This window comes from Enterococcus rotai (assembly GCF_001465345.1).
Taxonomy (GTDB): Bacteria; Bacillota; Bacilli; order Lactobacillales; family Enterococcaceae; genus Enterococcus_L; species Enterococcus_L rotai.
The window spans coordinates 3,119,763-3,235,105 of the sequence record NZ_CP013655.1 but is presented as its reverse complement, the minus strand read 5'-3'; the positions used below and the strand labels follow the sequence as shown (position 1 = coordinate 3,235,105).

At 36.8% G+C, this 115,343-nt stretch carries 107 protein-coding genes and 1 other annotated feature (1 of these 108 only partly in view); of the genes, 91 read left to right on the top strand and 16 right to left on the bottom strand.

Features of this window, described 5'->3' with window-relative positions; translation table 11 throughout:
* Window positions 1-174 precede the first annotated feature (174 nt).
* The 4 genes from ATZ35_RS14415 (at window position 175) to ATZ35_RS14400 (ending at window position 6,127) form a co-directional block, all read left to right on the top strand.
* The gene (locus tag ATZ35_RS14415) at window positions 175-762 is read left to right on the top strand and encodes a DUF1361 domain-containing protein (protein ID WP_208930503.1); all 588 of its coding nucleotides are present in this window, start codon (window positions 175-177) and stop codon (window positions 760-762) included.
* An 86-nt stretch (window positions 763-848) separates the two neighbouring features.
* Window positions 849-3,134 (top strand): 5'-nucleotidase C-terminal domain-containing protein, encoded by a 2,286-nt coding sequence (locus ATZ35_RS14410; RefSeq protein ID WP_208927845.1) that lies wholly within the window; start codon window positions 849-851, stop codon window positions 3,132-3,134.
* 251 nt (window positions 3,135-3,385) lie between these two features.
* Window positions 3,386-4,792: an NCS2 family permease gene (locus ATZ35_RS14405; protein WP_086279249.1), complete on the top strand. Its 1,407-nt coding sequence runs from the start codon at window positions 3,386-3,388 to the stop codon at window positions 4,790-4,792.
* A 138-nt stretch (window positions 4,793-4,930) separates the two neighbouring features.
* Window positions 4,931-6,127: a multidrug efflux MFS transporter gene (locus ATZ35_RS14400; RefSeq protein ID WP_208927844.1), complete on the top strand. Its 1,197-nt coding sequence runs from the start codon at window positions 4,931-4,933 to the stop codon at window positions 6,125-6,127.
* A 125-nt stretch (window positions 6,128-6,252) separates the two neighbouring features.
* Here the strand turns inward: ATZ35_RS14400 and ATZ35_RS14395 are convergent, their stop codons facing one another.
* Complete coding sequence (locus tag ATZ35_RS14395; RefSeq protein WP_069652995.1) at window positions 6,253-6,444, bottom strand: YjzD family protein; 192 nt, start codon at window positions 6,442-6,444, stop codon at window positions 6,253-6,255.
* A 108-nt stretch (window positions 6,445-6,552) separates the two neighbouring features.
* Here ATZ35_RS14395 and dnaE point away from each other — a divergent pair, with 108 nt between their 5' ends.
* The 15 genes from dnaE (at window position 6,553) to ATZ35_RS14320 (ending at window position 24,629) form a co-directional block, all read left to right on the top strand.
* Window positions 6,553-9,885 carry a DNA polymerase III subunit alpha gene (gene dnaE / locus ATZ35_RS14390; protein WP_208927843.1) on the top strand — a complete coding sequence of 1,111 codons (3,333 nt, stop codon included), beginning with the start codon at window positions 6,553-6,555 and terminating at the stop codon, window positions 9,883-9,885.
* 171 nt (window positions 9,886-10,056) lie between these two features.
* Window positions 10,057-11,019: a 6-phosphofructokinase gene (gene pfkA / locus ATZ35_RS14385; protein WP_208927842.1), complete on the top strand. Its 963-nt coding sequence runs from the start codon at window positions 10,057-10,059 to the stop codon at window positions 11,017-11,019.
* Between the two features lie 97 nt (window positions 11,020-11,116).
* Window positions 11,117-12,874 carry a pyruvate kinase gene (gene pyk, locus ATZ35_RS14380; RefSeq protein ID WP_208927841.1) on the top strand — a complete coding sequence of 586 codons (1,758 nt, stop codon included), beginning with the start codon at window positions 11,117-11,119 and terminating at the stop codon, window positions 12,872-12,874.
* A 185-nt stretch (window positions 12,875-13,059) separates the two neighbouring features.
* Window positions 13,060-14,079, top strand: a complete 1,020-nt coding sequence (adhP, locus tag ATZ35_RS14375; protein WP_208927840.1) for an alcohol dehydrogenase AdhP — start codon at window positions 13,060-13,062, stop codon at window positions 14,077-14,079.
* Window positions 14,080-14,394: 315 nt separating this feature from the next.
* Window positions 14,395-14,907 carry a GNAT family N-acetyltransferase gene (locus ATZ35_RS14370; RefSeq protein WP_208927839.1) on the top strand — a complete coding sequence of 171 codons (513 nt, stop codon included), beginning with the start codon at window positions 14,395-14,397 and terminating at the stop codon, window positions 14,905-14,907.
* Between the two features lie 118 nt (window positions 14,908-15,025).
* Window positions 15,026-15,181, top strand: coding sequence for a hypothetical protein (locus ATZ35_RS14365; protein ID WP_208927838.1), 156 nt, complete (start codon window positions 15,026-15,028; stop codon window positions 15,179-15,181).
* Window positions 15,182-15,466: 285 nt separating this feature from the next.
* The gene (locus tag ATZ35_RS14360) at window positions 15,467-15,769 is read left to right on the top strand and encodes an Fpa/YlaN family protein (protein WP_208927837.1); all 303 of its coding nucleotides are present in this window, start codon (window positions 15,467-15,469) and stop codon (window positions 15,767-15,769) included.
* Window positions 15,770-15,772: 3 nt separating this feature from the next.
* Complete coding sequence (locus tag ATZ35_RS14355; protein ID WP_208927836.1) at window positions 15,773-16,966, top strand: FtsW/RodA/SpoVE family cell cycle protein; 1,194 nt, start codon at window positions 15,773-15,775, stop codon at window positions 16,964-16,966.
* A gap of 100 nt (window positions 16,967-17,066) precedes the next feature.
* Window positions 17,067-20,495, top strand: a complete 3,429-nt coding sequence (locus tag ATZ35_RS14350) for a pyruvate carboxylase (RefSeq protein WP_208927835.1) — start codon at window positions 17,067-17,069, stop codon at window positions 20,493-20,495.
* Window positions 20,496-20,513: 18 nt separating this feature from the next.
* On the top strand, window positions 20,514-21,635 hold the full coding sequence (locus ATZ35_RS14345; protein WP_208927834.1) for a CAP-associated domain-containing protein: 1,122 nt from the start codon (window positions 20,514-20,516) through the stop codon (window positions 21,633-21,635).
* Window positions 21,636-21,637: 2 nt separating this feature from the next.
* Window positions 21,638-22,069 (top strand): YlbF/YmcA family competence regulator, encoded by a 432-nt coding sequence (locus ATZ35_RS14340; protein WP_086279260.1) that lies wholly within the window; start codon window positions 21,638-21,640, stop codon window positions 22,067-22,069.
* Window positions 22,059-22,409, top strand: a complete 351-nt coding sequence (locus tag ATZ35_RS14335) for a YlbG family protein (RefSeq protein WP_086279261.1) — start codon at window positions 22,059-22,061, stop codon at window positions 22,407-22,409. Before ATZ35_RS14340 ends, ATZ35_RS14335 begins: the two co-directional genes overlap by 11 nt.
* A 79-nt stretch (window positions 22,410-22,488) precedes the next feature.
* Window positions 22,489-23,082, top strand: coding sequence for a 16S rRNA (guanine(966)-N(2))-methyltransferase RsmD (rsmD, locus tag ATZ35_RS14330; RefSeq protein ID WP_279614935.1), 594 nt, complete (start codon window positions 22,489-22,491; stop codon window positions 23,080-23,082).
* Entirely contained in the window at window positions 23,075-23,575 is a 501-nt protein-coding gene (gene coaD / locus ATZ35_RS14325) for a pantetheine-phosphate adenylyltransferase (protein ID WP_208927832.1), read from the top strand. Before rsmD ends, coaD begins: the two co-directional genes overlap by 8 nt.
* A complete protein-coding gene (locus ATZ35_RS14320; protein ID WP_208927831.1) occupies window positions 23,568-24,629 on the top strand; it encodes a SepM family pheromone-processing serine protease in 1,062 nt (353 codons plus the stop codon). Before coaD ends, ATZ35_RS14320 begins: the two co-directional genes overlap by 8 nt.
* A 50-nt stretch (window positions 24,630-24,679) precedes the next feature.
* Here ATZ35_RS14320 and ATZ35_RS14315 read toward each other — a convergent pair whose 3' ends face one another.
* Together ATZ35_RS14315 and ATZ35_RS14310 are read right to left on the bottom strand one after the other, a co-directional pair.
* Window positions 24,680-25,501 (bottom strand): PH domain-containing protein, encoded by an 822-nt coding sequence (locus tag ATZ35_RS14315; protein ID WP_208927830.1) that lies wholly within the window; start codon window positions 25,499-25,501, stop codon window positions 24,680-24,682.
* A gap of 35 nt (window positions 25,502-25,536) precedes the next feature.
* Window positions 25,537-26,061 (bottom strand): sigma-70 family RNA polymerase sigma factor, encoded by a 525-nt coding sequence (locus tag ATZ35_RS14310; RefSeq protein WP_208927829.1) that lies wholly within the window; start codon window positions 26,059-26,061, stop codon window positions 25,537-25,539.
* Window positions 26,062-26,160: 99 nt separating this feature from the next.
* Here ATZ35_RS14310 and ATZ35_RS14305 point away from each other — a divergent pair, with 99 nt between their 5' ends.
* The 5 genes from ATZ35_RS14305 to ATZ35_RS14285 all read left to right on the top strand — a co-directional run bounded on the left by ATZ35_RS14305 (window position 26,161) and on the right by ATZ35_RS14285 (window position 31,251).
* On the top strand, window positions 26,161-26,790 hold the full coding sequence (locus ATZ35_RS14305) for a helix-hairpin-helix domain-containing protein (RefSeq protein WP_208927828.1): 630 nt from the start codon (window positions 26,161-26,163) through the stop codon (window positions 26,788-26,790).
* Window positions 26,791-26,953: 163 nt separating this feature from the next.
* On the top strand, window positions 26,954-27,463 hold the full coding sequence (locus ATZ35_RS14300; RefSeq protein ID WP_208927827.1) for a ComE operon protein 2: 510 nt from the start codon (window positions 26,954-26,956) through the stop codon (window positions 27,461-27,463).
* Window positions 27,426-29,768: a DNA internalization-related competence protein ComEC/Rec2 gene (locus tag ATZ35_RS14295; protein WP_244148175.1), complete on the top strand. Its 2,343-nt coding sequence runs from the start codon at window positions 27,426-27,428 to the stop codon at window positions 29,766-29,768. Before ATZ35_RS14300 ends, ATZ35_RS14295 begins: the two co-directional genes overlap by 38 nt.
* A gap of 48 nt (window positions 29,769-29,816) precedes the next feature.
* Window positions 29,817-30,848, top strand: coding sequence for a DNA polymerase III subunit delta (gene holA / locus ATZ35_RS14290; RefSeq protein WP_208927826.1), 1,032 nt, complete (start codon window positions 29,817-29,819; stop codon window positions 30,846-30,848).
* A gap of 16 nt (window positions 30,849-30,864) precedes the next feature.
* Window positions 30,865-31,251, top strand: coding sequence for an ester cyclase (locus tag ATZ35_RS14285; RefSeq protein ID WP_208927825.1), 387 nt, complete (start codon window positions 30,865-30,867; stop codon window positions 31,249-31,251).
* 125 nt (window positions 31,252-31,376) lie between these two features.
* Here ATZ35_RS14285 and rpsT read toward each other — a convergent pair whose 3' ends face one another.
* Window positions 31,377-31,631 (bottom strand): 30S ribosomal protein S20, encoded by a 255-nt coding sequence (gene rpsT / locus ATZ35_RS14280; protein ID WP_010772698.1) that lies wholly within the window; start codon window positions 31,629-31,631, stop codon window positions 31,377-31,379.
* A gap of 279 nt (window positions 31,632-31,910) precedes the next feature.
* Here rpsT and ATZ35_RS14275 point away from each other — a divergent pair, with 279 nt between their 5' ends.
* The 3 genes from ATZ35_RS14275 (at window position 31,911) to ATZ35_RS14265 (ending at window position 34,275) form a co-directional block, all read left to right on the top strand.
* The gene (locus tag ATZ35_RS14275) at window positions 31,911-32,888 is read left to right on the top strand and encodes an inorganic phosphate transporter (protein WP_208930501.1); all 978 of its coding nucleotides are present in this window, start codon (window positions 31,911-31,913) and stop codon (window positions 32,886-32,888) included.
* A 12-nt stretch (window positions 32,889-32,900) separates the two neighbouring features.
* On the top strand, window positions 32,901-33,524 hold the full coding sequence (locus ATZ35_RS14270; protein WP_208927824.1) for a DUF47 domain-containing protein: 624 nt from the start codon (window positions 32,901-32,903) through the stop codon (window positions 33,522-33,524).
* 112 nt (window positions 33,525-33,636) lie between these two features.
* Window positions 33,637-34,275, top strand: a complete 639-nt coding sequence (locus ATZ35_RS14265; RefSeq protein ID WP_208927823.1) for an HD domain-containing protein — start codon at window positions 33,637-33,639, stop codon at window positions 34,273-34,275.
* Between the two features lie 104 nt (window positions 34,276-34,379).
* On the opposite strand, the gene ATZ35_RS14260 is transcribed toward ATZ35_RS14265, so the two are convergent.
* Together ATZ35_RS14260 and ATZ35_RS14255 are read right to left on the bottom strand one after the other, a co-directional pair.
* Entirely contained in the window at window positions 34,380-36,293 is a 1,914-nt protein-coding gene (locus ATZ35_RS14260) for a heavy metal translocating P-type ATPase (RefSeq protein WP_208927822.1), read from the bottom strand.
* 265 nt (window positions 36,294-36,558) lie between these two features.
* The gene (locus ATZ35_RS14255) at window positions 36,559-37,389 is read right to left on the bottom strand and encodes an undecaprenyl-diphosphate phosphatase (RefSeq protein ID WP_208927821.1); all 831 of its coding nucleotides are present in this window, start codon (window positions 37,387-37,389) and stop codon (window positions 36,559-36,561) included.
* Window positions 37,390-37,567: 178 nt separating this feature from the next.
* Between ATZ35_RS14255 and ATZ35_RS14250 the strand changes: the two genes are divergently transcribed.
* The 5 genes from ATZ35_RS14250 (at window position 37,568) to ATZ35_RS14230 (ending at window position 42,745) form a co-directional block, all read left to right on the top strand.
* Window positions 37,568-38,059 carry a PTS sugar transporter subunit IIA gene (locus ATZ35_RS14250; RefSeq protein ID WP_208927820.1) on the top strand — a complete coding sequence of 164 codons (492 nt, stop codon included), beginning with the start codon at window positions 37,568-37,570 and terminating at the stop codon, window positions 38,057-38,059.
* Window positions 38,060-38,260: 201 nt separating this feature from the next.
* A complete protein-coding gene (locus tag ATZ35_RS14245; RefSeq protein ID WP_208927819.1) occupies window positions 38,261-39,325 on the top strand; it encodes a DUF871 domain-containing protein in 1,065 nt (354 codons plus the stop codon).
* A 1-nt stretch (window position 39,326) separates the two neighbouring features.
* On the top strand, window positions 39,327-40,214 hold the full coding sequence (murQ, locus tag ATZ35_RS14240; RefSeq protein ID WP_208927818.1) for an N-acetylmuramic acid 6-phosphate etherase: 888 nt from the start codon (window positions 39,327-39,329) through the stop codon (window positions 40,212-40,214).
* 19 nt (window positions 40,215-40,233) lie between these two features.
* Window positions 40,234-41,670, top strand: a complete 1,437-nt coding sequence (locus ATZ35_RS14235) for a PTS transporter subunit EIIC (RefSeq protein ID WP_208927817.1) — start codon at window positions 40,234-40,236, stop codon at window positions 41,668-41,670.
* Window positions 41,671-41,887: 217 nt separating this feature from the next.
* Window positions 41,888-42,745, top strand: a complete 858-nt coding sequence (locus ATZ35_RS14230; protein ID WP_208927816.1) for a MurR/RpiR family transcriptional regulator — start codon at window positions 41,888-41,890, stop codon at window positions 42,743-42,745.
* 85 nt (window positions 42,746-42,830) lie between these two features.
* Here ATZ35_RS14230 and ATZ35_RS14225 read toward each other — a convergent pair whose 3' ends face one another.
* Entirely contained in the window at window positions 42,831-43,532 is a 702-nt protein-coding gene (locus ATZ35_RS14225; RefSeq protein ID WP_208927815.1) for a histidine phosphatase family protein, read from the bottom strand.
* 231 nt (window positions 43,533-43,763) lie between these two features.
* Window positions 43,764-44,390, bottom strand: coding sequence for an MBL fold metallo-hydrolase (locus ATZ35_RS14220; protein WP_208927814.1), 627 nt, complete (start codon window positions 44,388-44,390; stop codon window positions 43,764-43,766).
* 212 nt (window positions 44,391-44,602) lie between these two features.
* On the opposite strand from ATZ35_RS14220, the gene ATZ35_RS14215 reads away from it, so the two are divergent.
* The 7 genes from ATZ35_RS14215 to ATZ35_RS14185 all read left to right on the top strand — a co-directional run bounded on the left by ATZ35_RS14215 (window position 44,603) and on the right by ATZ35_RS14185 (window position 53,145).
* Entirely contained in the window at window positions 44,603-44,992 is a 390-nt protein-coding gene (locus ATZ35_RS14215) for a hypothetical protein (RefSeq protein WP_208927813.1), read from the top strand.
* Window positions 44,973-47,537: a DEAD/DEAH box helicase family protein gene (locus ATZ35_RS14210; RefSeq protein ID WP_208927812.1), complete on the top strand. Its 2,565-nt coding sequence runs from the start codon at window positions 44,973-44,975 to the stop codon at window positions 47,535-47,537. The genes ATZ35_RS14215 and ATZ35_RS14210 overlap by 20 nt, the downstream gene beginning before the upstream one ends.
* A gap of 180 nt (window positions 47,538-47,717) precedes the next feature.
* On the top strand, window positions 47,718-49,088 hold the full coding sequence (guaD, locus tag ATZ35_RS14205; RefSeq protein WP_208927811.1) for a guanine deaminase: 1,371 nt from the start codon (window positions 47,718-47,720) through the stop codon (window positions 49,086-49,088).
* 8 nt (window positions 49,089-49,096) lie between these two features.
* A complete protein-coding gene (locus tag ATZ35_RS14200) occupies window positions 49,097-50,467 on the top strand; it encodes a uracil-xanthine permease family protein (protein ID WP_208927810.1) in 1,371 nt (456 codons plus the stop codon).
* Window positions 50,468-50,660: 193 nt separating this feature from the next.
* Complete coding sequence (gene guaC / locus ATZ35_RS14195) at window positions 50,661-51,638, top strand: GMP reductase (RefSeq protein ID WP_208927809.1); 978 nt, start codon at window positions 50,661-50,663, stop codon at window positions 51,636-51,638.
* Between the two features lie 203 nt (window positions 51,639-51,841).
* Window positions 51,842-52,171: a PadR family transcriptional regulator gene (locus tag ATZ35_RS14190; RefSeq protein WP_086279283.1), complete on the top strand. Its 330-nt coding sequence runs from the start codon at window positions 51,842-51,844 to the stop codon at window positions 52,169-52,171.
* Window positions 52,171-53,145 carry a permease prefix domain 1-containing protein gene (locus ATZ35_RS14185; protein WP_208927808.1) on the top strand — a complete coding sequence of 325 codons (975 nt, stop codon included), beginning with the start codon at window positions 52,171-52,173 and terminating at the stop codon, window positions 53,143-53,145. Before ATZ35_RS14190 ends, ATZ35_RS14185 begins: the two co-directional genes overlap by 1 nt.
* A 60-nt stretch (window positions 53,146-53,205) precedes the next feature.
* On the opposite strand, the gene ATZ35_RS14180 is transcribed toward ATZ35_RS14185, so the two are convergent.
* Entirely contained in the window at window positions 53,206-53,754 is a 549-nt protein-coding gene (locus tag ATZ35_RS14180) for an ECF transporter S component (protein WP_208927807.1), read from the bottom strand.
* 11 nt (window positions 53,755-53,765) lie between these two features.
* Entirely contained in the window at window positions 53,766-54,590 is an 825-nt protein-coding gene (gene thiD, locus ATZ35_RS14175; RefSeq protein ID WP_208927806.1) for a bifunctional hydroxymethylpyrimidine kinase/phosphomethylpyrimidine kinase, read from the bottom strand.
* Between the two features lie 272 nt (window positions 54,591-54,862).
* Here thiD and ATZ35_RS14170 point away from each other — a divergent pair, with 272 nt between their 5' ends.
* The 8 genes from ATZ35_RS14170 (at window position 54,863) to thrB (ending at window position 63,512) form a co-directional block, all read left to right on the top strand.
* On the top strand, window positions 54,863-56,305 hold the full coding sequence (locus ATZ35_RS14170) for an aminotransferase-like domain-containing protein (RefSeq protein ID WP_208927805.1): 1,443 nt from the start codon (window positions 54,863-54,865) through the stop codon (window positions 56,303-56,305).
* 31 nt (window positions 56,306-56,336) lie between these two features.
* Window positions 56,337-57,062 (top strand): nitroreductase family protein, encoded by a 726-nt coding sequence (locus ATZ35_RS14165; RefSeq protein WP_208927804.1) that lies wholly within the window; start codon window positions 56,337-56,339, stop codon window positions 57,060-57,062.
* Window positions 57,063-57,162: 100 nt separating this feature from the next.
* Window positions 57,163-58,887: a phospho-sugar mutase gene (locus ATZ35_RS14160; protein ID WP_208927803.1), complete on the top strand. Its 1,725-nt coding sequence runs from the start codon at window positions 57,163-57,165 to the stop codon at window positions 58,885-58,887.
* 78 nt (window positions 58,888-58,965) lie between these two features.
* Complete coding sequence (proC, locus tag ATZ35_RS14155) at window positions 58,966-59,739, top strand: pyrroline-5-carboxylate reductase (RefSeq protein WP_208927802.1); 774 nt, start codon at window positions 58,966-58,968, stop codon at window positions 59,737-59,739.
* Window positions 59,740-59,879: 140 nt separating this feature from the next.
* On the top strand, window positions 59,880-60,167 hold the full coding sequence (locus ATZ35_RS14150) for an ArsR/SmtB family transcription factor (protein WP_208927801.1): 288 nt from the start codon (window positions 59,880-59,882) through the stop codon (window positions 60,165-60,167).
* Between the two features lie 134 nt (window positions 60,168-60,301).
* Window positions 60,302-61,591 carry a homoserine dehydrogenase gene (locus tag ATZ35_RS14145; RefSeq protein WP_208927800.1) on the top strand — a complete coding sequence of 430 codons (1,290 nt, stop codon included), beginning with the start codon at window positions 60,302-60,304 and terminating at the stop codon, window positions 61,589-61,591.
* Window positions 61,592-61,593: 2 nt separating this feature from the next.
* Window positions 61,594-62,652, top strand: coding sequence for a threonine synthase (gene thrC / locus ATZ35_RS14140; RefSeq protein ID WP_208927799.1), 1,059 nt, complete (start codon window positions 61,594-61,596; stop codon window positions 62,650-62,652).
* Complete coding sequence (thrB, locus tag ATZ35_RS14135; RefSeq protein WP_086444360.1) at window positions 62,649-63,512, top strand: homoserine kinase; 864 nt, start codon at window positions 62,649-62,651, stop codon at window positions 63,510-63,512. The genes thrC and thrB overlap by 4 nt, the downstream gene beginning before the upstream one ends.
* A gap of 64 nt (window positions 63,513-63,576) precedes the next feature.
* Here the strand turns inward: thrB and ATZ35_RS14130 are convergent, their stop codons facing one another.
* Window positions 63,577-64,434 (bottom strand): pyruvate, water dikinase regulatory protein, encoded by an 858-nt coding sequence (locus ATZ35_RS14130; RefSeq protein WP_208927798.1) that lies wholly within the window; start codon window positions 64,432-64,434, stop codon window positions 63,577-63,579.
* A 98-nt stretch (window positions 64,435-64,532) separates the two neighbouring features.
* Between ATZ35_RS14130 and ATZ35_RS14125 the strand changes: the two genes are divergently transcribed.
* The 18 genes from ATZ35_RS14125 (at window position 64,533) to ATZ35_RS14040 (ending at window position 80,976) form a co-directional block, all read left to right on the top strand.
* The gene (locus ATZ35_RS14125; protein WP_208927797.1) at window positions 64,533-64,961 is read left to right on the top strand and encodes a Fur family transcriptional regulator; all 429 of its coding nucleotides are present in this window, start codon (window positions 64,533-64,535) and stop codon (window positions 64,959-64,961) included.
* A 207-nt stretch (window positions 64,962-65,168) separates the two neighbouring features.
* The gene (rpsU, locus tag ATZ35_RS14120; RefSeq protein ID WP_002356740.1) at window positions 65,169-65,345 is read left to right on the top strand and encodes a 30S ribosomal protein S21; all 177 of its coding nucleotides are present in this window, start codon (window positions 65,169-65,171) and stop codon (window positions 65,343-65,345) included.
* Window positions 65,346-65,370: 25 nt separating this feature from the next.
* Window positions 65,371-65,820 (top strand): GatB/YqeY domain-containing protein, encoded by a 450-nt coding sequence (locus ATZ35_RS14115; RefSeq protein WP_086444361.1) that lies wholly within the window; start codon window positions 65,371-65,373, stop codon window positions 65,818-65,820.
* Between the two features lie 162 nt (window positions 65,821-65,982).
* Window positions 65,983-66,951 carry a PhoH family protein gene (locus ATZ35_RS14110; protein ID WP_208927796.1) on the top strand — a complete coding sequence of 323 codons (969 nt, stop codon included), beginning with the start codon at window positions 65,983-65,985 and terminating at the stop codon, window positions 66,949-66,951.
* A 32-nt stretch (window positions 66,952-66,983) separates the two neighbouring features.
* Window positions 66,984-69,182: an HD family phosphohydrolase gene (locus ATZ35_RS14105; protein ID WP_208927795.1), complete on the top strand. Its 2,199-nt coding sequence runs from the start codon at window positions 66,984-66,986 to the stop codon at window positions 69,180-69,182.
* A complete protein-coding gene (gene ybeY / locus ATZ35_RS14100) occupies window positions 69,182-69,658 on the top strand; it encodes an rRNA maturation RNase YbeY (RefSeq protein ID WP_208927794.1) in 477 nt (158 codons plus the stop codon). Before ATZ35_RS14105 ends, ybeY begins: the two co-directional genes overlap by 1 nt.
* Window positions 69,642-70,043: a diacylglycerol kinase family protein gene (locus ATZ35_RS14095; RefSeq protein ID WP_208930500.1), complete on the top strand. Its 402-nt coding sequence runs from the start codon at window positions 69,642-69,644 to the stop codon at window positions 70,041-70,043. Before ybeY ends, ATZ35_RS14095 begins: the two co-directional genes overlap by 17 nt.
* 12 nt (window positions 70,044-70,055) lie before the next feature.
* Window positions 70,056-70,958 carry a GTPase Era gene (era, locus tag ATZ35_RS14090; RefSeq protein WP_208927793.1) on the top strand — a complete coding sequence of 301 codons (903 nt, stop codon included), beginning with the start codon at window positions 70,056-70,058 and terminating at the stop codon, window positions 70,956-70,958.
* A gap of 94 nt (window positions 70,959-71,052) precedes the next feature.
* Window positions 71,053-71,862 carry a DNA repair protein RecO gene (gene recO, locus ATZ35_RS14085; protein ID WP_208927792.1) on the top strand — a complete coding sequence of 270 codons (810 nt, stop codon included), beginning with the start codon at window positions 71,053-71,055 and terminating at the stop codon, window positions 71,860-71,862.
* Window positions 71,843-72,262: an AAA family ATPase gene (locus tag ATZ35_RS16840; protein ID WP_244148174.1), complete on the top strand. Its 420-nt coding sequence runs from the start codon at window positions 71,843-71,845 to the stop codon at window positions 72,260-72,262. Before recO ends, ATZ35_RS16840 begins: the two co-directional genes overlap by 20 nt.
* A 346-nt stretch (window positions 72,263-72,608) precedes the next feature.
* Window positions 72,609-72,776 (top strand) — a binding site (T-box leader).
* Window positions 72,777-72,856: 80 nt separating this feature from the next.
* On the top strand, window positions 72,857-73,099 hold the full coding sequence (locus tag ATZ35_RS14075; protein WP_208927791.1) for a hypothetical protein: 243 nt from the start codon (window positions 72,857-72,859) through the stop codon (window positions 73,097-73,099).
* Between the two features lie 265 nt (window positions 73,100-73,364).
* Window positions 73,365-74,273: a glycine--tRNA ligase subunit alpha gene (glyQ, locus tag ATZ35_RS14070; RefSeq protein WP_208927790.1), complete on the top strand. Its 909-nt coding sequence runs from the start codon at window positions 73,365-73,367 to the stop codon at window positions 74,271-74,273.
* Window position 74,274: 1 nt separating this feature from the next.
* Window positions 74,275-76,356: a glycine--tRNA ligase subunit beta gene (gene glyS / locus ATZ35_RS14065; RefSeq protein WP_208927789.1), complete on the top strand. Its 2,082-nt coding sequence runs from the start codon at window positions 74,275-74,277 to the stop codon at window positions 76,354-76,356.
* Between the two features lie 182 nt (window positions 76,357-76,538).
* A complete protein-coding gene (locus ATZ35_RS14060; RefSeq protein WP_208927788.1) occupies window positions 76,539-76,943 on the top strand; it encodes a DUF2177 family protein in 405 nt (134 codons plus the stop codon).
* A gap of 7 nt (window positions 76,944-76,950) precedes the next feature.
* The gene (locus ATZ35_RS14055) at window positions 76,951-78,753 is read left to right on the top strand and encodes a DegV family protein (RefSeq protein WP_208927787.1); all 1,803 of its coding nucleotides are present in this window, start codon (window positions 76,951-76,953) and stop codon (window positions 78,751-78,753) included.
* Between the two features lies 1 nt (window position 78,754).
* Window positions 78,755-79,528: a DUF1295 domain-containing protein gene (locus ATZ35_RS14050; protein WP_208927786.1), complete on the top strand. Its 774-nt coding sequence runs from the start codon at window positions 78,755-78,757 to the stop codon at window positions 79,526-79,528.
* 12 nt (window positions 79,529-79,540) lie between these two features.
* On the top strand, window positions 79,541-80,347 hold the full coding sequence (locus ATZ35_RS14045) for a TspO-related membrane protein (protein WP_208927785.1): 807 nt from the start codon (window positions 79,541-79,543) through the stop codon (window positions 80,345-80,347).
* Window positions 80,348-80,409: 62 nt separating this feature from the next.
* Window positions 80,410-80,976 (top strand): TetR/AcrR family transcriptional regulator, encoded by a 567-nt coding sequence (locus tag ATZ35_RS14040; protein WP_208927784.1) that lies wholly within the window; start codon window positions 80,410-80,412, stop codon window positions 80,974-80,976.
* 46 nt (window positions 80,977-81,022) lie between these two features.
* On the opposite strand, the gene yidC is transcribed toward ATZ35_RS14040, so the two are convergent.
* Both yidC and ATZ35_RS14030 read right to left on the bottom strand, forming a co-directional pair.
* Window positions 81,023-81,952, bottom strand: coding sequence for a membrane protein insertase YidC (yidC, locus tag ATZ35_RS14035; RefSeq protein ID WP_086279312.1), 930 nt, complete (start codon window positions 81,950-81,952; stop codon window positions 81,023-81,025).
* 120 nt (window positions 81,953-82,072) lie between these two features.
* On the bottom strand, window positions 82,073-82,348 hold the full coding sequence (locus ATZ35_RS14030; protein WP_208927783.1) for an acylphosphatase: 276 nt from the start codon (window positions 82,346-82,348) through the stop codon (window positions 82,073-82,075).
* Between the two features lie 120 nt (window positions 82,349-82,468).
* On the opposite strand from ATZ35_RS14030, the gene ATZ35_RS14025 reads away from it, so the two are divergent.
* From ATZ35_RS14025 to ATZ35_RS13910, 25 genes are all read left to right on the top strand, one after another.
* Entirely contained in the window at window positions 82,469-83,242 is a 774-nt protein-coding gene (locus tag ATZ35_RS14025) for a TrmH family RNA methyltransferase (protein WP_208927782.1), read from the top strand.
* 208 nt (window positions 83,243-83,450) lie between these two features.
* A complete protein-coding gene (locus ATZ35_RS16835; protein ID WP_244148173.1) occupies window positions 83,451-83,630 on the top strand; it encodes a hypothetical protein in 180 nt (59 codons plus the stop codon).
* Between the two features lie 11 nt (window positions 83,631-83,641).
* Window positions 83,642-83,845, top strand: a complete 204-nt coding sequence (locus ATZ35_RS16830) for a carbonic anhydrase family protein (RefSeq protein WP_244148172.1) — start codon at window positions 83,642-83,644, stop codon at window positions 83,843-83,845.
* A 195-nt stretch (window positions 83,846-84,040) separates the two neighbouring features.
* Window positions 84,041-84,829 (top strand): 30S ribosomal protein S2, encoded by a 789-nt coding sequence (gene rpsB, locus ATZ35_RS14015; protein ID WP_208927781.1) that lies wholly within the window; start codon window positions 84,041-84,043, stop codon window positions 84,827-84,829.
* Between the two features lie 231 nt (window positions 84,830-85,060).
* The gene (tsf, locus tag ATZ35_RS14010; RefSeq protein ID WP_208927780.1) at window positions 85,061-85,942 is read left to right on the top strand and encodes a translation elongation factor Ts; all 882 of its coding nucleotides are present in this window, start codon (window positions 85,061-85,063) and stop codon (window positions 85,940-85,942) included.
* A gap of 135 nt (window positions 85,943-86,077) precedes the next feature.
* Entirely contained in the window at window positions 86,078-86,800 is a 723-nt protein-coding gene (pyrH, locus tag ATZ35_RS14005; RefSeq protein ID WP_086279316.1) for a UMP kinase, read from the top strand.
* 3 nt (window positions 86,801-86,803) lie between these two features.
* Window positions 86,804-87,361: a ribosome recycling factor gene (gene frr, locus ATZ35_RS14000; protein WP_208927779.1), complete on the top strand. Its 558-nt coding sequence runs from the start codon at window positions 86,804-86,806 to the stop codon at window positions 87,359-87,361.
* Between the two features lie 229 nt (window positions 87,362-87,590).
* Window positions 87,591-89,057 (top strand): ABC transporter permease, encoded by a 1,467-nt coding sequence (locus ATZ35_RS13995; protein ID WP_208927778.1) that lies wholly within the window; start codon window positions 87,591-87,593, stop codon window positions 89,055-89,057.
* Window positions 89,058-89,070: 13 nt separating this feature from the next.
* Window positions 89,071-89,745: an ABC transporter ATP-binding protein gene (locus ATZ35_RS13990; protein WP_208927777.1), complete on the top strand. Its 675-nt coding sequence runs from the start codon at window positions 89,071-89,073 to the stop codon at window positions 89,743-89,745.
* Complete coding sequence (locus ATZ35_RS13985) at window positions 89,738-91,306, top strand: PASTA domain-containing protein (RefSeq protein ID WP_208927776.1); 1,569 nt, start codon at window positions 89,738-89,740, stop codon at window positions 91,304-91,306. The genes ATZ35_RS13990 and ATZ35_RS13985 overlap by 8 nt, the downstream gene beginning before the upstream one ends.
* Before the next feature lie 220 nt (window positions 91,307-91,526).
* Window positions 91,527-92,330, top strand: coding sequence for an undecaprenyl pyrophosphate synthase (uppS, locus tag ATZ35_RS13980; RefSeq protein ID WP_208927775.1), 804 nt, complete (start codon window positions 91,527-91,529; stop codon window positions 92,328-92,330).
* Window positions 92,327-93,127 (top strand): phosphatidate cytidylyltransferase, encoded by an 801-nt coding sequence (locus ATZ35_RS13975; protein WP_208927774.1) that lies wholly within the window; start codon window positions 92,327-92,329, stop codon window positions 93,125-93,127. Before uppS ends, ATZ35_RS13975 begins: the two co-directional genes overlap by 4 nt.
* Window positions 93,128-93,161: 34 nt before the next feature.
* Window positions 93,162-94,346 carry a 1-deoxy-D-xylulose-5-phosphate reductoisomerase gene (locus ATZ35_RS13970; protein WP_244148171.1) on the top strand — a complete coding sequence of 395 codons (1,185 nt, stop codon included), beginning with the start codon at window positions 93,162-93,164 and terminating at the stop codon, window positions 94,344-94,346.
* Entirely contained in the window at window positions 94,343-95,611 is a 1,269-nt protein-coding gene (gene rseP, locus ATZ35_RS13965) for an RIP metalloprotease RseP (protein ID WP_208927773.1), read from the top strand. The genes ATZ35_RS13970 and rseP overlap by 4 nt, the downstream gene beginning before the upstream one ends.
* A gap of 67 nt (window positions 95,612-95,678) precedes the next feature.
* Window positions 95,679-97,391, top strand: a complete 1,713-nt coding sequence (locus tag ATZ35_RS13960) for a proline--tRNA ligase (RefSeq protein ID WP_208927772.1) — start codon at window positions 95,679-95,681, stop codon at window positions 97,389-97,391.
* A 588-nt stretch (window positions 97,392-97,979) separates the two neighbouring features.
* Window positions 97,980-102,332, top strand: a complete 4,353-nt coding sequence (locus ATZ35_RS13955) for a PolC-type DNA polymerase III (RefSeq protein WP_208927771.1) — start codon at window positions 97,980-97,982, stop codon at window positions 102,330-102,332.
* A 275-nt stretch (window positions 102,333-102,607) separates the two neighbouring features.
* Window positions 102,608-103,048, top strand: coding sequence for a cell division protein ZapA (gene zapA, locus ATZ35_RS13950; protein ID WP_176271431.1), 441 nt, complete (start codon window positions 102,608-102,610; stop codon window positions 103,046-103,048).
* A 20-nt stretch (window positions 103,049-103,068) separates the two neighbouring features.
* Window positions 103,069-103,617: a CvpA family protein gene (locus tag ATZ35_RS13945; RefSeq protein WP_208927770.1), complete on the top strand. Its 549-nt coding sequence runs from the start codon at window positions 103,069-103,071 to the stop codon at window positions 103,615-103,617.
* Window positions 103,618-103,665: 48 nt separating this feature from the next.
* Complete coding sequence (locus ATZ35_RS13940; RefSeq protein ID WP_208927769.1) at window positions 103,666-106,032, top strand: endonuclease MutS2; 2,367 nt, start codon at window positions 103,666-103,668, stop codon at window positions 106,030-106,032.
* A gap of 208 nt (window positions 106,033-106,240) precedes the next feature.
* Complete coding sequence (gene trxA, locus ATZ35_RS13935) at window positions 106,241-106,555, top strand: thioredoxin (protein WP_010761230.1); 315 nt, start codon at window positions 106,241-106,243, stop codon at window positions 106,553-106,555.
* A 101-nt stretch (window positions 106,556-106,656) separates the two neighbouring features.
* The gene (gene uvrC, locus ATZ35_RS13930) at window positions 106,657-108,459 is read left to right on the top strand and encodes an excinuclease ABC subunit UvrC (protein WP_208927768.1); all 1,803 of its coding nucleotides are present in this window, start codon (window positions 106,657-106,659) and stop codon (window positions 108,457-108,459) included.
* A 203-nt stretch (window positions 108,460-108,662) separates the two neighbouring features.
* Window positions 108,663-108,974 (top strand): PadR family transcriptional regulator, encoded by a 312-nt coding sequence (locus ATZ35_RS13925; RefSeq protein ID WP_086279331.1) that lies wholly within the window; start codon window positions 108,663-108,665, stop codon window positions 108,972-108,974.
* Complete coding sequence (locus tag ATZ35_RS13920) at window positions 108,975-109,664, top strand: DUF2812 domain-containing protein (protein WP_208927767.1); 690 nt, start codon at window positions 108,975-108,977, stop codon at window positions 109,662-109,664.
* Window positions 109,665-109,769: 105 nt separating this feature from the next.
* The gene (locus ATZ35_RS13915; RefSeq protein ID WP_208927766.1) at window positions 109,770-110,669 is read left to right on the top strand and encodes an ABC transporter ATP-binding protein; all 900 of its coding nucleotides are present in this window, start codon (window positions 109,770-109,772) and stop codon (window positions 110,667-110,669) included.
* On the top strand, window positions 110,662-111,930 hold the full coding sequence (locus tag ATZ35_RS13910) for an ABC transporter permease (RefSeq protein WP_208927765.1): 1,269 nt from the start codon (window positions 110,662-110,664) through the stop codon (window positions 111,928-111,930). The genes ATZ35_RS13915 and ATZ35_RS13910 overlap by 8 nt, the downstream gene beginning before the upstream one ends.
* A gap of 26 nt (window positions 111,931-111,956) precedes the next feature.
* On the opposite strand, the gene ATZ35_RS13905 is transcribed toward ATZ35_RS13910, so the two are convergent.
* Window positions 111,957-112,952 (bottom strand): LacI family DNA-binding transcriptional regulator, encoded by a 996-nt coding sequence (locus tag ATZ35_RS13905; protein WP_208927764.1) that lies wholly within the window; start codon window positions 112,950-112,952, stop codon window positions 111,957-111,959.
* Window positions 112,953-113,148: 196 nt separating this feature from the next.
* On the opposite strand from ATZ35_RS13905, the gene ATZ35_RS13900 reads away from it, so the two are divergent.
* On the top strand, window positions 113,149-114,543 hold the full coding sequence (locus tag ATZ35_RS13900; protein ID WP_208927763.1) for a 6-phospho-beta-glucosidase: 1,395 nt from the start codon (window positions 113,149-113,151) through the stop codon (window positions 114,541-114,543).
* Between the two features lie 112 nt (window positions 114,544-114,655).
* Here ATZ35_RS13900 and ATZ35_RS13895 read toward each other — a convergent pair whose 3' ends face one another.
* A complete protein-coding gene (locus ATZ35_RS13895) occupies window positions 114,656-115,093 on the bottom strand; it encodes a hypothetical protein (protein WP_208927762.1) in 438 nt (145 codons plus the stop codon).
* Between the two features lie 114 nt (window positions 115,094-115,207).
* Window positions 115,208-115,343, bottom strand: the 3' end of a protein-coding gene (locus tag ATZ35_RS13890) for a BaiN/RdsA family NAD(P)/FAD-dependent oxidoreductase (protein WP_208927761.1). It continues 1,154 nt past the right edge of the window; only the last 136 of its 1,290 coding nucleotides appear in the window; its start codon lies beyond the right edge, outside the window; it ends in the stop codon at window positions 115,208-115,210.

Here is a 115,343-nt window from a genome sequence, read left to right as displayed (position 1 = left end):
CCGGAAAGTTTTCTTTAACTAAGTCTAGCATAAAATAGCAGAATGACAAGTTTTCAAGAAAATGTTTGAAAATAAATTCTTTGTGATACACTAAATGAAAAAAGGGCGGTGAAATACTTGGTTCAAACGTATCGTTGGTCAATTCGGATCGTAACTCTCTTTTATTGTGTGTATATGCTATTTTTTGCTAAAATGTACCATTTCATGGCTTTGAATGTTTTGTTGGCTTATATTCCGCTTGAAATTAGTTTTCATTTTAAACAAGTAGGAAGGCGAATGTTTCTCCTTTTAGGCTCGTTTTGGCTATTATTTTATCCAAATGCACCTTATTTATTTACGGACTTTTTTCATTTAGAACGGTTATCGATCTATCAAGGAATGAATCAGATATTTGGTCAGTCGCTTTCTGATTGGTTATCTTTTAGTTTATTGACGATTGGAATTTGTGTTTATGGATTTTTAGGGATGGCGACCGTTATTACAGTAATTAATGAAAGTTTTCAAAGAAATATCTTAAAGAAAAAATGGCAAGGGCTACTTTTGATTGTGTTGATCAATTTCTTGTCTAGTTTAGCTATTTTTGTTGGACGATTTGATCGCTTGCACAGTGTTCATTTATTTACAAAACCGGTCCAAACCATCCAACTTATTTTTTTTGATTGGTCGGTTAATAAAGTCTTGTTTGTTCTATTACTTACAATGATGCAGCTTATTTTACTTGCTTCGATTGCTGGATTAAAAGGGTTGGAGCTGATAGAATAGCAAGAAAAGTCGTATTGACAGTGTGTGAGGAAATTGTTACTCTTTAACTAAGTATGTTTGGAAATAATCGAAGAGGAGTTATAAATATGAAAAAGTGGCAAAGCTCTTTGTTAACTATTTTATTTACTATTGGGGGAATTAGCAGTGGCGTGGCCTTGGTTGACAATGTTGCTAATGCGGAAACAATCAACGGAGCAGTTGATCAGAAGGGAACGCTTGAACAGCCGTTGGCAGAGGGGAACATTCCCATTCAAATTTTAGGGATCAATGATTTTCACGGTGCCTTGAATACAACGGGTTCTTTTTTTGATGATGAAGGAAAGAAAACAGCGAATGCTGGGACGGCGCCTTTATTAGCCGGTTATTTGAATCAAGCGCAGGAACAATTTAAAAACGCTAACAAAAATGCTCAAACAGTGCGTGTTCATGCTGGTGATATGGTCGGGGCAAGTCCTGCAAGCTCGGGGCTGCTTCAAGATGAACCAACGATTAAAGTGTTGAATCAAATGGATTTTGCGGTTGGGACTATTGGAAATCACGAATTTGATGAAGGGCTCCAAGAATTTAATCGCATCATGATTGGTGAAAAACCGCTTAATGATCCATATGGTATTTTAGCTGCATATCCAAGAGAAGCCTCAAAAACTGAAATCGTGATTGGTAATGTTGTCAAAAAAGGAACGGAAGAAATTCCTTTTGGCTGGAAACCCTATACAGTCAAAGAGGTTGGAACAGCAACGAATAAAGTAAAAGTTGGTTTTATCGGGGTGGTTACATCTGAAATTCCTAACTTAGTTTTAAAAGAACATTATGAAGCATATGACTTTTTAGATGAAGCTGAAACTATTGCTTATTACTCCAATATATTACAAGCAGAAGGTGTGAATGCGATCGTAGTCTTGGCTCATATCCCTGCAACAAGTAAGGCGGATAAAGTGAATGGAGAAGCCGCAGAAATCATGGCGTCAGTGGATAAACTTTATCCAGAGAATAGTGTAGATGCTTTTTTTGCAGCACATAACCATCAATATACCAACGGTGTTGTGAATAAGACGAGAGTGGTTCAGTCTACAGCGCAAGGAAAAGGATATATTGATCTGCAAGGGACGCTCGATCCAAAAACCAATGATTTTGTGGAGACACCTAAAGCCAAAGTTCTACCAGTTGATCCAGCAGCTAAGGATGTACCAAAAGTTGATTCAAAGGTTGAAGCAACTGTGAAAGATGCTGAAGCACGTGTGGCACAGGTGACGAACAAAAAAATTGGGACAGCAAAAGAAACAGGTGGAATCACTCGAGAAGTCAACGACTCGAAAGAATCTCCTCTTGGTAATTTGATTACGGATGGACAAGTTGCAATGGCGAAAATCCAAGGGATCGATGCTGATTTTGCAATGACGAACAACGGTGGCATTCGTGCTGATTTAGCGGTTGAAGCGAATCGTGATATTACGTGGGGAGCAGCTCAAGCCGTACAACCATTTGGTAATATTATGCAGGTGGTTGAGATGACCGGTGCCCAAATTGAACAAGTGTTAAACGAACAATATGATGAAGAAGAACGCTACTTTTTACAAATTTCTGGATTAAGTTATACGTATACTGCAACAACAGATAAGAATCAACCATTCAAAGTTCATGAAATGCATAAAAAAGATGGCACGCCAATTCAGGCGGATGCTCCTTATTTAGTTGTCATCAATGACTTTTTATTTGGTGGAGGGGATGGTTTCTCTGGCTTTACTGGAGCGAAGTTGATCAATGCGATTCAACCAGATACCGAAACGTTCATTGGATATATTGAAGGGAAGGAAGCCGCTGGAGAATTAATTGAAGCTTCTGTTGAAAATCGTAAAAAATTAGTGGATCCGACAACACCACCTGATCCAGAAGTTCCAGCTCCAAATGAAGGTGAAGAGAAAATCAAAAAAGCAACGATTTTTGATCCTTTATACGAAGATGATGAACTTTTGAGAGGTGTTACGCTACCAAATGCAACAATTGTACTCTATGATGGCGAAGTTCCTCAAATGAACACAAGAACAGCGGAGCTTCCAGAAGGAGACTTAGTCGGTCAAGCTGATTCACAAGGTCTTATCAAAATGAATGTGACTTCATTAAAAATTAATGGCAAAAAGAAACTAACAGCTGTCGTGCTAGATACAGAAAAAAATCAGGTTGTTTTTCCAATCGAAATTTTACCTAAGAAAGACGTTATCAGCGAAGGGACAAATACCAAAGAGCTTGCTGAGGCAGCTTCTAAAAAAGAATTACCAAAAACGGGAGAACGATCAGAAAACCGTTCAGTTCTATTCGGAGTAATCGCTATTAGCACAAATATTGTTGTGTTGATTAAGAGAAAAATGTTATAAAACAAAAACCTTACAGTCGCTGAGTAATCATCACGACTGTAAGGTTTTTTTATAAATTTTATTCAAAAAAGCTAAACACGAACATTAAGAAAAGATATTAGCGTTAAAGTTAATAATTTGTTGAAATGGTCACCTCGCTAACGTATACTTTATAAGTATTCATCAGGAAAGCGGAACAAGCACTTATTAATTTATAACGTTAAACACACTCTTGATGAAATTTTTGGGTAAAAAGGGAGCGAGACAACTTTATGGAAAAGTTTTTCAAATTAAAGGAAAACAAAACGACAATCTCAACTGAAATGGTGGCAGGTGTAACAACATTTTTTGCAATGAGTTATATCTTATTCGTTAATCCTTCGATTCTATCTCAAACAGGAATGCCGTTTCAAGCAGTATTTTTAGCAACGATCATTGCATCGATTATTGGAACGTTGATCATGGGACTTTTTGCAAATGTTCCTTATGCACAAGCTCCTGGAATGGGGTTAAATGCATTTTTCACGTTTACGGTAGTTTTTGGATTAGGCTATACATGGCAGCAAGCTTTAGCGATGGTCTTTATCTGCGGATTGATCAATGTGTTGATCACTGTTACAAAAATTCGTAAATTGATCATTAACGCTATCCCAGAAAGTATGCAACATGCAATTGGTGGCGGGATTGGAATTTTTGTTGCCTATGTTGGGATCAAAAATGCAAAGCTGTTAGATTTCACAGTACAATCTGAGCCAGTCAATGGAATGGTTAATGGTGATAGTGTGGTTCCAGCTTTAGGGAACTTTAATAATCCAGAAATTATATTAGCTGTGATTGGTTTAGTCTTAATGACGATCTTGGTCGTTTTAAATGTTCGTGGTGCTATTTTGATTGGGATTGTGGCGACAACGATCATTGCAATACCAATGGGCGTTGTTGATTTATCAGCAATTGATTGGCAAGCAAATTCGTTGGGAAGTTCTATTGGCGAATTAGGAACTACTTTTGGTGCAGCCTTTGGAGCGGATGGAATGCAGTCATTGTTTAGCGATGCCTCGAAAATTCCCCAAGTTTTGATGACGGTCATCGCGTTTAGCTTATCAGATACATTTGATACGATCGGTACCTTTATTGGAACCGGACGTCGGACTGGTATTTTCTCTAAAGAGGATGAATTAGCTTTAGAAGATAGTAAAGGTTTTTCAACAAAAATGGATAAAGCGTTATTTGCAGATGCAATCGCAACGTCGATTGGTGCAGTTTTTGGAACCTCTAATACAACAACTTACGTAGAAAGTGCTGCAGGGATCGGAGCTGGCGGACGAACTGGTTTGACTTCAGTTGTGGTAGCAGGATTATTTGCATTAAGTAGTTTATTTTCACCGCTGATTGCAATTGTTCCAGCACAAGCAACAGCACCTGCTTTGATTTTAGTCGGTGTGATGATGTTGGCATCATTTAAGGATATTGAATGGACCAATTTAGAAGAAGCTGTGCCAGCATTTTTTGCCTCTATTTTTATGGGCTTATGTTACAGTATTTCTTATGGGATTGCAGCTGGCTTCATTTTTTATGCAGTAGTAAAAGTAGCAAAAGGAAAATTTAATGAAGTTTCGCCCATTCTTTGGGTCGTTAATGCTCTGTTTATCTTAAACTTTGTTATTTTGGCGATTCTATAAAAGAGGTTTTTAATAAAAAGGTCTAGCTGTCTTTTAGGCAGTTGGACTTTTTTATTTTGTTTAACAGAAAAATTTTTTGAGAGATTACAAAATTTGGAGTATAGTTAATAGTGAAGAACTTGTGAGGTGTACGTTATTATGAGAATTGAGTGGAAAAAGAATTTAATGGTTGCTTGGTTAGGTTGTTTTTTTACGGGTGCGAGTATTAGTTTGGTGATGCCTTTTATCCCTGTTTATGTTGAACAGTTAGGGACACCGAAGAGTCAAGTTGAGCTTTTTTCAGGACTTGCGATAGCCGTTACAGCCTTTGCCGCTGCAATTGTAGCGCCAATCTGGGGGAATCTGGCAGATAGAAAAGGGCGCAAAGTGATGATGATTCGAGCGGCAGCTGGGATGACGATTACGATGGGGTCTTTAGCTTTTGTGCCAAACGTTTATTGGTTGCTCATTATGCGTTTTTTTAACGGGATTCTATCTGGCTATATTCCCAATGCGACAGCTATGATTGCCTCCCAAGCGCCTAAAGAAAAAAGTGGTTGGGCTTTAGGAACGTTGTCAACAGGTGCCATCGCAGGGAATTTGATTGGACCTTCGATCGGTGGTGCTTTAGCACAATGGTTTGGAATGGAAAATGTATTCATCATTACTGGGATCGTACTATTAATTACAACATTACTGACAATTTTTATGGTAAAAGAAGATTTTCAGCCAGTGGAGAAGAAAGATCTGTTGAGTACAAAAGATATTTTTTCAAAGATGGATCATGTGTCTATTTTGATTGGGTTATTCGTCACAACGTTGATTTTGCAAATTGGTGTGACAAGTATCAGCCCGATTTTAACCTTATATATCCGTTCATTGAGCCATGATACAGGTAATATTTTGTTTATCAGTGGTCTGATTGTTTCGGTAGCTGGTGTATCGGCAGTCATCTCTTCACCCGTTTTAGGGAAGCTTGGGGATAAAATCGGAAATCATAAAGTTTTGTTGGCGGGATTGATGCTATCGATGATTTGTTATATTCCGATGGCTTTTGTTAAGACACCGTTTCAGCTAGGTTTACTACGCTTTTTTCTAGGCTTTTCAACGGGTGCTTTGATGCCATCGATCAATACGTTGATTAGTAAAATCACACCATCAGAGGGTGTCAGCAGAATTTACAGTTACAATCAAATGTTTAGTAATTTTGGGCAGGTTTTAGGTCCAATGATCGGATCGACCGTGGCTCATGGTTTTGGTTATAGTGCCGTATTTATTGTCACAGCTTGTTTTGTTTTAGGAAATATTTGCCTTTCTTTATTCAATTTTCGCAAAATTTTAAATAAAAGACTCTAAACAGTTGAAAACATAAAAAAACCAGTTACAATGTTTGTAGTAACTGGTTTTTTTATAAAGATGATTTTCAAGTAATAAATGGTGAGACGATTACTTTAAAAAAAGCAGATATCTCATTTGCAAAGTTATTGAGCACTTTTAGTGGTTTCTTTTTTTGGTAAAGCGAATTGACCAATCAATAAGATAATCACACCGGTAATCAATGACATAATCGTTGTCAGCATAAAATCGTAAGACCCGCCGTTTAAGGCACCGCCGATATAACCGACCACTTGTCCTAGTAAAAAGGACCACAACAATACAAGAATGTAACGCATGGATTGCACCTCTTTTCTAGCTATAGTTTAGCACAATTTTTGTAAATGTAAAGAAATTGAAAGTTACATTTTTGAATCAAAACCATCATATATATAAGGAGATGTCTTATGCCTTTTCCACAACTATATACAATTACTTCTTACTCATTACTTTCCAGTACTATTCGTATTCAAGAATTAGTGCAACAAGCCAAAAAATTAGGCTATACAACTTTAGGGATTACGGATATTAATGTACTTCATGGCGCGATTGAATTTTTTGAGGCCTGCAAAAAAGAAGCAATCAAACCAATCATCGGGTTAACATTAGAATATACTCCTCAAAAATCGGAGCAGCCTGCTCAATTGTTATTATATGCCAAAGATCTTCAAGGATATCAAAATTTGATGCGGATTTCTACTGCCAAAATGAACAGCGAAAGAGTTTTCTATTTAGAAGGAGTCAAGGAGTATTTGAATCATCTATACGCCGTGATGCCGTCTGATAAAGGAGAGGTTGCTTTTGTCTTAAAGCGAAGTGAAGCAGAAGCAGCTGAAAGCTTAGAACAGCTAGCAGAATTTTTTGATCCATCATCTTTTTTTGCAGGAGCTTCATTTACGTGTAACCTGGAAACCGATCCAGCTTTGTTTCAATTTTATGAAACAAAAGAACAACCACTTGTAGCATTACAAGAAACCCGCTATCTAAATCGCGAGGATGGTTTTGCCTTGAAGGTGTTGGCTCATATCGATGAAGGGCAACAAATGACCTTGAATGCAGAGGAAACCGAAATTGAAGGGCCCTATTATCTAAGAAGTCAGACGGATGCTGCAAAACAATTACTTGTAAAAGTCAATGAACAAGCAGTGCGTAATGCAGAACTGTTAGCTGATGATTGTACTTTAGAAATCCCGTTACATCAACGTTTGTTGCCACATTATCCGATCCCAGATGGTAAAGAGGCGGGGGCGTTTTTAAAAGAACTGTGTTTACAGAAATTACCTGAGCGTATCCCAACTGTTACGGTTGAGTATGAAAAACGCTTGGCAAAAGAGTTAGATATCATCCATACAATGGGATTTGATGATTATTTTTTGATTGTTTGGGATGTTATGGCTTTTGCCCATGAAAGAAAAATCGTAACGGGAGCCGGACGTGGTTCAGCTGCAGGATCCTTGGTTTCTTACGTTTTATCGATTACGGATGTAGATCCAATCAAATATGATTTACTATTTGAACGTTTTTTAAATCCTGAAAGACACTCGATGCCCGATATAGATTTAGATATTCCAGATAATCGACGTGAAGAAGTCTTGCAATATGTTCGAGAAAAATATGGGCACTATCATATGGCGCAGATTGCTACTTTCGGGACTATGGCTGCAAAAATGGTTTTAAGAGATGTAGCTAGAGTATTTGGCTTATCGCAAAGTGAATCTAATCGTTGGTCTAGTGCTGTTCCCAGTGCTCTGAAAATGACCTTGGAAACAGCTTATGCAGATTCGAAAAAATTAGTAGAGCTGGTGAATTCTTCTGAAACAAATCGCCTTTTATATGATACTGCTGTTCGGTTAGAAGGATTACCACGGCACGTGTCGACTCATGCGGCGGGTGTAGTGATCAGTGATCTTGATCTGCTAGATATTGTGCCTTTACAGCCGGGTTCAAATGATATCTTCTTGACGCAATTTACGATGAATGATGTGGAAAAAATTGGCTTACTAAAAATGGATTTTTTAGGCTTGCGAAATCTATCGATCATTGATGATACGATCAAGTCAATTAAACGAGTCTACAAAAAAGAAGTGATTTTAAACCAAATTCCATTGGATGATGAATTGACCTTAGCCTTATTTAGACGTGGGGAGACTAGTGGTGTTTTTCAATTTGAATCAGCGGGGATAAGAAACGTTTTAAGAAAATTAGGTCCGACAAGTATTGAAGATATTGCGGCGGTCAACGCTTTATATCGGCCAGGTCCAATGCAAAATATCGATTTGTTTGTCCAGAGAAAAAAAGGGCAGGAACCAATCGAGTATCCTGATGCCGTTTTAGAACCGATTTTGAAGAATACGTACGGTGTGATCGTCTATCAAGAGCAGATCATTCAAGTTGCTTCTACTATGGCTGGTTTTAGTCTGGGTCAGGCTGATATTTTAAGGCGTGCGGTCAGTAAAAAGAAAAAAGATGTACTAGATGAGGAACGAAAGCACTTTGTTGAAGGAGCTATGAAACAAGGACATAGCGAAGCTGTAGCAACAACGATTTATGATTATATCGAACGGTTTGCCAATTATGGATTTAACCGATCTCATGCTTTTGCTTATTCTTTTATTGGGTTTCAAATGGCCTATTTAAAAGTTCATTTTCCGGGTGCTTTTTATGCGGCGATTCTCCATTCAGTAAGACATAACCCAACAAAAATCAAAGAGTACATTGGGGAAGCGCGTAAAAATAAAATGACGATTATGCAACCTGCAATCAATTCTAGTCAATATAGTTTCTATCTAAATAATGATGATCAAATCATGTTTGGTTTTAGCTCATTAAAAGGAATTCGTAGAGATTTCATCCAAAACATCCTTGATGAACGAAAAGAGCGGGGACCATTTAAAACCTTCGATCAATTTTTATTACGTATCGATCGTAAATGGTTGAAAGCTGAAAATATTCAACCATTAATCGCGATTGGCGCCTTTGATGAACTTCAGCCTAATCGCCGTCAGCTGTCTGTTAGTTTAGATAGTGAAATCCAAAATATCATTTATAGCGGTGGCAGCATGAATCTATTGGAAGACACCTTGAAACTAAAAGAAGTAGAAATTGCAGACTATACTTTAGAAGAAAAATTAGAACAAGAAGAACAATATTTAGGGGTTTATTTATCTGGACATCCAACTGAGGAATTCAAAAAAACACGATTGACGAAGCAGGTCATGCTCGTAAGTGATGTTGTTGAAAAACAAACCGCTCGTTTGTTGATTTATGTGAAAGATATTCGAGTGATCCGAACGAAAAAAGGAGAACAAATGGCTTTTGTTGAAGGAGATGATTTAACTGGATCACTCTCTTTGACTCTTTTTCCAACCGTTTTCAGAACGTTGCGTCAAAATGTTGAAAAAAATCAAGTTTATTTCGTAGAAGGCAAAATAGAAAAAAGTAACTACAACCAAGAATTACAATTATTGGTCAATCAGATTGAAAAGGCAAGTGATATTGAAAACAGTATTAGTGCAACAACTTGTTACCTGAAAATAATTGCTGAAAAAGATCAAAAAAACGTGTTACAAAGTATTCGGGAAGTCATTCAAAAACATAAAGGTAATACACCAGTGATTATTTATTTTGAAAAAAACGGGAAGAAATTAGTCTTAGGAGAAGAGAATTGGCTAGCTGATACAGTGGCGGCAAAAGAAGAGCTGGAAGCAATCTTAGGTGCTCAAAATGTTGTTTTCAAATGATTTACGGTAAAAAATACTAATTGTTTTCATCTTTTTTCAATTATTTCTTCTTAAATCAAGACTTTTTGCACTATTAATGGTAAAATGAGTGACGTAATATTTTTGAGTAATGAATAACTGTGGCAAAAATTGTTACAGCTTAAAAGTATATTATATGAGGTGAAAGAACGAATGAAACGTATCGGTATTTTAACCAGTGGGGGAGACGCCCCAGGAATGAACGCTGCAATTCGTGCAGTGGTACGTAAAGGGATTTTTGACGGAATCGAAGTTTATGGAATCAACTACGGTTTTGCAGGTTTGGTAGCAGGTGACATCCGTCGTTTAGACATTGCTGATGTCGGTGACAAGATTCAACGTGGAGGAACATTCTTATACTCTGCGCGTTATCCAGAATTTGCAACAGAAGAAGGACAATTAAAAGGAATCGAACAATTGAAAAAATTCGGTATCGAAGGTTTAGTTGTTATCGGTGGGGACGGTTCTTATCATGGTGCAATGGCACTAACAAAACGTGGTTTCCCAGCTGTAGGAATTCCAGGAACAATTGACAATGATATTCCAGGGACTGATTTCACAATTGGTTTTGATACAGCGATCAACACAGTATTAGAATCGATCGACCGTATTCGTGATACTGCAACTTCACACGTTCGGACATTTGTTATTGAAGTAATGGGACGTGGTGCAGGCGATATCGCTCTTTGGTCAGGTGTAGCAGGTGGTGCTGACGAAATCATTATTCCTGAACACGATTTCGACATGGTCAATGTTGCAAAACGTATCAGAGAAGGCCGCGATCGTGGTAAAAAACATTGCTTGATCATCTTGGCAGAAGGCGTTATGGGCGGAAATGAATTTGCTGAGAAACTTTCTGAACATGGTGATTTCCACACACGTGTATCTATTTTAGGACACGTTGTCCGTGGCGGCTCACCAAGTGCTCGTGACCGTGTATTAGCAAGTAAATTTGGTTCATATGCTGTCGAATTATTGAAAGCAGGAATTGGTGGACAATGTATCGGTATGCTTGATAACCAAGTCGTTTCAGCGGATATCGTTGACACATTGGAAAACCACAAACATAAACCTGATTTATCACTTTATGATTTAAATCAAGAGATTTCTTTCTAAGGATACGCTTAAAAATTTGAGCTATCTTAAGTATCCCTTGAGGAAAATAGATAATCTTCAAGACGTATAAACAAAAATGGAATAGGAGCGTTTGGTAATGAAAAAAACGAAAATCGTATGTACGATCGGACCAGCTAGTGAAACAGTTGATATGCTAGTAAACTTAATGAATGCAGGAATGAATGTTTGCCGTTTGAACTTCTCACATGGTGATTTTGAAGAACATGGTAACCGCATCAAAAATATTCGTGAGGCTGCAAAAATTACAGGAAAACGCGTAGCGATCTTACTTGATACAAAAGGTCCTGAAATCCGTACGAATGAAATGGAAAATGGCGCTATCACTTTAAAAACAGGTGAAACAGTACGTCTTTCTATGACAGAAGTTTTAGGAACTAACGAAAAATTTTCAATCACTTATCCAGAATTGATCAACGATGTAAATGTTGGTTCTCATATTCTTTTAGACGATGGATTAATCGACTTAGAAGTAACTGATATCGACCGTACTGCAAACGAAATCGTTACACTCATTAAAAACGAAGGCGTTCTAAAAAATAAAAAAGGCGTTAACGTACCTGGAGTTTCTGTAAACCTTCCTGGTATCACTGATAAAGATGCTGCTGATATCCGTTTTGGTATCGAACAAGGCGTTGATTTTATCGCGGCAAGTTTCGTTCGTCGTGCAACTGACGTTTTAGAAATTACTAAAATTCTAGAAGAAGAAAATGCAACGCATATCCAAATCATTCCTAAAATCGAAAACCAAGAAGGAATCGACAACATTGACGAAATCCTAAAAGTTTCTGATGGTTTGATGGTTGCTCGTGGTGACATGGGTGTTGAAATTCCAACAGAAGACGTTCCAGTTGTTCAAAAAGACTTGATCAAAAAATGTAACGCTTTAGGTAAACCTGTTATCACAGCAACTCAAATGTTAGATTCTATGCAACGCAACCCACGTCCAACACGTGCGGAAGCGAATGACGTTGCTAATGCGATTTATGATGGAACAGATGCAGTAATGCTTTCTGGTGAAACAGCTGCCGGGGATTACCCATTAGAAGCGGTTCAAACAATGGCTCGCATTGCAGTTCGTACAGAAGAAGCATTGATCAACCAAGATTCATTTGCATTAAAACTTTACAGCAAAACAGATATGGCTGAAGCAATTGGTCAATCAGTTGGACATACTGCACGTAACTTGGGCATCCAAACAATTGTTGCAGCAACTGAATCAGGACACACTGCTCGCATGATTTCTAAATACCGTCCAAAATCTCATATCGTTGCGATCACTTTCTCAGAACAAAAAGCTCGTAGCTTATCATTATCTTGGGGTGTTTATGCAACTGTTGCTGACAAACCATCAAGCACTGATGAAATGTTCAACTTAGCGACACACACTTCTCAAGAAGAAGGATTTGCAAGCGAAGGCGATTTGATCATCATCACAGCTGGTGTGCCAGTAGGTGAAAAAGGAACAACAAACTTAATGAAGATCCAAATGATCGGATCAAAATTAGTTCAAGGTCAAGGAATCGGCGAAGCTTCAGTTATTGCTAAAGCAGTTGTTGCAAATACAGCTGAAGAAGCAGTAGCAAATGCAGTAGAAGGTTCTATTCTAGTTGTAAAAACAACTGACAAAGATTATATGCCTGCAATCGACAAAGCAATTGCTTTAGTTGTTGAAGAGGGTGGATTAACTTCTCATGCAGCAGTTGTTGCAATTGCGAAAGATATTCCAGTAATCGTTGGCGCAGCTGACGCAACAAGCTTGATTGCAAGTGATGAATTGATCACTGTTGATCCTCGTCGTGGTATTGTATACCGTGGCGCAACAACAGCAATCTAAAACTTTAATTATAGCTTTTAAAAGAGCAAGATGAATCATGCAAAGTGATTCATTCTTGTTCTTTTTTATGTACATTGAACAAATTTTCGTTAATTGTGAACTTCTTCTCAAAAAGGCTGTTAAAACGATTTCATACATGGTAAAATATAATTGTTCCATATAATATAAAATACAGGAGTGATAGAATGAAAGCAGCTGTTGTAACGAAAGAAAATAATGGAAAAGTAGAAATCAAGGAAGTAGATATCAGACCGCTTGAAGCTGGGGAAGCTTTAGTGGATGTTGAATATTGTGGTGTTTGTCATACGGACCTGCATGTAGCTCATGGAGATTTTGGTGAAGTTCCAGGGCGAGTGATTGGTCATGAAGGAATTGGAATCGTAAAAGAAATCGCTCCAGGCGTTGAAAGTCTAAAAGTAGGAGACCGCGTAAGTATCGCTTGGTTCTTTGAAGGTTGTGGGACTTGTGAATATTGTATTACTGGACGGGAAACATTCTGCCGCCAAGTGAAAAATGCTGGTTTTTCAGTAGACGGTGCTATGGCTGAACAATGTATCGTTAAAGCTGATTATGCCGTTAAAGTACCAGAAGGATTAGATCCAGCTCAAGCTAGTAGTATCTCATGTGCTGGTGTTACTTGCTATAAAGCAATCAAAGTTTCTGATGTAAAACCAGGTCAATGGGTTGCAATTTACGGTATTGGTGGATTAGGAAATTTAGCTATTCAATACGCGAAGAACGTGTTCAATGCTAAAGTTATTGCGGTTGACATTAATGATGATAAATTAGAATTTGCAAAAGAATTAGGCGCTGATTTAGTGTGTAACCCACTAACTGATGGCGATGCTGGCGCTTGGATCCAAGAACAAGTCGGTGGGGCTCACGCTGCTGTCGTTACAGCTGTCTCTAAAGTGGCATTCAATCAAGCGGTTGATTCTGTAAGAGCTGCAGGTAAAGTTGTTGCTGTCGGACTTCCTCCAGAAACAATGGATCTTGCAATTGTTAAAACTGTTCTAGATGGTATTCAAATCGTTGGTTCCTTAGTAGGAACACGTAAAGATTTAGAAGAAGCATTCCAGTTTGGGGCAGAAGGTAAAGTAGTCCCTGTTGTAGAAACACGTTGCCTACATGAAGTGAATGATATCTTTGAAGAAATGGAACAAGGAAAAATCAAAGGTAGAATGGTCGTTGATTTAAAAAAATAAAGTATTTATAAAATAGAAAAAGAGTAAATAAAAAAGATCCTTGAGGGGTGTGGAACAAAAGTGAAAACCACTTTTGTTCCACACCCCTCAATGCGATTAAACGCTTCTGTCCCAGCTTCAACTTTCAAAGGTCTTTTTTTTATAAAAGAATTGTTTAACTGCTCACCTAGGTACTTTGATAGCTTCTTAAAAAAGATTCTGTTACTATTAATAATAGAATTTAAGCTAAAGAATAAATCAGTAAAAAAGCATGGCTAATTGTGAACGACGAATCTGTGTCAAAATCAAAAAACATAGTTGAATGGAGGGGTGAAAATGATCATTCGTTTAGAACAAGAAAATGATTTCCCAGTAATTTATGACTTTACAAAAGAAGCCTTTAAAACAGCCAAAGTCAAAGATGGGGAGGAACAAGAATTTGTTGAGCGCATGAGGAAAAGCGAAAACTATTTGCCTGAACTAGCCTTTGTAGCAGAAGAAAATACGCAAATCGTTGGACATGTCATGTTAACAAAAACAAGAATAACCAATGAGACAAGAACTATGGACGGGCTGATCTTAGCACCTTTGACTGTTCGATTAGATCAGCGAGGTAAAGGTGTAGGAGCAAAATTGATGACTAAAGCTGAACAAGAGTCCGAAAAACTTGGATATAGCGTGATCATTTTAATTGGCGATCAAGCTTATTACAACCGCTACGGATTCGAACAGGCTAGCCATTTGGGGATCATAACGGATCTGGAAATTCCTGCAACATACATATTAGCGAAGCGAATCGGGAAACATGATATAGAAGATTTTTCAGGAACTGTCTCGATCCCTGTCTAATACTGGACTTTAATAGATATTTGGCAAGTCTAGCTAATTCACTTAAGTGCGATATCCATGAGCTGAACTGTTGAAATAGGCTACAAATCATTATCAAGAAAATATCGGAGGGATAACAATGAAAGAAAGTGCAAAAGCAGGGATTTCATTTGGTTGCGCATTAGCGTTGGTAATCTCATATGTGAATTGGCATAGTGTACTTTGGGCAATTTTTCATGGAGTATTAAGTTGGTTTTATGTAATTTATTACGTTGTAGTATATGGTTTGAACTAAAAAAGAAAAAAATCAATGAACTAAAACATAAAAATCATACAAGGAGCCTACTGTGCTCGTTTTGTGAATCGAAGAATTAAAGTAATGATAGCATAAGGATTTTTACTGCTCAGTAGATTTTAACGACTAATTTTTAGAGAAGTTGTGAGAATCATGAGATTTTCTTTCATTCCAATTTGATGAACATTAAAAAAAAATTTAAACGGCGGATTTTCAGAAAATTTCTGTTAATAATGAGGCAAATTATGCTATAATTACATAATTAAGATGGGAGGTTTAGTGCAAATGGAATCCATTTCAAAAGATTTTGCCGTTCAGCTGTTAAACGATGATGCACAACGAATCATGATGTTGATCCGTAATCAAAAAAATAGCCTATGTATTTCCCAGTGTAAAGCCTTTGAGGAAGTCGTAGATACACAAATGTATGGTTTTTCTCGACAAGTGACGTATGCCATTCGACTAGGCATTTTAAGCACAAAAGAAGGACATCAATTGCTAAGTGATTTAGAAAAAGAACTTAACCAATTATATAGTGACGTTTATGAAGAAACGCAAGAAAAAAAAGAGATTGGCAAGGAGGTTTAAACTTTGCCAAACAAGATAAAAAAGAGACACCTGTTAGATTATAGTATCTTGATCCCGTACTTAGTCCTTAGTGCTGTGGGCTTGATCATGGTTTACAGTTCAACATCATCTTTGCTCATATCAAAAGGCGAATCCCCAACAGCAATGGTCGTGTCTCAATTGCAGTTTTGGGTTTTAAGTTTAGTGGGAATGTTCTTTATTTATAAGATGAAAACAACAGTCTTTCAAAACAAAGGGTTTATCATGTTTGCAATCGCCGTGATATCCTTTCTACTCTTAGCAGTTAAATTTACCCCATTAGGTCGAAACATTAATGGTGCTTCTGGCTGGTTGCTGATTGGCTCATTTTCCATGCAACCGGCTGAATATTTGAAAATTATGGTGATTTGGTATCTTGCCTATATCTTAGGCCGAAGACAGAAGTACATTGATAAAGAGTTTAAGAAAGCAGTTTTTAGACCAATGCTTTTAGTTGGTTTTTTAATTTCTCTTGTGGCGATACAACCCGATTTGGGGAATGCTGCCATTTTAACTTTATTGGTGATCATTATGTTATTGGCTAGCGGAGTAAACTATATGTACACTTATATCGTTGGTGGAGCTGGGATTTTAGGCAGTATTGCAGTGATTCAAGCATTGATCTTAAGCAAAGGAAGTTTTATTCCAGCTAGATATCAATACGTATATCAACGTTTCGCTATTTTCTTAAATCCGTTTAAAGATGAACGAAACTATGGCCATCAGTTAGCCAATTCTTATTATGCGATCAATAACGGCGGTTGGTTTGGTAAAGGTTTAGGCAATAGTATTCAAAAGAAAGGCTTCTTGCCTGAAGCTCATTCGGATTTTATTTTTGCCATTACGATCGAAGAATTAGGGTTGTTCGTTTCATTGATTATTTTAGCACTTTTGATGTTTATGATTGCTCGTATCATTTTAGTCGGTGTTCGTTCAAAAAAACCGTTCAATTCATTAATGTGTATTGGGATCGGTTCAATGTTGTTATTACAAGTATTTATTAACTTAGGTGGAATTACTGGAGTGATTCCTCTAACTGGGATCACATTCCCATTTCTCAGTCATGGCGGGAACAGTGTGTTGATTATTTCAATTGCTGTTGCGTTCGTTCTGAATATCAGTGCCGACGAGAAAAAACAAAAAATGGACCAAGAATACCAATTACTTGGTAAGATATAAATCAATGAAGGTCATTAGATGGCGAAGCAGAAGGAGCTCTTTAGAAAATAAGAGACTATCATTTCTGTTTCGCCCTCAATAAACAGGTAGGAGTGAAAGAATGAAAAAAGTTTTAGTAGCAAATCGTGGAGAAATTGCAATTCGAATTTTTAGAGCCTGTACAGAGATGCACATCGGGACAGTGGCAATCTATGCAGCAGAAGATGAATATTCTGTTCATCGTTTTAAAGCAGATGAAGCGTATTTAGTTGGTAAAGGCAAAAAGCCGATCGAAGCTTATCTTGATATGGAAGACATTATTCGCATCGCAAAAAAATCTGGAGCTGATGCGATTCATCCAGGATATGGGTTTCTTTCTGAAAACTTAGAGTTTGCCCGTCGTTGTAGAGAAGAAGGTCTTATCTTTGTAGGTCCAACATTACACCACTTAGATATTTTTGGTGATAAAATCAAAGCAAAAGAAGCAGCTGTAGCTGCAGGAATTGCATCAATCCCGGGCTCTGATGGTCCAGTGGATTCAGTGGAAGGCGTCTTAGAGTTTGGTAGAACTCATGGATTTCCGATTATGATCAAAGCAGCATTAGGCGGCGGCGGCCGTGGAATGCGAGTAGCACACGATGAGAAGGAAGCAAAAGAAGGGTATGATAGAGCGAAAAGTGAAGCGAAAGCAGCATTTGGTTCTGATGAAGTATATGTAGAAAAATATATCTCAAACCCGAAACATATTGAAGTGCAAATTTTAGGTGATAGTCATGGTAATGTGGTTCATTTATTTGAACGAGACTGTTCGGTTCAACGTAGACATCAAAAAGTAGTTGAAGTTGCACCTTGTGTTTCAATGAGTGAAGCAAAACGCAAAGAGATTTGCGATGCAGCAGTTCAATTGATGAAACATGTTCAGTATGTCAATGCTGGAACCGTTGAATTTTTAGTTGAAGGGGATCAGTTTTATTTTATCGAAGTAAATCCTCGTGTACAGGTCGAGCATACAATCACTGAGATGATCACAGATATAGATATCGTAGTCTCTCAACTGCAAATTGCTCAAGGCTTAGATATTCATAAAGACATGAAGATTCCGCAGCAAGAACAAATTACGTTGAATGGTGCAGCAATTCAGTGTCGGATTACTACAGAAGATCCATTGAATCACTTTATGCCGGATACTGGTAAAATCGATACCTACCGCTCACCAGGTGGCTTTGGTGTTCGTCTGGATGTAGGAAATGCCTATTCTGGTGCAGTCGTTACACCGTATTTTGATTCTCTATTAGTAAAAGTATGTACGCATGGTTTTACTTTTGAAAAGGCGATCCAAAAAATGGAACGTAGTTTGCGAGAATTTAGAATTCGTGGTGTAAAAACGAATATTCCGTTTTTACATAAAGTGATTGGCCATCCAGAATTTCAGTCTGGAGAAGCTAACACAACCTTTATTGACAATACACCGCAATTATTTGAATTTCCAAAATTAAGAGACCGTGGCAATAAGACCATGAAATATATTGGTGAAGTAACAGTTAACGGTTTTCCAGGAATTGAAAAATCAACGAAAAAATATTTTGATGCACCACGTATTCCAACGGATTTAGCATTACGAAGTGATTATGTGACTGCTAAAAATATATTAGATAAAGATGGCGCCCAAGGTGTTATTGATTGGGTCAAAAAACAAGATAATGTTTTACTGACGGACACGACTTTCCGTGATGCCCATCAAAGTTTGCTAGCGACTCGTGTAAGAACGCAAGATTTTAAAGAAATTGCTCGTTTAACAGGTGAAGGATTGCCAGAATTATTTTCTAGTGAAATGTGGGGCGGTGCAACATTTGATGTAGCTTACCGTTTCTTAAATGAAGACCCATGGCAAAGACTACGCAAAATACGTAAATTAATGCCGAACACATTATTGCAAATGTTGTTTAGAGGATCGAATGCGGTTGGTTATCAAAATTATTCTGATAATGTGATCGAAGAATTTATTAAAGAGTCTGCACGACAAGGTATTGATGTTTTCCGTATTTTTGATAGTTTAAATTGGCTGCCGCAAATGGAAAAAAGTATTCAAGCTGTAAGAGACGCCGGCAAAATTGCGGAAGCAGCTATTTGTTATACTGGTGATATTAATGATCCATTTAGAGCAAAATACAACGTTGAGTACTACAAAAATATGACCAAAGAACTTGAAAAAATGGGTGCTCATATCATTGCAATCAAAGATATGGCTGGTTTATTGAAACCACAAGCCGCATACCGTTTAATCAGTGAACTGAAAGATACGACAGATTTACCGATTCACCTGCATACTCATGATACAAGCGGTAACGGAATCATCACTTATTCAGCTGCAACCAAAGCTGGTGTAGATATTGTAGACGTGGCGACCAGTGCGATGAGTGGTGCTACAAGCCAGCCGAGTATGAGCAGTTTGTATTACGCTTTAGTTAATGGTGATCGGACGCCAGACGTTAACATTGATAATACACAAAAAATCAACCATTATTGGGAAGATGTACGTATGTATTATCAACCATTTGAAAATGGCTTGAATGCACCGCAAACTGAAGTTTATATGCATGAAATGCCGGGTGGCCAATACTCCAATTTACAACAACAGGCTAAAGCAGTTGGCTTAGGCCATCAATGGGATGACATTAAAAAAATGTATCACACAGTTAACCTGATGTTTGGTGATATTGTAAAAGTGACTCCGTCTTCAAAAGTTGTTGGCGATATGGCCTTGTTCATGGTGCAAAATAATTTAACAGAAGCAGATATTTATGAAAATGGGGATGAATTAAGTTTCCCAGAGTCAGTTGTGACCTTCTTCCAAGGAGACTTGGGTCAGCCAGTCGGTGGATTTCCTAAAGACTTACAGAGAATTATTTTGAAAGGACGTCCAGCTTTCACAGAAAGACCTGGTAGCTTAGCTGCACCTGTTAATTTTGATAAAGTAAAAGCTGAATTAGCCGAAAAAATTGGCTATGAACCAAAATTAGAAGAAGTATTGAGCTATCTAATGTATCCTCAAGTATTTTTGGACTATCGTACATCTTATCAAAATTTTGGTGATGTTACATTATTAGATACACCTACATTCTTCCAAGGCATTCGTCAAGGAGAATCTGTAGAAGTTCAAATCGAAAAAGGGAAGACCTTGATTATTCGCTTAGATGAAGTCGGTGATCCTGATATTGAAGGAAATCGCGTTTTATTCTTTAACTTAAATGGTCAACGTCGAGAGATCGTTATCAAAGATACTTCCATCAAATCATCTGTTCAAGCAAAACGCAAAGCAGAACCGACGAATAAAGAGCAGATTGGTGCAACCATGTCTGGCTCTGTTCTCCAAGTTCTAGTAAATAAAGGAGATAAAGTTAAAAAAGGGGATGCCTTGTTAGTAACGGAAGCAATGAAGATGGAAACCACGATTGAAGCACGTTTTGATGGAATCGTTGAACATATTTATGTATTTGAAGAAGAACCAATCAGCTCTGGCGATCTTTTGATCGAAGTAAAAGAAAAATAAAGAAAAGTGGGGAAAAAAATGAAACGATTTTTAGCTTTTTTAGGCGTTTTCTCTGTAGTCCTGATTATTGGTTATCTACAACCCGTTTTTTTCCCTGCTGAAAAAGTCCAACAAGAAGCAGACCATGGGAGCGCAATGATCTCCCATACTGCTTTACCTTATGAAGAAATTTCAACTTCTGGTTATGCTGTATACATAGGTAAAAAAGTCTCTGAATTTGTAACAGATTTTGGTGAACCCCTTGAAAAACAAAAGAGTAGCATGGGCTATGAGTTATGGCTATATGGGGAAAAAGATGCGGATTACCTAGAGCTGAATGTAGTAGATGAAAAAATTAGTACAATCAAAGCCTTTAACAACTCAAAAGAGGTCGCACCATTTTCAATCGGGATGCAATTATCTGATGTTTCAGAATTAATGACCATCTATTCAAATTTTGCCTTTACATATAAAGAAAATAACTATAATATCGAGCTGATGGAAGAAGATATGAATTACCGTCCTCTGATTGCCTTTGATAATAAGACCTTTGCAATATTATTTTTCAATCATGGAACTGGGAAATTGTCAGCCGTTACTTATCTAAATAAAGAAGCTTTATTGACTTTAATGCCATACCAATTAATTGAAGGTGAAGTCATTCCTTTTTCTACAAATCAACAAGCGGCAAGTTTTGACGCTGTAAAAAGTAATCAGGTGATCCGAACAATCAATTTGTTAAGGGTGAAAGAAGGCTTACCAACTTACCATGTAAATACAGAAAGCCAAAAAAATGCTCAAAAACTTTTTGAAACCTTAGTTAAAAATCAAAAAAATATCCTTTCATCAGAACGGGCTGAAACTTGGCAGTTCAGTAAAGAACAGATGACCGCATCAGCTCTTTTTACATTGACAAATGACGAATATCAAAAACTATTAAAAGTTGGACAACTAGACAAAAAAAAGGCAACGGGGATGTTTATCGAGCCAGTATATGATCCAACGATTACAGTCCTTTCTTGGTTTTCAGATTCATTATATCATTCTAGGTTTGCACACGAAGAAAATGAGAACATTGGCGTTGCTTTCTCTAAAGCAAGTATGTTAGTCTTATTACAAGAAACAGAGAAAGAAATATCTCAAACAGAGGAAAGTGAATAAGTATGATAGTGACAGAAAAACTTTTTGAAATAGAAGATCAGACAGAAAAACTTGTCCAAGCAATTTTAGCAAGCGAGAGCTTTGAAACGTATAAAGTAAATCGTCAAACAATGTACAGTTCAAAAGATGTTCAAGCCAAACAAAAAGCATTTTTAGAGGCAAAAGATTCATTTGAACGAATCGAAGCGTATGGTAACCATGCTCCAGATTTCCGAACAAAACAACGAGCTGTGCGAAAAGCGAAACGAGCGCTGGATCTGAGTGAAGAAGTAGCTGAATTTCGTTTTTCTGAAACAGAGATTCAAACGGTTTTAGATTTGATAGGGATGGCTGTAGCTAAAACTATTTCAGATGATATTAAAGTAGATGCTGGAAATCCTTTCTTTGAAAAAGGAAAACATTCAGGTTGCGGAGGTAGTTGTCATGCAAGTTAATGAAGAAAAAGAATTTGTTATCCAAAAGCGGCGCTGTTTAGTTGTGTGGGTATATAGCTTGAAACAATTGAAAACGCTAAAGCGTTTTGGGTTGATCCATTATGTTTCTCGTCGAATGAAATATGTGGTGATTTATATGAATGAAGAGGCTATTGAAAGTTCAGAAGCGAAAATCAATGGGCTACACTTTGTCCGTAGAGTAGAACGCTCTTATCGTCCTGATGTGGAGATGAACTTTGCTGAGAAAATCGGTACAAAAGCAGCTTATCAGCATGAAAAAGAAGAAGGCTTTGAAGTTGAGGAACTAAATACTCAAATTCGTCTAGCTGAAAATGTGTAAAATTTGAGATGAAAAATGTGATCGAACTTCAAACATTTTTCATCTTTTTTCTGTATAGTTTAAGTACGTTTAATATATACTGAACAATCAAGTAAAGGAGCACAAACAGATGCGGATTATTTCAGGGGAATATGGCGGACGACGATTAAAAGCACTTGATGGTGATAATACACGTCCTACAACAGACAAAGTTAAAGAATCGATTTTCAATATGATTGGACCTTATTTTGATGGAGGAATTGTCTTAGATTTATATGCTGGTAGCGGTGGCCTAGCGATAGAAGCAGTATCTAGGGGGATGGATCTAGGAATTTGTATTGAAAAGAATTTTGCTGCACTTAAAATCATCAAAGAAAATATTGAGGTAACGAAAGAATCTGAAAAGTTTATCCTCAAAAAAATGGATGCGAATAAAGCACTAGAATTTTTAAAACAAGAAGGGACAAAACTAGATTTGGTCTTATTGGACCCACCATATGCAAAACAGGAAATTGTCAAGCAATTAGAGCAAATGCTAGCCTATAAATTATTAAGTGAAGATGCTATGATTGTTTGTGAGACCGATAAGTCAGTGGATCTTACTGAAACTATTGGGACGTTGATCAAAACGCGTGAGACGACGTATGGAATCACGCAAATCACTATTTATAAACAGGAGGCCAATAATGACTAGAATTGCTCTTTTTCCTGGAAGTTTTGATCCGTTAACTAATGGTCATTTAAATATGATCGAGCGTGGTACAAAAATGTTTGATAAAGTAATTGTCGGTGTTTTTGTAAATACCAACAAGGCCGCTCTTTTTACATTAGATGAAAAACTGATGTTGATTAAACAAGCTGTTGCACACTTAGAAAATGTCGAAGTCATTGCTCAAGAAAGCAAACTGACTGTTGAAAGTGCTGCAGAGTTAGGGGCTAACTTTTTAATTAGAGGTATCAGAAATGTGAAAGATTATGAATACGAAAAAGACATCGCAATGATGAACCATCATCTAGCACCTGAGTTAGAAACGGTTTTTTTATTGGCAGATGAAGCCTACGCACATGTGAGTTCAAGTCTATTAAAAGAAGTGCTGAAATTTGGCGGAGATGTCTCAGCATATCTTCCCTTAGTTGTCGATCAAGCACTAAATCAAAAGAATCGTGAGATGAAGCCAAATGAATAATAAGCATGAAGAAAAAATATCGATTAAATCGATGCTGCCGTTTGCAGTAGTTATTTTATTGATCATTATAATGATTTTTCCTATTCCCTATTACATCGAAGGACCTGGTACAACAGAGAATCTAAAAGAATTTGTGACCGTAGAGAATAAAAAGGATTCAGAACCAGGAGCTTTTTATTTAACGACTGTTGGTGTACGTAAAGCAACACTAGCTTCAGCCTTAAAAGCTAAATTTTCTGACTTTCAAGAATTAGTGAGTAAAGAAGACTTGATGGGATCTAGTACAAACAGTGAGTACGAAAGAATTCAACAATACTATATGGATTCTTCCAAAAACGCTGCGATCGAACAAGCCCTGAAGCTTGCTAAAGTTCCTTATGAAATGACATTCAAAGGGGTTTATGTCTTAGCTATTGAGGACAACTCTAGTTTTAAAGGGAAAATTTCAGTCGGAGATACAGTTACAGGGATTGATGGGAAAACATTTAAAAGTAGCGAAGAATTTGTTGAGTATGTAAAAAAACAAAAGGTCGGACAAGTTGTAACCGTAGACTTTTTACAAGACGGGAAAGCGAAAGAAGCAACAGGCAAACTGATTGAATTACAGACGGATAAAAAGCCTGGTATTGGCATCGGCTTGACCGATCATACTGAAATTGACTCATCGATTCCTGTCGAAATCGATGCTGGAGACATCGGTGGACCTTCAGCTGGATTGATGTTTACACTTGAAACCTATGAACAATTGACACAAAAAGGGATTCGTAAAGGACATAAAATCGCTGGTACTGGAACAATCAATACAGATGGTGTTGTAGGTAGAATCGGTGGAATCGATAAAAAGGTTGTCACGGCTAGCAAAAACAATACAGAGATTTTCTTTGCCCCTGATGATGAGATCACCAAAGAGATGAAGAAAGCAGAACCAGAAATCAAAACGAATTATGAAGAAGCAAAAGCGGCAGCTGAAAAAATTGGCACAAAGATGAAAATTGTTCCAGTTAAAAATGTTCAAGATGCGTTAGATTATCTAGAGACGTTGAAAGAAAAATAAGGAATAAGCCCTGATGAAACAAGTGATTTGTTTTATCAGGGCTTGTTTTTTTATAAAAAAGACCAGTTTAAAAGCATTTGTATCGTAGGCGTTGTAGTGAAATCGAACATTTGTTTTGCTGGTCCAATATGGAAGAAACCACCTAAAGCTAAGATCAAAAGGAAGGTTATGGCTGCAAAGATGGAGAAATAATACATAAGCCTATAAGCCAGCACAGGATTATTAACGACTCTATCAAATCTACGTTCGCGATAGACTTTTCTTGTGACAAGAATAGTTTGCAATGCTGGAATTTCCAACAATTGACGTTTTAAAATATCCGCATCATGTTGCCCTAACAATTCTGAAAAGATATGGTCTTCCGATTCAAAATCAAACGTATAGGTATAAAGAGCAACCCGTTTAGGTGGGAAAGAATCATCCCAATCAAAGTAATTCATTTTATTTTCCTTTAGCGTGATTGCTTTGATCGTTGTATAAGGGTAGCTAAAAAAAGTTCTGTGGTCTAAAAATTCGATGATTGTTGTAAAAATCATTCGTTGGTCAGTGAAAATTAGAATTCGATTCCCTCTGAGATCATTGAAATCCTTCACGTAAGCTTTTGCTTCTTCTGATTCGGGATGATACATTCCGAGTAAACCAAGTCCTACAACAGAAGCATTCTGACCATCATTTGTCATTGGTAAGTAGGCATGGATTTCTTCTCCATCTTCAAGGTAAGGTTTCATTTTCTCGATAAAATCTTGCAAAAAAATATACATTTTTGTTTGATTGAATAAATTTCTTTTTTGTTGAGTATTCAATTCTTTATTTTTGCTAGTTGTGATGTCTTTATTGATTTGGTTAATAACAGCTTTAAATGGATTGACCATGACAATTCCTCCTTGTTTTTATTTTCGCCAGTTGTTCAGATGTTTGGATCAAATAACTCTTTGATTTTTTTTCGACCACGAGATAGATGATTATAAACTTGAGTAACATCCATTGTTAATTCCTTGGCAATTTCACTTGGTGTGTCTTGATAATAGTAGTATTTAAGGAAAATCAATTGATCTTCTTCTGATAAATTTTGTAACAAATCCAAGAAATTCTCTTTTTCAAAATAGTCATCTACTAGGGGACTTTCAGGGAGTTGCTCCATGGGAATTATATTTTGTGCACGAATGATCGCTCGTTTTTTATCTAAACAAATATTCCGTGTGATGGTTAAGCTCCATGTTTTTAAGCTGCTCTTATCCGCATCGTAACTAGCTATTTTCTGCCAAATACGATAAAACACCTCATTTTCAGCTTCTTTCCGATAGGTTATTTCCTCCGGATGATTTAAGAGCGCCCGGATGCATTTAACGATATCACTCCCCAATAGATCGATAAATTGTTCTAACCCTAAAAAATCCCGCTTTATTAATAACGCTATAATTTCCTTCTCCATCTTTTATCACCTTCTTACCCTATTATACGATGAACTTTTTCCTTTTCTATCATGAAAATAGAAAAATAGTGCGTATCTTTATTTTGAAGGAGGAAAAGTATGGATTATCGTGAGCTGTTGAAAAAATATAAACAATATTTAATTGTTGGGATGATTTTAGTACTGTTGATCAGCGGAAGTATTTTTTTCATGATCGTTAATAGTAAACAAAAGCAAGTGCCGAATCCAGATGAAGCATTGATCATGAATTCAACTAGCGCATCTCAATCGTTAGAAAGTGAGTCGGTTTCACAGCAAATATACGTGGATATAAAGGGCGCTGTGAAAAAACCAGGGATGTATGAAGGAAAGGCTAATATGCGTGTCTGGGACGCTGTGATGCTTGCTGGCGGAGTGAATGAGGAGGCAGACACAAAGCAAGTCAACTTTTCTGAACGAATCACAGATCAGATGGTGATTTATGTTCCCCAATTTGGCGAGGAGGTTCAGTTTTCAGACCAAGGTAGTGAGGCTAAAGAAAATCCCTCAAAAGACACAAGTAAAGTTGATCTTAACCAGGCTGATGAGTCTGAACTGCAAACCTTGCCTAGCATTGGTCAGAAAAAGGCCCAAGAGATCATTCGCTACCGAGAAGAAAAGGGCGGATTCAAAACAATTGACGAGCTAAAAAATATTTCAGGTTTTGGCGAAAAAACATTTGAAAAACTAAAAGAGTCGATTAAAGTGTAAAATAGTGTTGAATTCTGGAGAATAAATAGCACTGTTTTATAAATATAGTATGCAGGTTCTTGACGAGACTTTTTCTATAATTTACTATTTGTATATCCTACTAAAAAAATTAACTATCGGCAGAATAACTTTAAAAATAAATAAATCATAAAAGGAGCAAACTATGACATTTGAAAGAATCCCTTGGGATCAATATTTTATGGCACAAAGTGTGCTTTTATCGTTAAGAAGTACGTGTACTAGACTTGAAGTCGGTGCAACGATCGTTAGGGATAAACGAATCATTGCTGGAGGTTACAATGGATCAGTAAGTGGTGATGTTCACTGCATAGATGATGGCTGTTATATTGTGGATGGTCACTGTGTAAGGACGATCCATGCAGAGATGAATGCAGTCTTACAATGTGCCAAATTTGGCATTCCTACAGAAGGTGCTGAGATTTATGTGACTCATTTTCCTTGTTTACAGTGTACCAAGATGATTTTACAAGCTGGTATCAAAAAAATTCATTACCTAAAAGATTATCGAAATGATGAATATGCATTGGCTTTGATCAAGCAAGTAGGTGCAACAGTAGATCAGGTAACCTTATCAAAAAAAAATTTTGCTGAATTACAACTAGGAGAAGAAGAGCTTGCTTCAGTGGACGAAGCATCTCAAACAGATCAATAATTACTGGATTTTTCCAGTATTAGTAACGATAGGAACAGTCTTTTTCGTTTTAGAACCAACACTTTTAACCGGCATTATCTGGCTGTCTTTTATTGGCCGCGTAGTCTGTACAGGAAATAAAATGATTGTTAGTGTTAGTTTTTTATGTATCTTTATGATGATAGGTCTATGTTGGCAAATCCGCAGCAAAGAAAAACACTCAAAATTTCCAGAAAGAACCGCAGTAAAGGGGCAACTATCTATATTGCCAGACCGATATAAGATCGATGGGGATCGTCTCCAGTTAGAGGGGTCATTTGCTACTCATAAAAAAGAAAAGCGAAAAGTAGTAGCATTTTATCAGTTTTCATCAGAACGTGAAAAACGAAACTGGCAAAAAGTAAATCAACCAATAACTATCGATCTTATAGGCGAGTTTGAAACACCACTAGCAAAAACAAATCTTAATGGATTTGACTATCAAAAGTATTTAAAAGAAAATAATGTCTATCAAACATTGACGATCACTAACATCCATACAATAAAAAAAGCAATTCCAGAGGTTTACGATATTCTTTCATGGCTAAGTGTTTACAGGAAAAAGGCAATCGATTATTGTGACCAAGTATTTTTGAGCGAAACGGCATTATATCTTAAGACGTTGATTTTTGGGTTTAAATCAAGTGAGTTTTCACAAAAAGAAGGAGTTCTAGCGAATTTAGGTATTCTTCATTTGTTTAGTTTATCTGGAATGCACGTGTTTTTTTTTGTGGGGAGCTTTAGGTATTTGTTTTTAAGAGCAGGAATCACAATAGAACGTCTATTTTGGCTACAACTGGTCTTCTCGGTTGTCTATGGGGGCCTTACTGGATTTTCAATCAGTGTTGTTCGAGCTTTGCTACAAAGTATGATTTCACTAAGTAATCGTGAATTTAAGTGGGGCTTGTCAGGATTAGATTGTTGGAGTGTGACGCTGATAGTTGGGTTGTTTTTTCGACCCTATTTACTATTTTCAGTCGGTGGACAGTTAAGTTACGGGCTATCTTTTTTCATTTTGTATGTTCAGCCAATTACAGAGCGGATCAATAATCGCTATTTGCGGATGTACTGTTTTTCTATATTGTTGAATGTCATGATGATTCCTTTGGTTGGGTTAACATTTTTTGAGTGGCAGTTGACAAGCAGCCTATTTACTTTTTTACTGCTCCCTGTGTTTGAAAAATTTATCTTACCCATTTTAATGGTTAGTTTGGTGAGTTCATTTATCTTCAAACTGCAGCTTTTAGTTAGGGGACTGGAAGTTTATTTTTTGATCCAACAAAGTATTTTTGAATGGTTGAGCCATCACAGTACCGTTACATTGGTGATAGGAGCCTTTTCACCAATTTTGTTTCTAACGCTTTCTATCTTACTTTTTTTGTTTCTGCAAATGTTGTATAAACGATCCAACAAAGTTTATGGATTAGCTGTAGCAATCGTTTTACTGCTTTTTAGTAAATATTTTTCGCCAAATGGCACTGTTGCATTTATTGATGTTGGACAAGGAGATAGTATTTTTATTCAAACACCGTTTCATCAAGAAAATATGCTGATCGATACGGGTGGCAAGCTTGATTTTGGAAAAGAAAAGTGGGCAACTAGACAGAATAAAAAAATGAATGCTGACTATTCTGTGATTCCATATTTGAAAAGTAAAGGCGTTAAATATTTGGATAAAGTGTTGATCAGCCATGGAGATATCGATCATTGTGGTGATTTACTCGCAATCAATAAAAAGATTCCAATTCGTTCACTTTATTTTCCCGAAGGTACAGAGAAAAAAGTCGCCTTTCTTCGACTTCTTGAGGGGCTAAAAAAAAGTGGAACAAAGTGTTACCCAGTTCTGGCAGGCGCAGTGATCAGCCAGTCAATCCCGTTAAAGATTCTCGCACCAACTACTCCAGGAACAGGAGAAAATAAAGATTCTATGGTAGTCTATACTCAATTAGCTGGCAAACGTTTCTTATTCACTGGGGATTTAGAAAAAGAAGGAGAAGTACAATTGATAAAACAATTTCCTTCATTGAAGATAGACGTATTGAAAGTGGGACATCATGGGAGTATGACGTCATCAGATGCTTCGTTTATTCAAAGCATCGACTTATCAGATGCGGTAATTTCATGTGGTCGGAATAATCGATTTGATCATCCTCATGAAGCAACCGTTTCAACATTAAAGGCAGCGAAAATCAATGAGTATCGAACGGATGAAAATGGTATGGTCTATTATGAATGGACACCTTTAACAAAAATGTCAGCGGCTAAAACAATCATTGAAGAAGACTAGCATTTCTTGAAATGACATGATAGGATGGATACAGAAATGAGGGAATTTATGAACTTACAAGAGGCATTGAAAAAAGTAAGACAACAGCAGTTTGCTTCTGTTTATTTAGTCCAAGGAACAGAAGGCTATTTAAGTGAATTATTTAAAACAGAATTGATGGATCAGCTGATCAAAACAGAAGATGATCAGTTCAACTATTCTTCTTTTGATATGGAAGAAGTTCCCTTATCTGTCGCAATGGAAGAAGCTGAAACCATTCCTTTTTTTGGCGACTATCGATTAGTTTTTATTGAGAATCCTTATTTTTTAACCGCCGAACGAAAAACGAATGGGCTAGATCATGATATAGATAGTTTGCTTAAGTACTTAGAACAGCCATCGCCAACGACTATTTTAGTGTTTATTGCGAATGTTGAAAAATTAGATGAACGAAAAAAAGTCACGAAGGCTGTAAAAAAACAGGCAGAAGTTATTGATGTTAATCCAATGGGAGAACGTGATGTAAGGCAATATGTTGAACAAACGATTCAAAGCGAAGGATATGAAATTCGTCCTGAAGCATTTGATTTATTGTTACAACTAACAGATTTAAACTTATCAAAAGTTATGGGAGAGTTACAAAAGTTATTTTTGTACGCTTCTGATAACAAAATAATCTCACTAATTGCAGTCAAAGAGTTAGTACCTAAATCATTGGAGCATAACGTTTTTGATTTAACGAATGATGTTTTATCTGGTAATGGAGAAAAAGCAATTCAATTATATGAAGACTTATTATTACAAGGTGAGGAAACTATCAAATTAAACGCGATTTTATTAAATCAAATCCGTTTATTTTTGCAAACTAAAATTTTAGCGAAATTAGGTTATCAACAAGCGAACATTGCAGAAACCTTAAAAATCCATCCCTACCGCGTTAAATTAGCGTTGCAGCAAGTTCGTAATTTTGAATTAAGTCGGTTAGAAGCTATTTATGATGAATTAGTAGAGAACGATTTTAAAATGAAAACAGGTAAAATGGAAAAAGAGTTGCTATTTGAGTTATTTATTCTAAAATTATCTGGGCAAGTAGCTAGTTAAAAAGGGAGAGAGTTGTTTGAGTGAGGCCAAAAGAATAGTGAGCGCGTTTTTTGAAAATGTTCGTTCTGGAAAAAATCTCCAAGCAGCATATGAGTTTATGCATGAACAAGTCATTGCTCATCAAGTTCAGTCTGAAAATGAATATACAATCACTAGATCACCTAAAGATTATATTGAGCACGTAGAAGAGATGCAGGAACTTTATGGACAATTTGAATTGATTATTCAAGAAATAGTAGCGGATGAAAATAAAGTCTATGTTCGTTGGAAACAAATTGGACAAACAGATAAAAATAAAACAATCATTCAGATTGCTAGTGCTGTTTACTTAGTTGAAAGAGGAAAAATAGCGGAGTATTGGATTCAGATCGACCGTAAAGGAATCGAAAATCAATGTCAGTAGAGCTAGACTAGTTCAACAAATCGAGTAAAAATTGTCAGCGCGAGATAAAGCTTTTTGAGCCTATCTCGCGCTTTTCTTTACAAAATAAAAAAGAAGCTAACATAAATGTTAACTTCTAAAAATCATTATTTTGCTAATTTTTTACTTAGACGAGATTTGTCACGGCTTGCTTTGTTTTTATGGATTAATCCTTTTGTTTCAGCCATATCAACAGCTTTAGCAGCTTCTGTATATAACGCATCCACATTGTCAGCACCAGCAGCTACAGCATCTTCAAATTTCTTGATTGCTGTACGCATAGCATTTTTTTGAGATGAATTTTGAGCATTCTTATTAGCGTTAGTACGTACACGTTTGATTGCAGATTCAATATTTGGCATTTCTTTCACCTCCGATAAATTAAGGTCTTACACAGGAAAATCCATATGTAATTCAACACTAATCATTATACCTAATCCAAACAGGCATTGCAATAAAAGATGACAAGTTTTTTTCCTTAACAGTAAAAATATTGATTTCTTTAGCTAAAAATCAATTTGAAATCAAGTTTGCTAGGAAAAATAGATACATTTTATAAAAAATATGCTATCATAACAGGGGAAAAATGAAATGGTGGTGTCAATGTGAATATTGCTTTAGTTGTAACGGTTACACTTGTGATGGGCGTGATATTTGTAAATGGATGGACTGATGCGCCGAATGCAATTGCAACCGCTGTCTCTACACGTGTTTTAAAGCCAAATCTGGCCATTTGGATGGCTGTTGTCATGAACTTCTTTGGTGCATTAGTGATGACCTATTTTAATGCACAGGTTGCTGAGACGATTAGTAACATCGTGAGTTTTGATGCACAGGGAAATGCCCCGCAAGTAGCTCTAGCGGCTTCTTTATTTTCGATTGTTGTCTGGTCGGTAGCAGCGTGGTATTTTGGTATTCCTACAAGTGAGAGTCATGCCCTGATAGCTGGATTGACAGGGTCGGCAATGGCTTTAGGCGGACTTGGTGCAGTGAATGGTTCTGAATGGGGCAAAGTGCTAGTTGGTTTAGTTGTTTCCACGGTGATGGGCTTTGGTGGTGGTTTCCTTGTCACAAAGCTAATTGTAATCCTTTTCAAAAATGTTGCTAGAAGGACTGCAAATAAAGTCTTTACCTATGGGCAAGCATTTGGTGCAGCTGCGAATGCTTTTTTACATGGTGCTCAAGATGGTCAAAAATTCATGGGTGTCTTTATGCTGGGACTTTATTATAATAACCTAGCAGAAAAATCAGGTTCAGGTTTTATTATTCCAATCTGGGTCATGGTGCTTTGCTCTGTCACAATGGGATTTGGGACATCTGTTGGTGGGATGAGGATCATCAAATCAGTTGGGATGGATATGGTAAAATTAGAGCGTTACCAAGGATTTGCAGCTGATTTAAGTACAGCGATTTGCTTGTTTGCTGCCTCTATTTTTGGTATTCCAGTTTCAACTACTCATACTAAGACGACGGCCATTATGGGTGTAGGTGCTTCCAAACGAGTTTCAAGCGTTGATTGGCGGATTGTCAAAGAGATGCTGATTGCTTGGATTTTAACATTTCCAGGCTGTGGTGTCATTGCCTTTGTTATGGCAAAACTATTTATAGCACTATTTTAAGGAGAGAATAAAATGGCTAGAAAGAAGCAATTTGATTATTTTGGAGAATTAGAACATTTGGCAAAAAATGCGCACCAAGCAGCAGAATTGTTAGAAGTGATTGGTCGTGATTATTCGTTAGAAAAATTAGAAACGGATGCGGAGCAAATCCATCTATTAGAACGTGAAGGCGATCAAATCGTTCAAAAAATAATGAAGGAATTATATATTTCATTTATCACACCAATCGATAGAGAAGATATTGTCGAAATAACGCAACGGTTAGATGACGTATTAGATACGATCAATAGTATTGCTTATTTACTAAGTAGTTTAGTTGTGAAAGAATTGACTGAAAATGCCAAGGTATTTATTACGTATGCAGTAGAAGCCACAGCAGGTGTGTTAACGGCTACAAAAGAGTTTGCAAAATTCAAAAATTCTAAAACGTTGCATGCGATGATCGATGAAGTAAGCGAAATCGAAGGAAAAGCGGATAAACTATATAGTGACTCTTTAAAAGCCTTATTTACAAAGGAACAAAATCCTATCGAAGTAATTCGTTGGAAAAATGTATATGATCAATTAGAAGAACTATTGAATGCTAGTGAATCTGTGGTTGATGTAATTGGTGGATTAGTTATAAAAAATAGTTGATTTAAAGAAAAATAAAGAGGGACAAAACACAGGTTGTTACTGTCTAATTATTTATCTGACTGGTAGGAAAGATACGAGAACTCGATTTCTATTCACTGATAGGAGGGACTAGATGGATCAACCAAAAATATCAGCAATCAAAAGTTATACCCAATCAATAATGGAAACCGACCAATCAGGTCATGGGATGGATCATATTAATAGAGTAGTGCGCTTATCTAGTGAGATTGCGGAAACTGAAAATTGTGATCATTTTATCGTAACAGCTGCAGCTTATCTTCACGATACAGTGGACGATAAGTTAGTCGTAAACCCAGAGCAAGCTTATCAACAACTAAAAGAATTTTTACAAAAAATTGATGTTTCTACAACACAGGTTGAACAAATCATTCATATAATAACCAATCTTTCATTTAGCCAAGAATTGGCTGGAACTGCTGAAAAACTGACGATTGAAGGGAAAATAGTGCAAGATGCAGATCGTTTAGATGCCATGGGCGCAATTGGAATTGCTCGAACGATTTATTATGGCGGTCATAAAGGAAACAAAATCTATGATCCCAACATCAAACCTAGAACACTCGAATCTAAAGCAGAATATCGAGAAGAGAGCACTGTTATCAATCATTTTTATGAGAAAATTTTATTGTTAAACGAACGATTAAATACAGCTTATGCCAAAGAAAAAGGCAAGCAGCGGCAAGAATTTTTAGAAGGTTTTTTACAAGAATTTTTGGAAGAATGGCATTGAAAGTTCAAAAACAACTGAAAGTGTCAGATAAACGAAAAAAGTTTATCTGACACTTTCAGTTTATCAAAATAGGAACGTAACGGAATATGAATAGCTGGAGTCTTCTAAATAAATTCTGTGGTTTGTGTAGAAAAACTTGTAGCTTGAGATTTTTCAATAGGAATTGTTTGCAACATTCTCAAACCATTTAAAATGACCAAAATCGTGCTTCCCTCATGACCAATAACGCCTAGTGGTAAATTAATGAGTTGAAAGAAATTTGATAAGATAAGCAGCACGATGATTCCCGCAGAAAAAATAATATTTTGGGTTACGATACGTTTTAATTTTTTTGAAAGTAAATGACTCATTTGGAGCTTTTCCAAGTCGTTTTGCATTAACACCATATCGGCTACATCCATTGCGATGTCCGTTCCTTCACCCATCGCAACACCGATGGCCGCGTTCGCTAGTGCTGGAGCATCATTGATGCCATCACCAACCATTACGTTAACGCCATAAGTTTCCTTTTGTTTTTTGATCAGAATGGTTTTATCTTCTGGTAAGCAATTAGCATAAACATCATCCACTCCAAGCTCGGCTGCTATAGCAAGAGCTGTTTTTTTGTGATCACCAGTGATCATGGTCGTTTGGATTCCTGCTTGTTTGAAATACTTGATGACTCTCTTTGCTTCTGGTTTTGGAACGTCTAGGAGTCCAAAATAAGCAATAAGTTCTTGATCTTGAAATAGGTAAATGACTGTTTTTCCTTCATTTTGAAGTTGCTCGATTTCAAGTTCCAAGTTGTTATTTAGAATAGTTTGCTTATTAAAGGTACCTTTACCAACGCGCCAAGTTGTAGAACCAATCGTTGTTTCCATACCAAAACCAACAATAGTTTTGACTTCAATTTGGCTATAATCTACAGTAACTTCATCTTCAAAGCGGAGGAGAATAGCCTGAGCTAAAGGGTGTGTCGAGTGTCTTTCCATGGCTAAAAGAATCGTTAAAGCTTCTTCTTTATTTTTTAAAAAGATCGCATCGGTCACGACAGGCGTGCCTCGGGTTAACGTTCCTGTTTTGTCAAAGGCAATTGCTTTTAGAGAGGCTAGATTTTCTAAGTAAACACCGCCTTTAAACAATACGCCATTTCTGGCACCATTAGAAATAGCAGCTAGTGTTGCAGGCGTTGCAGAAGCAACTAATGCACAAGGAGAGGCAACAACTAGTAGTACCATTCCTCTATAAAAACTTTCTGACCAAGACCAACCTAAAAATAAATAAGGGATCAAAATCATCATAGGAATCGCAATCAAAACGATTTTGACATAGGTGTTTTCTAATTTTTCAATAAAGCTCGCAGTTTGAGAGGGGGTATTTTGTGCTTCATCAACTAGGCGGATAATCTTGGCAAATAAAGTATTTTCACTTGTTTTGCTGACTGTCATTGTCAGTGCTTCACCTAAATTGATTGTTCCTCCAAAGAGTGGAGCATCTATTCCTTTTTCTACTGGGACAGATTCGCCAGTGATTGCGGATTCATCAATCGTAGATGAACCTTTTACCAAAGTACCATCTATTGGGATCCGCGCTCCTTTAGGGACGAGCAGTAGGTCGCCAATCTGTAATTGAGTCACAGTAACTTCTGTTGTTTTGCCTGACTCATCCAGTAAATAGGCAGTATCAGGTTGCATATTCATCAAACTGGCAATCTCTTTTTTACTTTTGTTTGTTGTGTATTCCTCTAAAGCCCCGCTAAGACAAAAAATGAATGTCAGCATTGCCCCTTCAAACCAATTGCCAATAATACAAGCTCCGATCGCGGCTAAGGCCATCAATAAATCCACATTAAGATGTTTATTCTCCAAAGTATCAAGAATGCCTTCTTTTGTTTGCTTATAACCACCAAAAAAAATAGCTGTGACAAAAATGAGTGGATAAAAGCGTAAACCTGATTTTTCTAAAATAAAACCGACGATCATAAATAGTAAACATAAGATAGTAGCTAGAATTGCTTTTTTTTCCTCTGAAAGTTTCATTGTGATCACTCCTTACAATGAGCATAGCACAAATAAATTCTAATTGATAATTAAATCACTTAATTGAGAACGATAGTGATTATCAATTAGATTAACGCTGTTATTATAGTGTTTCTTCGTGTATTTAAAATAGATTAATTCTAATTGGTAATGATAATCATTATCAACATAATTCAAGGTAATTCTATAATAAATCAACAAGTTCTAAAAAATATAGTTTTAATCCGCATAAAAAAAGAACCGATTAAATCGGTTCTAAATGTTATTATGAAAATAGCCAGTAACTAATGAGTAGCACACCTAATACAATTCGGTACCAACCAAAAGCGGTGAAATCGTTGCGTTTTAGGTAGTTCAATAAGAACTTGATTACAATAATTGAAACAACAAATGCTACAATCGAGCCAACCAATAAAATGAATGTTTCAGTAAAGCCAAATGAATTTCCTTTCATTACGAACTTTGCAATTTTCAAAAAGCTTGCTCCAAACATGACCGGAATTCCAAGGAAAAATGAAAATTCTGTTGCGACAAAACGTGAGGCTCCAATAATAATTGCACCAAGAATCGTTGCTCCTGAACGTGAAGTACCAGGGATTAATGAGAGCACTTGGAAGAACCCGACGATTGCTGCGGCTTTATAGGTAAAGTCTCTTAAATCGGTGCATTTTGGTTTACGATCTCGATTCCTTTTTTCGATGACCACAAAGGCGATTCCATAAACGATCAGCATCAATGCAACGGTAAAGAAGTTATGAAATTTTGCTTCCAACCAATCATCAAGTGGAATACCAATGATTGCAGCTGGCGCACAAGCCACAATAACTTTTGACCAAAGAATCCAAGTATCTTTCTTTTCTGTTTCGTTTTTTTGAGGTGAGAATGGGTTTAGCTTGTGGAAATAAAGCACAACAACAGCCATAATCGCACCAAGTTGGATGACGACATTGAACATTTCCATGAAGTCTTTGCTGAGATTCATTTTAATGAATTCATCGACCAAGATCAAATGTCCGGTGCTACTAATAGGGAGCCATTCGGTGACTCCTTCGATAATGCCTAAAATAATTGCTTTCCATAAATTTGATAAAAGCATAGGTTCAATCCTTTCCAGCATAAAATAGTCAATCACTAATAGTATACCTTTTACAATCAGAAAAACCAACTAAGTTTTCATGACCAATAGAAAAATTTAGAGACTGGTCTGTTCTGTATTGTAATTATTCAAAGAATTTTCTATACTATTACTATTCATAAAAGTTGGAGGAGAAAATATGTTTGGATTTTTGAAAAAGAAAGAACCAGTTCAATTAAATGAAACGCTATACGCAGTAGCTACAGGAGAATTGATCCCAATCAGCGATGTAAATGATCCTGTTTTTTCACAAAAAATGATGGGAGACGGTTTTGCAGTTCTTCCTGAATCAGGGGCTATCTATTCACCAATAGTAGGAGAAGTTTTAAGTGTTTTTCAAACCAAACATGCTGTCGGTATGAAAATGGCGAATGGGCTTGAAATTTTGTTACACATGGGAATCGATACGGTTGAACTTAATGGAACACCATTTGATATAAAAGTTAGTGAAGGAACTAAAGTATCACAAGAGACTCAAATTGCAGCAGTTGATTTAGAAGCAATCAAATCTGCTGGCAAAGCAACGGATATGGTTGTTGTGATCACCAATATGGATAAGGTGAAGAGCTTTGAACTTAATAAAACAGGTTTTGTAAAGGCTGGCGATGAAGTTGGTCTTGCTAAAGCATAGCTAATCAATCAGGCTAAGCTTAAAACAACATGTGATTCAGTTTATGTAAGGTTGGAATATGACTCTTAGAGTGATGTTCCAGCCTTATTTTCTATTCTTTTTTGAAAAATAATTTTATTTATATTCTATATTTAATAAATAAGTTGAAATATTATTTCATTTGTTTTATAATGAAAGCGGATTAGGAGGGAGCAAATAAAAATGTATGGTATTTCAGTATTTTTAGGCGAAGAGATCACCGATGACACACGCAACTATATTCAAAAAATGAGTGAAGTTGGCTTTAATGGAATCTTTACTTCGTTACACATCCCGGAAGACGACTCTGCTTTGTACCGTCAACGGCTAAGAGAGCTTGGTTCGATTGCTCAAAAATTGGATATGAAGTTAATGGTCGATATTTCAGGCGAAGCACTGATACACGCAGGGTTTTCATTTGACCGTTTGGATGAGATTACTTCAATAGGCGTTACTGGCTTGCGTATGGACTATGCTATTTCAAATCAAGTAATTGCTGAAGCCTCTCATCATCTAAATATTGGTTTGAACGCCAGTACAATTACTGCGCAAGATGTACAAGAATTGCAGATGTTTAAAGCGGATTTTTCAAAATTTGAAGCTTGGCATAATTATTACCCTAGACCTGAAACAGGTTTGTCCAGTACCTTTTTTAACGAAAAAAATAGCTGGCTACAAGAATCAGGATTTAAAGTTTTTGCATTTGTTCCAGGCAATAAGAAACTAAGAGGGCCTTTATATGAAGGATTACCTACACTTGAAAAACATCGTTACGAAAACCCATTTGCAGCAGCGATTGAACTACAAGAAAACGATCAGATAGACGGTGTTTATTTAGGTGATCCTGAAATAAACGAACGAACGATGCAGCAATTTGCTAGATACAATTGTGATCAAACAGTGCAGTTAGAAGTGGAATCTGTGGGGAGCGATTACTATTCACTTATTTTGGGTACACATGTTAATCGTCAAGATGAAGCTCGTGATGTAATCCGAAGTGCAGCTGCACGGTTTAAGGAAATAAATAGAATCGAACCAGAAACGGTAAGAGATCGTGAAATAGGTAGTGTGACTATTGATAATGTTCAATACGGGAGATATATGGGAGAAATACAAATCGTAAAAAAACAGTTGCCAGCAAATAAAAAAATCAATGTTGTCGCAAAAGTTGTAGTAGAAGATCACTCTTTGCTTAAATTGATCAGCGCAGGTAAAAAGTTTAATTTAATTGAGAAGGAGTCACTATAAGATGAATTTAGAAAAATTAACGACAGAACGTAGAAATCAGGAAACGATGAATTTGGATGAACTAACAATCAAAGATGCCTTAGAGAAAATGAATCAAGAAGATCAAAAGGTTGCAATTGCCGTCAAAGAAGCACTTCCACAAATCGAACCATTAATACAATCGATTATTGCTGCTTTCAATGCCGGTGGCAGATTGATTTATATGGGAGCCGGAACAAGTGGACGTTTAGGTGTCTTGGACGCAGCAGAGTGTGTTCCGACTTTTGGGGTTTCGCCTGAAATGGTTCAAGGTTTAATTGCGGGTGGTCAAGAAGCAATGACCGTGGCAGTAGAAGGGGCAGAAGATTCTAAAGCATTTGGACAAAAGGATTTAGAAGCGTTGGGATTGACGAATAAAGATGTTGTAATTGGTATTGCTGCAAGTGGTCGGACCCCTTATGTGATTGGTGGATTGGTTTATGCGGATTCAGTTGGTGCTGTTACGGGTTCGATTTCATGTAATAAAGAGGCTGAAATCAGCCGCTATGCTCAATTTCCAATCGAAGTGGATGCTGGACCAGAATTCTTAACAGGTTCAACTCGCTTGAAATCAGGAACAGCGCAAAAATTGATCTTAAATATGCTCTCAACGATTTCGATGATTGGAATTGGTAAAGTATACAATAATTTGATGGTGGATGTGAAACCGACAAATGAAAAATTAGTTGAACGATCAAAACGAATCATCATGGAAGCAACAAACTGTGATTATGAAACTGCAGCAGCTTATTTTATTAAAGCCGATGAAAATGTGAAATTAGCAATTGTCATGTTACTGACAAATTCTTCAAAAGAAGTAGCGGCAGAAAAATTAATACAAGGCAATAATTTTATCAAAAATACCATTTAAAAAATGAGGAGGAAAAGACATGACAGAAGATAAAATCAAACGTCTGGCTAGGGAAATTTATGAAGAGGTAGGCGGGCAAGATAATGTCTTAAAATTGCGGCATTGTATGACACGTGTTCGGATGGATATTCGGGATTATGATAAAGTGAAATTAGAAAAATTAAAAGAAATTGACGGTGTAATGGGCGTGGTTGAAGATGATACACTACAGGTTGTGATCGGGCCTGGAACCGTGAATAAAGTAGCTCAAGAAATGGTCGATATGGCGGGTGTAAAATTAGGAGAACCTTTCCCAGAACCGAAAATAGCGCAATCAGGGAAACAGTTAGTGGAAGAAAAGGCAGCTCAAGTCAAAGCAGCACAGAAAGAAAAAAATAAAAATAACTCTGGATTTAAAGCTGTTTTGAAATCGATTTCTAATATTTTTGTTCCATTGATTCCAGCTTTCGTAGGTGCAGGAATCATCGGTGGTATAGCCGCAGTAATGTCCAATTTACTCGTTGCCGGTACAATTGGAGACTCTTGGCAGCAATATATCGATGTATTAAATATTATAAAAAATGGTATTTTTGCTTATTTAGCATTATATACTGGGATCAATAGTGCGAGTGAATTTGGTGCAACACCAGCGCTTGGTGGCGTGATTGGTGCTGTAACAATGTTAACAGGAATGAATCCGGAAGCACCACTACCTAATATCTTGACTGGTGGAACGTTATCAGCAGGTCAAGGCGGAATTATCGGTGTGATTTTTGCAGTTTGGTTACTTTCATTAATTGAAAAACAACTACACAAAATCATTCCAGACTCAATTGATATTATCATTACACCAACAGTTTCTTTGCTTGTGATTGGGTTAATTACAATTTTCCTAATCATGCCGGTAGCTGGATTGATTTCCAATAGTTTGGTAGGTGTAATCAATGTTGTTTTAGAAAAAGGTGGTATGTTAGCTGGCTTCACTTTAGGTGCAACTTTCTTACCAATGGTTATGTTTGGTCTGCATCAAATTTTAACACCGATCCATATTGAAATGATTGCTCAAACGGGCATGACATTATTACTACCAATCCTTGCGATGGCAGGTGCAGGTCAAGTCGGTGCTGCTTTGGCATTATGGATTCGTTGTAAATCAGATACAAAACTAGTTGAAATGATCAAAGGTGCATTGCCAGTGGGTATTTTAGGAATTGGTGAGCCATTGATCTATGGCGTAACATTGCCTTTAGGTCGTCCGTTTATTACAGCGTGTATTGGTGGTGGAATCGGCGGAGCCGTGATTGGTGCTTTTGGAAATGTCGGCTCGATTGCAATCGGACCAAGTGGAGTAGCGTTGATTCCACTGATTGCTAACAACCAATGGTTAGCCTATGTTTTAGGATTATTGGCCGCTTATGCTGGTGGATTCGTTGCAACATTTTTCTTTGGGATTCCAAAAGATCTACAAGAAAAATAAAGCTGTATTTTAACAACTGAAAAACAACTGATCTCCTAATTTGTGGTGCTTTGACTGCTAAATGGAAAGAGATCAGTTGTTTTTTTACAAAAAGTGATTTCAGTTTGGCGAATAGATTCCTTTTCGGCTTATTTTTAGCTATAATGGAAGAGTATCTTGCCGAAATTTCTCTATTAAATTTAGTTTGATTTTTGCATAAAAGAAGGATGTGTAGGCCATGCAGCAAAATATAATTTTAACGATACAAGATCATTTTGACCATTTGCCTGGATCTGAACAAAAAGTGGCAGAGTATATTTTGAAAAATACAAGTGAAGTGATTAATTTGAGTGCTCAAGAGCTGGCAAAAAAAGCTGGCTCAAGTCCGGCCGCAATTATTCGTTTTTGCCGCTCGATCGAAGTTAGCGGTTTTACTGATTTAAAGTTATTGCTTTCAGCCAATTTGGGAGCAGTGGATACGCCAATGAATACTGAGGTTGAAAATGGTGAAACAACAGCTGCAATCAAAGAAAAGCTCCAGCATCGTTTGATTCATATCATAGAAAGAACGAATGAGCATCTAGACGATCAAGCCATCGATGAAGCTGTTAGCAAGTTGGAGACGACTGAGATCATTTTTGTGTACGGGTTAGGGGCTTCATCGTTAGTGGCACAAGATATTTATCAAAAATTTACGCGTCTTGGGTTAAGTGTTTTTTTTACAATGGATCATCACTTATTTGCTTCAGCAATCGGAACGAATCACTTGAAAGGAATTTTTATCGGAGTCTCAAACTCAGGATCAAACCAAGAAACCAATGCGTTGGCTGATCTTGCCATTGAAAAAGGTCTGACAGTGATCGGGTTAACTGCCAATAGTGATTCAGCATTAGCACAAAAGAGCACAATTTTATTATTGACTCCCATTGGTGGAGAAGCGCCTTTAAGAAGTGCGGCAACTGTATCATTGACAGCTCAGCTTTATGTAGTGGATGTGCTCTTTTTTGCTTATGCTGCTAAAAATTACGAAGAAACATTGACGCAAATCAAGCATTCTAGAGGCGCCGTTGGCATTGTAAAAAAGGAATTGAACTGAGAATTCTAGCGGATTTAATTCGTAAATCGAGAAAAATAGACTGGAAAAAGCAATAACTGCTTTTTCCAGTCTATTTTTAAGGGGATCAATGTTGATTCGAAATACGACGGCCATCTTCAATATAATGAGTATCATTGACTGTATCGATCGTAAATTTGCCATTTTCATAGATAAGTTTTGTTACACTGCCATTTTCCAAACCAATTTGCATCGGTAAACTATCATCAATTAAGGACATCAAAAATGAAATCGTCAAACCGTGGGAGACGATCAATACATTGCCCCCGCCATCTTTCTCACGATGATGAGCAATATCTTCAAATCCGCTCCAAACTCGTTCACGAATTTTTTCATAAGGTTCCGCCCAATTTGCAGTGTCAGCCGCAATGATAGCATCCGCTAGATCTTTATAACTGATTCTATTGGTCATCATATCTTCATAGTTTTTAAACGCTAAAATTCTAGGTACAACTCCCCAAAGTTCACCATCGTATCCACCATCTAAAGAGCCGAAACACCACTCACGGATACGACTGTCTGTGCCATATGGAATCGATTGACCATTAGAATGCTCTTGTAAAATGATTCGAGCAGTTTGCATGGCACGTCCACTGTCACTAGAGTAAGCTTCTTTGAACTCCGTATTGCTAAGACCAAGACCTAAATAGTGAATGACTTCTTCACCTTCTTTACTCAATGGTGTATCCGACCAACCTTGGGTTCTACCAATTGTATTGAACATTGTTTTACCATGACGAATAATATATAACGTTGTGGGTTCATTCATCTCAAATTTCCTCCTTAAATTAAAAGCGCAGCAGGCTCGTTCAACTCTGACAAGAAAATAGGATTGTGGCTATTCTTGTCACGGGCCTATTTTGTCTTTTTTTCGAAAGGCAAGCCTGCAAAGTTGGATAGCACAGGGTAAAAACGTTTCGCTTCGCTACACCTTGTACTTTTCAACATCTGTTCATTTTATTCACTGTGTTTCAAAGCAAATCAACGAGTTTAAAAAGTGTTAATTAAAGAAAGGATTTGTTTTTTTCTCATGTTCGATTGTTGTTGCATCACCGTGACCAGGATAGGCTGGAAACTCGTCGGGCAATGTGAAAAGGTAAGTAGTGATACTGTGTAGCAATTGCTGCATATCTCCAGTGTGTAAATCCGTTCTACCAATACTGCCTTTGAATAACGCATCTCCTGTCACCACAAAATCATCAAAAACAAAACTAACACTTCCAATTGAATGTCCAGGCGTTGGTACAACTGAAAAGTTGATACCGCCCAAATTATAATCAGTCAATTCAAATTCTACTTCTGCAGGTTGGACGATAATATCGGCAATATCATTATGACGGCCAAGACCAGATAAATTGAAGATTGGGTTTGAAAGCCATTCTTGTTCAAGCGGGCTGACATACATTGGAATAGTGTAAAGATGGCGCAACTCTTCAACCGCACCGATGTGATCATAGTGGGTATGAGTCAGTAAAATTGCGATCGGCTTTTTACCCGTTTTTTGGATAAGTGCGGCTATTTTAGTTGCTTCATCACCAGGATCAATAATTAAAAGGTTTGTATCATTATAAATTAAGTAACAATTTTCTTGGATAACGCCAGTTTGTATTCGTTCGATTTTCAACATAGTTTGTTGCCTCCTAGTAAATAAGATTCTTCTTCAAGTATAACGCAACTTTGACTAGAATCAAAAGGCAGAGCCATTTTTGTTTTGATTTTTAAATAAGTAGCAAAAATACCGCTTGTTGTAAGATTTACGACTGGTTTACTTTTATTTTACTATCACTCATAATGAATAAGTGTTCGATTAGCCACCTACAAAAAAAGGAGTCCATAAAAATGAAGAAAATCAATCAATTTTTAACGTCTATCCCAACTTTATTATCAAGTAAACTGTCTATTTTTATTTATTTATTCCTATTTTTCTACTTAGTTGTTTTTGCGGTACTGACTATGTGGATACCTCTATTGAAAAATGCGCAACCTTCAGCTAATGTGCAGTTGATACTGGGAAATTATACAAATGTTTTAAGTGCTCTAGGTGCTTCTTTGGCAGCTGGGAGCGGCACGCTTATTCATCATAGCTTGACTACGTTACATAAAAAGCACGATACTATGCATGATGAATTGCAAAAGACAATTACTGAACTACATGAAAAAATCGATCGTTTGGAACAAAGAAATCAAGGAAAGGATGCACAAAAAATTCATGACGATTCTAACAAGTGAAACTGTAACGTGGCGTAAATACCAAAAGCAATTATTGGAACGACTACCAAATTACAAGGAGAATCAGTCGGTTCATCTAGTTGTACCTCCGGGTTCAGGCAAAACATACTTGGGGATCGAAATCATTCGCCAGTTGAATGAGAAAACCTTGATTTTAGTGCCATCTTTAGTATTGAAGCAGCAATGGATTAGGACAATAGAAACAATATTTTTGAAAAAAACAGCTGATCGATCTGAGGTTTCTGATTCTATTGATTCATTAAAAGAGATTACAGTTGAAACCTATCAGACGATTTACAGTCGATTAAAAAATGACCCAACATTTTTTAAAAGAGAAAAAATCGGTGTTTTAGTTTTAGATGAAGCACACCACTTAAAGAAGAGCTGGGGGGAAGTGTTACTTGCTTTAAAAATTGAAGCCCCGGAATTAATTACTGTTTCGTTAACAGCTACGCCACCATATGATGCTGACTTACAAGAATGGCAGCAATATCAACTTTTAAATGGACCTATTGATGAAGAAATAGCGATTCCTCAATTAATTAAAGAGCAAGCGCTAGCGCCACACCAAGACTATCTTTATTTAGTTTCAGCACCTACAGGGATCATTGCACGCTACGAAGAATTTATGCAAAATCAATCTGAAATCGTTGAAACAATTGTTGCAAGCACTGAGATTTCAAACTGTCTGTTGCAAAAAGGCTTTATCCAAAATCCAATAGAACATGAGGAATTTATCTATCAATCTTTTGATGTATTTTTAAGCGCTTTATTATTTTTACATTTACATGGTTATCAATTAGAGGAGCAACATTGGCACATGTTAGGTGTGTCATGCTCGCAAGGGGAAAAATTATCCTTCCCAACACTTGAAAAAAAACATTTGATTCATTTGCTGACTTATTTATACGACTGCGATCCCAAGTTGTCTTTATTTACTTATTTAGAAAGTAAAGGTTGGCTAGTCCAAAATCAGTTGCAATTGTTTCCAGAATTTTCAGATCGTATAGTGAACCAAGCGCCAATTGAAAAAAAAGAAGCAATCTGTCGTATATTACTTTGTGAATATGAGAAAATGGGTCGAGACCTTTGTGGTTTAGTTTTAACAGATTTTATAAAAAAAGAGGTTCTAGCTGGGAAAAATGGTGAGTTGGAGTACGGCTTGATTCCAATATTCGATTATCTAGTTCCTTTTTTCAGTGAAGATGTAAATTTAGCTGCAGTTTGTGGCGAATTTTTAATTATTTCGAAAGAATTTCAACCCTTATTTTCCGACAGTTCAATCAAAATCACCGAGCATCCTTATTTTAGTAAATATGTTGTTGTTTATTCTAATGAACAAATGCGTTCCAAAGTTTTAAGCATTCTAACGGAGTTAGTGGATCAAAAAGAGATTCAATTACTGATTGGAACCAGTAGTTTACTTGGAGAAGGCTGGAACTGTCCTGCAATTAATACGGTTGTTTTAGCAAATCACGCTACCTCTTTTACTCAAACTCAACAACTGAGAGGACGTGGCTTACGAATGCATAAGAAAGGAAAAACAACGAATATCTGGCATTTAGCGGTTGTTCTACCTGGACTAGACTTTTCTATGCAAATAGACCTTAACCGAATCATGAAACGTATGGGCTACATCTGTGGTTTAACTTTTGAGACACAGCCGGTTATTGAAAGTGGTGTAGAACGTTTCGATCTAATAAGTGTTAGTTCCGGAAAAGAAATTGCGGTCTACAACCAAGAGATGCTGTATTGGTGCAATGAAAGGGAACAGTTGGAGCAACGTTGGAAACAAGGGTTAGAAAAAGGGAATCATTTGACAATGCCTTTAATCATTAGAAAACAAGCTGAAGATAAATCTACCACACCTTTGTTAGTCGTTAAGGCGCAAGCGGCTAAATACTTTGATAAAGGGCGACTTTATTCGGGGATAGGAATTGCAGTTTTGTCAATTGCTGGCATTTTCTCTATGATTGCGAATCCTATTTTAGGCGGTATGATTTTCGGTGTGGATGGATTAGCAATTTTAGCGACCTTCAATAGGGAAAAAGTTTTGGAAACCTATCAAGCATATGTCAGAAAAAAAGAGTGGCAAAAGGAAGTCGACCACATTCGTTATTTGGCATTCAGTGTAACGGAAACATTTGTGGAACTTGGCATGTTTGAGTCAGATGCTTTAAAAAGAATCACGATCAATGCTTCAACTAGTGAATGTACATGTTATTTTACTCAAGCAAACTACCAAGAAGAACGGCTCTTTCATACTACGATGAAGGAAGTTCTTTCACCAATAGAGAATCCGCGCTACTTTATTTATTTAAAAAACGCTGAGATTCTTAGTGTGCCAGAGGTATTTGGTCGCAATAAAAAGACGGCTATGATGTATCAAACTGCAATCAATCACTATTTTCCAGGTAAAAGTAACTTGATCTACTCCAGAAAACTAGAAGGAAGAAAAAAACTTGTTCAAGCTAAGCTTGCTAAGTATGCGTTACGTAGAGACTCCCTTCCAAAAGAAGTCATCCAAAAAAAGATTTGGATCTAAAAAAGTTCTCTTTAAAGACTTAAACAAAATGCTTCATTCATTTTGTTTAAGTTTTTTTGATTTAATATTCGTGTTTTAGTGTTGTTCAGTGAGATTTTATCTTTTTACAAAAAAAATATAGATTAAAAACGAATTATTGTATATAATACTCTTTGTATCGTTACGAAGGGAGCCCTTATTTTGTTTAATTTTGTTGTAAAAGGAACTGCATTTTCAAGTGTTGATCCAAAAAATGTTAACACATTTGAAAACTGTCTATTTTGTATTTCAGAAACAGGTGTAATCGGCAAGATTATTGCCCCAGAATCAGAAGAATATGATCAGATTATTGAAGAGTATTCGGCAAAAAATAAATTTCAAGAATTGGCGCCAGATCAATATATCTTACCCGGATTTATCGATCTTCATATCCATGCTCCACAGTGGGCACAAGCTGGTACGGCGCTTGATTTGCCATTATATGACTGGCTCAACACGTACACCTTTCCGTTAGAAGCAAAATTTGCTGATGGAGACTTTGCCGAAACCGTCTATTCGGATTTAGTGACTAAGTTGATCAAAAATGGGACAACAACTGCTTTGTATTTTGCCACGGTTCATCGAGAAGCAAGTCGACGCTTGGCAGAAATTTGCAGTGAAAAAGGTCAAAGAGGCTTAGTGGGTAAAGTTGTGATGGACGATCTAGAACAAAATCCTGCTTACTATCGAGATGCAACGACGGCTGTAGCTCTTGAAGAAACAGAATTATTTATTCAAGAAGTATTAGAATTGAATAAAAAAACACCACAAGGAGTATATCCAGTTGTCACTCCCCGATTTATTCCAAGTTGTACTGACGACTCTTTGAAAGGATTAGGTGCTTTAGCCGCTAAATATGATGTTCACATTCAATCACATTGTAGTGAGAGCGATTGGGCGCATACTTTTGTGCAAGAGCGTTTTGGAAAAAATGATGCATTTGCTTTAAATGATTTTGGGTTAATGACAGAAAAATCAGTGATGGCCCATTGTGGCTTCCTTTCCGATGAAGATATGAAGTTATTTGCTGAGAAAGGGACGGCAGTTGCTCATTGTCCGATTTCCAATGCATACTTTGGTAATGCCGTTACTCCAGTTGCTAAATTATTACATGAACATCAAGTAGAAGTAGGTCTAGGAAGTGATATTTCTGGCGGGTTTTCTCCAAGTTTATTTGACAATATTCGACAAGCAGTAATGTCTTCTAGAATGTTAGAAGATGGCGTAGATAAAAGTTGTTGCAGTGAAAAACGTGGGGTTTCTGGGTCAAGTATTACCTTGAATGAAGCTTTTTATCTCGCAACTGCTGGTGGTGGTGAATCACTAAGTCTGCCAATTGGAAAAATTGCTGTTGACTATGCATGGGATATTCAAATTATTGACAGTAAAGAGTTACCTATTTTTTCAGAAGAAGAACCTTTAATGACTATTTTTCAAAAAATTCTGTATTTATCTCGACCTAAAAACATTGATGAAGTTTGGATTCAAGGAAGAAAAGTTCATGATAAAAATAAAAAAGAGCTAGAGGTGTGAAAAGTAAAATGACAGAAAATCAAGTGAAAACATCCAAATTAACCGTAGGACCCAATGATGATCTATCGATTGGACAGTCAGCACTTTTAGGAATCCAACATGTTTTAGCAATGGATGTCTATGTTGTGCCGTTTATTATTGCATCGATTATTGGTTTGACAACCAAAGAATCATCTGCACTTATTCAGGCTACTTTCATCGCTGCAGGGGTTGCAACGATCATTCAATCTTACTTTTGCATGAAATTACCCGTAGCACAAGGACCGTCTTTTATTCCAATTGGCGCTATTGCAGGGATTTATTTTGCAAATAATCAAAATGGAAACGGCTGGGGGACTGTTTTAGGCGCTAGTTTGATCGGGGCCGTCTTAGTCATTATTTTAGGATTAACAGGTATTTTTAATCGTTTGATCAAAGCTTTTGTACCGCCCATCGTCGGTGGCACTATTATTTTTATTGTCGGCTTATCATTAATGCCGGTAGCGTTGAATGACAATGTTTTCATGGCATCTGGAGATTTAGGTCAAAATATTTTATTGGCAGTGATTGCAGCTGTTTCACTTGTGTTGTTTGCGATGATCGGATCGCAATTTCCTGGGAAAGGGCGGATTTTCCGAATATCTTCTGTGATTTTAGCTTTGGTTATTGGCTGTTTAGCAGCACAGTTTATGGGAATCCTTGATTTATCTCAAGTTAAGAATGCACCGCTAGCAAGTGTTCCTCAAGTGCCGTTTGTAGATTTTCACTTTTCATTTGATCTGTCTTCAATTTTGACGATGATCATTATTTATGTTGTATTAATGGCTGAAACGACAGGAACTTGGTTTGCAGTCAGCAATGTTTGTGAAGAACCTTTAACAGATGAAAATATCAATCGCGGAGTGGTCGGAGAAGGAATCGGCTGCCTGATCTCATCCATGTTGGGAACAACACCAGTAACGGGCTATTCTACGAATGCTGGGATTATTTCGATTACAGGAGTTGCAAGTAAAAAAGTATTTGTAGCGGCTGGCGCATGGTTTATCGTATTTGGTTTATCTGGAAAGTTATCGACTTTGATTTCTTCAATTCCGGCACCTGTGATCGGTGGCGTTTTTGTGATTGTTTGCGGAATCATTTCGATTAGTGGGATGAAAGTCATCAAAGAAGTTGAAATCAATGAAAAAGCCATGTATGTGATTGCGATTCCAATGATCTTAACCTTGGCGTTGACCTTGATTCCTAAAGAATTTATTCAATCACTCCCATCATTTTTACAATATCTATTTGGTTCATCAGTTGCAACAGCATCGATTGCTGCAATTCTGTTAAATCGTCTTTTACCTGAAGAAAAAATTGAAGAACAAATAACGAAACAGAAAGAAATAAAGGCTGTCTAAAAAAGACGGAAATCTTTTTTGAATCAAAACACGAACAATACCCTTTTAGTTTATGTGTTTTTCGGCATTTACCTTTGACATTTACAAATGGATGGTGTAAATTGACATAGGTGCTTGAAAATGCGAACTATTAATGGTTTAATGTTCGTGTTTTTGCGTGTTTTTATTAGAACCTATTAGGAGGCAATACAGTATGAAAGTTTTTGATTACGAAGATGTCCAGTTGATCCCAAATAAGTGTATCGTGAGCAGTCGTTCAGAATGTGATACAGTTGTAAAATTAGGGAAACATACCTTTAAAATGCCAGTGGTACCTGCGAATATGCAGACGATCATTGATGATGAAATTGCAGAATTTTTAGCTAAAAATAATTATTTTTATATTATGCATCGTTTCGATGAAAATGCACGTATTCCATTTATCGAAAAAATGAATGCCAAAGGCTTGATCACATCTATCAGTGTAGGTGTAAAGGAAGCGGAGTATGGGTTTGTAGAAGAATTAGCTAAACGTAATTTGGTTCCTGATTATGTAACGATCGATATTGCACATGGTCATTCAAATGCCGTAATCAATATGATTCAGCATTTGAAAAAACATTTACCAGAAACGTTCGTTATCGCTGGTAATGTGGGAACACCTGAAGCGGTTCGTGAGCTAGAAAATGCAGGAGCAGATGCAACAAAAGTCGGCATTGGTCCTGGTAAAGTTTGTATCACTAAAATCAAGACAGGATTTGGAACTGGCGGTTGGCAATTAGCAGCACTACGTTGGTGTGCAAAAGCAGCTAGAAAACCAATTATTGCTGATGGCGGGATTCGTACGCCAGGTGATGTAGCAAAATCAGTACGCTTTGGCGCAACGATGGTGATGATTGGCTCATTATTTGCAGGTCATGAGGAATCACCAGGTGAAACAAAAGTAGAAAACGGGGTTGTTTATAAAGAATACTTCGGTAGTGCTTCTGAGTTTCAAAAGGGTGAAAAGAAAAATGTTGAAGGAAAGAAAATCTGGATTCAGCATAAAGGTAGTTTGGCGGATACGCTAGTAGAAATGCAGCAAGATTTACAGTCTTCCATTTCATATGCTGGTGGCCGTGATCTTGAAGCGATTCGTAAGGTAGACTATGTGATCGTTAAAAATTCAATATTTAATGGTGATACAATTTAATCAAAGAGTTCTCTTCCTTTGATCACCAAGCATTGCGTATCATCAACTCAGCAATCAGCCGCTGGATTTTGCAATAAAAAAGGAGCGTATTTTACGCTTCTTTTTTATTTTGATTATTTTTACTTTACCTGTCGTAGTAATCGTGCTATGATAATTACAACGACAGACGTAGTACATCAGATGGAGTAATCGGAGGTGATTCAATGATCGGAAGTGATGCAATCAGAGGCTATAACGATACATTTATCTTGTCTGTATTGCAGGAAGGTGATTCATACGGCTATGCCATTTCTAAAAGAATCACAGAAATTTCTGAGAATAACTATTCAATTAAAGAAACGACACTGTATTCAGCCTTTAATCGTTTAGAAAAAAATGGATTTATAGCCTCTTTTCCAGGTCAAATCACACATGGAAAAAAAAGAACATACTATAAAATCACAACATCTGGACAAACCTATTTAGAGGAAAAGATAGCGGAGTGGACACTTACAAAAAAAGTGGTTGAACGCTTCATCAAGGAGGAAAAGTAATGAAAACAATCAGGGATTATATTGACAGTTTATTTTTGGGAGTAGCAGAAACAAGCCAAACGAAACAATTGAAGGAAGATCTATTAGCTAGTGCCGAAGACCGATATGAAGATTTGAAAGGTCAAGGAAAATCCGAGAACGAAGCAATCGGCGGCGTGATTGCAGAATTTGGTTCAATCGATGAACTATTGGAAGAAATGAATATTAAACAAGAATTTATTGATGAGAAGGGCTACGAATTAAATGAAATCACTATTGACGAATCAGTTGATTTTCTTAAAGTGTATCATAGAGCTGCGACAATGATCGGTTTAGGTGTGGCGTTTATTATGTTAGGAGCAGCAGCCTTTTTTGTTAGTATAGAATTATATGGTGAAGGCGTTGCAGAGGGCTTCGGGCTGTTGTTTATTTTCTTAGGAGCAGCAATTGGCGTTCCGTTATTTATCATTGCAGGCACAACTATCGCTAATACAAGTAAAAAATTGGATGATCGCTTGATTTCGATTCAAGTTAAAAACGAAATGAAAAAGAGAAAAGAACTGTTTCAGCGCTCCTTTATTTTCTGTATGGTTGCTGGAGTGGTGTTGTGTATTTTATCTGTAATACCTGTTGTCTTTTTCGAAACATTGTATGGCGCAGAATTTTTTGGTATTGCTTGTCTTTTAGTGTTGGCTTCCTTTGGTGTCTTCTTTTTTATCTTTGGAGGCGTGATCATGGGAAGTTTCACTAAAATGCTAGAACAAACCTATTTTATTTCAGATGATGGAAAGCCAGGTCCTAAAGCAATAGCAGAACGAAATAGCAGAAGACCTGCATGGTTTGAAACGTTGGAAAAAATCTACTGGCCGATTATTGTAGGAATCTTTGTATGTCAGGGGTTACTATTAGGAAATTGGGGAATAAACTGGGTGATTTTCCCAGTTTCAGGAATCATTTTTTGGGTGCTTGAAAGCATTTTTACTAATGATAAATAGAAAAACTTCGCTTAAGTTGGTTATTTTACCAAATTAGGCGAAGTTTTTTTGTTTGGTTCTCTAAAATGATTGCCTTGTAAAAATGACGTCCATTGCTTTTTTCAATGGGAAATAAGCGAGCGTTACAATCACAATTGTCGTAACTACATTAATAAATGTTGCAGGTAATTTTGATAGGGCGCTTGCAAAAGCCACATTAACATCAGCACCAGCTAAGAGGCCCATCACAGTATTCTTAATTTGAGTCATAATGATTTTAGCAAAGCCGGTTACTGTAGCTATCACAATGATTTTCCAAATAGCATCGAGATTATGGTGGAAAAACCAAATAACCAAAGCAGCAGCACCGCCAACAATAAAACTTTCTAGAATAAAATAAGGTGCTTCAGCGGCAAAGCCATTTAAAACATCAAAAATTGCAAAACCTAAGCCACCAGCTAAAGCGCCTTTTTTATAACCAATCAAAAGAACGGCTAACAATAAAACAGAATTGCCTAAATGAGCAAAAGCGCCAGTAGGCATAGGGATTTTGATCATTGTGCCAAGAACGGTTAAGGCTGCAAATAAACCAACTAGCACAATAGACGTTGTTGAACTTTGTTTATTCATTTGATCGCTCCTTAATTTTCGGTCATTCTGTCGGAAGCATGATTGTATGCACCATGCCAGACATGCCCAAGAAATGGATTGATTTTTTGTCCATTTTTAATTGCTGCAGCTACGAATTTTTTAGCTAAGGCAACGGCTTCAACAACTGAATAACCTTTGGCAAGACCAGCAGTTACTGCAGCAGCGAACGTACATCCTGCTCCGTGATTATAATCAGTTGAAAATAGTTCACTTTCAAAAATAGTAAAATCAGTTCCATCATAAAAAAGGTCGACGGCCTTATCCGTTTTTAAGCGGTGGCCACCTTTGATGACAACATTTTTTGGTCCTAAATCAAGAATCTTTTTAGCAGCTTCTTTCATTTGGTCGATGGAAGTCAAATCACCCATTCCAGATAAAATCCCTGCTTCAACTAAATTAGGCGTGGTCACAGTTGCTTTTGGTAAAAGTAAACGAGTCATCGCTGCCACATTTTCTGGTTGTAATAATTCACTAGTCCCTTTACAAGCCATAACTGGATCGATCACAATATTATCCATAGCAAATTTATCAATATAAGTGCGAGTGATTTCAATCGCTTCGATTGTTCCAAGCATCCCTGTTTTCATCGCATCAAGAGCGCCGCCCGCAAAAATAGTTTTCAATTGCTTTTCTACTAAATCAGGCTCGATTGGTGTTACTAAATGACTCCACCCTTCATCAGGATCCATGGTTACAATGCTAGTTAAAGCTGAAAAACCAAATGTTCCATACTCCTCAAACGTTTTTAAATCCGCTTGAATTCCTGCACCGCCGCTAGAATCAGAACCAGCAACTGTTAATACTTTTTTGATCATCTTTCAACCTCTATTCAGAAAATATTTTGATATACGTATTGTAAAACAAACATCAGTTGACAAAAACAGCCAATTGGGTTATTTTCAGGTCATCCAATTGCTGCGAAACACAAAGAACGAAGTGATTTGATGTTGAGCAGTACAAGACGAGCAAAGGGAGAGTTGATCCATTGAAACACAAAGAACGAAGTGATTTGATGTTGAGCAGTACAAGACAATCAAAATAAGAGTTGTACTTTTAAACTACCAAATAAAATACAGGAGGCAAAACCATGTGGTCACTAAAAAAAGAAAAAGGCGTACCAGTCTACGTAAGTATTATCGAACTAATTTTAAGCTACATAAAAAACGGTGACCTACTTCCCGGCGAACGTTTACCTTCAGAAAGAAAACTAGCCGCTTACTTTCAAGTCAATCGCTCTACAGTCGTTCATGCTTTAGACGAATTGGTTGCACTAGGTTGGATCGTCAGAAAACAAGGAAGCGGTACAATTGTTAATGAAGGGAAATGGGGCATTAGCACCACGCCAAGAACGGACTGGCGTCGTTATCTAGAACAAAATGTATTTGCTAAAGTTGATCCATACACAGAACAGATCGAAAGATTGATCAAACAGTCTGATCATGACGTTTTAGATTTGTATACAGGTGAATTACCATTAGATCTAATTCCGAGTTTTTCATTTCCACCACTGACCTGGAAACATTTTTTAGAAGAAGAACAACAAGATGATCTAGGCTATTATCCTTTGCGACAAGCAATTAGTAATGAAACGGAAAAGGAATATGGCTTTTCTCTTTCTCCAGAAAGCCTTTTGATTACTTCTGGTGCACAGCAAGCACTATTCTTGATTTTGCAAGTACTGTTGCAATCGGGTGACAGCGTTGCAATTGAAGACCCATCTTTTCTTTATGCGCTACCCATTTTTCAAGCAGCCGGGATCCGCCTTTACGGAGTGAATATGGATCAAGAAGGTATCGATCTGCTCTCATTGGAAAAAGTGATTCGTCAACATCGAGTCAAGATGGTTATGGTCAATCCGTCATTTCAAAATCCTACCGGTAAAACAATGTCGATGAAACGTAGAAAAGCACTTGTTGAACTTTGTCAAAACTACCAAATACCGATTTTAGAAGATGATGTTTTTGCTAAATTAAATTTTGTTCCCTCAGATAAAATTCAGCCGTTAAAAAAATTAGATCCAGAAAATGTGCTCTATATCGGCTCGCTTTCAAAGATTCTTGGTTCGACAACCAAAATTGGCTGGTTAAGTGCGCCCACCTCTGTTAATCAACAGTTAGCTGAGGCTAGAAAAATGATGGATTTTTCATTAAGTATCTTTCCGCAGTTATTAGCAAATTTAGCGCTAACTGATGAAAATTTTCCGACTAAGGTTTTGTCTCTGAAACAAAAGTTAGAACAAAGAGGAAAAGCTGTATTTCAACTACTAGATCAATTACCAGAATGGGAAGTTACGATGCCAGAGGGTGGTTTTTATATTTGGGCAAAATGGAAGCAGGGGAAACTAGAACAAAAAGACTGGGCTATTTTTTTACAAGAAAGATTATTGATTGCCCCTAGTTTCTTTTTTAGTGAAAATCAAGACAGTATTCGGATCAATTTTTCTAGAGTAGATGAAACAAATTTCCCACTATTTGAAACGAAATTACGAGAGATAACTAAAAAAATGAGTATGGACTCAAACAGACTATGATAAAATAGAAAAAAAGGAGGGATTCGCTATTATGAATCAAACGATTGAATTATTACAAAATCGCCGCAGTTATCGTGATTTTGACGAAAATTATGTTATACCTCAAGCTCAATTACAAGCAATATTAGATGCGGCAAGACAGGCACCTAGTTGGATGAATGGTCAATTTTACAGTATTATCGTACTTCAAGACAAGCAAATCCGTGAACAGTTAGTAGAATGGAATCCAGGGAATCCTCAAATCAAGAAAAGTTCGGTTTTTTTACTTTTTATTGGAGATCTCCATCGTTCGAAGATGGTCAGTGAAGCATATGATAGCACTTACCCTATAAATGAAAGTATCGAACCAGTTATCTTAGCAACAACAGATGCCGCCTTAGCACTCGAAAATGCAGTCATTGCTGCGGAAAGCTTCGGGTTAGGATCTGTCGTCGTCGGAAGTATTCGCAAACATGGAAAAGAAATTAGCAGATTACTAGAACTACCGGAACATACATTTCCACTATTTGGGTTAAGTATTGGACAACCAATCGTAGAAATGCAGGTCAAACCACGCTTACCAGAGACAACTGTCATTCATTATAATAAGTACCAACCATATGTGTATCAATTGATTGAAGAATACGATCAAACGATGGAAAACTTTGCAGAAGCACGAGAAACCAAACGCTGGAGTCAAAAAATTTCCGATTTCTTTGCTACTGAACCTCCAATGCTTACAGATCAACTCTTGCAAATTCAAGGCTTGTTAAAGTAATTACCTGAAGGAGTAAATTTTAGGCATCGCTTTCCTCAAAAGCGCTAGAATGATATACTTATTAGTGGGTAAGAAAACAAATGATAAAAGAGGTGCTGATATGTCTTGGGAACAAGTCTATGAACAGTGGATAAATGAAGAAAATATACCAGAAAATCTAAAAAAAGAATTGAAAGATCTAAAAGAAGATCCTGAAAAATGTCAAGATGCCTTTTATGCACCATTAGAGTTTGGCACGGCAGGGATGCGCGGCATTTTAGGTGCAGGGATCAACCGAATGAATATTTTTACGATCCGTCAAGCAACTGAAGGGTTAGCCCGTTTTATGGATGCTGAAGGAATGGAAACGAAAAGACGGGGAGTGGCGATTGCTTATGATTCACGCCACATGTCACCAGAATTTGCAATGGAAGCTGCTAAAACATTAGCAAACCATGATATTCCGGCTTTTGTCTTTGAAAGTTTACGACCAACACCTGAGCTGTCTTTTGCTGTTCGTCATCTCAATGCTTTCTCTGGGATCATGATCACAGCCTCTCATAATCCGGCTGCGTATAATGGTTATAAAGTTTACGGTGCAGATGGTGGACAAATGCCACCCGCTGATGCTGATGCATTAACAAAGTATGTTCGCGAAGTCGAAAATCCATTAAAAGTTGATGTTTTAGCTGAAGACAAGGCAAAAGAGCGTGACTTAATTTCAATCATTGGGGAAGAAGTCGATACTGCTTACTTGAAAGAGATCAAAAACGTTACGATCAACCAAGAATTAATCAATGAAATGGGGAAAGAATTGAAACTGGTTTATACCCCTTTACACGGTACAGGTAAAATGTTAGGTGAAAAAGCATTAAAGCAAGCTGGCTTTGAAAAATTTGTACTTGTTCCGGAACAAGCAATCGCTGATCCAGATTTCACAACAGTCAAATCACCAAATCCAGAAGAACATTCTGCTTTTGAATATGCTATTCGTTTAGGTGAAAAAGAAGATGCTGATTTATTGATCGCCACTGATCCAGACGCGGATCGCTTAGGCGCAGCAGTTCGGTTACCGAATGGTTCATATCAAGTTTTAACAGGGAACCAATTAGGTTCGATTATGATTCAATACATTTTAGAAGCGCACAAACAAGCAGGTACGCTACCAGAAAATGCCGTTGTCTTAAAATCAATTGTTTCTAGTGAATTAGCTACAGCAATTACAGCAAAATACAACACAAAAATGGTTGATGTTTTAACAGGATTTAAATTTATTGCAGAAAAAATCGAGCAATATGAAGCCGATCATTCTCAAACATTCATGTTTGGTTTTGAAGAAAGTTACGGATATTTAGTAAAATCGTTTGTTCGTGATAAAGATGCCATTCAAGCACTGGTTTTATTGGCAGAAGTTGCGGCTTTCTACAAAAAACAAGGAAAAACACTTTATGATGGACTACAAGATATCTTTAAAGAATATGGCTATTTTGAAGAAAAAACAATTTCTGTTACATTGAGTGGTATCGAAGGCAGCGAAAAAATCAAAGCCTTGATGAAAAGATTCCGCGAAGAAGCACCTACCGCGTTTGCAGATATCAAAGTAACTCAAACAGAAGATTTTAAAGAACTAACGAGAACCTTTGCGGATGGTAAAGTCGAATCCTTAACAACGCCACCTTCAGATGTGCTAAAATACTTTTTGGAAGATGGAAGTTGGATTGCTATTCGTCCATCAGGAACGGAACCTAAGATTAAGTTTTATTTAGCTACTAAAGCTGCTTCACAAATAGAAGCAGATCAAAAAATCAAGAATTTTGAGCAAGCAGTCAATGAGATAACCAAATAAAATGATTAGGACTGAAAAAAACTGGAAATCAGTGTTACTTCAGTCCTTTCATTTGTAAATTTATAAGGAGTGATGGATATGAACATTGGATTTATTGGAGCAGGTCACATGGGTAGTGCGATGATCGAAGGTTTGTTAAGAGCCAAAACAGTAGCGCCAGAAAACTTATTCGTAAAAGGCGGTTCAAGCGGAACTGCTGAAGCACTTCAAGAAAAACTCGGATTTCAATTGATCAAAGAATATGATGCACTGAAAGCATGTAAGGTGATTTTCATTGCAACTGGGGCTAGCATTGTACTAGATATTTTAAAACAAGCAGCACCATTTATGGCCAAAGATACCATTCTTATTTCAGTGGCTACCGGTCATACAGTGGCAGAAGCTCAAGCTGTGTTAGGTGAAACAATCCATGTTGTCCATGCGATTCCCAACACGCCCGTGAGTGTCAATGCAGGCATGATCGGTGCCGTTTTTGCAGATATGCCAGCACCAACAAAAGCAGAAGCCGTTCGTGTGCTAAAGTCTTTGGGAAAAGTTGAAGAAGTTAGCGAAACTATTTTAGGTACCTTTGGAACTGTTGCTGGATGTAGCCCAGCCTTTGTAGATATCTTTATGGAAGCCTTAGCGGATGGCGCTGTCTTGGAAGGAATGCCTCGCGCACTTTCTTATGAAGTTATTGCTCAAATGATGCTAGGCTCTGCGAAATTAGCATTAGAAACTAAAAAGCATCCTGGTGAATTAAAAGATGGTGTAACCTCTCCTGGCGGTAGTACGATCAAAGGCGTTACAGCTTTAGAAAAGAATGGATTTAGATACGCTGTGATTGATGCAGTTAAACAAGCAAATAGTTAATAAAAACAAGTGAAAAGGCAAGTAGGGCTTTGATTTGCCCTACCTGTTTTTTTGATTTCGTTTAAAAGAAGCAAATATAGCCTCTTTTAAAAAAAGTTTGCTATAATAGTCAAGAGGAAAAAAGGAAAGGAAGCTCAGCAATGAAAGAAATAGATGAGATTCAAAAAGTAAGTCAGTTATACAAAGTGTTGAGTGATCCGACAAGATTGCGGATTTTACTTTTGTTAAAGCAAGGCGAGTTAAACGTAACAGCAATTGCAGAGCAACTTTCGATGGAACAATCGGCAGTTTCTCACCAACTAAAATTATTACGTGATAGCCATGTAGTGAGATCAAGACGTGAGGGGAAAACAATTTATTATACATTGGATGACCATCATGTTATCGATATTTTGAATCAAACATTTGAACATATCAAACATCAGTAATCTATCTTTTTCTATGATTCCTTTGGGAAATTCACAGAAAAGGGTAGTTTTTTTTTCGGCATTTCGTTATACTAGAGACATGTTTTATTAGAAGAAAATGAAATGTTTCTAATTTTATAGTTGGAGGAAGAAGAATGAAGGACAAACTGAAAATTGGTTTACTTGGACTGGGGACTGTAGGCTCTGGTGTACCAACCATTTTACAAGAACATCAAGAAAAAATATCTCAAGTAACAGGGATGGAGATCGTTATTTCAAAAGCACTAGTACGAGATGAGGAAGAAAAAAGACGTCTGGCTGAGAAATTTGATATTCACCTCACGACAACTATTGAGGATATTATCAATGATGACGAAATCAAAATCGTTGTAGAATTAATAGGAAAAGTTGAACCAGCTAAAACCTTCATTACCAAAGCACTAGAAAATGGTAAACATATTGTGACTGCAAATAAAGATCTTTTGGCGCAACATGGGAGTGAACTTGTAGCGTTAGCACAAAAAAATCATTGTGATTTGTACTATGAAGCGAGCGTGGCAGGCGGTATACCGATTCTACGTACAATTGCGAACAGTTTAGCTGCTGATAATATCCAAAAAGTTTTAGGCATCGTAAATGGTACGACCAACTATATGTTGACACAAATGGTTTCAGCAAAAAAATCATACGACCAAGCGTTAAAAGAAGCGCAAGAATTAGGCTTTGCTGAATCTGATCCAACGAATGATGTCGATGGGATCGATGCAGCTTATAAAATGGTGATTTTAAGCCAATTTGCTTTTGGAATGAATATTAGATTGGATCAAGTCGATACACGTGGAATTCGCGGATTATCGTTAGATGACGTTGAAATGGCTGCCGATTTAGGGTACGAAGTGAAACTAATTGGTTCTTCTGAAAGTCAAGAAGGTAGTATTGCTGTTGAAGTAGGGCCGATGTTAGTGGCTAAATCCCATCCGATTGCATCTGTTCGCAATGAGTTTAATGCCGTCTTTATTGAAAGTTCAGGTGTTGGTGAATCAATGTATTATGGACCGGGAGCGGGTGCTAAACCTACTGCTACAAGCGTGGTAAGTGATATTATTACGATCGCTAAAAATATCCGTCTAGGAACAACTGGACATATGTTTAATTCCTATCAACACGATACTAAAATCGCCGCAGATGAGACGATTTCTGGGAAGTATTATTTCTCGATCGAAGTACCGGATCGTCGTGGTCAAATTTTGAAGTTGACGCAAATTATGACGGAAGCCAATGTTAGCTTCGATCAATTAGTTCAGCAAAAATCTGACGGAACTAGAGCAAGAATCGTTGCAATCACTCATACCATTACGAAAGAACAAATGAAACAAGTGACGAAAGAAATCGAATCCACTGAAGAATTCGAACTATTAAATACATTTAAAGTATTGGAGGACTAAAGATGTACGAAGGACTATTAAAACAATATAAGGAATATTTACCAATTACAGATAAAACACCCATGATTTCTCTGGCTGAAGGAAATACACCGCTGATTCCTTTACACAGTTTATCAAAAGAATTAGGAATCAATCTATACGGAAAATATGAAGGGTTGAATCCAACCGGTTCCTTTAAAGACCGCGGTATGGTCATGGCCGTAGCTAAAGCTGTTGAAGAAGGGGCTAAAGCAATCGTTTGTGCCTCTACAGGGAATACAAGTGCTGCTGCTGCCGCTTATGCTACAAGAGCTGGTGTTAAAGCGTATGTGGTCATTCCAGATGGGAAAATCGCAATGGGTAAATTAGCTCAGGCCATCATTTATGGGGCAGATATTATTTCGATTCCAGGTAACTTTGATGAAGCCTTAAAAGCTGTACGAGACATCGCCAAAACAGAAGCAGTTGCTCTTGTGAATTCTGTTAATCCTTATCGTTTAGAAGGTCAAAAAACAGCGGCTTTTGAAGTTTGTGAACAACTTGGACAAGCGCCAGACGTTTTAGCAATCCCTGTTGGAAATGCTGGGAATATTTCAGCTTATTGGAAAGGGTTTAAAGAATGGCATGATAAAAAAGGAACTCTTTTACCTAGAATGCACGGTTTTGAAGCAGAAGGTGCTGCAGCAATCGTAAAAGGAGAAGTGATTGAACAACCTGAGACAATTGCAACAGCTATTCGCATCGGTAATCCAGCTAGCTGGAAATTAGCAGAAGCTGCACGTGATGAATCAAATGGTTATATCGATTCTGTAACAGATGAAGAAATTTTGAATGCTTATCGCAAAGTTGCTGCTCAAGATGGCGTATTTGTTGAACCTGGATCTGCCGCTTCATTAGCTGGTGTGATCCAACATGTGAAGAGTGGGAAAATCAAACCAGGTGAAACCGTAGTAACAGTTTTCACTGGAAATGGTCTGAAAGATCCTGATACAGCGATCAATGCAACAGATGTAAACATCTCTAAAATGAGTGATTTAGAAGAAATGCGGATGCATTTGCGTAATGGAGTGTCAGAACTATGAAAATAAGAATTCCCGCAACCAGTGCAAATCTAGGTCCGGGTTTTGACTCATGTGGGATTGCGTTGTCGCAATACCTGAATATCGAAGTGGTCAAAAATGCTGAAGAATGGAAAATCATCCATTCTTTAGGTGCGGATATTCCAAGTGATAAAACGAATCTATTGATTCAAACCGCATTGAAAATAGCACCTGACCTTTCACCTAAAGTTTTGAAGATGACATCGGATATTCCTTTAGCTAGAGGGTTAGGCAGTAGTTCTAGTGTGATAGTCGGCGGTATTGAGCTTGCTAATCGCTTAGGTAATTTGAACTTATCTCAAAAAGATAAAGTACAAATAGCGACTGAGATGGAAGGTCATCCAGATAATGTTGCTCCCGCTATTTGCGGCGATTTTGTTGTAGCTAGTTATGTTGATGGTGAAGTTTACTCTGTTAAACATCACTTCCCAATGTGCGATGTGATTGCTTATATTCCTGAGGCTCACTTATTGACCTCTGAAAGCCGTAGCGTATTGCCAGCTTCAATTCCATATAAAGAAGCGGTGCAAGCAAGCTCAATCGCAAATGTGATGATTGCGGCGATTTTAAATGGCAACTTGCCTTTAGCTGGTTTAATGATGGAAAAAGACCGGTGGCATGAATCATATCGCAAAAAATTAGTGCCACATTTGGAGCAAATCCGGGATCTTAGTCACAAGGTTGGAGCTTACGGCGCATTTCTAAGTGGAGCAGGACCGACTGTTTTAGTGATCTCGCCAGAAGAAAAAACAACTCAAATGGTTCGAGAGTTGGAAAAATTACCTCATTCGGCTGCTATCAATGTACTATCGATAGACCAAGAAGGGATTCAAGTATTTTAAATAAAAAAAGAGCATGATTGAAGGCGAAAAATAACCTTCAATCATGCTCTTCTATTTGGACTTGTTATGCTTCGGGTGACTCTGTTGCATAATAACTATGATCTTCCAAATTCAACGCATTTAAAATCATTGATGCTGTTTCTTCAATTGATAAGGAGGCCACATTGATCACGACACAGCCCAATTTTTCATATAAATCGTTAGCAAAGGCTAATTCTTTTCTGATCTTTTCAATATCGGAGTAAGAAGTATTCGCTGGCAAGCCATAAGTTCTCATTCGTTCTTTACGAATGCCGTTTAAGATATCAGGATCATTTGTTAAACCAACAATTTTCTTAGGATTTGTTTCCCACAATTGTTTTGGCAGATGTGCCTCGGGAATCAATGGAAGATTGGCTACTTTCAAATTTTTATTGGCTAAAAATAGGCTGAGTGGCGTTTTTGATGTTCTAGAAACACCTAGTAAGAGCACGTCCGCCTCTAAGAAACCTCTCGGATCTTTCCCGTCATCATATTTGACTGCAAATTCCATTGCTTCGATTCGTTTGAAATAATTTTCATTTAAATGATGCAATGCACCAGCTTCTCTAGTTGGTGCAATGCCTGTCAATCGTTCGATCTCAGCTACTGGCGGTGTTAATATATCAAAGTGATATAAATTATTTTCTTCAAAAAAATCATTCGCAATTTTAACTAAGCGATCATTTACGATTGTATGTAACACCATGGCATTTTCACGTTTGGCATCTTCAAGGGCTTTTCTCAACTTTTCTTCTTCTTTAGCAAATGTTCGTCTAAATAGAGAAAAGTCAACGGTAGGGTATTGTGCCATAGAAGCTGCAGCTAATTTCGAAGCTGTTTCGCCAGCCGAATCGGAAATAACAAAAATTGTCACACATTTTTTTTCTTCATTTATTGTCATAATTTGATTCCTCTCTTGCTTTTTTTATAAATTTATTATACCATACCTTCATAAATCTTATTCGTAATGATTCTGATTTAAGAATTGGAGGATCTAAAATGGTACAATCTAACTCGAAAGTAGAACAATCTTTAACCGTGATGAAAGAGCATGGCTTGAAATATACTAAAAAGAGAGAAGCGATGATTACCTACCTTATTAGAAGAAATCGTTATATCTCAGCAAGAGAAGTTTATGAGTTTATGAATCAGGAATATCAAGGTGTGAGTTATGATACGATTTATCGTAATTTACATGATTTTGAACAGTTGAATTTGTTGGAGACAACAGATTTAAATGGAGAAAAAAAATTTCGCTTTCATTGTTGTCAAGAAGTAGGACATCATCATCATTTTATTTGTACGGTTTGTGGCAAAACAAAAGAAATTCATATGTGCCCAATGGATTTTTTTAAAGAACAATTGAGCGGCTGTGAAATTGAAGGACATCGATTTGAGATTTTTGGTCGTTGTGAAGAGTGTAGATGATCATTTTTTTCAGAAAAAAACATGAATATTGCATAAGAGTGTAAAACTTTACTCATTTTGGTACTTTTTTATGCATTTTTTCAATACAAAGGTTGACGTTAAAATAACCATTCGATATAATGTAACAAGAACGGTATTTTATTTATGTTAGATAACTCATAAATATAAAAAACGGTTACTTTTTAAGCTCGGAGGGAGGGAATTAACATGTCAAAAACTGTCGTTCGTAAAAACGAATCTCTTGACGATGCTCTTCGTCGCTTCAAACGTTCCGTTTCAAAAGCGGGTACTTTACAAGAATCTCGTAAACGTGAATTCTACGAAAAACCAAGTGTAAAGCGTAAGAAAAAATCTGAAGCAGCTAGAAAACGTAAAAAATTCTAGTTTTCGATGAATTGGAGTTGGTTGTATGTCATTACTAACAACATTGAATGACGATATCAAAACAGCAATGAAGTCAAAAGATAAAGATACTTTATCCGTACTTCGTATGTTGAAAGCAGCCATTCAAAATGAGCAGATTAAAGCTGGCCGTGATTTGGACGGAGAAGAAGAGTTAACAGTTTTATCTCGTGAGATGAAACAACGCAGAGACTCTTTATCAGAGTTTGAAAAAGCGGGACGTGACGATCTTGCTGACAAAGTGAAAATCGAAATCACAATTGTTGAAAAATATATGCCCAAGCAACTTTCAGAAGAAGAGATTCGTCAGATTGTTCAAACGGCAATTGATCAGACCGGTGCGACTTCGCCAAAAGAATTTGGTAAAGTGATGGGTGCTGTAATGCCAGAAGTTAAAGGCAAAGCAGACGGAAATCAGGTCAATGCAATTGTAAAAGAATTACTACAAGAGAATTAGACAAAAAAACCAACGGGATTCCGTTGGTTTTTTTGTCTAAATTAAGCAAAGTAGAGCCAGATGTTACTTTGAATTGTTAGATTTAATCCCGCTCTCTTTTTAATAAATAAATAATATGGTATGATTGTAAGGAATGAAAAAAATAAAGGAGATGGGCATTTTTTGACAGAAAATCAGTCGATATCTTTGGAATTGAAGTTAAACGATTCTGACGATGTTAGTATGCTTTTAGGAACCCATGATAAACATATAAAATACTTAGAAGATAATACAGCTGTAACAATCAACACACGTGGTGAGACGATTCAATTGCTAGGCGAAGAAGCAGAAGTACAGTTGGTTGCTTCTGTGGTAAGAACATTACAAGTCTTGATACAGCGCGGTATTAAAATCAGTACGCCAGATGTCGTTTCAGCTTTGAAAATGGCAAAAAATGGTGAACTGGATACATTTGTTGCGATGTATGAAGAGGAGATCTTAAAAGATCACCATGGCCGAGCAATTCGTATCAAAAACGTAGGACAGAAAAAATATGTTGAGGCGGTAAGAAAACGAGATATTATTTTTGGAATTGGCCCTGCAGGAACTGGTAAAACATTTTTAGCAGTCGTAATGGCTGTGTCTGCATTAAAAAAAGGCGAAGTCCAAAAAATAATTTTAACGCGTCCCGCTGTTGAAGCCGGAGAAAGTCTGGGATTTTTACCTGGCGACTTAAAAGAAAAGGTAGATCCCTATTTACGCCCGGTTTATGATGCACTGTACCAAGTTTTTGGTATGGAGCATACAAATCGCTTAATGGAAAGAGGCGTAATCGAAATTGCACCATTAGCTTATATGAGAGGTCGGACTTTAGATGATGCTTTTGTGATTTTAGATGAAGCACAGAATACGACCATTGCTCAAATGAAAATGTTTTTGACTAGACTGGGTTTTAACTCAAGAATGATCGTTAATGGCGATACGAGCCAAATCGATTTGCCTAAAGGTGTTGCTAGCGGGCTGATCCATGCAGAAAAAACGTTACAATCAATCGATAAGATTGCATTTGTTCATTTTGATGCTGGCGATGTGGTGAGACATCCAGTTGTTGCTCAAATCATTCGAGCGTATGAAAAGGAAAGTCAAAAATAGAGTAAAACCTGCGGAAAGGAGTGAAAATTCCGTTGAAGTATTCGTTATTAAAATTACGTGACAAATTAGGGAAAGCCTATATTCCACTACTGCTACTTATATTTTCCTGTTTTTTATTTATCATTATGTTTGGCAGTGTTCATCAAAAGAAAGTCGAGATAAAAGAAGGACAACTAGCAGAAAATACAATTCGAGCAAATAAAAACGTGGAAAATACGTATGAAACAGCTCAGAAGAAAAAGCTAGCAGCTGAAGCTGTTACTCCAGAATACATTTATCAAGAAGAAACAGCTGATGTTCAGCATAAACGTATTGAAAAGCTCTTTAAGTTGATCGTGACAGCAAATGAAAAAACAGATAAAGACTATCAAGAAAAGGTCGCTAAGGCAAAAAAAGATGAAACGATTCCTAAGCCGACGATAGAGGAAAGAGTCGCTAATTTAAAGGCTCAATTTGAAGCGTTGGATCAAGATGAAGTCGCTTTTTATCAAAAATTTCCCAATGTTTTTTATCAAAATATTTTCTCATTAGATGCAGCTCAGATTCAACAAGTAAAAACCGAAAGTTTGAAAATCGTAGACGAGAAAATGAAAGATCATGTTCGTGAAGCTGATTTAGATACTGTTCGTCAAAGTGCGATTGAAAAGATTCAATTTCTTGATGTTACCGGAACGATGCAACAAGAAATTCGTTATATTGTGAACCAAGGAATCGTGGCAAATGATTTTGCCAACGATAAAAAGACAAAAGAACTACGTCAAAATGCGATGGATGCCATTCCGCCTTCAATGATATATCAAGGTGAAATCATTGTTCGTGAAGGCACTCAAATTGATAGTAAAGCGATGGAAAAACTTGAGTTGTTGGGTATGACAAATCAAAGTACTTCTTTGTTTCCTATGGCTGCGTTGACACTAGCAATTGTTTTACAAGTCTTAGTTTTACTGTTTTTCACTAAGCAAGTTACAGAAGAGGGCCGACGTAGACATTTTGTATTATTTTATGTAGGAGCAATGTCTTTAAGTGTTGTGTTGATGAAGTTTTTCCAAATCTTCCAAACAGAACAAATGATGTATATTTCTTTGTTCTTCCCAGCAGCCTTTACACCACTAGTCCTAAATTATTTTGTTAGTAGACGAGCGGGTGTTTTAGCAGCTGTTTTCCAAGTGATTTTTTCACTGTTTGTGTTTTATAATGCTATTGGAACCAATACATTGACCGTAATTATAGTGAGCTATATGTTTTCTGGGTTGCTAGCAACTGTAGTTAAACGAACTCGTATTAGTGAGCAAGGCTTAGTTGCCGTATTCTGGGTAATCATTTTTCCAGTTTGTCTAGATTTTGTTTTGATGATTTATCAAGGGATGAGCTTTTTTGATGGTAAATCATGGACGATGATGATTTGTGCACTTGCTGGGACTGTTTTGGCTTTCCTTGCAACAATGGGACTTCATCCATATATCGAATTACTTGTAACTGATGATAGTGTGATTGTGTTAAACGAGCTAAGTAACCCGAATCATCCACTATTAAAACAACTACTTGAAGAAGCTCCTGGAACGTATCATCATAGTATGATGGTAGCAAGCTTGAGTGCCAATGCAGTAGCTGAAATCGGTGGTCGTTCATTACTGACTCGTGTTGCTTGTTATTATCATGATATTGGTAAAATCAAGCATGCAAATTTCTTTGTTGAAAATTTACCGGCAGGCGCAGAAAACCCGCATAATTTTTTATTACCTGAAGATAGTAAACAGATTATTTTTGGTCATGTTATTGATGGAGCTAAGATATTGGAAGAGTATCATATGCCTGAAATGGTGATCGATATTTGTCGCCAACATCATGGGACCACGTTAATGAAGTTTTTCTATGTTAAAGCCAAAGAACGTAATGCAGATATTTTAGAAGCGGATTTCCGGTACCCAGGTCCTAAACCTCAAACAAGAGAAGCTGGGATCGTAAGTATTGCAGATACATGTGAAGCGGCGGTTCGTGCAATGGATCATCCGACAAACGAAAAAATTCAAGCTTTTGTTCATAATGTTATCCAAGATCGGATTTCAGATGGACAACTAGATGATTGCGGCTTAACCATGAAAGAGATTCGGATTGTTGAGAAATCTTTAGTAAGTGGGTTGTGCAGCACATTCCATTCAAGAATCAAGTACCCAAAAATGAAATCAGAAGCGCAAGAAATGAAAGATGAACAAGAAAAGAGAGATGACTAATGGACATTTCATTCATTGATGAAACAACGAATTTATCAAAAGATAATTTAGAAGAAGTAGAAAATCTGTTGCAGTTTGCAGCCGATTTTCTGAACATATCTAAGGATACAGAAATGTCCGTGACCTTTATGGATAATTCTGGCATTCAAGTAATAAATCGAGATTATCGAGGCAAAGATGCCCCAACAGATGTTATCAGCTTTGCGTTGGAAGAAGAAGGGGAAGACGAATTACCGATTATTTTTGACGATGAGACGGAAGCCTTCCCTAGAAACCTTGGGGATATTATGATATCAACTGAACGCGCTGCAGAACAAGCGGTTGAATACGGTCATTCGTTTGAACGTGAATTAGGTTTCTTGGCTGTGCATGGTTTTTTACATTTAAATGGTTATGATCACATGGAACCTGAGGATGAGAAAGAAATGTTTGGTTTACAGAAAGAGATCTTAGATGCCTATGGACTCAAAAGATAAGCGGACAGTGAAAAATAAGCATTTTATAACATCCTTAGAGTTTGCTCTTCAAGGAATTAAAACGGTATTTAAAGAAGAACGGAACATGCGAACACATATTTTTATGGGGATAATTGCGATTATTTTCGGTTTCATTTTTCGATTAGTGCTTTCAGAATGGCTGTGGCTGTTGTTAGCAATTTTTCTGGTATTGGTGATGGAAATCATTAATACTGTTTTTGAGAACGTCGTCGATATGGTGACGGATTTTCACTTTCATCCAATCGGGAAAAAAATCAAAGATATGGCAGCAGGTGCAGTTCTTTTAACAACCGGATTTGCTGTAATCGTGGGAATGTTACTATTTGTTCCTAAAATTTGGCAAATATTACAAGACTTTTTATAGAGGAGAGGAACTATGACAGAAGCACATAAATCTGGATTTGTAGCAATCGTAGGTAGACCAAATGTTGGTAAATCTACGTTGTTAAATCGAATCGTCGGACAAAAAATTGCGATTATGAGTGATAAGGCTCAAACAACAAGAAACAAGATTCAAGGGATCTATACCGTTCCCGAAGCACAAATCGTTTTCATCGATACACCTGGTATTCATAAACCAAAACATCGCTTGGGTGATTTTATGGTTGAAACGGCTTATAGTGCGTTGCGCGAAGTTGATGCAACCTTGTTTATGATCAGTGCAGATCAAAAAAGAGGAAAGGGTGATGATTTTATTATCGAACGTCTTAAAACAATGACGAGCCCTGTGTATCTTGTAATCAATAAAATCGATACGGTTCATCCAGATGAGCTTTTGGGTATTATTGAAGATTATGCAAGTCAGATGGATTTTGCAGAAGTTGTGCCAATTTCAGCAACTGAAGGAAATAATGTTGATCGATTGATGAATGTTTTAGTAGATCAAATGCCTGAGGGACCACAATATTTCCCGGATGATCAAGTAACGGATCATCCTGAGTATTTTATCGTTTCTGAACTCGTACGCGAAAAAGTCCTTTTACTTACACGGGATGAAATTCCACATTCTGTTGCAGTGGTTGTGGATTCAATGAAACGTGATGAAAATGATAAAATCCGTATTCAAGCGACGATCATCGTTGAGCGTGATAGCCAAAAAGGAATCATCATTGGTAAAGGCGGTAAGATGCTTAAACAGATCGGAACAAAGGCTAGACAAGATATCGAACATTTATTGGACGATAAAGTATATTTGGAACTTTGGGTAAAAGTTCAAAAAGATTGGCGCGATAAAAAAGTTCATTTACAAGACTTTGGTTATCGTAAAGACGATTATTAATAAATTGCCAAAAGAACAATTCTGTGTGCGAACGGAATTGTTCTTTTACTTCTACATCTGCTAAAATAGACTAAAATACAAGGGAGGCAAAATCATGACTTTAGGCGAAACAAAGGGGATTATTTTATTTACCAAAGACTATAAAGAAAAAGATAAATTAGTTAAAATTTTTACAGAGTCTTTTGGTAAATTAATGTTTTTCGTAAAAGGAGCGCACCGAAAAAATAATCCGATTGGTCCTGCTATTTTGCCTTTTACAGAAGCTGTTTATATTGGTGATTTTAGAGAAGAGGGTCTATCTTTTTTGAATGGCAGTAAAGAAGTTTATCCTCTTCGTGTGATTCAGGAAGACATTTTTGTGAATGCCTATGCAACTTATATCTTGAATTTAGTCGATGCCGCTGTTGAAGATCGGACTTATGACCCTAATCTATACCATTTTGTGCAGCAAGCGCTAAAATTATTAAATGAAAATAAAGATGCAGAGATCATTACCAATATTTTTGAAATTCAATTACTGAGTCGTTTTGGTATCACACCAGAATGGAGACATTGTAGTGTTTGCCAAGAAACCCGAGGAAAGTTTGATTATTCATCAAAGTATAGTGGTGTATTGTGTGAACGACATTGGCACCTTGATGATCATCGTTACCACGCTGATCCAAGAGCAATCCATTTTATTCGTCTTTTTTCTGCAATTTCGTATGATAAAGTTCAGGATATCAATGTGAAAGCAGAGACGAAAACGGCAATTAGACAAACAGTGGATGAGCTTTATGATGAATATGTTGGGATTAATTTAAAGAGTAAGAAATTTATTGATCAGATGAAAAGTTGGGAAGACACGTTGAAAATACCTAAACGAGAAAGAGAAGAGGAAGAAGATGGTAAAACTTTATCTTGAAGGAATCAAATACGATAAAGCTCTTTCTTCAACTGAATTTCCGTTTAATTTACCTATTGCAGCGCATATTGAGCAACTTATATTTGAAACACCTGTTACATTTTTAATTGGTAAAAATGGTTCTGGAAAATCAACAATAATTGAAACGATTGCTAGATTAATGAGCTTGAATCTAAAAGCTGGGTCCAAAAATAATGTATTTACTTCCTACAAAGAACAACCCTCATTCATTGAAGCAACTCGGCCAATCAAATATCCAGATTATCCCAAAGATAGTTACTTTTATCGAGCTGAATCCTTTTATAATTTAATGACCGAGATTGAAACAATCGATCAAGGTGGAGTTTTTTTTAAAAGGCCTTACATACTTATTCTAGAGGAGAATCGTTTTATGAATTAGTGACGACTCGATTTTCGGGACGAGGTTTTTATTTATTAGATGAACCCGAAACTGGATTATCTCTTAGTACACAATTGCAATTGATGGTCTTGATGCAAGACTTAGTGTAGAGGGATTCTCAATTTATAATCGCGTCCCACTCTCCGATTTTATTGTTTTTTCCAAATGCAAAAATCTATGAGTTTATAAATGGGGGCATCATCAAACGTAAACTAGAAGAGGCTAAAATCTATCAAGATTGGGCGATGATTTTTGAAAGAAAAGAGCATTTTTTTCAAAAATTATTTGAATCTTGAAAAATAATTTGACATCTTCTTCATCTAAGATTATCATAAAGAGTAATTAAATAAATACGTTGAAAAAGAAGAGTAGAAAGAACTGCTGTGATAGCGAGTCTGGGAAAGTGTAAGCCAGATACAAGCAACTTTTGAAGGGCGCTTTTGAGTATACTTAAACGAAGCTGCCGATAGTTCTTATCGGAAGTAGGGTGGAACCGCGATTATTCGTCCCTATGTCTCTATGAGGCATGGGGACTTTTTGTTTGCTCTGTAACATTATGTTTTGCATCCTAAATCAAGGAAAAGGGGGAAATTCATGCAGTTTAATACAACTTTTTTACCTGCTGATTTTTCACAGAACAAGTTAAAGGTTTTGTCGCTTGTTAAATTGTTAGTCCAGATCAAAGATAATGATGGTACCATTATCGAAGCGTTCGAAACTGTTTCTAGCGAAAAGATTTATACGATCAATTCAACGCTGACAGACAACATGAGAGTTGAGGTTTCTGTTGTTCAAGGTGAAATCGTTGAGTTTTATCCAGTAGTTACAGCGTTGTAAAAAAATAATGGGTTTTATTAAGTTATTCGTTTAGATTTTTGAAAAAAGTAAATTCTAAATGAGGCAAAAAGCATTTCAATGTCAATTTTCTAATTTTCTACAGGATTGACCGATTTGCTACGCTTTTAAATCATCTAGCTGTGCGGGCTAGCACCTCGGAAAAAAGATAAAAATGGAGTGAGACAAAAAACGTCTCAATCAATTTTTCCTATTTTTCAGTCGGTGCTGAACGAGCCCGCTACGCTTTTAAAATAGGAGGATCACAATGGAAAAGAAACTTACTGTACAAGAAATGATTTTAACGTTACAAAAATTTTGGTCATCAAATGGTTGTATGTTGATGCAAGCGTATGATACGGAAAAAGGAGCAGGGACGATGAGTCCGTATACTTTTTTACGGGCAATTGGACCAGAACCTTGGAATGCAGCTTATGTAGAGCCTTCAAGAAGACCAGTAGATGGTCGTTATGGTGAAAATCCAAATCGATTATATCAACATCATCAATTTCAAGTAGTGATGAAACCCTCTCCAGATAATATTCAAGAATTATATTTAGAAAGTTTAGAATTATTGGGAATCGATCCTTTAGCCCATGATATTCGTTTTGTTGAAGATAACTGGGAAAATCCTTCTATGGGATGTGCTGGTTTAGGCTGGGAAGTTTGGCTGGATGGTATGGAAATCACTCAGTTTACGTATTTCCAACAAGTCGGTGGCTTAGCCTGTCACCCAGTTACCTCAGAAATTACTTATGGGATCGAACGTCTTGCGTCGTACATTCAAGAAGTAGAAAGTGTGTATGATTTAGAATGGACACAAGGTGTTAAGTACGGAGAAATCTTTAATCAGCCTGAATATGAGCATTCAAAATATTCATTTGAAGTTAGTAATCAAGAAATGTTACTAGAAAATTTCGATAAATTCGAAAAAGAAGCGAAACGTTGTATTGATGAAAGCTTGGTACATCCAGCTTATGATTATATTTTAAAATGCAGCCATACCTTTAATTTGCTTGATGCACGTGGTGCGGTTTCTGTGACGGAACGTGCCGGCTATTTAGCGCGAATCAGAAATATGGCTAAAGCTGTTGCAAAAATCTTTGTTGCAGAGCGGGAGAAATTAGGTTTCCCACTTTTAAATAAAGAGGATCAAACTACTAAGGAGGCAAAATAACATGGCAAAAGACCTATTACTTGAAATTGGCTTGGAAGAAATGCCAGCACATATTGTCAGCCCAAGTCGCATACAATTAGAAAATAAAATCGTCAAATTTCTAGATGAAAATAAATTAACCTATGAAACGGTTCAAAGTTTTTCAACACCACGTCGTTTGGCGGTACGTGTAACGCAATTGCCAGAGCAGCAAGAAGATACGCAAGAAGAAGTCAAAGGACCTGCTAAAAAAATTGCTCAAGATAGTGAAGGCAATTGGAGCAAAGCAGCTGAAGGATTTGTTCGTGGTCAAGGGTTGACGACAGAGGCAATCACGTTTAAAGAGTTGAACGGTGTAGAGTATGTCTATGTGACCAAACAGAATCACGGTCAAAAAACACTTGATGTGCTAGCAGGTTTAAAAGAGGTTATTACTAGTCTGACCTTCCCTGTTACAATGCACTGGGCAGATCATGAATTTGAATATATCCGCCCAATTCATTGGATCGTGGCGTTACTAGATGATGAAGTGATTCCATTCTCTGTATTAGATGTGACAACGGGGAAAAAATCTCGCGGCCATCGCTTCTTAGGGGATGATGTGACATTTGATCATTCAAAAGAGTATGAAGAAAAGATGAAAGAACAATTTGTGATCGTTGATCCTAATGAAAGAAAAACGATGATCACGGATCAAGCCAATCAATTAGCTGAGAAATATCATTGGACGCTAGATTTAGACGAGAATTTATTGGAAGAAGTGAATAATTTAGTTGAATACCCAACCGCATTTGTGGGGGCTTTTGATGAAAAATATCTCTCTGTGCCAGAAGAAGTCTTAGTTACTTCAATGAAAGAACATCAGCGTTACTTTGATGTTCGTAATGAGCAAGGGTTATTACTTCCGCATTTTATTTCCGTAAGAAATGGCGACAGCGTCCATATTGAAAATGTGATCAAAGGCAATGAAAAAGTCTTGATAGCTCGTTTAGAAGATGCAGAATTTTTCTATAGTGAGGATAAAAAACTATCAATTGAAGAATGCATTGAAAAATTAAAAAGTGTTACGTTCCATGAAAAAATCGGAACAATTTATGAAAAAATGCAACGAGTAGGCGTTATTGGACAAATCATTGGAAAAGAAGTTGGGTTGTCAAATGATGAACTAACCGATTTAAAACGTGCTTCTGAAATTTATAAATTTGATTTAGTAACGAATATGGTGGGAGAATTCCCAGAGCTACAAGGAATCATGGGTGAAAAATATGCCTTGCTGCAAGGGGAAAAACCAACTGTAGCTCAAGCAATCCGTGAGCATTATTTACCAACATCAAGTGACGGTGACTTGCCAGAATCAACAATTGGAGCTGTATTAGCTTTAGCCGATAAACTAGATAGTGTCTTCGCATTCTTTGCGGTTGGCATGATTCCTAGCGGCTCTAATGATCCATATGCATTACGTCGACAAACATACGGTGTCATTCGAATCATCGAAGAAAAGGGCTGGCAGTTCCCGCTCGTTCAGTTACAAATGGATATCGATGCCGCCGTCAATGCGGACAGTGAAAAATATGGTGTTCAATTGACTAGTGGACAAGAAGAAGTGATTGATTTTGTAAAAGCTCGTCTGCGTCAACTGCTGATGACAAAAGATGTACGTCATGATGTCATTGATGCGGTGATTTCTTCCGAACAAAAAGATTTAGCCAAACTATTTTCATCTGCAACAATTTTGAAAAAGCATTTGTTGGATAAAGATTTTAGACCTTCTATTGAAGCGTTGACACGAGTGATTAATTTAGCTAAAAAAGGGCACGATTTATTAAACCAAGAAAGTGAAGTAGATGCAGCCTTATTTGAAAATGATGCGGAGAAAGCTCTACATCAAGCTGTTGATAAAATTGAAGAGCAGTTTGCTGAAAATACAATGTCCGAAAATTATCAAGCTTTAGTAGCACTACGCCCATTGATCGAACAATATTTCGAAGAAACAATGGTCATGGTAGAGGATGAACAAGTGAAAGTAAATCGTTTGAAGGAACTTAACCGAATTGCTAAAATGTCGTTATCGTTGGCTAGTTTGGATTTATTGATTGTAAAATAAATGAACATAGAGGTGGATAAAATACTTTCATTAGTATTCTGTCCATCTTTTTTGTTTGCCTTTTTTTAGGTAGAGAGTTAATAAGAAAATACATCAAGCAAAATTTTTTCATAAATATTTTCAACGTGGTAATATAACCTTATCAATTGATAAGGTTTAAAATTTTTTTAGGAGGAAAAAATATGAATCATTTCTTGAAAATATTTATTACTGCAGCGCTGGCATTTTTAGTGCTTGATTTTACTTGGTTACTTTTCATTGCTAGAAAAACCTATCAAGAACATTTAGGTAGTTTACTAGGCACAACTAAAATAATGCCGGCAGCTCTATTTTATGTTGTTTATCTATTTGGTGTACTCTTTTTCGTTGTTTATCCTGCTCTTGAAAAAGGTAGTTTGATGTATGCCCTTTTAGCTGGCGCTTTTCTAGGGTTCCTATGTTACGCCACTTATGATTTAACGAATTTAGCTACCATTAAAGATTGGCCTATTTTCGTCGCGACGATTGATCTAATATGGGGCGCGTTTGTTACTGCAGCGACTAGTGGCATCACTGTTTTTGTTGCACAACAGTTTAACTGGAGGTAAATGAAGTATGGAAAGTCAGCTAATTGACTATAAAGAGTTGATAAATGCATTTCAGCAAGGTGCCGTTCGTGTGCTAAATGAAAAACGAGAATTGAATCAAATCAATGTTTTTCCGGTTTCAGATGGAGATACAGGAAGCAATTTAGCTTCCTTGATGCAAGCCATTCTTGAAGAAACTAAAAAAGAGTCAACATCTGTTATTGAGGTAGTTGAAAAAGTTGCTGAAGCCTCTTTAATAGGAGCCAGAGGAAACTCTGGGATTATTTTTGCTCAATATTTTAATGGAATCTATAATCACTTATTGATTCAAGAAGAAAAAAATTCTGTTACTAGTTTTGTAAAAAGTGTGAAATCAGCAATTACAGAAGCTTATCAAGCAATAAGTGAACCGGTTGAAGGGACGATTATTACGGTTATTCGATCATGGGCAGAAGCCCTTAGTGAAAATGACCCAATACAAGGATTAGATCAATTGTTACCCAAAGCCCTTACAGAAGCAGAACACGCTTTGGAAAATACAACGAAACAATTGAAAGTATTGCAAAGAAATCAAGTGGTAGATGCTGGAGCAAAAGGCTTTTATCTATTTATGGTTGGATTTACTCAAGCATTTGTGAATAAAGAAACTACAGTTCCGACGAACAATTATTTTGATGAGTCGCTTGATTTAGAAGTGTCAGAAACACAACATGTAAATACTGCTGAACCGAAATTTAGATATTGTACCGAAGTTTTATTAGATCAAGTCACAAAGTCGAAGGATGAAATTCAGATGGATTTAGCTCCGTATGGGGATTCTTTGATCGTGGCTGTAAATCGCAACAAGGCAAGAATTCATATTCATTCTAATCAACCAGATGAAGTATTACATTATTTAAGTAAGATTGGTCAGCCTATGCAACAAAAGGCAGATGACATGTTGCTACAATATCAAATCAATCAACAAAAAAAAGCGTCGATTGCATTAGTAACAGATTCAATTGCTGATATTCCTGCTGAGTATTTGTTAGCGAATCAAATTCACGTCCTGCCAATGAATATTTTGATTGGTGATACTAGTTATCTTGATAAACTAACGATTCAAAGTAAACAATTCTTTGAATTGACTAACGCGCTACATGACCGAGCAACTAGCTCACAACCAACTTTAAAGACTGTAGAGAATCTTTTTTCTTTTTTAGAAACGAGATATGAAGCAGTTATTGTTATTACAGTTGCAAAAAAATTAAGTGGCACATTTCATACAGTAAAGGAAGCGGCAAAGAAAAAAACATCCTCTGTGAAAATCGAAGTAATTGATTCCAAACTAAATTCTGCAGCGCAAGGCTTATTAGTGATGAATGCAAATGAATTGATCCAATCTGGAGTAGGTTTTGAAGACGTGGTGAAACACATCAAGAACAAGCGGAATAAGCTCAAAATAGTGGTTAGTGTAGATGATTTAGATCCGATGATCGAATCTGGCAGAATTCCACAATTTGCTGGTAAAATAGCAAAAAAAATTAATTTGAAACCGATTGTCAGTTTAAATGAAGCTGGAGAAGGGAAGCTGAGTGATTTTGCGTTTAGTTTGAAAGGGAATGAACGAAAGATTATTCAGCAATTAGAAAAACATCATAAGAAAAATAAAGTACGGCGCTATGTTGTCATCCATGCAGATGAAGAGGAACGAGCATTACAGTTGAAAAATAAATTAAGCGAAGCGTTAGGCTTTCAACCAAGTTACATGATGGATATTTCAACTGTGGTCGCGATGAGTGCGGGTCAAGGCAGTATAGCAGTAGCATTTGAAGAAGAAAGTGGGGATTAGTATGACTATTTTGATTATTAGTGGTGTTATTTTTACTTATTTTACGTTGCTATTTTTTTTAGCGCAGTATCTTCATAATAATTCAATTGTAGACTTAGCTTGGGGGATTGGTTTTGTTCTTGTTGCAATTACAGGATATTTCATTATGCCCCAAAAAACAACCGCTAGTACAATCGTACTGGTATTAGTGACGGTATGGGGGGTACGCTTGTTTCTTCACTTAGCTAAACGGAACATCGGAAAACCGGAAGACTACCGTTATGTAAATATGAGAAAGCGCTGGGGGCACCATTTTGCAAAGTTGAAAGCTTATCTAAATGTTTTTGTTCTCCAAGGAGTCTTGCTGTTAGTCGTTTCAATGCCGATATTATTTGTCATGACAAGTTCAACAGATGAGTTTTACTGGTGGAATGGATTAGGTATTGTCATTTGGGGTGTAGGGTTTGCGTTTGAAACGATTGGTGATGCTCAGTTGACAAATTTCAAAAAGAACGGCAGTAATCATGGGAAGCTTTTAACAACGGGTCTATGGTCTGTCACAAGACATCCCAATTATTTTGGGGAAGCACTTAGTTGGTGGGGGATTTTTCTGATCACTTTAAACGAGCTGCGAAATAGTTGGGGAATTATCGGTCCCTTGACGATCACTTTATTGCTTTTATTTGTATCAGGTGTTCCTTTGTTAGAAAAAAAATACAAAGATCGTCCGGATTTTATCGCCTATGCAAATAAAACACCAAAGTTTGTTCCATTTTTTGGAAAAAAAGGTCTATAAGGAGGAATTAGCATGACTAAAAGTAACTCGTTAGGTACAAAATTGTTGATAACGATCATTTATTTCGTAATGATTGCAGTGAATGCTGCAGCTGTTTTATTGCCGTTAAATGGAATGACGACAGAAGAAGTTTCAGATACTTATCCCAATTTATTTGCTCCAGCCGGTTTAACCTTTTCGATTTGGTCGGTAATCTATCTAGGTTTAGCAGGATTTGTTGTGTATCAATGGTTTAAGCCAGCCAATCAATCTGTTTTAAACGACCTGCAAGTTCGCAGAAAACTTAGCCTACTATTTATTATTTCTTCCATTTTAAATAGCGTTTGGCTATTGGCATGGCAATATTTACAAATTGATTTATCAGTGGTGATCATGTTGGCTTTGTTAATCGTTTTGATTTATACAAATCATATGCTGACTAACGCTTCATTAACAAAGAAGGATTATTTTTTTATCCGGTTGCCTTTCAGTATTTACTTTGGCTGGATCACGATTGCAACAATTGCCAACATCACAGCTTTTTTAGTGGATAAAAATATCGCTGTTTTGCAAAATAATCAAGTCTTGTGGACGATGATTATCTTGATCGTGGGTTTAGTCATTATTGCCGCAACAATCATTCGGAATCAAGATATAGCTTATGGTCTAGCAACATTGTGGGCGTATTATGGAATTTTGCTCAAACACCAGGCTCTCGATGGGTGGGCTGAAGCATATCCAGAGATTATTACTACGGTGGTAATTTGTTTAGTAATTTTGGCAATCCTCTGTCTGTATGAAACGGCATTACTTTTTAAACAAAAAAAGAGTGTTATCTAGTATAGGTTTCTTGGTCTACTTCTGTTAAAATAGGAGTGAAATCAACTATAGGTGGCTAAACAATGGATAGAGACACGAAAAACACAAGAGAGAAAATCATTCAAGTCGCAACAAGATTATTTATGGACAACGGCTATCAGAGCACCTCGACGAGACAAATCGCACAGTTAGCTGAAGTGACCCAACCTAATTTATATCATCATTTTAAGAATAAAGAGGCCGTTTATGTGGGTGTCATTGAAAGCCTGTTAGGCGATGTAAACGAAGAACTAGTGTTGATTGTGGAAGATCAACATCTTGATACGATCAATAAATTACAAAGATTTGCAGTCTGTCTGAAAACAAAGCATCCATTTGATTTTGATTTAATGATGCATGATTTTCGGACCAAATTAACGAAAGAGACACAACTCAAATTATTTACATTATGGAATCAATCCTACAAGAAACCTTTGTTGGATCTCTTTGAAAAGAGTGATTTTACTATTCGTAAAGGCTTGTCACCAGAAGTTACAACGACACACTTCCTTAACACCTTATCTCCTTATATCAAAACAGAGCACAGAAGCTCCGCATTAAGTATTGCACAGGTAGTTGATTTGTTTGTGTTTGGTGTTTCAGCAAATTAAAAAAACAAGAACCAACGCAGTCAATCCGTTGGTTCTTGTTTTTTTGTTACTTTCTATTTTGTTTTCCAGCATTTCTGCCTTTTTTAGAAGTATTGTTTTGAGGTGTTGCTTTTTGTACTGTTTTCTCTTGTGTTGGTGTTACATCTTTACGTGGTGTAATCACTTGTTTCGGTGGATTTTGTTTCAATTCTTCTGCTACTTGCGCTTTGATTCTTGGTTTTAAAAATTGATTTGTGATTAATGTTTGGATACTACTGAAAATCCCGCCGACTACCCAGTATAATGTTACACCAGCTGGAGAGCTGATTGACATAAATACAATCATTAAAGGCGACACGATCAACATTGATTTCATGGTTTTCTTTTGTTCTTCAGGAATACCAATAGTAGAAAGATATCCTTGAAGTAAATAGGCAACACCGGCTAAAATAACGAAAATCATGCTTGGTTGGCCAAGATTAACGCCGAAAAATGAGGCGTCCCCGATACCTTTTGTATAACGAGCAGCAAAGAATAGGGCAGAGAAGATTGGCATTTGGATTAATAATGGTAGACAACCGATTCCACCCATCATGCTCATGTTGTTCTCTTTGTAGACTTGTTGCATCTCAGCTTGAGCTTGCATTTGCTCTTCACGAGTAGTGGCTTCTTTTACTTTTGCTTGAGCCGCATCGATTTGAGGTTTGATTGCTTGCATCTTTTCTGTTTGGATCATACTTTTTTTCGATTGATTCAAGCCTAAAGGCATAATAATCAGGCGAACGATGATTGTGATAAAAATGATTGCCCAGCCATAATTCCAATTGAAATTATCAACCAGGTATGTAATGGCACTACTCATTGGTTTTACTAAAAAATTGTAGATGATTCCTTCACCTGTTGGTTGACCATCCGATCCCGTTTTTACACATCCAGATAAAAATAGGACTAAAGTAAATAGGCCAGAACTCAGTAGCCACTTATTTAATTTTCTCATTCTATTCTTTCCTTTTCTAAAAAATTTGCACAAGGTTAACTATACTTGAAAAAGCGTTTTTTTTCAATAAAAATTAGAAGAATCGGCCTCAAGACTGAGCGAGATTCTTCTTAATCTAAATCAATTTGTTACTTTGAAGCTAGTATATTCTTCCATCAGCGGGTCTTCTTGAATATCCACATACGTAACACGACCTGCAGGACTAGGAGAGTCTTTGATTTTTTGGATAAATTGTACCATAGCATCGTCTTCACCAAAAGATTCGATAGAAACAGAACCGTCATCTTCATTTCGTACAGTGCCGTGGATACCTAATTCATCTGCAACCATTTTAGTCATATAGCGAAAGCCAACACCTTGAACCCTTCCTTGCACATTCATACGGACCTTTCTCATTGATTCTACACCTCGCTTTTAATTAAATTAATGATAGCGATTTTTTGAACATATGGCAAGTAAAGTAGTGATTGTTTGATTGGAAAAAAACATGGTATAATACTTGAGTGAGGTGTGGAAATGAAAGAAATTTTATCAACAAAGAATACGATGGTCAAAGAGTTAAAAAAACTACATAAAAAAAAATACCGTGAAGAGAAACGGCAATACATGATCGAAGGATTTCACTTGATTGAAGAAGCTGTTAAAGCAGGGGCTGAAATTGATTGGATCTTGTTTAATCAACGTGGGAAGACTGAGTGGACTGATTGGCTGGAACAACAGCCCGATGAGTTGTTGATTTATGTTTCTGAAGAAGTTCTTGTGTCATTATCAGAATTACCGACACCGCAAGGACTAATCGCAATTGTCAAAATGCCAGATGATGAAAAAAAAATCGAGTTTACAGGTGGTTGGTTGCTTTTAGATAATGTACAAGATCCAGGGAATGTAGGGACGATGATCCGAACAGCAGATGCAGCAGGACTTTCTGGTGTGATACTGGGTGAAGGCAGCTCGGATATATTTAGCACCAAGGTATTGCGAGCAATGCAAGGAAGTAATTATCACTTACCAGTTATTCGAAAACCACTAGCAGGCATTATTGCAGGATTCAAAGAATCGAAAGTTCCAGTTTATGGCACGGAACTAAATCGTGAAGCAGTTTCCTATCAGAAAATAACAAATAGCAAAGACTATGCCTTGATAATGGGAAATGAAGGACAAGGCGTCGCAAGCGAATTTTTAGCAATGACGGATCAAAATATCTATATTCCTATTAAAGGGGCTGCTGAATCCTTAAATGTAGCAATTGCGGCAGGTATATTAATGTACCATTTAGAAAATAATAATTAAACGAGATGGAGAAAGCTGAAACAAATCATGAGTCAAAAAGATTTGTTTCAGTTTATTTGCATCTGTTTAAAAATTAAATAGTACACAAGTGTTATTCGAGTTATAATAAAAATACTTAAAAGGTGATTAAATGGACATTATGACCATAATGGCGTGTTGTGCGTTTCGTAAGTTCAGTAAAGTAGAGCCGAAAGAAGGATACTAGCATATGAAAAAGAAGTTACTTATCACAGTAATGTTTTCATCATTACTCTTCGTAACAGCGTGTACACAACAAACACAAACTAAAACAAGTGAAAGTTCTTCACGTGTTGAAGAGGGAGTTGACAACAAAGGATTTCAAGAAGTTCTTGATGATGTCTCGGATGGAAAAAAACAGAGATTCTAGACATCCAATCAATGTTTCCAGAAAATAAAAGCTATTACCATTATTTAGGTTCACTCACTACACCGCCACTAACTGAAAACGTTGAGTGGTATATTTTAAAGAATCCAGTACAGGTATCAAAAAATCAAATAAAAAAATTCCAAGAGTTTTATGATCATAATAATAGAAATATTCAATCACTAAATGATCGGGTCATTCTTGAACATGATGAATAAGCAAATAAAAGATAACAAAAAAAGTATTTATTTTTGTTGAAATCTTTTAAATAATATTGTATACTAGACAACAGTGTGAAAACACTAAATCCACATCCTTGTTCGATTTATAAAGCGGTGCTACTTTTGGTAGTTCTTTATAAAGATGAGAACGGGAGAGGGAACAAATAAAAACCAAATTGGAGGAAACAACAAATGGCAGTAATTTCTATGAAACAATTACTAGAAGCCGGCGTACACTTTGGACACCAAACTCGTCGCTGGAACCCAAAAATGAAGAAATACATCTTCACAGAAAGAAACGGAATCTACATCATTGACTTACAAAAAACAGTTAAATTAGTAGATGCTGCTTACGATTACATGAAAAATGTTGCTGAAGACGGCGGCGTTGCATTATTCGTAGGAACTAAAAAACAAGCACAAGAAGCGATCAAAGACGAAGCGATTCGTTCAGGTCAATACTTTGTTAACCACCGTTGGTTAGGTGGAACATTGACTAACTGGGATACAATCCAAAAACGTATCAAACGTTTGAAAGATATCAATAAAATGGAAGAAGACGGAACGTTTGATGTTCTTCCTAAAAAAGAAGTTGTTGGTTTAAACAAACAACGTGAACGTCTTGAAAAATTCTTAGGTGGTATTCAAGATATGCCTAGAATTCCAGATGTAATGTACATTGTTGACCCTCGTAAAGAACGTATTGCTGTTCAAGAAGCGCAAAAATTGAACATCCCAATCGTAGCGATGGTTGATACAAACTGTGATCCAGATGAAATCGATGTAGTAATCCCATCAAATGATGATGCGATTCGTGCGGTTAAATTGATCACTGCTAAAATGGCTGACGCTTTCATCGAAGGAAACCAAGGTGAAGATCAAGCTGTAGAAGAAATCTTTGTTGAAGCAGCTCCAGAAGCAGCAACTTCAATCGAAGAAATCGTTGATGTTGTTGAAGGCACAAACGATTCAGCAGAATAATTTAAAATAACGGAGCTGTCTCGAAGGCTAGGCGAAAAAGCCTGATTCTCCTTTGAGATAGCTTTTTTAAAACGAATTTTACAATTCATATTATCTAGCTTCATGAGCTAGCCTTTCGGAAAAAAGATAAAAATGGAGTGAGATAAAGAGCATCTCAATCAATTTTTCCTATTTTCCTGTCAAGGCTGAACGAGCTCATTTAGCTTTTAAAATTAGGAGGAATATAGGAAAATGGCAGATATTTCAGCAAAATTAGTTAAAGAATTACGCGACATGACTGGTGTCGGTATGATGGATGCAAAAAGAGCATTAGTAGCAGTAGAAGGTAACATGGAAGCGGCAGTTGATCATTTACGTGAAAATGGTATGGCCAAAGCTGCTAAGAAAAATGATCGTGTTGCAGCTGAAGGTTTAGCAAATGTTGCTTCTAATGGTAACTTTGCAGCAATCGTTGAAGTGAACTCTGAAACTGACTTTGTTTCTAAAAACGAAATGTTCCAAGATTTAGTTAAAAAAATCGCAACTGAAATTGCAACAAACAAACCAGCTACCTTAGAAGAAGCTTTAGCAATTAAAACAGACAAAGGCACTCTTGAAACTGAATTAATCGAAGCAACAACTGTTATCGGTGAAAAAATCAGTTTCCGTCGTTTTGAATTAGTAGAAAAAGCTGACAATGCTGCATTTGGTGCTTATTTACACATGGGTGGCCGTATTGCCGTATTAACAGTATTAGAAGGAACAACGGATGAAGAAGTTGCTAAAGATGTTGCGATGCATGTTGCAGCAATCAACCCTCGTTATGTTAACGAAACTCAAATTCCTCAAGAAGAATTAGAACATGAAAAATCAATTCTTTCTGAACAAGCATTAAACGAAGGCAAACCAGCGAATATCGTTGAAAAAATGGTGGTAGGTCGCTTGAACAAATTTAAAGCTGAGATTTCATTAGTGGATCAACCATTTGTTAAAGATCCTGATATGACAGTTGAAAAATATGTTGCGTCTAAAGGTGCGACAGTTAAATCATTTATCCGCTTTGAAGTTGGAGAAGGAATTCAAAAACGTGAAGATAACTTTGCAGACGAAGTAATGAGCCAAATCAAAAAATAAATCTGTTGCGTATGTAACAGTTGGGAACGCATGGAGATGCGCTCCCTTTTTTTAGGCAAATCCAAAGAAATAGACTGGCAGAATGCCTAGAGTATGTTAAAATGTTCTTAGACAAATGGTGGAGGGAAAACAAAAATGGTAAAACCTAAATATCAACGTGTTGTATTAAAGTTAAGTGGCGAAGCTTTGGCCGGAGAAGAAGGGTTTGGAATAAAACCTCCAACAATCAAAGAGATTGTAGAAGAAATTAAAGAAGTTCATGAACTAGGTATCGAAATGGCAATTGTTGTTGGTGGTGGAAATATCTGGCGTGGGCAAATTGGTGCTCAAATGGGTATGGAACGCGCTCAAGCAGATTATATGGGAATGTTGGCTACTGTAATGAATGCTTTAGCCTTACAAGATACTTTAGAAAATATAGGTGTGCCAACTCGTGTTCAAACATCAATCGAAATGCGTCAAATCGCGGAGCCGTATATCCGTCGTCGTGCGGAACGTCATTTAGAAAAAGGACGTATCGTGATTTTCGCTGGGGGAACAGGGAACCCGTACTTCTCTACCGACACTACTGCAGCGTTACGTGCAGCAGAAATTAATGCCGATGTCATTTTAATGGCTAAAAACAATGTTGATGGTGTATACTCTGCCGATCCTAAATTAGATTCAAGTGCAGTCAAATTTGAAGAATTGACACATTTAGATGTCATCTCAAAAGGATTGCAGGTAATGGACTCAACAGCTAGTTCGCTAAGCATGGATAATGATATTCCATTAGTCGTTTTCAATTTAAATGAAACAGGTAACATTCGCCGCGCATGTCTTGGCGAAAATATCGGAACAACCGTAAGGGGGAAATAAAAAATGAGTGGAACTGTATTAGCAACAGCAAAAGAAAAAATGAGTAAAGCAGAACAAAGTTTACAACGTGAACTTGGTCAAATCCGTGCAGGACGTGCCAATGCAAGTCTGTTAGACAGAATTCAAGTGGATTACTATGGCGCACTTACACCAGTGAACCAACTTGCTGGAATTAATATTCCGGAAGCACGTGTTTTAATGATCACGCCATTTGATAAAAACTCACTGGAAGATATCGAAAAAGCTATCCAAGCAAGTGATATCGGCATTAGCCCAACCAATGACGGTACAGTGATTCGTTTAGTGATTCCACAGTTAACAGAAGAACGTCGTAAAGAATTAGCAAAAGACGTGAAAAAAGCTGCAGAAAACGCTAAAATTGCTGTTCGAAACATTCGTCGTGATGCAATCGATGAATTAAAAAAACAACAAAAAGGTAACGATATTACTGAAGATGAATTACGTAGCTTGGAAAAAGAAGCACAAAAGCTAACAGATGATAGCGTTAAAAATATTGACACTATTACTGCTGAAAAAGAAAAAGAACTTCTAGAAGTTTAAGAATATTAATAGAAAAACAACAAGAATCCCACTTTTCCCGGTGGTGAATCTTGTTGTTTTTTGTTTTATTTAATATAATTGTTATTTTACTGGTATAAAATACAAAAATATAAAATTATAATCTATTGAATGAGTAAGAATAAGCAACTATATTGAAAAACATCTTGTTAAAGGCGAAGTGTTATGGAATAATGAGGGTACCTATATTTTTTTAAAAGGAGATGAGAAAGTGAATTTTATTAATCGTGCATTGTGCAGTGTTACAAGAAAAAAGGGGAAATCACTCATTTTATTTGCAGTGATATTTGTATTGGGAAATGTTATTGCAGGATCGATCGCAATTCAGCAGTCGACACAGAATGTTGAAAAAAGCGTCAAAAAACAGTTAGGTGGTATGGCAACTATTCAACTTGATTACGAAAACAATCAAGAAGAGTTTGCAAAAGAAGACCTTAAAATTGATCAACTTAAAGTTGATTTGATGAAAAAAATCGGAGACTCTCCTTATGTGAAATACTATGATTATAATGCTCTATCAATGTCACAAACGAAAGAGTTGAAAAGTGCAACATTAGATGCAGAACAATCAGGAGCAATGATGGAAGGATTTACCTTAAAAGGTTCAAACTATCATAAAATTTTAGATGTTGAAGAAAAAAATATAAAATTAGTAGACGGTAAAGTGTTTACTCAAGAAGAGATTGATAACGGTAAAAACGTAGGGCTGATTTCTTCGAAAGTTGCAGAAGAAAATGGACTTTCAGTTGGAGACCAAATGGTGATGGATACTCGAGGTTATGACTATAACGAGAGTGGCGAAGAAAAGGAATTATTTAAAATAGATGTTCCTATACAAATTATAGGGATTTTTGAGCCAACAACGGTAGAAATGAAAGATAAAGAGAAGAAAAAGAATGATGAACAAGATATGAATCAGCAATTTATGTCATTACAACAAATCAATACAATCTACTTACCAAATAAAACTGTACTAGAAATCAATAAAGATTATACAGAAAAATTAAAAAAAGTTGCACCAGATAGTGTATTTATTCCAGAAGAAGATCAAGAAGAATATTATACACCTATCTATGTCCTAAAAAGCCCAGATGATGTTGAAGCCTTCAAACAAGAGACGCAACCTCTGTTACCTAAGTTGTATACAGTGAAAGCATCAACGGATCAATACGAACAAATTGGCGGCAGTATGAAAAAAATGTCTCAAATTTCAGGTTATGTCGTGATGATTGCCGTTATCGCAACATTATTGATTATTTCCCTTGTGGTTTTATTGTTTATGCGTGATCGTAAACATGAATTAGGCATTTATCTATCATTAGGTGATAAACGAAGTCATGTCATGGGACAAATTATCATTGAAATGCTGATAATAAGTGGAATCGCATTGATTTTGTCACTGATCACAGGTAATTTCTTAGGAAAAATAGTTTCAGAGTCCTTACTAAATAGTGATTTATTAAGCAATTCTAACGATCAAATGAATATGTATATGGGATTAGATGGATTAGGGTCAACCATGTTAACATCGGATGATATCATGAATGCTTATGAAGTGAAATTCTCATTAGGCTATATCATTACCTATTTAGTTGTAGGATTAGGAACAGTATTGTTAGCGGCTATTTTACCGTTGCTCTATATTGTTCGCTTGAATCCAAAGAAAATCATGATGTAGGGGGTTAGAAAAAATGGCGATTTTAGAAACAAAAAATCTCAGCTATTTTTATCAAGATGGCGATCAGCGCCGTTTTATTTTAAAAGATACTAGTGTCTCATTTGAACAAGGAAAATTTTACACGATCTTAGGACAATCTGGCTCAGGAAAAACAACCTTTCTTTCTTTGATCAGTGCCTTAGATACCCCAAAAGAAGGACAAGTTTTACTAAAGGGGCAAGATATTAAGACAATTGGCTATGAAAAATACCGTCGTGATGATATTAGCATTATCTTCCAAAGCTATAATTTAGTCCCTTACTTGACTGCATTAGAAAATGTTTTAGTTGCAATGTCAATTACTGATAATGAATTGCCAGCGAATCAAAAAGAAGTGGCCTATAACCTCTTGGATTATATTGGTATTACGAGCGAAAAGGCAGACCGACTTGTAAACCAACTCTCTGGCGGTGAACAACAACGTGTTGCAATTGCCAGAGCTTTAGCAACAAATGTCGATATCATTTTGGCGGATGAACCAACCGGGAATTTAGATGAAGGTATGGAACAAGAAATTGTCGATATCTTTCAGAACCTTGCTAAAGTCCATAATAAATGTGTTATTGTTGTGACCCATTCCAATGATATTGCTGACCAGTCTGATGAGACTTATTACCTGAAAAAAGGTGTGTTAAAAAAATATGAGTGATTTTCTATCAAATTTTAGCGGGGAAAACTATGAAAAGACCCGTCAGGAAAAAAATAAGCAAAAAGAGCAGTCAGACAAACCGGAACGGAAAAAAATAGCAAGACCAGAAAAAAAAGCAAGCAAGCAAGAGCCATTAGCGGATGAAGCAGTCCAACCTGAAGTTTCCTTTGGACCACAAAACAGTCCTGAAAATGTAGAGAATTCTACTGGGGAACAGCATAAGAACCTAACAAACGAGCCAGAAGATTTAATCTATACCAAAAAACGCATCAAAAAGAAAAAATACGAACCGAAAAAAGCAACCACTACAAGTGAATCAGTGGCAACAACACCTGTAAATCAGTCCAAGAATCCTGAAGAAGTGATTGAAACAGACCCAACATACAAAAAGAAAAAAATCCGAAAATTTATTTTTCTTGGTTTAGGTGGTTTAGCTGCAGCCCTATTATTATACTTTGGATATTACCAATTGACGCATGTCAAAGTACCTGATTTTGAAGGGAAAGAATTATCAGAAGTACGCGTCTGGACTACGGAAAATGGTGTGAAACTTCAAGTTGAACAGAAATATGATTTTGCTAAAGAAGCAAATGTCGTTATCCATCAAAATGTGAAAAATAAAAAAATAAAAAAAGGCAAAGAATTAGTTGTTGATGCAAGTTTAGGCGCAGATCCTGAAGAGATTATTTCGCTTCCTGATTTTAAAGAAATGAAACTAGACGATGCAAAAAGCTGGATCAAGGAACAAAAAGCTGAAAACTTGGCAATCATCGAAGAGTACAGTGACAAAGTCGCAGCAGGTGATTATCTGAAATTTGAGATAACCAATAAAGATGTAAAAGCTGAAAATTACAAACGTAAAGACAAAGCAAAAGTTTATTTCTCAAAAGGAAAAGAAGTCTTTGAAAAAAATATTTCAGTGCCAGATTTTGCTGGAAAAGCGAAAGAAGAAGCAACAGAATGGGCGAAAAAAAATGAGATTACACTGAAAGTCGATGAAGCCGATTCCGAAACAGTTGAGAGTGGCAAAGTCATTTCGCAAAGTGTTGGAAAAGATACCAAAGTTGCGAAAAAAGAATCGATGTCGGTCACTGTCTCAACAGGTAAAGCTTTAGTAGTGCCTGATTTTTCACAGTTTACTGCCGAGGAAGCAGAATCAAAGGCAAATGGCTTACAAGTGCAAGTGAAGCAGTTGTTCAATGATCAAGTTCCTTATGGCCAATTTATTAGTCAATCAGTAGAAATCGGGAAAAAATACACTGAAAAAGAAGAAAAACCTGTGATCCAAGTAGTCTATTCTTTTGGGAAACCATATCTTAAAGATTTACGAGATAGTACTTTAGAAGGTGATCTTCAAAAGATTTTTTATGATGAATATCAATCTAAAGGTGCGAATATCACGTATCAGGTTTATTACGTGGATTCTACCGTAACAAAAGGAACAGTAGTTAAAATGAGTCAATACAATGAGTTCATTCCAATCAATTCTGTGGTTCAAATTGGGATCAGTAAAGGCAATTTGAAACCTGAAGAAAATAAACCTTCTGATAAACCAGAGTAACCATTGATTTAGTTTTAGAGTATGAGATAAAACTGATTTTAGTTTTGTTTCATACTTTCTTTTTTGAGAATGACCTGTTAAAAAACGCTTTTTCACTATAGATTACAGTAAATTAGCAAGAAAAAGATTAAATAATATCGAAATTCTTTCATTTGCATAGGCATTTTTGAAAGATATTGCTATAATAGTCTAGACAGATTTTTGGAATGGAGGGAAAAATATGTTACGTTTTTTTCCACAAAAGAATAAATACATACAAGAAGAAAGTACTTTTACATTTAATAGTGAAGGACCTATACCCAAACACGTGGCAGTTATTATGGACGGAAATGGAAGATGGGCGCAAAACCGTCGTTTACCTCGGATAGCCGGGCATAAGGAAGGGATGAACACTGTTAAAAAAATCACGAAGCATGCTAGTAAGTTAGGGGTCAAGGTTTTAACCCTATATGCATTTTCTACAGAGAACTGGAAACGGCCCTCTGAGGAAGTAAGCTTTTTAATGCAGCTACCAGTTGATTTTTTTGATACATTCGTGCCTGAACTGATCAAAGAAAATGTAAAAGTTCATGTGATGGGCTACAAAGAATTCTTACCAGAACATACTCAAGATGCGGTAGAGCGAGCAATTGACCAAACGAAAAGCAATACTGGGATGGTTTTGAATTTCGCTTTAAATTATGGCTCAAGAGCTGAAATCGTTACAGCAGTTAAAGAAATTGCCCAAAAAACAGCGGATAATGACCTTTCAGCTGAAGAAATCACGGAAACTACGATAGCAGATCATTTGATGACTGGTTTTCTGGCTGAGGATTTAAGAGATCCTGAATTGTTGATTCGGACTAGTGGAGAAGAAAGAATCAGTAATTTTTTACTTTGGCAAATTGCCTATAGTGAGTTATTTTTCACAGATGCTTTATGGCCTGACTTTAATGATACATTATTAGAAACGGCACTAGCATCGTTTCAAAATCGGAATCGCCGTTTTGGTGGTTTAAAGGAAACTGAGGAGGAAGAAAAATGAGACAACGCGTTATTACAGCGGCCGTAGCATTAGTTGTTTTTATACCGATTATTTGGTACGGCGGTTTCGTGATCGAACTCGCAGCAGCATTATTAGCTGTTGTTGGAGTGTATGAGCTATTTAGAATGAAAGGATTGGAAATCGCCAGTTTTGAAGGCGTTCTTTCTGCTCTAGGTGCAATATTTTTAGTGCTACCTAAAGATCGCTGGTTCTTCTTTTTACCTGAAAAAGCAGATAATTTCATTTTATTCTACCTAACTGTCATGATTTTGCTAGGTGGCTTAGTTGCATCAAAAAATATGTATACAATCTCCCAAGCAGGATTTCCGGTGATCACCAGCCTATATGTGGGTGTTGGTTTTCAAAACTTTGTCAGTGCTAGACATACTGGTTTTGTGGTCTTATTATATGCATTATTTGTTGTTTGGTCGACGGATATCGGTGCATATTTTATTGGTAAACGATTTGGCAAAAGAAAATTGTGGCCAGAAGTTTCGCCCAATAAAACAATTGAAGGTTCACTAGGGGGAATTCTTTGTGCTGTTGTAATAGCATTCTTATTCTTGATATTGACACCTAATAAAGAGTTATTCACTTATAATTTACCAATCATGTTACTTATCACGGTAGTTTTTTCGATTGTTGGTCAGTTTGGCGATCTAGTCGAGTCATCAATCAAGCGACACTATGATGTGAAGGATTCTGGAACTATTTTACCAGGGCATGGTGGGATCTTAGATCGATTTGATAGCCTACTTTTTGTTTTTCCAATCATGCATTTATTCGGACTATTTTAATTTCTAAACAAGAAGGGAAGGTGGAAAACTCTGAATGTTCAGGGTTTTTCTTTTTAATATGAAAAATATAGCATTATTAGGAGCAACGGGCTCTATTGGCACAAACACCGTAGATGTTGTTATGGCATACCCTGAACTCTTCAAAATCGTTTCGCTGACGTTTCATTCTAATAGTGAAAAAGGGGCAGAATTAATTGAACGCTTGAAACCACGATATGTCGGTGTGGGCTCAGAAAAAATTAAAGCAGAGTTAACGGACCGCTTTCCCGATATCGAGTTTGGTGTAGGAGCAGAAGGTCTTGTAGGAGCTGCCATATATGAGGCAGTGGATGTTGTCTTAACAGCTATAACAGGAAGTGTAGGGTTACTCCCTACGATGGCAGCTATCGAAGTGGGGAAAGATATTGCATTAGCCAATAAAGAGACCTTGGTTATGGCAGGGAAATGGGTCATGGAAGCAGCAGAAAAAAATAATGTCAACATCTTACCTGTCGATAGTGAACATTCAGCGATCTTTCAATGTTTGGAAGGGCAGAAAGTTGATAACTTGAAGGAGTTAGTGATTACGGCTTCAGGAGGCAGCTTTAGAGACCTAACACGTGATGAGTTGAAAACTGTGACTTTAGAACAAGCCTTAAACCATCCAAATTGGTCGATGGGGAAAAAAATTACCATAGATTCTTCTACAATGATGAATAAAGGGTTAGAAGTTATCGAGGCTCATTGGTTATTTGGTACAGATTATGATAAAATAAAAGTTGTTTTACATAAAGAAAGTATTGTTCATTCAATGATTGCGTTAAAAGATGGAGCTTACTTGGCTCAAATGGGGCCAAGTGATATGCGGGAACCAATTCAGTATGCATTGACTTACCCGGATCGATTGCCAATCAAAAATGAGTTGGCATTTGATTTAACTCAGATTGGTCAATTGAATTTTGAACCGATGGATTTCAATCGTTTTCCGATGCTGGATCTAGCTTTTACAGTTGGGAAAAAAGGTGGTGCTTATCCAACTGTCTATAATGCGGCGAATGAAATTGCGGCAACTTCATTTATAGACGGAAAGATTTCGTATTTACAAATCGAACAATTCGTGCAACGAGCAGTCGATCATTATCAAGAAACGACCGAAGTCACTTTATCAGAAGTGATTGAAATCGATAAACAAACAAGAACTATTGTAGAAAGATGGATAAAGGAAGAAGGTCGGTTATGAAAACAATTATTACATTTATTATTGTCTTTGGAATTCTTGTCTTAGTGCATGAATTTGGACATTTTTTCTTCGCAAAGCGTTCAGGTATTTTAGTACGAGAATTTGCGATTGGTATGGGTCCAAAGATTTTTGCCCATCAAGGAAAAGACGGAACGACTTACACGATTCGGATATTGCCGATCGGGGGTTATGTCCGCATGGCAGGAATGGGAGAAGATGAAACAGAGTTAGCTCCCGGAATGCCACTTTCTGTTGAGTTAAACGAGCAGGAAGAAGTTGTAAAAATCAATACAAGTAAGAAAGTACAGTTAACTAATAGTATTCCGATGGAAATGTTAGCAGCTGATTTGGAAAAAGAGTTGTTCATCAAAGGATATGTCAATGGTGATGAGTCGGAAGAAATCACCTATAAAGTGAATCATGATGCGACTATCATTGAGCAAGATGGAACCGAAGTTAGAATTGCACCAATCGATGTCCAATTCCAATCAGCAAAATTATGGCAACGAATGTTGACCAATTTTGCTGGACCGATGAATAATTTTATTCTAGCTCTCGTGTTATTTACAGTTTATGTCTTTATGCAAGGTGGCGTGACGTACACAAATACCAATTTAATCGGTGGTATCCAACCAGACAGTCCGGCTGAAAAAGCAAGCTTGAAAGCAGATGATCGTATTGTATCGATTGATGGAAAATCTGTCGATGATTGGAATGATTTCACAAAGATCATTCAAGATAGCCCAGATAAAGAATTAAATCTGATGGTCGAATCTGCTGGCAAAACAAGAGAAGTGGATATAACGCCTAAAAGTCAAAAATCTGGTAAGCAAGAAATTGGTGTGATAGGGATCTTGCCACCAAAGAAAACAGGTTTAGCAGATAAGTTGCTTGGCGGTGTTCAAACAACATTAAGTAGTTCTATGCAAATTTTCAAAGCGCTAAAATCATTATTTACTGGATTTAGTTTAGATAAATTGGGTGGTCCGGTAATGATGTTCCAAATGTCTGCAGAAGCTTCAAAAGCAGGCATCAACACGGTGATCTGGCTAATGGCAATGTTATCAGTCAATCTAGGCATCATCAATTTACTGCCAATACCAGCACTTGATGGCGGTAAGATCGTATTAAATATTTTTGAAGGGCTTAGAGGCAAACCTTTAAGTCAAGAAAAAGAAGGTTTACTAACATTGATTGGTTTTGGTTTCATCATGCTATTGATGGTGTTAGTGACTTGGAATGATATTCAACGTTTTTTCTTTTAAATAATTTGATTTTACAACGAAGCACTTGAGGAGTGTCAACTATTCGTTTAAACAAAGGAGAGTTTTAATGAAACAGTCAAAAATGCTAATCCCAACTTTACGTGAGGTGCCTAATGATGCAGAAGTCTTGAGCCACCAAATGTTACTTAGAGCAGGGTATATTCGCCAAGTCTCAGCAGGAATTTATTCTTATTTACCATTAGCAAATCGAGTACTTGAAAAATTGAAAAAAATCATGCGAGAAGAGTTTGATAAAATCGATGCGATCGAAATGTTGATGCCAGCCTTACTTCCAGCAGAATTGTGGAAAGAATCTGGTCGTTACGAAACGTACGGTCCTAACTTATATCGTTTAAAAGACCGTAATGAACGTGACTATATTCTTGGTCCTACACATGAAGAAACGTTTACAGAATTGATTCGAGATGAAGTGAACTCATACAAACGTTTACCGTTGAATCTTTATCAAATTCAGACAAAATACCGTGATGAAAAACGTCCTCGCTTTGGCTTGTTGAGAGGTCGAGAATTTATTATGAAAGACGGTTATTCATTCCATGCAGATGAAGAAAGTTTGGACCAATCTTATCGCGATTATGAAAAAGCGTATTCTGCTATATTTGAGCGTTGCGGTTTGAATTTCCGTGCAATCATTGGTGATGGCGGAGCAATGGGTGGAAAAGATTCTAAAGAATTTATGGCGATTTCTGAAATCGGTGAAGATACAATTTGTTTTTCAACAGATGGCGATTATGCTGCCAATTTAGAAATGGCAACGAGTCTATATACTCCGAAAAAATCACATGAAACGCAATTGGACATCGAAAAAATTGCAACACCGGATGTTAGCTCAATCGAGCAAGTTGCAGCATTTTTCAACGTGGAAGCACAACGTATTATCAAGTCTGTTTTATTTATGGCTGACGAAGAACCTGTATTAGTACTAGTTCGTGGTGATCATGAAGTAAACGACGTTAAATTGAAAAACTTCTTGGGTGTTGATTTCTTAGAGGAAGCAACGGATGAAGATGCGCGTAAATACTTAGGTGCTGATTTTGGTTCAGTTGGTCCTGTTGAATTATCAGAAGAAGTAAAACTATTTGCTGATCTTCATGTTCAAGATTTAGCGAATGCGATCACTGGTGCTAATGAAACAGGTTTCCATTTAAGCAATGTTAATCCTGGACGTGACTTTACACCAATCAGCTATGAAGATTTACGATTTGTTCAAGAAGGTGATCCTTCACCAGATGGCAACGGCGTTTTAGAATTTACTAAAGGGATCGAAATCGGTCATATCTTTAAACTAGGTACTCGCTACAGTGAAGCAATGGGTGCAACAGTTTTAGATGAAAATGGTCGAGAAAAACATGTGATCATGGGCTGTTATGGAATCGGTGTAAGCCGTTTACTTTCTGCAATCGTTGAACAAAATATCGATGAGAATGGTATTAATTGGCCAGCTGGCATTTCACCATTTGATCTACATGTTGTTCAAATGAACATAAAAGATGAATATCAAATAAAACTAGCGCAAGAAGTTGAAGAAATGATGTCAATGGCTGGTTATGAAGTATTAGTAGATGATCGAAATGAGCGAGCAGGTGTAAAATTTGCTGATGCTGACTTGATCGGTTGTCCAATCCGCATCACTGTCGGTAAAAAGGCTGTTGATGGTGTCGTAGAAGTTAAAATCAAGCGTACTGGCGAAATGGTTGAAGTTCGGAAAGAAGAGCTTGAAAGTACATTATCTATACTGTTGAATGCAGATAAAGACTAAGACAAAAAAAGTCTATGAACCTAATCAATGATTGGGTTCATAGGCTTTATCTATTGGCACGTCTATTACTCTATGAGTGAGTTAAATTGGTCAGCAGTATTCTTACTTCACATTGTATTTCCTCGGAAAAAATAGTATACTTAATTGTGGCGAGGCACTTGGCAGAAATGTTTAAGGGCCTCTTTCTTATCAAAATGTCTAGTTTAACACGGATGATTTTTGACTATATTTGGAATATAGAGGCTAGAGGAGTTTATCTAGATACGTGTGCTAACTCCTTAGGAAAAAGATAAAAATAGTTTGTGGTTAAAAGCACCACAATCGATTTTTCCTATTTTCCAGTCGGAGTTGAACGAGCCCGCTATGCTTTTGCTTTGAAACACAGTGAAAAAAATGAACTGATGTTGAAAAGTACAAGGTGTAGCAAAGCGGAACGTTGTTACCATGCTTTATCTAGCTGCACGGGCTAGTCTCTCGGAAAAAAGATAAAAATTAAATGTGATAAAGAAACATCACAGTTAATTTTTCCTATTTTTCAGTCAGAGCTGGACTAGCCCATTCCGCTTTTATTATAAGGAGGTTCATTTAATGGCAGAAAAGGCACAAGAGTTATTTGCAAAGTTGATTGATCAAATTCAATTAAATGAACAAGAGCGGCAACATCCGCTTATTCAACAGGGAAGAATCCATAAAGTCGTTGTTCATCAGCAAAGTCGTTTATGGGAATTTCATTTAGGCTTTGCGGAGATTTTACCAGTGATGTTGTACCAATCATTTATGCAGCAATTAGAACTTGCTTTTCAACAAATTGCAGGTGTAACTGTAAAAATTTCGGCTGATAAAAGTGAATTTACAGAAGAACAGTTGACGGATTATTGGCAATTAGCGTTATTGAATAGTCAATGTGATACGCCTTTAGTTCAACGTGTAATCAAAACCCAAACACCGATTATTGAAGATAAAAAAATTATTTTACCTGTCGATAACGATGCTGTGATTCCATATCTAAAACAACAATATCTACCAATTATTGAGGAGCTATATATCAATTACGGCTTTCAAAAATTTCATATCGAACCGAAAATGGATGAACAACAAGCAAAACGTGTATTGGCACTATTTGAAGAACGTAAGCAAGAGCAAGACGCTGCATTCCAACAACAAGCAGCTGAATCACTTGTTAAACATGAACAAAAGAAAAAACAACAGCAACAACAAGGTCCGGCACTTGAAGGACCCATTCGCCTTGGTCGGAACATCCCAAATGATGAACCAATCATGCCGATGGGTAATATTCTAGAAGAGGAACGTCGCGTAACGATCGAAGGGTTTGTCTTTGATGTTGAAGTGCGGGAATTACGTTCTAAACGGAAAATCTTGATATTAAAAATTACGGATTATACATCATCATTTATTGTAAAAAAATTCTCTAATGGTGAGAAAGATGAACAAGTTTTTGATGCGATCCAAAAACATAGCTGGGTAAGAGTACGCGGAAGTATTCAAGAAGATACATTTATGCGGGACTTAGTTATGAACTGTCAAGATTTAATGGAAGTTAAACATGCACCACGTAAAGATTACGCTCCAGAAGGCGATAAACGGGTTGAACTGCATTTGCATAGCAATATGAGCACTATGGATGCAACCAATAATGTTGCTGATTACGTGGCACAAGCAGGTAAATGGGGGCATAAGGCAATTGCAATCACTGATCATGGTGGTGCGCAAGGCTTTCCGGATGCTCATAGTGCAGGGAAAAAAGCGGGCGTAAAAATCTTATATGGTGTTGAAGCCAACGTAGTAGATGACGGTGTGCCTATTGCCTATAACGAAGCTCATATTGAATTAACGGATGCAACTTACGTAGTATTTGACGTGGAAACGACTGGGTTATCAGCTGTTTATGACACGATTATTGAGTTGGCCGCTGTGAAAATGCATAAGGGAAATATTATCGATACGTTTGAAGAATTTATCGATCCAGGTCATCCTTTATCACAAACCACGATCAATTTAACAGGAATTACAGATGAAATGGTACGTGGATCAAAATCAGAAGAAGAAGTTCTTCGTTTATTTAGAGAATTTTCAGAGGACACTATTTTAGTTGCCCACAATGCGTCTTTTGATATGGGCTTTTTAAATACGAGTTATGGAAAATATGATATTCCGGAAGCTGAAAATCCGGTCATTGATACATTGGAACTATCACGTTATTTGAATCCAACCTTCAAAAGTCATCGATTAAATACTTTGTCGAAGAAATTTGGGGTTAATCTAGAACAACATCACCGAGCAATCTATGATTCTGAATCAACGGGACATTTATGTTGGATCTTTTTGAAAGATGCGAAAGAAAATCATAATATGAACTATCATGATGAATTGAATATGCATATCGGGGAAGGCGATTCTTATAAACGAGCAAGACCGTTCCACGCCACGATTTTAGCAACCACACAAGCAGGGTTAAAAAATCTCTTTAAATTAATTTCCATGTCTAACATCGATTATTTTTTCAGAATTCCAAGAATCCCTCGTTCTCAATTAAGCAAATTACGGGAAGGGCTGATCATTGGTTCAGCTTGTTCAAGTGGTGAAATTTTTGAAGCGATGATGCAAAAAGGGGTGGAAGAAGCAAAAAATCGAGCGAAGTTTTACGATTATATTGAAGTGATGCCAAAAGCTGTGTATGCTCCTTTGCTTGAACAAGAATTAGTAAAAAGTGAGGCAGATTTAGAAGAAATCATTGCAAATTTAGTCAAAATTGGTGATGAACTTGATAAGCCTGTTGTGGCGACTGGAAATGTTCATTATCTAAATGAAGAAGATAGTATCTACCGTAAAATATTAGTTGGTTCTATGGGAGGAGCAAATCCGCTCAATCGTCATAGCTTGCCAGATGTTCATTTTAGGACAACAGATGAAATGTTGACTGCCTTCCAATTTTTAGGAGAAGAAACGGCTCACCGCCTTGTTGTGGAAAATCCTAATGCTATTGCTGACATGTGTGATGAAATCACCCCGGTGAAGGATGATTTGTATACACCAAAAATTCCTGGTTCAGAAGATGAAATTCGAAATTTGAGTTACACCCGTGCAAAAGAGCTTTATGGGGATCCATTGCCTGATATTGTTGAAAAACGTTTGAAAAAAGAACTAGATAGTATCATTGGTAACGGATTTTCAGTTATCTATTTGATTTCACAAAAATTAGTGCATAAAAGTATGGAAGATGGTTACTTAGTTGGTTCACGTGGCTCGGTTGGTTCGAGTTTTGTTGCAACGATGACGGGTATTACGGAGGTCAATCCCTTAGCACCGCATTATCATTGCGTTAATTGTAAGCATTCTGAGTTTTTTGAAGATGGTTCGTATGGTTCTGGTTTTGATATGCCAGAGAAAAACTGTCCTAATTGTGGTCAACGACTATTTAAAGACGGTCATGATATTCCATTTGAGACCTTCCTAGGGTTCCACGGGGACAAAGTACCCGATATTGATTTGAACTTTTCAGGTGATTATCAAGCTGAAGCGCACAACTATACAAAAGTTTTGTTTGGTGAGGAATATGTTTATCGAGCTGGAACGATTGGTACGGTTGCAGATAAAACCGCCTATGGTTTCGTAAAAGGCTATGAACGTGATCATAATCTTCATTTTAGAGGTGCCGAAGTGGATCGTTTAGCAAAAGGCTCAACTGGTGTGAAACGGACGACCGGACAGCATCCAGGGGGGATCATCGTTATTCCTGATTATATGGACGTTTATGATTTTACGCCAATTCAATATCCTGCGGATGATCAAAATTCTGAATGGAAAACGACTCACTTTGATTTCCATTCGATCCATGATAATATTTTGAAACTTGATATACTAGGACATGATGATCCCACTGTGATTCGGATGCTGCAAGACTTGTCTGGAATCGATCCAAAAACGATTCCGACAGATGACCCCGAAATGATGCGGATTTTTGCAGGACCAGAAGTTCTAGGTGTAACACCAGAACAAATCTATTCTAAAACAGGTACATTGGGCATTCCCGAGTTTGGTACTCGTTTTGTTCGAGGCATGTTAGAAGAAACACATCCATCAACATTTGCGGAATTGCTGCAAATATCTGGTCTATCTCATGGTACCGATGTTTGGTTAGGTAACGCTGAAGAACTAATCCGTCGAGGCGAAGCGACCTTGGCCGAAGTTATCGGTTGTCGGGATGATATCATGGTATACCTGATCCATGCTGGATTAGATAGTGGTATGGCATTTAAGATCATGGAAACCGTACGTAAGGGACTTTGGAATAAAATTCCTGATGAATTAAGAGAAGAGTATTTAACGGCGATGAAAGAGAATAACGTGCCAGATTGGTACATTGATTCTTGTTCTAAAATTAAATATATGTTCCCGAAAGCCCATGCGGCAGCTTACGTTTTGATGGCCTTACGTGTTGCTTACTTTAAAGTTTATTTCCCAATCCTTTACTACTGTGCTTATTTTTCAGTACGTGCGGATGACTTTGATTTAGTTGCAATGTCACAAGGAAAAGAAGCGGTCAAAGCTCGTATGAAAGAAATTCAAGATAAAGGCTTAGAAGCGTCTACAAAAGAAAAAAATCTATTAACGGTATTAGAGCTTGCCAATGAAATGATTGAGCGTGGTTTCAAGTTTGGCATGATCGATTTGTATAAATCGGATGCTGAAAATTTTGTGATCGATGGTGATACGTTGATTGCTCCTTTTAGAGCAGTTCCAAGCTTAGGGCTTAACGTAGCTAAATCGATTGTGGAAGCAAGAGAAGAGCCCTTCTTGTCCAAGGAAGATCTTGCGAGTCGCGGAAAAGTTTCTAAAACATTGATTGAGTATATGACTGAAAATGGTGTTTTAAAAGATTTACCAGATGAAAATCAATTATCACTGTTTGATATGTTATAAACGAGATAAAAGAGTTTATTCAGGTTTAGAGAGTGAAACGAGACTGATTTTCAGTTTTGTTTCGCTCTCTTATTTATGCTATTCGAATTTTACTAAGGTAGTGGTTTTGTATTTTTGGTGGAGAGAGAAACCTAATAAAAGTTATAATAATAACACTAAACCTTTAATTTTCCGTTTTAGTAGCATATAATAGTAAAGGGTTATTTGAACATACACATTGGTGATTTTCATGGTACAATAGCATGTAATGGATTTATACAGGAGGGAACACTATCATGGTTAAAGAAAAAACAAGATATAAAGCTGTGATTGCCGATCATACGTACACAATTATCGGTCAAGAAAGCAAACAACATATGGATTTAGTCACTAAATTAGTTAATGAACAATTAGCTGAAATTAAACACATATCACCACAAACAAATGACGAACAAGCATCTGTTTTACTTGCGATCAATGCGATTTCTGATCAATTGAAAAAACAAGAAAAAGTGCTTAATTTAGAGCAAGAAGTTGCTGAATTAAAGAAAAGAACCATTCGATTAGCTGAGTTGGAAAATCGGATCAAACGCATCGAAGCGATTGAAGAAGAAGCCAGAGGAGTCTTGAAAAAGAATGGACAAGAAGATGTTGAGATCCATAATCATATGGAAGCACAACAAATCTTAAATGAAAATCGTAAACAACAGATTCAAAGCAAAAGTACTCAAGACTAATAATCTGAGAGGATGACAGGATGTTAACATTACTTATTTTACTACTATTAGCCATTGGTTTTTATACAGGCGCTAGACGCGGACTGATTCTACAAGTTTTATATACATTTGGTTATCTGATTACTTATTTTATAGCTAAAACGTATTATAAGAGTTTAGCCTCTCATCTGGAATTGTTCATCCCGTATCCTTCGCCGACAGCTGATACTAAATTGGTCTTTTTCAATCAGGAGCTTACACTTGATTTAGATCAAGCTTTTTATGGAGCAGTGGCATTTTTACTCATTCTAGCAGCTGGTTGGTTAGTGGTCCGATTTTTGGCTATTTTTGCCCATGGTTTAGTTTTTATACCTGTATTAAAACAAGCAAATTGGCTAGCAGGCGGATTAATCAGTTTAGTGGTCATCTATATCGGAATATTTTTAGTATTGAGTACGTTATCGATGTTACCTGTTGATGCCGTCCAAAACCAATTCAAAAATAGTGGCTTAGCAAGTTATATTGTAAAAGATACACCAATCTTTTCAAAGCAAATCTATCATTTGTGGGTAGAACAGATGATTAAATAGTTTCAAGTAGTACCTGTGGCAAGTCTTACAAGAACAGAAGGTGAAAAAATGAATACACGAATTTTAACAACACTAGGATTCGACAAGGTCAAACAGTTGATTTCCCAATACGTCGTTACAGCTCAAGGGGGAGAAGAGATTGAACAGCTTGTCCCTGTAAATGATGCAATGACGATTCAGGCGTGGTTGGAAGAAACGGAAGATGGGCTAAAAATCCAACGCTTACGAGGTGGTATCCCAATTCCTAAGTTAGAGAATATTCGTCCCCATATGAAACGTATCGAAATAGGTGCAGATTTGAATGGTATTGAATTAGCTCATGTAGGCAGAGTACTTTCAACAACCTCTGAAGTGATTCGCTTTTTTAACGATTTAGAGGACAGCGAAATCGAATTACTACGACTGTATTCTTGGATCGATCAATTGATTGTTTTACCAGAATTAAGTCGCAGATTAAAAGAGTCAATCGATGAAGATGGTCGAGTGACAGATGAAGCATCACCTGAATTAAAAATAATTCGCAATAATATTCGTCGAAGCGAACAAACAATTCGTGAACAATTAGATGGCATTGTTAGAGGGAAAAATGCTAAATATTTAAGCGATGCAATTGTGACAATGCGAAATGAACGCTATGTAATTCCAGTTAAACAAGAATATAAAAGTATTTTTGGCGGTGTAGTCCATGACCAAAGTGCTTCAGGACAAACATTATTTGTTGAACCAAAACAAATCGTTGATCTGAATAATCGCTTGCGTCAGCATCAAATTGCAGAGCGCAATGAAATTGAACGGATTTTAGCTGAGTTATCAGCAGAGTTAGTTCCTCATCGCAATGATATCATGCACAATGCGTATGTTATCGGCAAATTAGATTTTATAAATGCAAAAGCTCGTTTTGGTAAGGAATTAAAGGCAGTCGTTCCTGAAATCAGTGCAGAGAATCATATTTATTTTAAGCAAGCGAGACATCCTCTTTTAAATCAAGAAAAGGCTGTTCCAAACGACATAACAATTGGTAAAGAGTATCAAGCTGTTGTGATCACTGGACCTAATACGGGTGGTAAGACGATTACATTGAAAACACTCGGGTTACTTCAATTGATGGGGCAATCAGGTTTGCCAATTCCAGCAGGCGAAGAAAGCCAGATGGGAATTTTTGACGAAGTTTTTGCAGATATCGGTGACGAACAATCCATCGAGCAAAGTTTGAGTACTTTTTCTTCGCACATGACAAACATTGTTGAGGTGTTGAAAAAAGTTGATAACCATAGTTTAGTCTTATTTGACGAATTAGGCGCTGGAACGGATCCTCAAGAAGGAGCAGCACTAGCTATTTCCATTTTAGATGCACTGGGTAGCAAAAGTGCTTATGTGATGGCAACAACTCATTACCCTGAGTTAAAAGTTTATGGCTACAATCGAGCAGGCACAATCAATGCTAGTATGGAGTTTGACGTAGACACACTAAGTCCGACTTATCGCCTATTGATTGGTGTTCCAGGACGTAGTAATGCATTTGAAATTTCAAAACGACTAGGATTAGATACATCAATCATTGATGAAGCAAAACATATCATGGATGGTGAAAGCCAAGATTTAAATGAAATGATCGCAGATTTGGAAAACCGGCGTAAAATGGCTGAAACTGAGTATTTAGAAGTTCGTCATTACGTGGATGAGGCTGAACGCTTGCATAAAGAATTGAAAGAAGCCTATGGGTACTTTTTCGATGAGCGTGAAAAAGAAATGGCAAAAGCTCGTCAAAAAGCCAATGAATTGGTTTCACAAGCGGAAGAAGAAGCGAGCGGTATTATCTCAGATATCCGTAAAATGCAGTTGACTAGCGGAAATCACGGTGGTGTGAAAGAACACCAATTGATTGATGCTAAGTCAAAACTCTCTCAACTGCATCAGGAAGAAACTCATTTAGAAAAAAATAAAGTGCTGAAAAAAGCGAAAGAACAAAAGAAACTTAAATCAGGCGATGAAGTTATCGTTAATACGTTTGGGCAACGAGGCACATTAATTCGTAAGTCTAGCGATAACGAATGGCAAGTGCAATTAGGGATCTTAAAAATGTCTGTTGCAGAAAGTGATATGACCCCAGTTGCACCTGAAAAGGAACCTACACAAAGAGTAACCGCTGTTCGCTCAAGTGAAAGTAGTCATGTAGCGAACCAATTGGATCTACGTGGAAAACGCTATGAAGAGGCTCTGGCTGAAGTTGATCAGTATCTTGATGCAGCAATTTTAGCAGGTTACCCTCAAGTCACGATCGTTCATGGCAAAGGAACAGGTGCTTTAAGAACAGGGATTACAGATTATTTAAAAAATCATCGCAGTGTTAGCAGTTTTGAGTTTGCTCCAGGAAATCAAGGCGGTAATGGTGCAACGATCGTAAAATTTAAATAAGATGCTTACCTTTAGTAAGCAGAAAATTAGTCGAATCAACGAGCGAGTGATATAATCAATTTAGAAATGATTACCGAGCTTCACGGGTTAACCCTTCAGAAAAAAGATGAAAATGGAGTGAGACAAAAATCATCCCAATCAATTTTTACTATTTTCCTGTCAACGCTGGACGAACCCGCTACGCTTTAAAAATTAGGAGGTCTAAAAGATGACACAAGTAATTACAGATAAAGATTTTTCAACAGAAACTGATAACGGTCTTGTTTTGATCGATTTTTGGGCTACTTGGTGTGGACCATGTCGTATGCAATCACCGATTTTAGAACAATTAAGTGAAGAATATGATGAAAGTGAAGTAAAAATTACGAAAATGGATGTAGATGAAAATCCAGAAACGCCGGCTTCATTTGGAATCATGAGTATTCCAACTTTACTTTTGAAAAAAGATGGAGAAGTTGTGGAAAAAGCAGTAGGTGTTCATTCAAAAGAACAGTTACGTGCATTGATCGACAAACATCTGTAAAGAAAACCTTAGGATGGAGTATTTCTTCATCCTATTTTTTATGCCTAAGTATGGAGAAAATGGTATAATATAGTCTATCAATGGATTAGAAAGGAAGTACTATGAACGAAAGAATCAAAAATAAATTAGCCTTACTTCCTGACCAACCAGGTTGTTACTTGATGAAAGATAAAAACGGGACGATCATTTACGTTGGGAAAGCCAAAGTGTTAAAAAATCGAGTACGCTCTTATTTTACTGGTAGCCATGATACAAAGACGGAACGGCTCGTTAGTGAAATTGAAGATTTTGAATATATTGTAACAGAATCAAATATTGAAGCGCTGCTTCTGGAAATCAATTTGATTCACAAAAATGATCCTAAATATAACATAATGCTGAAAGATGATAAGAGTTATCCTTTTATCAAAATTACTAATGAAGACTATCCACGATTATTGATTACTAGGAAAGTTTCGAAAGATAAAGCATTATATTTTGGTCCGTATCCAGATGTAGGTGCAGCGAATGAAACAAAACGTTTGTTGGATCGACTTTTCCCTTTAAGAAAATGCCGGGTTTTACCAAAGGAAGTTTGTTTGTATTATCACATGGGGCAATGTTTAGCGCCTTGTGTCTTTGATATTCCTAAAACAACGTACACAAAAATGGTTGCGGAAATCAAAAGTTTTTTAAACGGCGGACACCCAGTCATTCAAGAAGAAATTCAAAGAAAGATGAATGAAGCGGCAGAAAATATGGAGTTTGAAAAAGCAGCGGAATATCGCGATCAAATCAAAGCGATTGAGACGGTAATGACACGCCAAAAAATGACGAATGCTGATTTAGTTGATCGAGACGTTTTTGGATTTGCTGTTGATAAAGGTTGGATGTGTGTGCAAGTATTCTTTATTCGCCAAGGAAAATTGATTGAGCGAGATGTCTCTATTTTTCCTTTTTATAATGAAGAAGAAGAGGATTTTCTAACATTCGTCGGGCAATTCTATCAAGAAAATGAACATTTTATTCCAAAAGAAGTCTTGATTCCAGATAATATTGATATTGCTAGTGTTGAAGCTATGTTATCGACTAAGGTCATCCAACCACAAAGAGGCGAGAAAAAGAAATTAGTCAAATTAGCTGGAAAGAATGCGACAGTTGCTTTGCAAGAAAAATTTGATCTTATTGTACGTAAACAAGAACGTACGATCGGAGCAGTTGAAAAATTAGGAAATGCCATGAACATTCCAGCACCTATCAGAATCGAAGCGTTTGATAACTCGAATATCATGGGAACTGACCCAGTTTCAGCAATGGTTGTGTTTGTTGATGGACGTCCTGATAAAAAAGAATATCGTAAATACAAAATCAAAACAGTCAAAGGACCAGATGATTATGCATCGATGCGTGAAGTCATCTATCGCCGTTACGCAAGAGTTTTAAAAGAGAATCTGCCGTTCCCTGATTTGATTGTGATCGATGGTGGAAAAGGGCAAGTAGATGCAGCAAAAGAAGTATTGGATAATCAATTAGGCCTAGATATTCCGATAGCGGGGTTGGCAAAAAATGATAAACACAAAACAAGTGAATTATTATTTGGTCCAAATTTAGAGATCGTTCCTTTAGAAAGAAACTCTCAGGAATTCTTTTTGCTGCAGCGTATTCAAGATGAAGTTCATCGATTTGCGATTACATTTCACCGACAATTACGTAGTAAAAACAGCTTTGCTTCTCGTTTAGATAATATTGAAGGATTGGGGCCAAAGCGAAAAAAAGAACTGTTAAAACAATTTAAGTCATTAAAAAATATTACAGCGGCTACTGTTGAGGAATTAAATGCTTCTGGTTTACCAAAAAATGTCGCTAAAAATGTGTATGATCATTTGCATCAAGAAAAAATAAATTCAGAAGAAAATAATCAATAACTGATTGAGGTTGTGACAAAAGACTAATTCCTTCTTATTTCTCGGGATTAAATACTTCTGTCCCAACCTCAGTTGCTTCATTCTTTAATAAATTGTCAAGTAATATGCCTCGGATTTTAAATCAAAGTTTGACAGTAAGGTCAAGTTTCGGTATTATATCAGTATGTGATATATCATTAGGTGATATAAAGGAGTAAGATATCATGGAAGATACACTGACGGACTCTACTTATCTAATTCTGTTAGCGTTACTAAAACCGCAACATGGTTATGCTATCATGAAAGAAGTGAATGTTTTAACAAATGGGCAGGTAGATATTGGTCCGGCAAGTATGTATACCATATTAAAAAAGCTACAAAAAAATGAGTTTATTACTCTGGAAGATAGTAATGAACGAAAAAAAACGTATTTGATTACAGAGAAAGGATACGATATCTTGCAGAAGGATATTGAGCGCCGTAAACTTCTTTATCAAGCTGGAAATCGTCTGTTAGCTGAAAAAAGGGAGATATGAATGGAGATATTTAAGGGGAAGAAATATATTTTTTCTAGAGGAATTGCCTTTTATCCTGAGAAGGAAATGCAGCTACTAAAGAAACAAGGAGAAAAGGGTTGGCATTTTAGAAAAATGAATCAAGTTGGGTTATTGGTTTTTGAAAAAGGAAAGTCAGAAGAAAAGGAATATTCAGTAGATTTTTTTGATGGTTCACCAGATGAATTATCTGAATATTTAGTAATCTACAAACAAGCTGGTTGGGGAAACATAACAAATTATAAAAAGAGATATTTCTATTTTAAAGCGGATTGTGGTACGCCAACTATTTATTCAGATGCTGAAAGCTATTGGATTCGCATGAAAAAAGAATGGAACTGGTTGTTGATTCATTCGTTGGTATACTTGCCTATTGGGATAGTTTTGCTAATCATGCTATTTTTTACTAAAACATCTAAAAGTATTTTTTTTGCTAATCTATGGATTCGAACGATGCTGATTTTTTTTGGAATGTTATTTACCGTATTACCACTAGGTGTTGCGATCAGCGTTATTTTTTCATTGGTTATTTATAGAGATCGGACAAAATACTACAATCAGCCAGAACGATTTGCTAGAAAGCAAAAAGTTTTGAGGGATTCTATAATACTGGCAATGATTGGTTTTATTGTAGGTGTGTTAGTCAGTATCTTACTAAGGAATTCTTTTTAAAAACCGCAAATACGTGGTAAAATCTGTTCAGGATCAACTAAAAACAGGACCATTAAATCGGGTAAGATACTTTTTAAATAAGAACTGAATATAGGAGGATGGGAAATGTTAGAAGTAAAGAATTTGGTTAAAACATTTGGCGATTATACAGCTGTAGACAATATGTCTTTTGAAATCCCAGATGGAAAAATACTTGGGCTGATCGGTCAAAATGGTGCAGGGAAAACAACAACATTCCGTTTGATTTTAGATTTTTTAACCCAAGACAGCGGGGTTGTACTTTGGAACGGCCATCAATTAAGTGGTAAAGATTACAATGATATTGGCTATTTACCAGAAGAACGTGGCTTGTATCCTAAGGTCTCCATTCAAGAACAGCTGATTTATTTTGCAGAGTTAAGAGGAAAATCGAAAAAAGAAATTGAACCAAAAATCGACGAATGGATGGAAAAATTCAAAGTTAAAGGCAAAAAAACAGATAAAGTAAAATCACTTTCTAAAGGGAACCAACAAAAAGTTCAACTGATCGCAACGTTGATCCATGAACCTAAATTAGTTATTTTGGATGAACCTTTTAGCGGATTAGATCCAGTTAATGCTGAGCTTTTAAAAGATGGAATTCTGGCATTAAAAGAAAAAGGCTCTTGTGTCATTTTCTCCAGCCATAATATGGATAATGTTGAAAAAATCTGTGATCATCTTGTGATGCTAAGTAGTGGCGAGATGGTACTCAATGGCAAAGTTCATGATATTCGTGAAAGCTTTGGTCGTACAAAAGTGTTCTTGGAATCGCCTTTGACTCCAGAAGACGTATTAGCTATCGATGGTGTAAAAACAGCAGTCAAACGTGGTGATGGTGTGGTTGAAGTAACGTTAGCAGATCCAAAAGCCGGGGAAGAAATTTTTGCGCGGGCCACACAATTCGGTTATATTCCCATGTTTAATCAGCAGCCACCAACCTTAGAAGAAATCTTTAAGATGAAAGCAGGTGAACCAAATGAGTAAATTCTGGATCATAGCAAGTGATGTTTATAAAAAGAATGTAAAATCTGTTTCTTTTGTTATTATGATATTGGTACCATTTATTGTGATGGGGATCATTTATGCTGCGGGTTCACTAGCAGGCGGTTTTTCAGAAGAGACGAAAGTTGGGCTTGTGTCCGATAATCAAGAGTTAGCAACCCAATTAGCTAAATCGAAAACAGATGATTATACGTTTAAAGTGGTTTCCTCACAAGATGAGGCAGAAAAACAGTTAAAGGATAAAGATCTTGAAGCATTTCTAGTTTTAGATACGAAGAATGATCAAGTTCAAGGAAAATTGTATGCTGAATCTTCTTTAGGCACAACGACCGAACTAATGATGAGCCAAATGCTCAACGGACTGCAATCTTCACTAAAAGCAAGTAAATTAAATTTAACAGCTGACCAGTTAGCAAGTTTGAGTCAACCAGCTAATTTTGAAAAAACAAAAGTCAGTTTTGATGATAATGGAAAAATGACGACAGGGCAAGATAATACTGGGATTCAGTCAGCGATGTCATTTGTCATCACAATCATTCTTTGGGTGATTATCATCACATATGCATCCATTATTGCACAAGAGATCGCCTCTGAAAAAGGCACTCGGATCATGGAAGTTATTTTATCAAGTACAAAAGCTCAAACACATTTCTATGGGAAGTTAACAGGTGTCATTTTGGTTGCGCTGACTCAAATCGTGATTTATGCTGCAGCAATTGGTATTGGTTATTCACAGTTGAAAAACTTAGATATGGTGAAGAGCTTATTGGAAGGACTTTCAACCACCAATATTTTGGGCAGCTTCTTATACTTCACATTAGCATTCTTTGTTTTAGGTGTCTTAGTTTATTCTGTTTTAGCAGCACTTTGTGGTTCTTTAGTGTCAAAACCAGAAGATACCGCCAAAGCGGTTCAACCTATTATTTACATTGCAATGATTGGTTATTTTATTGGGATTTCGTTAGGGACAACGGATCCACAAAATATTGTCATTAAAGTCTCTTCTTATATCCCATTGATTTCATCATTTATTATGCCGATTCGTTTAGCCAGCGAAACAGTAACGAATACAGGGGCGATGATTTCTGTTTTGATTCTAGTTGTTTTCGGAGTACTGTTAACGATGTTTTCAGCGAAATTGTATAAATCAAATGTCTTGGTTTATAGTGAAGGTGGCGTTTTGAAATCATTGAAACAATCGATTTCGATCTTAAGAAATGAACGTAAAAAAGTAGCGAAATAGCCAAAAAAGAGTACTGAGGAAAAATCTCAGTGCTCTTTTTCTGGTTTTCGCAAAGGAACAGTTTGTCTTTCAATAAGCTGGACACTGATTTCTTGCTCCGGGATCGTCTCTTTATTGAGTTGATTATGAAGATAGATAAACGAATTTTCCGCTTGACGCTTGATTGAATAATCCACAGTTGTTATATGCATTAAACGACTAATTTCACTGTTATCGAATCCGATTACAGCAACATCTTCTGGAACAGAATAGCCTAATAATTGAAGTTCAGATATGAATTCTGCGGCAACTGAATCTGTATAAAAAGCCATTGCATCAGTTTTACTGGTCATTTTATGCCAAAGTTGTGCAATCGTCCGTCCATTGTTTATTCTGGATTTATCTTGGAAAATCCACTCATCGTTGATTGGAATCTGTTTAGCTCGATGAAAATCATCAATAGCTTTTAAACGGGCCTTAGTATTCAAATTTTCAAAATTCCCTAAAACATGACCAATCGAACGGTATCCACGTTGATAAAGGTAATCCAATGAGCGATAATAACCAGAATAGTGATCAATGTAAGAAGAATAGATGCGCTCAGAGTCTATACGATGCCAAGTAGAAATTGGACCATAGATGCTATATGGCTCGATTAGGTCCCATTTATTGGCTCTAGTTAAAATAAAAACACCATCGATTTGTTTGTATTTCATTTGGTTCAAGGCATCGATTTCCTTCTTTTTATCTCCGTCAGTAAAGTATAATGTCACATAATAGTTGTATTTTTTAGCAATCGAAATAAAACTTTGAAGAAAAATACCTAAAGGATCGAAAAAGCCTTGAGCGAGAAAACCAATCGTCTTGGTCTCGCCGCTTTGAAGGTTTCGTGCAATCAGATTAGGAGAATACGATAACGCTTCCATTGCTTCCAACACTTTTTTTCGACTTTCTTGACTAACATAACCATTTCCAGAAATAACTCTAGAGACAGTTGATTTTGATACGTTCGCTTGTTTTGCTACATCAATAATAGTTGTCATAAATACTCCTCACTAACGAGTTTATTTCATTTAGCTGAAACTTGCTATCGATACAGAGTTGAGGCTCTTTATACTTTATCAGTATAACATAAAAAAATTAAAAAAAGAGCTTGACATGGGAACATTCCCACATATTATGATAAGAATGTAAACGATGTCAGAACATATTCTGAACAAGAAATCAGGAGGGAAACACATGACAAGAAATGCATTGAAAATCGCAACAATTGGCGGCGGATCAAGTTATACACCAGAATTAATCGAAGGATATATTAAAAGAAAAGATGAACTACCAATCAAAGAAATTTGGTTAGTTGATATTGAAGCAGGAAAAGAAAAATTAGAAACAGTTGGTGCCATGGCTAAGCGTATGGTCAAAGCAGCTGGATTAGATTGGGAAGTCCATTTAACATTAGATCGTCGTGCGGCTTTGAAAGATGCTGACTTCGTTTCCACACAATTCCGTGTAGGATTACTTGACGCACGTATCAAAGATGAGCGTATTCCTTTATCGCATGGCGTTTTAGGACAAGAAACAAACGGAGCAGGAGGTATGTTTAAAGCGTTCCGTACAATCCCTGTTATTCTTGGTATTATTGAAGACATGAAAGAATTATGCCCAGACGCATGGTTAGTCAATTTTACTAATCCAGCTGGAATGGTAACAGAAGCCGCAATCAAACATGGTGGCTGGAAAAAAACAGCAGGTCTTTGTAATGTACCGATCGGTCATAGAAAACAAGCAGCTGAAAAGCTAGGCATTCCAGAAGATGATTTATTCTTCAAATTTGCTGGGATCAACCACTTCCATTGGCACCGTGTATGGGATAAACAAGGCAATGAACGCACACAAGAATTGATTGATTTGATTTATGGGCCACAAGAAGATTCTGAAAGTCACTTAAAAAATATTCATAATGCACCATTCCACTACGAACAAATCAAAGATTTAGGCATGCTACCTTGTGGCTATCATCGTTATTACTACATCGAAGATGAAATGTTGAAACATTCGATCGAAGAATTTGAAAAAGGGGAAACAAGAGCTCAAGTTGTAAAAGAAACAGAAGCTCGTTTGTTCGAATTGTATAAAGATCCTAATTTGGATTACAAACCAAAAGAATTAGAACAACGTGGAGGCACACACTACAGTGATGCAGCTTGTGAGTTGATTGCGTCGATTCATAATGATAAACGCACGGATATGGTTGTTTCAACTGAAAATAATGGAACGATCACTGATTTACCATATGACTGTGTTGTTGAAGTTTCAGGACCAGTAACAGCACACGGCCATGAACCTTATAACTGGGGTGCTTTTCCACCGGCAGCACGTGGGATCATCCAAGTAATGAAAGGGATGGAAGAAACAGTGATTCGTGCAGCGATTGAAGGGAATTATGGCGCAGCATTACACGCATTTACGATCAATCCGTTGGTGCCTGGTGGTTCAATGGCTAAAACATTATTAGATGAGTTATTGATTGCCCATAAAGAGCATCTACCAAACTTTGCTGAAGCAATTGCTACAATTGAAAGTGAACAACCAGAGAAAGTTGCTTACGTGACAGAATTGATGAAGAGTAATTAATTAATAAAATTGACACTTAACTATAAAAATGTGAACCGTTTCCTGAAAAAGTTTTTTCAGAGGAACGATTCACATTTTTAGTTATCTATCGAAAAAGATCAAGCAGCAAGAATCAAGCGGGTTTAATACCACTGATAGACTTCAACAATGACTTTATTGGTCGGTTTGTTTCAACATTGAATTGATAAGAACGGTAACGAAACAAATAGTTTAAAATGACAAAAGAAGTTATTTCAACTGCCAAAAAAACTTGAATGGAATTGATAGACAGACAAAGCAGAGAAATTGCTAAAAATAAGATAATGAATAAAGAAAATAATTGCTGAAGACGATAACTGTTTGTAATTGAAATTTCTTTGGTATCAGTTGTAACGACGACTTTTTGAGAAAAACGGAAAAGGCCTTCTCTGAACTCAAGTGTATCACCTAATTCAACATCCATTTCTGTTGGAATATTGTTAAATAAATTTCCTTGGCGAATGCCATTTTTATAGACTGTAAAGTAGCGGACACAACCCCAAGTAGTTTGTCTTTTTAAGTTAATTTTCATCCTAATCACCTCTTGAGATTATTTTCTCATGAAAGTTGCTCATGAGAATCAAGCAAAAGACTGATTTATTTCACATTTTTTCTCATGCTAAAGTCTTAGTACGAATTAAAAAGCTTAATCAGATTCTAGATCAGGTAAATAAGTATATTCAGCAATAGCGGCAGCATGGGTTCCTGCAACATGACCTGTCACAAAAGCTGCTGTAACATTATAACCGCCTGTATAGCCATTAATATCCAGTAGTTCGCCA

Bases quoted from the DNA above. Each gene is read 5' to 3' on its own strand.
- ATZ35_RS14270 (WP_208927824.1), top strand. From the start codon at position 32,901: ATGGCTAGAAAGAAGCAATTTGATTATTTTGGAGAATTAGAACATTTG.
- ATZ35_RS14410 (WP_208927845.1), top strand. From the start codon at position 849: ATGAAAAAGTGGCAAAGCTCTTTGTTAACTATTTTATTTACTATTGGG.
- guaC (WP_208927809.1), top strand. From the start codon at position 50,661: ATGAAAGTTTTTGATTACGAAGATGTCCAGTTGATCCCAAATAAGTGT.
- ATZ35_RS14300 (WP_208927827.1), top strand. From the start codon at position 26,954: ATGACATTTGAAAGAATCCCTTGGGATCAATATTTTATGGCACAAAGT.
- ATZ35_RS14115 (WP_086444361.1), top strand. From the start codon at position 65,371: ATGTCATTACTAACAACATTGAATGACGATATCAAAACAGCAATGAAG.
- ATZ35_RS14040 (WP_208927784.1), top strand. From the start codon at position 80,410: ATGGATAGAGACACGAAAAACACAAGAGAGAAAATCATTCAAGTCGCA.
- ATZ35_RS16830 (WP_244148172.1), top strand. From the start codon at position 83,642: ATGTTTCCAGAAAATAAAAGCTATTACCATTATTTAGGTTCACTCACT.
- yidC (WP_086279312.1), bottom strand. From the start codon at position 81,952: ATGAGAAAATTAAATAAGTGGCTACTGAGTTCTGGCCTATTTACTTTA.
- ATZ35_RS14145 (WP_208927800.1), top strand. From the start codon at position 60,302: ATGAAGGACAAACTGAAAATTGGTTTACTTGGACTGGGGACTGTAGGC.
- ATZ35_RS13970 (WP_244148171.1), top strand. From the start codon at position 93,162: ATGTTCAGGGTTTTTCTTTTTAATATGAAAAATATAGCATTATTAGGA.
- ATZ35_RS13925 (WP_086279331.1), top strand. From the start codon at position 108,663: ATGGAAGATACACTGACGGACTCTACTTATCTAATTCTGTTAGCGTTA.
- ATZ35_RS13955 (WP_208927771.1), top strand. From the start codon at position 97,980: ATGGCAGAAAAGGCACAAGAGTTATTTGCAAAGTTGATTGATCAAATT.
- ATZ35_RS14045 (WP_208927785.1), top strand. From the start codon at position 79,541: ATGACTAAAAGTAACTCGTTAGGTACAAAATTGTTGATAACGATCATT.
- era (WP_208927793.1), top strand. From the start codon at position 70,056: ATGACAGAAGCACATAAATCTGGATTTGTAGCAATCGTAGGTAGACCA.
- ATZ35_RS13915 (WP_208927766.1), top strand. From the start codon at position 109,770: ATGTTAGAAGTAAAGAATTTGGTTAAAACATTTGGCGATTATACAGCT.
- ATZ35_RS14255 (WP_208927821.1), bottom strand. From the start codon at position 37,389: ATGCTTTTATCAAATTTATGGAAAGCAATTATTTTAGGCATTATCGAA.
- ATZ35_RS13910 (WP_208927765.1), top strand. From the start codon at position 110,662: ATGAGTAAATTCTGGATCATAGCAAGTGATGTTTATAAAAAGAATGTA.
- ATZ35_RS14400 (WP_208927844.1), top strand. From the start codon at position 4,931: ATGAGAATTGAGTGGAAAAAGAATTTAATGGTTGCTTGGTTAGGTTGT.
- ATZ35_RS14415 (WP_208930503.1), top strand. From the start codon at position 175: ATGCTATTTTTTGCTAAAATGTACCATTTCATGGCTTTGAATGTTTTG.
- ATZ35_RS14190 (WP_086279283.1), top strand. From the start codon at position 51,842: ATGATCGGAAGTGATGCAATCAGAGGCTATAACGATACATTTATCTTG.
- ATZ35_RS14395 (WP_069652995.1), bottom strand. From the start codon at position 6,444: ATGCGTTACATTCTTGTATTGTTGTGGTCCTTTTTACTAGGACAAGTG.
- ATZ35_RS14060 (WP_208927788.1), top strand. From the start codon at position 76,539: ATGAATCATTTCTTGAAAATATTTATTACTGCAGCGCTGGCATTTTTA.
- ATZ35_RS13960 (WP_208927772.1), top strand. From the start codon at position 95,679: ATGAAACAGTCAAAAATGCTAATCCCAACTTTACGTGAGGTGCCTAAT.
- ATZ35_RS14170 (WP_208927805.1), top strand. From the start codon at position 54,863: ATGTGGTCACTAAAAAAAGAAAAAGGCGTACCAGTCTACGTAAGTATT.
- dnaE (WP_208927843.1), top strand. From the start codon at position 6,553: ATGCCTTTTCCACAACTATATACAATTACTTCTTACTCATTACTTTCC.
- ATZ35_RS14235 (WP_208927817.1), top strand. From the start codon at position 40,234: ATGACAGAAGATAAAATCAAACGTCTGGCTAGGGAAATTTATGAAGAG.
- glyQ (WP_208927790.1), top strand. From the start codon at position 73,365: ATGGAAAAGAAACTTACTGTACAAGAAATGATTTTAACGTTACAAAAA.
- ATZ35_RS16840 (WP_244148174.1), top strand. From the start codon at position 71,843: ATGGTAAAACTTTATCTTGAAGGAATCAAATACGATAAAGCTCTTTCT.
- ATZ35_RS14305 (WP_208927828.1), top strand. From the start codon at position 26,161: ATGGATTATCGTGAGCTGTTGAAAAAATATAAACAATATTTAATTGTT.
- trxA (WP_010761230.1), top strand. From the start codon at position 106,241: ATGACACAAGTAATTACAGATAAAGATTTTTCAACAGAAACTGATAAC.
- pyk (WP_208927841.1), top strand. From the start codon at position 11,117: ATGAAAAAAACGAAAATCGTATGTACGATCGGACCAGCTAGTGAAACA.
- ATZ35_RS13920 (WP_208927767.1), top strand. From the start codon at position 108,975: ATGGAGATATTTAAGGGGAAGAAATATATTTTTTCTAGAGGAATTGCC.
- adhP (WP_208927840.1), top strand. From the start codon at position 13,060: ATGAAAGCAGCTGTTGTAACGAAAGAAAATAATGGAAAAGTAGAAATC.
- coaD (WP_208927832.1), top strand. From the start codon at position 23,075: ATGACTAGAATTGCTCTTTTTCCTGGAAGTTTTGATCCGTTAACTAAT.
- ATZ35_RS14225 (WP_208927815.1), bottom strand. From the start codon at position 43,532: ATGAATGAACCCACAACGTTATATATTATTCGTCATGGTAAAACAATG.
- ATZ35_RS14025 (WP_208927782.1), top strand. From the start codon at position 82,469: ATGAAAGAAATTTTATCAACAAAGAATACGATGGTCAAAGAGTTAAAA.
- thiD (WP_208927806.1), bottom strand. From the start codon at position 54,590: ATGATCAAAAAAGTATTAACAGTTGCTGGTTCTGATTCTAGCGGCGGT.
- ATZ35_RS13900 (WP_208927763.1), top strand. From the start codon at position 113,149: ATGACAAGAAATGCATTGAAAATCGCAACAATTGGCGGCGGATCAAGT.
- glyS (WP_208927789.1), top strand. From the start codon at position 74,275: ATGGCAAAAGACCTATTACTTGAAATTGGCTTGGAAGAAATGCCAGCA.
- ATZ35_RS13940 (WP_208927769.1), top strand. From the start codon at position 103,666: ATGAATACACGAATTTTAACAACACTAGGATTCGACAAGGTCAAACAG.
- ATZ35_RS14200 (WP_208927810.1), top strand. From the start codon at position 49,097: ATGACAGAAAATCAAGTGAAAACATCCAAATTAACCGTAGGACCCAAT.
- ATZ35_RS14185 (WP_208927808.1), top strand. From the start codon at position 52,171: ATGAAAACAATCAGGGATTATATTGACAGTTTATTTTTGGGAGTAGCA.
- thrB (WP_086444360.1), top strand. From the start codon at position 62,649: ATGAAAATAAGAATTCCCGCAACCAGTGCAAATCTAGGTCCGGGTTTT.
- ATZ35_RS14230 (WP_208927816.1), top strand. From the start codon at position 41,888: ATGCAGCAAAATATAATTTTAACGATACAAGATCATTTTGACCATTTG.
- ATZ35_RS14075 (WP_208927791.1), top strand. From the start codon at position 72,857: ATGCAGTTTAATACAACTTTTTTACCTGCTGATTTTTCACAGAACAAG.
- ATZ35_RS14160 (WP_208927803.1), top strand. From the start codon at position 57,163: ATGTCTTGGGAACAAGTCTATGAACAGTGGATAAATGAAGAAAATATA.
- ATZ35_RS14125 (WP_208927797.1), top strand. From the start codon at position 64,533: ATGGTACAATCTAACTCGAAAGTAGAACAATCTTTAACCGTGATGAAA.
- ATZ35_RS13945 (WP_208927770.1), top strand. From the start codon at position 103,069: ATGTTAACATTACTTATTTTACTACTATTAGCCATTGGTTTTTATACA.
- ATZ35_RS13975 (WP_208927774.1), top strand. From the start codon at position 92,327: ATGAGACAACGCGTTATTACAGCGGCCGTAGCATTAGTTGTTTTTATA.
- ATZ35_RS14250 (WP_208927820.1), top strand. From the start codon at position 37,568: ATGTTTGGATTTTTGAAAAAGAAAGAACCAGTTCAATTAAATGAAACG.
- holA (WP_208927826.1), top strand. From the start codon at position 29,817: ATGAACTTACAAGAGGCATTGAAAAAAGTAAGACAACAGCAGTTTGCT.
- ATZ35_RS14265 (WP_208927823.1), top strand. From the start codon at position 33,637: ATGGATCAACCAAAAATATCAGCAATCAAAAGTTATACCCAATCAATA.
- ATZ35_RS14050 (WP_208927786.1), top strand. From the start codon at position 78,755: ATGACTATTTTGATTATTAGTGGTGTTATTTTTACTTATTTTACGTTG.
- uvrC (WP_208927768.1), top strand. From the start codon at position 106,657: ATGAACGAAAGAATCAAAAATAAATTAGCCTTACTTCCTGACCAACCA.
- ATZ35_RS14210 (WP_208927812.1), top strand. From the start codon at position 44,973: ATGACGATTCTAACAAGTGAAACTGTAACGTGGCGTAAATACCAAAAG.
- ATZ35_RS14335 (WP_086279261.1), top strand. From the start codon at position 22,059: ATGCAAGTTAATGAAGAAAAAGAATTTGTTATCCAAAAGCGGCGCTGT.
- uppS (WP_208927775.1), top strand. From the start codon at position 91,527: ATGTTACGTTTTTTTCCACAAAAGAATAAATACATACAAGAAGAAAGT.
- thrC (WP_208927799.1), top strand. From the start codon at position 61,594: ATGTACGAAGGACTATTAAAACAATATAAGGAATATTTACCAATTACA.
- ybeY (WP_208927794.1), top strand. From the start codon at position 69,182: ATGGACATTTCATTCATTGATGAAACAACGAATTTATCAAAAGATAAT.
- ATZ35_RS13985 (WP_208927776.1), top strand. From the start codon at position 89,738: ATGAGTGATTTTCTATCAAATTTTAGCGGGGAAAACTATGAAAAGACC.
- ATZ35_RS14260 (WP_208927822.1), bottom strand. From the start codon at position 36,293: ATGAAACTTTCAGAGGAAAAAAAAGCAATTCTAGCTACTATCTTATGT.
- frr (WP_208927779.1), top strand. From the start codon at position 86,804: ATGAGTGGAACTGTATTAGCAACAGCAAAAGAAAAAATGAGTAAAGCA.
- ATZ35_RS13990 (WP_208927777.1), top strand. From the start codon at position 89,071: ATGGCGATTTTAGAAACAAAAAATCTCAGCTATTTTTATCAAGATGGC.
- rpsU (WP_002356740.1), top strand. From the start codon at position 65,169: ATGTCAAAAACTGTCGTTCGTAAAAACGAATCTCTTGACGATGCTCTT.
- pfkA (WP_208927842.1), top strand. From the start codon at position 10,057: ATGAAACGTATCGGTATTTTAACCAGTGGGGGAGACGCCCCAGGAATG.
- ATZ35_RS14095 (WP_208930500.1), top strand. From the start codon at position 69,642: ATGGACTCAAAAGATAAGCGGACAGTGAAAAATAAGCATTTTATAACA.
- ATZ35_RS14215 (WP_208927813.1), top strand. From the start codon at position 44,603: ATGAAGAAAATCAATCAATTTTTAACGTCTATCCCAACTTTATTATCA.
- ATZ35_RS14245 (WP_208927819.1), top strand. From the start codon at position 38,261: ATGTATGGTATTTCAGTATTTTTAGGCGAAGAGATCACCGATGACACA.
- tsf (WP_208927780.1), top strand. From the start codon at position 85,061: ATGGCAGATATTTCAGCAAAATTAGTTAAAGAATTACGCGACATGACT.
- ATZ35_RS14315 (WP_208927830.1), bottom strand. From the start codon at position 25,501: ATGGTCAATCCATTTAAAGCTGTTATTAACCAAATCAATAAAGACATC.
- ATZ35_RS14150 (WP_208927801.1), top strand. From the start codon at position 59,880: ATGAAAGAAATAGATGAGATTCAAAAAGTAAGTCAGTTATACAAAGTG.
- ATZ35_RS14220 (WP_208927814.1), bottom strand. From the start codon at position 44,390: ATGTTGAAAATCGAACGAATACAAACTGGCGTTATCCAAGAAAATTGT.
- ATZ35_RS14275 (WP_208930501.1), top strand. From the start codon at position 31,911: ATGGGCGTGATATTTGTAAATGGATGGACTGATGCGCCGAATGCAATT.
- rpsB (WP_208927781.1), top strand. From the start codon at position 84,041: ATGGCAGTAATTTCTATGAAACAATTACTAGAAGCCGGCGTACACTTT.
- ATZ35_RS14180 (WP_208927807.1), bottom strand. From the start codon at position 53,754: ATGAATAAACAAAGTTCAACAACGTCTATTGTGCTAGTTGGTTTATTT.
- ATZ35_RS14350 (WP_208927835.1), top strand. From the start codon at position 17,067: ATGAAAAAAGTTTTAGTAGCAAATCGTGGAGAAATTGCAATTCGAATT.
- ATZ35_RS16835 (WP_244148173.1), top strand. From the start codon at position 83,451: ATGAAAAAGAAGTTACTTATCACAGTAATGTTTTCATCATTACTCTTC.
- ATZ35_RS14345 (WP_208927834.1), top strand. From the start codon at position 20,514: ATGAAACGATTTTTAGCTTTTTTAGGCGTTTTCTCTGTAGTCCTGATT.
- ATZ35_RS14370 (WP_208927839.1), top strand. From the start codon at position 14,395: ATGATCATTCGTTTAGAACAAGAAAATGATTTCCCAGTAATTTATGAC.
- ATZ35_RS14320 (WP_208927831.1), top strand. From the start codon at position 23,568: ATGAATAATAAGCATGAAGAAAAAATATCGATTAAATCGATGCTGCCG.
- pyrH (WP_086279316.1), top strand. From the start codon at position 86,078: ATGGTAAAACCTAAATATCAACGTGTTGTATTAAAGTTAAGTGGCGAA.
- ATZ35_RS14055 (WP_208927787.1), top strand. From the start codon at position 76,951: ATGGAAAGTCAGCTAATTGACTATAAAGAGTTGATAAATGCATTTCAG.
- recO (WP_208927792.1), top strand. From the start codon at position 71,053: ATGACTTTAGGCGAAACAAAGGGGATTATTTTATTTACCAAAGACTAT.
- murQ (WP_208927818.1), top strand. From the start codon at position 39,327: ATGAATTTAGAAAAATTAACGACAGAACGTAGAAATCAGGAAACGATG.
- ATZ35_RS14165 (WP_208927804.1), top strand. From the start codon at position 56,337: ATGAATCAAACGATTGAATTATTACAAAATCGCCGCAGTTATCGTGAT.
- zapA (WP_176271431.1), top strand. From the start codon at position 102,608: ATGGTTAAAGAAAAAACAAGATATAAAGCTGTGATTGCCGATCATACG.
- rseP (WP_208927773.1), top strand. From the start codon at position 94,343: ATGAAAACAATTATTACATTTATTATTGTCTTTGGAATTCTTGTCTTA.
- ATZ35_RS14360 (WP_208927837.1), top strand. From the start codon at position 15,467: ATGGAATCCATTTCAAAAGATTTTGCCGTTCAGCTGTTAAACGATGAT.
- ATZ35_RS13905 (WP_208927764.1), bottom strand. From the start codon at position 112,952: ATGACAACTATTATTGATGTAGCAAAACAAGCGAACGTATCAAAATCA.
- proC (WP_208927802.1), top strand. From the start codon at position 58,966: ATGAACATTGGATTTATTGGAGCAGGTCACATGGGTAGTGCGATGATC.
- ATZ35_RS14405 (WP_086279249.1), top strand. From the start codon at position 3,386: ATGGAAAAGTTTTTCAAATTAAAGGAAAACAAAACGACAATCTCAACT.
- ATZ35_RS14030 (WP_208927783.1), bottom strand. From the start codon at position 82,348: ATGAGAAAGGTCCGTATGAATGTGCAAGGAAGGGTTCAAGGTGTTGGC.
- ATZ35_RS14365 (WP_208927838.1), top strand. From the start codon at position 15,026: ATGAAAGAAAGTGCAAAAGCAGGGATTTCATTTGGTTGCGCATTAGCG.
- ATZ35_RS14340 (WP_086279260.1), top strand. From the start codon at position 21,638: ATGATAGTGACAGAAAAACTTTTTGAAATAGAAGATCAGACAGAAAAA.
- ATZ35_RS14130 (WP_208927798.1), bottom strand. From the start codon at position 64,434: ATGACAATAAATGAAGAAAAAAAATGTGTGACAATTTTTGTTATTTCC.
- ATZ35_RS14310 (WP_208927829.1), bottom strand. From the start codon at position 26,061: ATGGAGAAGGAAATTATAGCGTTATTAATAAAGCGGGATTTTTTAGGG.
- rpsT (WP_010772698.1), bottom strand. From the start codon at position 31,631: ATGCCAAATATTGAATCTGCAATCAAACGTGTACGTACTAACGCTAAT.
- ATZ35_RS13895 (WP_208927762.1), bottom strand. From the start codon at position 115,093: ATGAAAATTAACTTAAAAAGACAAACTACTTGGGGTTGTGTCCGCTAC.